103 protein-coding genes and 1 pseudogene (2 of these 104 cut by a window edge) are annotated in these 115343 nt (G+C 68.9%); 45 read left to right on the top strand and 59 right to left on the bottom strand.

Annotated features, from left to right (window positions below):
* The 6 genes from EBN03_RS21325 to EBN03_RS21300 form a co-directional block, all read right to left on the bottom strand.
* Positions 1–386 carry the start of a hypothetical protein gene (locus EBN03_RS21325; RefSeq protein WP_122189850.1) on the bottom strand. Its footprint begins 460 nt before the window's first position, so the window shows 386 of its 846 coding nt (coding positions 1–386); it begins with the start codon at positions 384–386; the stop codon falls past the left edge of the window.
* Between the two features lie 46 nt (positions 387–432).
* Positions 433–684, bottom strand: coding sequence for a hypothetical protein (locus tag EBN03_RS21320; RefSeq protein ID WP_122189849.1), 252 nt, complete (start codon positions 682–684; stop codon positions 433–435).
* Positions 684–980: a hypothetical protein gene (locus tag EBN03_RS21315; RefSeq protein ID WP_122189848.1), complete on the bottom strand. Its 297-nt coding sequence runs from the start codon at positions 978–980 to the stop codon at positions 684–686. Before EBN03_RS21315 ends, EBN03_RS21320 begins: the two co-directional genes overlap by 1 nt.
* A gap of 147 nt (positions 981–1127) precedes the next feature.
* Positions 1128–1778, bottom strand: a complete 651-nt coding sequence (locus EBN03_RS21310; RefSeq protein WP_233608510.1) for a hypothetical protein — start codon at positions 1776–1778, stop codon at positions 1128–1130.
* Positions 1775–2638: a MinD/ParA family ATP-binding protein gene (locus EBN03_RS21305; RefSeq protein WP_122189846.1), complete on the bottom strand. Its 864-nt coding sequence runs from the start codon at positions 2636–2638 to the stop codon at positions 1775–1777. Before EBN03_RS21305 ends, EBN03_RS21310 begins: the two co-directional genes overlap by 4 nt.
* A gap of 15 nt (positions 2639–2653) precedes the next feature.
* On the bottom strand, positions 2654–3577 hold the full coding sequence (locus EBN03_RS21300; RefSeq protein ID WP_122189845.1) for a hypothetical protein: 924 nt from the start codon (positions 3575–3577) through the stop codon (positions 2654–2656).
* A gap of 1265 nt (positions 3578–4842) precedes the next feature.
* Here EBN03_RS21300 and EBN03_RS21295 point away from each other — a divergent pair.
* The gene (locus tag EBN03_RS21295) at positions 4843–5730 is read left to right on the top strand and encodes a DMT family transporter (RefSeq protein ID WP_122189844.1); all 888 of its coding nucleotides are present in this window, start codon (positions 4843–4845) and stop codon (positions 5728–5730) included.
* Positions 5731–5856: 126 nt separating this feature from the next.
* On the opposite strand, the gene ppnP is transcribed toward EBN03_RS21295, so the two are convergent.
* Both ppnP and EBN03_RS21285 read right to left on the bottom strand, forming a co-directional pair.
* Positions 5857–6168, bottom strand: a complete 312-nt coding sequence (gene ppnP, locus EBN03_RS21290; protein ID WP_122189843.1) for a pyrimidine/purine nucleoside phosphorylase — start codon at positions 6166–6168, stop codon at positions 5857–5859.
* A 120-nt stretch (positions 6169–6288) separates the two neighbouring features.
* Positions 6289–8664, bottom strand: a complete 2376-nt coding sequence (locus tag EBN03_RS21285; protein WP_122189842.1) for a RelA/SpoT family protein — start codon at positions 8662–8664, stop codon at positions 6289–6291.
* A 176-nt stretch (positions 8665–8840) separates the two neighbouring features.
* On the opposite strand from EBN03_RS21285, the gene EBN03_RS21280 reads away from it, so the two are divergent.
* Entirely contained in the window at positions 8841–9173 is a 333-nt protein-coding gene (locus EBN03_RS21280) for a YnfA family protein (protein ID WP_122189841.1), read from the top strand.
* A gap of 82 nt (positions 9174–9255) precedes the next feature.
* Here the strand turns inward: EBN03_RS21280 and EBN03_RS21275 are convergent, their stop codons facing one another.
* The 8 genes from EBN03_RS21275 to EBN03_RS21240 all read right to left on the bottom strand — a co-directional run bounded on the left by EBN03_RS21275 (position 9256) and on the right by EBN03_RS21240 (position 18120).
* Positions 9256–9705: a nitroreductase/quinone reductase family protein gene (locus EBN03_RS21275; RefSeq protein WP_122189840.1), complete on the bottom strand. Its 450-nt coding sequence runs from the start codon at positions 9703–9705 to the stop codon at positions 9256–9258.
* Positions 9706–9873: 168 nt separating this feature from the next.
* Positions 9874–10287 carry a hypothetical protein gene (locus tag EBN03_RS21270; protein WP_122189839.1) on the bottom strand — a complete coding sequence of 138 codons (414 nt, stop codon included), beginning with the start codon at positions 10285–10287 and terminating at the stop codon, positions 9874–9876.
* A 126-nt stretch (positions 10288–10413) separates the two neighbouring features.
* Positions 10414–10986 carry an adenine phosphoribosyltransferase gene (locus EBN03_RS21265; protein WP_122189936.1) on the bottom strand — a complete coding sequence of 191 codons (573 nt, stop codon included), beginning with the start codon at positions 10984–10986 and terminating at the stop codon, positions 10414–10416.
* A 37-nt stretch (positions 10987–11023) separates the two neighbouring features.
* Positions 11024–12727, bottom strand: coding sequence for an ABC transporter substrate-binding protein (locus EBN03_RS21260; RefSeq protein ID WP_122189838.1), 1704 nt, complete (start codon positions 12725–12727; stop codon positions 11024–11026).
* Between the two features lie 176 nt (positions 12728–12903).
* The gene (gene secF / locus EBN03_RS21255; protein WP_122189837.1) at positions 12904–14124 is read right to left on the bottom strand and encodes a protein translocase subunit SecF; all 1221 of its coding nucleotides are present in this window, start codon (positions 14122–14124) and stop codon (positions 12904–12906) included.
* Positions 14121–15920: a protein translocase subunit SecD gene (gene secD, locus EBN03_RS21250; protein ID WP_122189836.1), complete on the bottom strand. Its 1800-nt coding sequence runs from the start codon at positions 15918–15920 to the stop codon at positions 14121–14123. The genes secF and secD overlap by 4 nt, the downstream gene beginning before the upstream one ends.
* Before the next feature lie 90 nt (positions 15921–16010).
* Positions 16011–16421, bottom strand: a complete 411-nt coding sequence (yajC, locus tag EBN03_RS21245; protein ID WP_122189835.1) for a preprotein translocase subunit YajC — start codon at positions 16419–16421, stop codon at positions 16011–16013.
* Positions 16422–16617: 196 nt separating this feature from the next.
* The gene (locus EBN03_RS21240) at positions 16618–18120 is read right to left on the bottom strand and encodes a flavin-containing monooxygenase (RefSeq protein WP_233608509.1); all 1503 of its coding nucleotides are present in this window, start codon (positions 18118–18120) and stop codon (positions 16618–16620) included.
* A 101-nt stretch (positions 18121–18221) separates the two neighbouring features.
* Here EBN03_RS21240 and EBN03_RS21235 point away from each other — a divergent pair, with 101 nt between their 5' ends.
* The 3 genes from EBN03_RS21235 (at position 18222) to EBN03_RS21225 (ending at position 21542) form a co-directional block, all read left to right on the top strand.
* Positions 18222–18791, top strand: coding sequence for a DivIVA domain-containing protein (locus EBN03_RS21235; protein WP_122189833.1), 570 nt, complete (start codon positions 18222–18224; stop codon positions 18789–18791).
* A gap of 123 nt (positions 18792–18914) precedes the next feature.
* Positions 18915–19958 carry a hypothetical protein gene (locus tag EBN03_RS21230; RefSeq protein WP_122189832.1) on the top strand — a complete coding sequence of 348 codons (1044 nt, stop codon included), beginning with the start codon at positions 18915–18917 and terminating at the stop codon, positions 19956–19958.
* A 261-nt stretch (positions 19959–20219) separates the two neighbouring features.
* Entirely contained in the window at positions 20220–21542 is a 1323-nt protein-coding gene (locus tag EBN03_RS21225) for a lipase family protein (protein ID WP_233608508.1), read from the top strand.
* Between the two features lie 34 nt (positions 21543–21576).
* Here EBN03_RS21225 and ruvB read toward each other — a convergent pair whose 3' ends face one another.
* From ruvB to ruvC, 3 genes are read right to left on the bottom strand one after another with little or no spacing between them, the layout of a single operon-like run.
* Entirely contained in the window at positions 21577–22680 is a 1104-nt protein-coding gene (gene ruvB, locus EBN03_RS21220) for a Holliday junction branch migration DNA helicase RuvB (RefSeq protein WP_122189831.1), read from the bottom strand.
* A 6-nt stretch (positions 22681–22686) separates the two neighbouring features.
* Positions 22687–23289, bottom strand: coding sequence for a Holliday junction branch migration protein RuvA (gene ruvA, locus EBN03_RS21215; protein WP_122189830.1), 603 nt, complete (start codon positions 23287–23289; stop codon positions 22687–22689).
* A complete protein-coding gene (gene ruvC, locus EBN03_RS21210) occupies positions 23286–23855 on the bottom strand; it encodes a crossover junction endodeoxyribonuclease RuvC (protein ID WP_122189829.1) in 570 nt (189 codons plus the stop codon). Before ruvC ends, ruvA begins: the two co-directional genes overlap by 4 nt.
* Positions 23856–24192: 337 nt before the next feature.
* Here ruvC and EBN03_RS21205 point away from each other — a divergent pair, with 337 nt between their 5' ends.
* The gene (locus tag EBN03_RS21205; protein ID WP_122189828.1) at positions 24193–25530 is read left to right on the top strand and encodes a DUF2254 domain-containing protein; all 1338 of its coding nucleotides are present in this window, start codon (positions 24193–24195) and stop codon (positions 25528–25530) included.
* 83 nt (positions 25531–25613) lie between these two features.
* Positions 25614–27599, top strand: coding sequence for an alpha/beta hydrolase-fold protein (locus EBN03_RS35700; protein ID WP_233608507.1), 1986 nt, complete (start codon positions 25614–25616; stop codon positions 27597–27599).
* A 13-nt stretch (positions 27600–27612) separates the two neighbouring features.
* Here EBN03_RS35700 and EBN03_RS21190 read toward each other — a convergent pair whose 3' ends face one another.
* Positions 27613–28221, bottom strand: a complete 609-nt coding sequence (locus tag EBN03_RS21190; RefSeq protein WP_122189827.1) for a nucleoside/nucleotide kinase family protein — start codon at positions 28219–28221, stop codon at positions 27613–27615.
* A gap of 41 nt (positions 28222–28262) precedes the next feature.
* Between EBN03_RS21190 and EBN03_RS21185 the strand changes: the two genes are divergently transcribed.
* Positions 28263–29105 carry an acyl-CoA thioesterase gene (locus EBN03_RS21185; protein WP_122189826.1) on the top strand — a complete coding sequence of 281 codons (843 nt, stop codon included), beginning with the start codon at positions 28263–28265 and terminating at the stop codon, positions 29103–29105.
* A gap of 97 nt (positions 29106–29202) precedes the next feature.
* On the opposite strand, the gene EBN03_RS21180 is transcribed toward EBN03_RS21185, so the two are convergent.
* Positions 29203–31035 (bottom strand): APC family permease, encoded by a 1833-nt coding sequence (locus tag EBN03_RS21180; RefSeq protein ID WP_233608506.1) that lies wholly within the window; start codon positions 31033–31035, stop codon positions 29203–29205.
* Positions 31036–31272: 237 nt separating this feature from the next.
* On the opposite strand from EBN03_RS21180, the gene pdxT reads away from it, so the two are divergent.
* The 3 genes from pdxT (at position 31273) to EBN03_RS21165 (ending at position 33361) form a co-directional block, all read left to right on the top strand.
* Positions 31273–31884, top strand: a complete 612-nt coding sequence (gene pdxT / locus EBN03_RS21175) for a pyridoxal 5'-phosphate synthase glutaminase subunit PdxT (protein ID WP_122189825.1) — start codon at positions 31273–31275, stop codon at positions 31882–31884.
* Between the two features lie 48 nt (positions 31885–31932).
* Positions 31933–32685, top strand: coding sequence for a YebC/PmpR family DNA-binding transcriptional regulator (locus EBN03_RS21170; protein WP_122189824.1), 753 nt, complete (start codon positions 31933–31935; stop codon positions 32683–32685).
* 346 nt (positions 32686–33031) lie between these two features.
* Positions 33032–33361 (top strand): YbjQ family protein, encoded by a 330-nt coding sequence (locus EBN03_RS21165; protein ID WP_199742904.1) that lies wholly within the window; start codon positions 33032–33034, stop codon positions 33359–33361.
* An 87-nt stretch (positions 33362–33448) separates the two neighbouring features.
* Here the strand turns inward: EBN03_RS21165 and pdxS are convergent, their stop codons facing one another.
* Entirely contained in the window at positions 33449–34363 is a 915-nt protein-coding gene (pdxS, locus tag EBN03_RS21160; protein ID WP_199742899.1) for a pyridoxal 5'-phosphate synthase lyase subunit PdxS, read from the bottom strand.
* A 163-nt stretch (positions 34364–34526) separates the two neighbouring features.
* Positions 34527–35003 (bottom strand): pyridoxamine 5'-phosphate oxidase family protein, encoded by a 477-nt coding sequence (locus tag EBN03_RS21155; protein WP_158675700.1) that lies wholly within the window; start codon positions 35001–35003, stop codon positions 34527–34529.
* 59 nt (positions 35004–35062) lie between these two features.
* Between EBN03_RS21155 and EBN03_RS21150 the strand changes: the two genes are divergently transcribed.
* Positions 35063–35623 carry a TetR/AcrR family transcriptional regulator gene (locus tag EBN03_RS21150; protein WP_122189821.1) on the top strand — a complete coding sequence of 187 codons (561 nt, stop codon included), beginning with the start codon at positions 35063–35065 and terminating at the stop codon, positions 35621–35623.
* 466 nt (positions 35624–36089) lie between these two features.
* Positions 36090–36311: a hypothetical protein gene (locus tag EBN03_RS21145; protein WP_122189820.1), complete on the top strand. Its 222-nt coding sequence runs from the start codon at positions 36090–36092 to the stop codon at positions 36309–36311.
* A gap of 27 nt (positions 36312–36338) precedes the next feature.
* On the opposite strand, the gene EBN03_RS21140 is transcribed toward EBN03_RS21145, so the two are convergent.
* From EBN03_RS21140 to EBN03_RS21110, 7 genes are all read right to left on the bottom strand, one after another.
* On the bottom strand, positions 36339–37382 hold the full coding sequence (locus EBN03_RS21140; RefSeq protein WP_122189932.1) for an NUDIX hydrolase: 1044 nt from the start codon (positions 37380–37382) through the stop codon (positions 36339–36341).
* The gene (locus EBN03_RS21135) at positions 37382–38506 is read right to left on the bottom strand and encodes a glycosyltransferase family 4 protein (protein ID WP_122189819.1); all 1125 of its coding nucleotides are present in this window, start codon (positions 38504–38506) and stop codon (positions 37382–37384) included. Before EBN03_RS21135 ends, EBN03_RS21140 begins: the two co-directional genes overlap by 1 nt.
* Positions 38503–39546: a phosphatidylinositol mannoside acyltransferase gene (locus EBN03_RS21130; RefSeq protein WP_122189818.1), complete on the bottom strand. Its 1044-nt coding sequence runs from the start codon at positions 39544–39546 to the stop codon at positions 38503–38505. The genes EBN03_RS21135 and EBN03_RS21130 overlap by 4 nt, the downstream gene beginning before the upstream one ends.
* A 30-nt stretch (positions 39547–39576) precedes the next feature.
* On the bottom strand, positions 39577–40260 hold the full coding sequence (gene pgsA, locus EBN03_RS21125) for a phosphatidylinositol phosphate synthase (protein WP_122189817.1): 684 nt from the start codon (positions 40258–40260) through the stop codon (positions 39577–39579).
* A 2-nt stretch (positions 40261–40262) separates the two neighbouring features.
* Positions 40263–40823 (bottom strand): HIT family protein, encoded by a 561-nt coding sequence (locus EBN03_RS21120; protein WP_233608504.1) that lies wholly within the window; start codon positions 40821–40823, stop codon positions 40263–40265.
* Positions 40820–42913, bottom strand: a complete 2094-nt coding sequence (gene thrS, locus EBN03_RS21115) for a threonine--tRNA ligase (RefSeq protein ID WP_407671199.1) — start codon at positions 42911–42913, stop codon at positions 40820–40822. Before thrS ends, EBN03_RS21120 begins: the two co-directional genes overlap by 4 nt.
* Positions 42914–43027: 114 nt before the next feature.
* Positions 43028–43750: a (2Fe-2S)-binding protein gene (locus EBN03_RS21110; protein WP_122189815.1), complete on the bottom strand. Its 723-nt coding sequence runs from the start codon at positions 43748–43750 to the stop codon at positions 43028–43030.
* A gap of 234 nt (positions 43751–43984) precedes the next feature.
* Between EBN03_RS21110 and EBN03_RS21105 the strand changes: the two genes are divergently transcribed.
* Together EBN03_RS21105 and EBN03_RS21100 are read left to right on the top strand one after the other, a co-directional pair.
* Complete coding sequence (locus EBN03_RS21105) at positions 43985–44524, top strand: DUF6508 domain-containing protein (protein WP_147471658.1); 540 nt, start codon at positions 43985–43987, stop codon at positions 44522–44524.
* 89 nt (positions 44525–44613) lie between these two features.
* Positions 44614–45264 carry a lysoplasmalogenase gene (locus tag EBN03_RS21100; protein ID WP_122189813.1) on the top strand — a complete coding sequence of 217 codons (651 nt, stop codon included), beginning with the start codon at positions 44614–44616 and terminating at the stop codon, positions 45262–45264.
* On the opposite strand, the gene EBN03_RS21095 is transcribed toward EBN03_RS21100, so the two are convergent.
* On the bottom strand, positions 45258–45986 hold the full coding sequence (locus EBN03_RS21095) for an IclR family transcriptional regulator (RefSeq protein WP_122189812.1): 729 nt from the start codon (positions 45984–45986) through the stop codon (positions 45258–45260). The genes EBN03_RS21100 and EBN03_RS21095 overlap by 7 nt on opposite strands.
* A gap of 6 nt (positions 45987–45992) precedes the next feature.
* Entirely contained in the window at positions 45993–47420 is a 1428-nt protein-coding gene (locus EBN03_RS21090; RefSeq protein WP_122189811.1) for an APC family permease, read from the bottom strand.
* A 251-nt stretch (positions 47421–47671) separates the two neighbouring features.
* On the opposite strand from EBN03_RS21090, the gene EBN03_RS21085 reads away from it, so the two are divergent.
* The 3 genes from EBN03_RS21085 (at position 47672) to EBN03_RS21075 (ending at position 50552) form a co-directional block, all read left to right on the top strand.
* Positions 47672–49081, top strand: a complete 1410-nt coding sequence (locus EBN03_RS21085; protein ID WP_122189810.1) for an ethanolamine ammonia-lyase subunit EutB — start codon at positions 47672–47674, stop codon at positions 49079–49081.
* Positions 49078–49872 (top strand): ethanolamine ammonia-lyase subunit EutC, encoded by a 795-nt coding sequence (eutC, locus tag EBN03_RS21080; protein ID WP_233608502.1) that lies wholly within the window; start codon positions 49078–49080, stop codon positions 49870–49872. The genes EBN03_RS21085 and eutC overlap by 4 nt, the downstream gene beginning before the upstream one ends.
* A gap of 122 nt (positions 49873–49994) precedes the next feature.
* Positions 49995–50552 carry a GNAT family N-acetyltransferase gene (locus tag EBN03_RS21075; RefSeq protein ID WP_122189809.1) on the top strand — a complete coding sequence of 186 codons (558 nt, stop codon included), beginning with the start codon at positions 49995–49997 and terminating at the stop codon, positions 50550–50552.
* An 11-nt stretch (positions 50553–50563) separates the two neighbouring features.
* Here EBN03_RS21075 and EBN03_RS21070 read toward each other — a convergent pair whose 3' ends face one another.
* Together EBN03_RS21070 and EBN03_RS21065 are read right to left on the bottom strand one after the other, a co-directional pair.
* Positions 50564–51052: a MarR family winged helix-turn-helix transcriptional regulator gene (locus EBN03_RS21070; protein WP_233608501.1), complete on the bottom strand. Its 489-nt coding sequence runs from the start codon at positions 51050–51052 to the stop codon at positions 50564–50566.
* A 125-nt stretch (positions 51053–51177) separates the two neighbouring features.
* Positions 51178–51528, bottom strand: coding sequence for a hypothetical protein (locus EBN03_RS21065; RefSeq protein WP_233608500.1), 351 nt, complete (start codon positions 51526–51528; stop codon positions 51178–51180).
* Here EBN03_RS21065 and EBN03_RS34270 point away from each other — a divergent pair.
* The gene (locus tag EBN03_RS34270; RefSeq protein ID WP_158675699.1) at positions 51518–51679 is read left to right on the top strand and encodes a hypothetical protein; all 162 of its coding nucleotides are present in this window, start codon (positions 51518–51520) and stop codon (positions 51677–51679) included. The two genes, EBN03_RS21065 and EBN03_RS34270, sit on opposite strands and share 11 nt — an antisense overlap.
* 562 nt (positions 51680–52241) lie before the next feature.
* Here EBN03_RS34270 and EBN03_RS21060 read toward each other — a convergent pair.
* Both EBN03_RS21060 and EBN03_RS35150 read right to left on the bottom strand, forming a co-directional pair.
* The gene (locus EBN03_RS21060; protein WP_122189927.1) at positions 52242–52988 is read right to left on the bottom strand and encodes an isocitrate lyase/PEP mutase family protein; all 747 of its coding nucleotides are present in this window, start codon (positions 52986–52988) and stop codon (positions 52242–52244) included.
* 956 nt (positions 52989–53944) lie between these two features.
* Positions 53945–54115, bottom strand: a complete 171-nt coding sequence (locus EBN03_RS35150; RefSeq protein WP_233608525.1) for a hypothetical protein — start codon at positions 54113–54115, stop codon at positions 53945–53947.
* A gap of 31 nt (positions 54116–54146) precedes the next feature.
* Here EBN03_RS35150 and EBN03_RS35145 point away from each other — a divergent pair.
* From EBN03_RS35145 to EBN03_RS21045, 3 genes and pseudogenes are all read left to right on the top strand, one after another.
* Positions 54147–54362, top strand: a pseudogene (locus EBN03_RS35145) (3-hydroxyacyl-CoA dehydrogenase family protein); the annotation flags it as partial.
* A gap of 38 nt (positions 54363–54400) precedes the next feature.
* On the top strand, positions 54401–54784 hold the full coding sequence (locus tag EBN03_RS21050; RefSeq protein ID WP_122189808.1) for a hypothetical protein: 384 nt from the start codon (positions 54401–54403) through the stop codon (positions 54782–54784).
* Positions 54785–54912: 128 nt separating this feature from the next.
* The gene (locus EBN03_RS21045) at positions 54913–55311 is read left to right on the top strand and encodes a DUF4870 domain-containing protein (RefSeq protein WP_122189807.1); all 399 of its coding nucleotides are present in this window, start codon (positions 54913–54915) and stop codon (positions 55309–55311) included.
* 139 nt (positions 55312–55450) lie between these two features.
* On the opposite strand, the gene EBN03_RS21040 is transcribed toward EBN03_RS21045, so the two are convergent.
* Together EBN03_RS21040 and EBN03_RS21035 are read right to left on the bottom strand one after the other, a co-directional pair.
* Positions 55451–56263 carry a COG4705 family protein gene (locus tag EBN03_RS21040; protein WP_233608499.1) on the bottom strand — a complete coding sequence of 271 codons (813 nt, stop codon included), beginning with the start codon at positions 56261–56263 and terminating at the stop codon, positions 55451–55453.
* 49 nt (positions 56264–56312) lie between these two features.
* Positions 56313–57668, bottom strand: a complete 1356-nt coding sequence (locus EBN03_RS21035; protein WP_122189806.1) for a sensor histidine kinase — start codon at positions 57666–57668, stop codon at positions 56313–56315.
* Positions 57669–57729: 61 nt separating this feature from the next.
* Between EBN03_RS21035 and EBN03_RS21030 the strand changes: the two genes are divergently transcribed.
* Together EBN03_RS21030 and EBN03_RS21025 are read left to right on the top strand one after the other, a co-directional pair.
* Entirely contained in the window at positions 57730–58431 is a 702-nt protein-coding gene (locus tag EBN03_RS21030; RefSeq protein ID WP_122189805.1) for a response regulator transcription factor, read from the top strand.
* 84 nt (positions 58432–58515) lie between these two features.
* Positions 58516–59346, top strand: a complete 831-nt coding sequence (locus EBN03_RS21025; protein ID WP_122189804.1) for a COG4705 family protein — start codon at positions 58516–58518, stop codon at positions 59344–59346.
* Positions 59347–59363: 17 nt separating this feature from the next.
* Here EBN03_RS21025 and EBN03_RS21020 read toward each other — a convergent pair whose 3' ends face one another.
* From EBN03_RS21020 to EBN03_RS21010, 3 genes are all read right to left on the bottom strand, one after another.
* The gene (locus tag EBN03_RS21020; protein ID WP_122189803.1) at positions 59364–61010 is read right to left on the bottom strand and encodes a SulP family inorganic anion transporter; all 1647 of its coding nucleotides are present in this window, start codon (positions 61008–61010) and stop codon (positions 59364–59366) included.
* Between the two features lie 323 nt (positions 61011–61333).
* Entirely contained in the window at positions 61334–62494 is a 1161-nt protein-coding gene (locus EBN03_RS21015) for a cytochrome P450 family protein (protein WP_122189802.1), read from the bottom strand.
* Positions 62495–62524: 30 nt separating this feature from the next.
* Positions 62525–62899: a MerR family transcriptional regulator gene (locus tag EBN03_RS21010; RefSeq protein ID WP_122189801.1), complete on the bottom strand. Its 375-nt coding sequence runs from the start codon at positions 62897–62899 to the stop codon at positions 62525–62527.
* 117 nt (positions 62900–63016) lie between these two features.
* On the opposite strand from EBN03_RS21010, the gene EBN03_RS21005 reads away from it, so the two are divergent.
* Positions 63017–63682: a class II aldolase/adducin family protein gene (locus EBN03_RS21005; protein ID WP_122189800.1), complete on the top strand. Its 666-nt coding sequence runs from the start codon at positions 63017–63019 to the stop codon at positions 63680–63682.
* Positions 63679–64071, top strand: coding sequence for a carboxymuconolactone decarboxylase family protein (locus EBN03_RS21000; RefSeq protein ID WP_122189799.1), 393 nt, complete (start codon positions 63679–63681; stop codon positions 64069–64071). The genes EBN03_RS21005 and EBN03_RS21000 overlap by 4 nt, the downstream gene beginning before the upstream one ends.
* On the opposite strand, the gene EBN03_RS34265 is transcribed toward EBN03_RS21000, so the two are convergent.
* Genes EBN03_RS34265 through EBN03_RS20985 form a run of 3 tightly spaced genes read right to left on the bottom strand, consistent with a single transcriptional unit; the run spans position 64011 to position 65892 of the window.
* Positions 64011–64463: a hypothetical protein gene (locus tag EBN03_RS34265; protein ID WP_158675698.1), complete on the bottom strand. Its 453-nt coding sequence runs from the start codon at positions 64461–64463 to the stop codon at positions 64011–64013. The genes EBN03_RS21000 and EBN03_RS34265 overlap by 61 nt on opposite strands.
* On the bottom strand, positions 64460–65374 hold the full coding sequence (locus tag EBN03_RS20990) for a metallophosphoesterase family protein (protein ID WP_122189798.1): 915 nt from the start codon (positions 65372–65374) through the stop codon (positions 64460–64462). The genes EBN03_RS34265 and EBN03_RS20990 overlap by 4 nt, the downstream gene beginning before the upstream one ends.
* Before the next feature lie 41 nt (positions 65375–65415).
* Positions 65416–65892, bottom strand: coding sequence for a cupredoxin domain-containing protein (locus tag EBN03_RS20985; RefSeq protein WP_122189797.1), 477 nt, complete (start codon positions 65890–65892; stop codon positions 65416–65418).
* 155 nt (positions 65893–66047) lie between these two features.
* Between EBN03_RS20985 and EBN03_RS20980 the strand changes: the two genes are divergently transcribed.
* From EBN03_RS20980 to EBN03_RS20970, 3 genes are all read left to right on the top strand, one after another.
* Positions 66048–66620, top strand: a complete 573-nt coding sequence (locus EBN03_RS20980) for an RNA polymerase sigma factor (protein WP_122189796.1) — start codon at positions 66048–66050, stop codon at positions 66618–66620.
* Entirely contained in the window at positions 66620–67315 is a 696-nt protein-coding gene (locus tag EBN03_RS20975; RefSeq protein WP_122189795.1) for a Rieske (2Fe-2S) protein, read from the top strand. Before EBN03_RS20980 ends, EBN03_RS20975 begins: the two co-directional genes overlap by 1 nt.
* Positions 67316–67440: 125 nt before the next feature.
* Positions 67441–68154, top strand: a complete 714-nt coding sequence (locus EBN03_RS20970) for a hypothetical protein (protein WP_122189794.1) — start codon at positions 67441–67443, stop codon at positions 68152–68154.
* 32 nt (positions 68155–68186) lie between these two features.
* Here EBN03_RS20970 and EBN03_RS20965 read toward each other — a convergent pair whose 3' ends face one another.
* Together EBN03_RS20965 and EBN03_RS20960 are read right to left on the bottom strand one after the other, a co-directional pair.
* On the bottom strand, positions 68187–69455 hold the full coding sequence (locus EBN03_RS20965; protein WP_122189793.1) for a hypothetical protein: 1269 nt from the start codon (positions 69453–69455) through the stop codon (positions 68187–68189).
* Between the two features lie 101 nt (positions 69456–69556).
* Complete coding sequence (locus tag EBN03_RS20960; protein WP_122189792.1) at positions 69557–69919, bottom strand: MerR family transcriptional regulator; 363 nt, start codon at positions 69917–69919, stop codon at positions 69557–69559.
* Between the two features lie 131 nt (positions 69920–70050).
* Here EBN03_RS20960 and EBN03_RS20955 point away from each other — a divergent pair, with 131 nt between their 5' ends.
* Positions 70051–70485: an Hsp20/alpha crystallin family protein gene (locus tag EBN03_RS20955; protein ID WP_122189791.1), complete on the top strand. Its 435-nt coding sequence runs from the start codon at positions 70051–70053 to the stop codon at positions 70483–70485.
* Positions 70486–70995: 510 nt separating this feature from the next.
* Here EBN03_RS20955 and EBN03_RS20950 read toward each other — a convergent pair.
* Entirely contained in the window at positions 70996–72585 is a 1590-nt protein-coding gene (locus tag EBN03_RS20950; protein ID WP_233608498.1) for an AMP-binding protein, read from the bottom strand.
* 42 nt (positions 72586–72627) lie between these two features.
* Complete coding sequence (locus tag EBN03_RS20945; protein ID WP_122189790.1) at positions 72628–73995, bottom strand: lipase family protein; 1368 nt, start codon at positions 73993–73995, stop codon at positions 72628–72630.
* Between the two features lie 70 nt (positions 73996–74065).
* Here EBN03_RS20945 and EBN03_RS20940 point away from each other — a divergent pair, with 70 nt between their 5' ends.
* Positions 74066–74731 (top strand): TetR/AcrR family transcriptional regulator, encoded by a 666-nt coding sequence (locus tag EBN03_RS20940; protein ID WP_233608497.1) that lies wholly within the window; start codon positions 74066–74068, stop codon positions 74729–74731.
* A 33-nt stretch (positions 74732–74764) separates the two neighbouring features.
* Here EBN03_RS20940 and ctaD read toward each other — a convergent pair whose 3' ends face one another.
* Positions 74765–76423, bottom strand: coding sequence for an aa3-type cytochrome oxidase subunit I (gene ctaD, locus EBN03_RS20935; RefSeq protein ID WP_122189788.1), 1659 nt, complete (start codon positions 76421–76423; stop codon positions 74765–74767).
* A gap of 350 nt (positions 76424–76773) precedes the next feature.
* Between ctaD and EBN03_RS20930 the strand changes: the two genes are divergently transcribed.
* Together EBN03_RS20930 and EBN03_RS20925 are read left to right on the top strand one after the other, a co-directional pair.
* A complete protein-coding gene (locus EBN03_RS20930; protein ID WP_233608496.1) occupies positions 76774–77094 on the top strand; it encodes a hypothetical protein in 321 nt (106 codons plus the stop codon).
* 49 nt (positions 77095–77143) lie between these two features.
* Entirely contained in the window at positions 77144–77743 is a 600-nt protein-coding gene (locus EBN03_RS20925) for a hemerythrin domain-containing protein (protein WP_122189787.1), read from the top strand.
* A gap of 10 nt (positions 77744–77753) precedes the next feature.
* On the opposite strand, the gene EBN03_RS20920 is transcribed toward EBN03_RS20925, so the two are convergent.
* The 3 genes from EBN03_RS20920 to EBN03_RS20910 all read right to left on the bottom strand — a co-directional run bounded on the left by EBN03_RS20920 (position 77754) and on the right by EBN03_RS20910 (position 79880).
* Positions 77754–78392, bottom strand: coding sequence for a carbonic anhydrase (locus EBN03_RS20920; RefSeq protein ID WP_122189786.1), 639 nt, complete (start codon positions 78390–78392; stop codon positions 77754–77756).
* Positions 78393–78483: 91 nt separating this feature from the next.
* Positions 78484–79122, bottom strand: coding sequence for a TetR/AcrR family transcriptional regulator (locus EBN03_RS20915; protein WP_147471657.1), 639 nt, complete (start codon positions 79120–79122; stop codon positions 78484–78486).
* A gap of 116 nt (positions 79123–79238) precedes the next feature.
* Positions 79239–79880 carry a TetR/AcrR family transcriptional regulator gene (locus tag EBN03_RS20910; protein ID WP_122189784.1) on the bottom strand — a complete coding sequence of 214 codons (642 nt, stop codon included), beginning with the start codon at positions 79878–79880 and terminating at the stop codon, positions 79239–79241.
* Between the two features lie 156 nt (positions 79881–80036).
* On the opposite strand from EBN03_RS20910, the gene EBN03_RS20905 reads away from it, so the two are divergent.
* The 7 genes from EBN03_RS20905 to EBN03_RS33805 all read left to right on the top strand — a co-directional run bounded on the left by EBN03_RS20905 (position 80037) and on the right by EBN03_RS33805 (position 86207).
* The gene (locus EBN03_RS20905; RefSeq protein ID WP_122189783.1) at positions 80037–80888 is read left to right on the top strand and encodes an SDR family oxidoreductase; all 852 of its coding nucleotides are present in this window, start codon (positions 80037–80039) and stop codon (positions 80886–80888) included.
* Positions 80885–82003, top strand: coding sequence for an MBL fold metallo-hydrolase (locus EBN03_RS20900; protein WP_199742897.1), 1119 nt, complete (start codon positions 80885–80887; stop codon positions 82001–82003). The genes EBN03_RS20905 and EBN03_RS20900 overlap by 4 nt, the downstream gene beginning before the upstream one ends.
* A gap of 9 nt (positions 82004–82012) precedes the next feature.
* Positions 82013–83239, top strand: coding sequence for a PucR family transcriptional regulator (locus tag EBN03_RS20895; protein ID WP_122189782.1), 1227 nt, complete (start codon positions 82013–82015; stop codon positions 83237–83239).
* Positions 83240–83263: 24 nt separating this feature from the next.
* Positions 83264–83485, top strand: a complete 222-nt coding sequence (locus tag EBN03_RS20890; RefSeq protein ID WP_122189781.1) for a hypothetical protein — start codon at positions 83264–83266, stop codon at positions 83483–83485.
* 272 nt (positions 83486–83757) lie between these two features.
* On the top strand, positions 83758–84639 hold the full coding sequence (locus EBN03_RS20885) for an alpha/beta hydrolase (RefSeq protein ID WP_233608495.1): 882 nt from the start codon (positions 83758–83760) through the stop codon (positions 84637–84639).
* 81 nt (positions 84640–84720) lie between these two features.
* On the top strand, positions 84721–84849 hold the full coding sequence (locus tag EBN03_RS35565) for a hypothetical protein (RefSeq protein ID WP_267899301.1): 129 nt from the start codon (positions 84721–84723) through the stop codon (positions 84847–84849).
* A 269-nt stretch (positions 84850–85118) separates the two neighbouring features.
* A complete protein-coding gene (locus tag EBN03_RS33805) occupies positions 85119–86207 on the top strand; it encodes a DUF6875 domain-containing protein (protein WP_147471656.1) in 1089 nt (362 codons plus the stop codon).
* 41 nt (positions 86208–86248) lie between these two features.
* Here the strand turns inward: EBN03_RS33805 and EBN03_RS20870 are convergent, their stop codons facing one another.
* Positions 86249–103405, bottom strand: coding sequence for a non-ribosomal peptide synthetase (locus tag EBN03_RS20870; protein WP_122189777.1), 17157 nt, complete (start codon positions 103403–103405; stop codon positions 86249–86251).
* Between the two features lie 303 nt (positions 103406–103708).
* Between EBN03_RS20870 and EBN03_RS20865 the strand changes: the two genes are divergently transcribed.
* On the top strand, positions 103709–104995 hold the full coding sequence (locus EBN03_RS20865; protein WP_122189776.1) for a cytochrome P450: 1287 nt from the start codon (positions 103709–103711) through the stop codon (positions 104993–104995).
* Here EBN03_RS20865 and EBN03_RS20860 read toward each other — a convergent pair.
* Positions 104992–106296 (bottom strand): phthiocerol/phthiodiolone dimycocerosyl transferase family protein, encoded by a 1305-nt coding sequence (locus EBN03_RS20860; RefSeq protein ID WP_147471655.1) that lies wholly within the window; start codon positions 106294–106296, stop codon positions 104992–104994. The genes EBN03_RS20865 and EBN03_RS20860 overlap by 4 nt on opposite strands.
* Positions 106297–106373: 77 nt before the next feature.
* On the opposite strand from EBN03_RS20860, the gene EBN03_RS20855 reads away from it, so the two are divergent.
* Complete coding sequence (locus EBN03_RS20855; protein ID WP_122189774.1) at positions 106374–106628, top strand: acyl carrier protein; 255 nt, start codon at positions 106374–106376, stop codon at positions 106626–106628.
* Here the strand turns inward: EBN03_RS20855 and EBN03_RS20850 are convergent.
* On the bottom strand, positions 106616–108082 hold the full coding sequence (locus EBN03_RS20850) for a class I adenylate-forming enzyme family protein (RefSeq protein WP_122189773.1): 1467 nt from the start codon (positions 108080–108082) through the stop codon (positions 106616–106618). The two genes, EBN03_RS20855 and EBN03_RS20850, sit on opposite strands and share 13 nt — an antisense overlap.
* Before the next feature lie 220 nt (positions 108083–108302).
* Positions 108303–108650 (bottom strand): DoxX family protein, encoded by a 348-nt coding sequence (locus EBN03_RS20845; protein WP_122189772.1) that lies wholly within the window; start codon positions 108648–108650, stop codon positions 108303–108305.
* A gap of 88 nt (positions 108651–108738) precedes the next feature.
* Here EBN03_RS20845 and EBN03_RS20840 point away from each other — a divergent pair, with 88 nt between their 5' ends.
* Together EBN03_RS20840 and EBN03_RS20835 are read left to right on the top strand one after the other, a co-directional pair.
* Positions 108739–109611: a sigma-70 family RNA polymerase sigma factor gene (locus tag EBN03_RS20840; RefSeq protein WP_122189771.1), complete on the top strand. Its 873-nt coding sequence runs from the start codon at positions 108739–108741 to the stop codon at positions 109609–109611.
* Between the two features lie 115 nt (positions 109612–109726).
* Positions 109727–110188, top strand: coding sequence for an SRPBCC family protein (locus EBN03_RS20835; RefSeq protein WP_122189770.1), 462 nt, complete (start codon positions 109727–109729; stop codon positions 110186–110188).
* Between the two features lie 129 nt (positions 110189–110317).
* On the opposite strand, the gene gndA is transcribed toward EBN03_RS20835, so the two are convergent.
* The 3 genes from gndA to EBN03_RS20820 all read right to left on the bottom strand — a co-directional run bounded on the left by gndA (position 110318) and on the right by EBN03_RS20820 (position 114727).
* Positions 110318–111763 carry an NADP-dependent phosphogluconate dehydrogenase gene (gene gndA, locus EBN03_RS20830; protein ID WP_122189769.1) on the bottom strand — a complete coding sequence of 482 codons (1446 nt, stop codon included), beginning with the start codon at positions 111761–111763 and terminating at the stop codon, positions 110318–110320.
* Between the two features lie 63 nt (positions 111764–111826).
* Entirely contained in the window at positions 111827–113548 is a 1722-nt protein-coding gene (locus tag EBN03_RS20825; protein ID WP_122189768.1) for a GMC family oxidoreductase, read from the bottom strand.
* A 330-nt stretch (positions 113549–113878) separates the two neighbouring features.
* On the bottom strand, positions 113879–114727 hold the full coding sequence (locus EBN03_RS20820; protein ID WP_122189767.1) for a Rossmann-fold NAD(P)-binding domain-containing protein: 849 nt from the start codon (positions 114725–114727) through the stop codon (positions 113879–113881).
* Between the two features lie 80 nt (positions 114728–114807).
* Here EBN03_RS20820 and EBN03_RS20815 point away from each other — a divergent pair, with 80 nt between their 5' ends.
* Positions 114808–115343, top strand: partial view of an AraC family transcriptional regulator gene (locus EBN03_RS20815; RefSeq protein WP_122189921.1) — the 5' portion only. It continues 436 nt past the right edge of the window; the window shows 536 of its 972 coding nt (coding positions 1–536); it begins with the start codon at positions 114808–114810; the stop codon falls past the right edge of the window.

Genomic DNA, 115343 nt, shown 5'->3' with positions numbered 1-115343 from the left:
GGAACCGAGGCCCCGTACACCCGCTGCCAGCCGTGCGGCTCGGTGGTGCCGGCCGGTGCGGCGGTGAGCCAGTCCGGGTCCGTCGCGGACCGCGGCTTGGTCGCCACCTGCACCAGCGGCTGGCCGGCCGGATTGTTCGGCACGTCGATCCGGCGGCCGAACAGGTCGATCTCCGGATCCGCGAACCCCGTCGCCCCGGAAGCCGCCGAGACCGCGGGTGCCGCGCCGGCGTCGTTGTGCACCGGGCCGGGGCTGCTCCGGTTGGCGTACATGATGATTCCGGCGATCACGATCAGTGCCAGTACCGCGGCCGAGACGACGACGCCGAACGAGACACCACGGCCGGAGTCGTCGTACGACTCCCCGCGTGCGGGCCGTTCGGTCATGCGCTGCCTTTCGAATTCACTGGGTACGGATACGGATCGGGGTCGGTCAGGTCGGCAGGAAGGCCAGGGCGATGGAGGTGGCCGAGCTGGCCGTGATCGCACCCAGCAGGCTGACGGTGACGCCGTGGGTGGCGTCGTTCACCGCCATGCCGTCGCGCATGGCCGACCACATCCGGCCGGCCGCGATGATCATCCACACGAGGCAGACGAGCAGTACCGCCCACAGCAGCCAGTCGATCAGCTGCATGATCGGTGCGAGCACGTCGGCGGGCATCTGCTTGTAGGCGAGGGTCGTCATCAGCTTCCTATCACCGCGTTAAGGATGGTGCCGGCGCTGGTCGCCACGATTCCTCCGATCATGGCCCCGGCCACCATCTTCGGGGACTCCATACCGCCGCCGGTCCACTTCTCCCAGGCGAACTTGCCGCCCGCGTACGTGATTCCCAGCACTCCCGACAGCAGCACGAACCAAGTGAAGTAACGAACCAGTTTCAGCAATTTGTCCGCGGCAGGAGGCGCCTCGGGGGTCGGGTTCCCGACCTGTGCGAGCACTGCGCCGTACGTCTCGTGCACGGCAGCGAAGATGGCACTCATCAAGCGTCCTTCTCGATCGGTGTTCGGTCTTCCAACTATCTACCTGAGGTACACCGTTAGACACAACGCCTTCTCGAGGCCACAGCGTGGCCCTCGGTCCCGACGGCTGCCCCTGCGGTGCCCAACAACCGCACCGGACCCCGGTACTCACCGGCGTCCTTCGTCCAATGGCGAACTACCACTGAGCCTTTCACGAATCAGCTCTACGATATCGGCCCCGAGGGCGTCGACGTCGTGCGGAACCTCGTGCAGCAGATCGAGTTTCCGCTTCTTCTGCACCGGTGGCGGATCGCCCGGCGACCACACCGGCAGCTGGTCGGCTTCGACCAGGGTCCATTCCTCGTACCAGGGCAGCTGCCACACCGCCCCGGCCAGCGAGCCCACGACGTCGCGATAGCGGCGGATCTCGGCGGGAATCCGCCCCGGCCGCGCGGCGACGGTCACCAGGCCCAGCACCGACCCCGGCCCGGCCAGCCCGGCGTGATGCTGGCGGAGCAGGTCGTGGGCGTGGGTCAGGCCCGAAATGGTCTCGCGCGCAACGAGAACGACGAACGGAGACTCGCGCTCGAACACCCCCGGCCAGCGCCGGTGCGCATCCGCGGCCGGGGCCAGCACATGCGCCAGCGTCGTGGCCCCGGCGCCACCGTGCACGCCGAGCAACCACACCAGTGGCGCGCGGCCCGCGCCCGGCACCGGCCGGTCCCATACCGGCGCCCGGCGCGCCTCGGGCGGCGCGACGACGCCGACCGTCCCGGCCGGGACATCGTCTCCCGCAGTCGATCTCATAGCGGAAGTCATGATGCCACCTCCGCCAGCAACCCCCGATAGGCGGCGCGGGTCTCCGCGGCCAGCGCGTTGTGCCGCACCAGTTCGCCCCGGGCCAGGTGCGGGTCGTAGGGGATCTCGCGAATATCGCGCACCCACCCGTCCAGATGCTCGCGCAAATGGTCGGCGACCGTGGCGTTGCCACCCGGAAGCTGGTGCGAGACAACGATTGTGGTGTCGCCGACGATCCCCGCGCCGGGGCCCTCACCGGGCGCGCCGAACTCGTCGTCGAGCCACTCCAGGGTGGTGCGCAGCCGGTTCGCCGCATCCGCGCGCGCCGGAATCGCCAGTACCAGAGCGATATCGCCGTCCTCGAGCAGCGGCCGCAGCTGCCGGGCCGCGATCGGGTTGCCGCCGTCGTACACCGGGACGTAGCCCGAATCCCCGATCGCCCGGGCGACCGTCAGGTAGGTGGCCCGGCGGCGCAGCGGCGCGGCGTCACGCCACAGCAGGCCGATACCGGAGGTGGCGCGGGACAGGCATTCCTTGAGCGGTGCCGGTTCGTCGTCGCCGCGGCCGTAGAGCCAGGACTGCAGGCTGATCGGGCTCAGGTGCTCGTCGGCGCCGCGCAGCGCGAGGTCACTGCCCGACGACGTGGCGTCGACCGCGACCGTCGCGGCGCCGCCCACGTTCAGTTCACCGGCCAGGCCGAGCGCGGTCGTGGTGGTACCGGCACCACCGCAGCCGCCGACCACCAGGATCGGCCGGGTCGCGCCACCGGGCTCGTCACCGCGGCCTCGGCGCAACCGCACCACCGGAGTCCGCACCCGCTCGGCCCGCTCCGGCGTCAACTCGGGCGCCTCGTCGAGCCACCGGCTCCAGTCCTGGTCCATCGCCTCAGTTCTCCCTCATCCAGCCGTGATGCTCGTGATGAGCGTGCGACCGCCGACCACTGCCGTGGTGACCACCTGCCCGCCGTAGGTCGCGATACCGCCGTCCGGCCGGTACTCGGTCACCGCCACCGCGAACCGCTCCGGGGTCACCGTGACGACCCGGACGCAGTAGTCGGTTCCGGCGGGGACGGAATCGATCCCGCGCTGGATCACCGCCGCGGACGGCACCGCCGCACCCGGCGCGACGACCTCGCGTGCCCGTTGCGCCGAGCGTTCCACGTAGTACGAGTGCTGGAACCACAGCACCGCGTCCGGACCCGAGCCGGTACCGCCGGGTTCCGCTCCGCGCACCATCTCGTCGGTCCGTTCGGTGACGCAGCGGCCCGCGCCGGACTCGTCCAGACCGGCGGCGCTCAGCCGCACCCCGGGGGCGTCGGTGTGGCGCGGCGAATCCTGATGGGCTTGCAGCGAATACCCGGTCACCGCCGCCGAGACACCCAGCAATGCCACGGCAATCGAGATCTGCAGCGGCCGACGCCGGGGACGGATCCGGTCTCGCAGCGACCGGCCCACCGCACCCGGGGTGCGGCGGGCCGGATCGCCGTCGAATTCCTCGTCGCTCCAGGGCAACCGGATCAGGTCCGCATCGGGGCCGGCCGGATGCCCGGCGTCGGGGCCGGGGGCGCGAGCGCCCACCCAATCGGTCCAGCCACCGCTGAATTCGCCCCGGCGGCTACCGGACTCCGGCGTGTAGGGCGGCGGCACGGGTTCGGGCGCGGTATCGGTGATGTAGTACGGGTAGCTACCGCCCTTGACGGCGGGCTCTCCGGTGCGCGGCGCGGGCGCCGGTGCGCCGCCCGCGGGGATGCCCGGGTCGGTCGCGGCGAGCGGTTCCAGTGCCGGATACCACCGGGCGAGAATTTTGTACGACTTCAACATTCCCCCGTCCCCGCAGGGCCGGCCACAGCGTGCAGCATCGTCGGACCTCTCGCGATCAGTCGGTGGAGACGGGGTGGTGCCAGCCGGGCCGGGAGCCGCCGTACCGGACGCTGCCGGAACGCCGGCCCGGAGACACACCCGCACAGGTGGTCCCAGGTGGAAATTGTCCCGTATACGGCGAATTCGGTGAACTCGACGCGCCGGTCGACACCGATTCGATTCCGAACGGCACTTTCGGCGCCGACACGGGTCGGGTGGACTGCCGAGATCGGATCGTGTGTGCGGTCGGCATCAGGATCCCCCTTCACCAGCGTCGCAGTCGATTCGGAGACGGAGAGATCACTTCGAGTTGCCGCTCCCGCCGCGCGAACCCCGAAACGAATAAACCGTAACAGAGCTCAGGCACTGTCGCAGCCCATCACCGAAAGGTTGAAAATACCGACCGGTATGCAAATCGATACTCCCCCAAGCATATCCCGCGCCGACCGACCCGCGCCGGGCCTCGACACGCCACTCGACGCCCTGGACCCGCACCCCACCAGACGCATTCGGACACCCCGCTGCCCGACAAACCCCCTGCACTGCCCCTGCGCCCCGAACCGCTCCCTACACTCCAGCGCTCTACTCATCCACGCGCTCGCACAAGCGCTCCCGCACACCGGCCGTCCCGAAGCACCCCGACTGCCACCCGAACCCGCGCCCAAGAGCCGCGCGCTCGCACACTGTTCCCGCACACCGGCCGTCCCGATGCACCCTCCCTGCCACCCGAACCCCCCGCCCCACAAACGCGCTCCACATCCGCGCGCTCGCACGCTGTTCCCGCACACCGGCCGTCCCGATGCACCCTCCCTGCCACCCGAACCCCGCGTCCCACAAACGCGCTCCACATCCGCGCGCTCACACGGCGTTCCCGCACACCGGCCGCCCCGAAGCGCCGCGCACTGGCACTCGACATGCCCACGAAGCAGCACCGCTAGCCATCAGCCCTCGGGCCGTGGCGGTCCTGTCCACCGATCGCCCCGCGAACCTGCGGTCGTGGCTTTCAGGCCCACGACGCCGCGCGCGATGCCACAGGCTGGGTGCGTCCCCGCGGTGGTAGTTTCGCAGCGAGATCGGGAGGCCCGGCACGAGCGGCGCACCAGGTGGTTTCGCCGGATTTGTGCAGTGTGTCCGGGAGTTGGCTCGGATCGGGTCGGCGCTCGGCCGGATCGATTCGGGGCGGCCGGAGAGCGGTACCGTCGCGGGCACCACGGAGAAGGGTGAGGATGGCCGACACTCATGTCGCGGCGATCGGCTGCGCGTTCGCCGGGGCCGTGTTGTTCGCTGTCGCCGCGGTGGCGCAGCAGCGGGCCGCGGCCGCGGTGCCCGAGGGCGAGGGGCTGCTGCGGCAGCTCACCCGCAATCCGCGGTGGTGGGCCGGAATGGTCGGCGACGCCGGAGGTTTCGGACTCCAGGTGGCCGCGCTGGCCTTGGGGTCGGTGCTCATCGTGCAGCCGATCCTGGTGAGCGCCTTGGTGTTCGCGTTACCGTTGGCCGCGCGCTACAGCGGGCGGCCGGTGACCGCGATCATGTGGGCGCACGCCGCGGCGCTGTCGATCGCGCTGGCGATCTTCCTGGTGGTCGGCGATCCCAGCGACGGCATCACCCACGCGCCGTGGCAGCGCTGGGTGGGGCCACTGGTCGTGCTCGGTGCGCTGGTGGCCGCGGCGATCACCGTCGCCCTCACGGTTCGGCGGCCCACCTGGCAGGCACTGCTGCTGGGGGCCGCGGCCGGACTGCTGTTCGGGACCTCGGCGGCCTTCACCGACAATGTGACCCGGCTGTACGCCGACGTCGGCGCACGCGCGCTCCTCACCAACTGGGAGACCTACGCGCTGGTGGCCACCGGCATCGGCGGCCTGTATCTGCAGCAGCGCGGCTACCAGATCGGCCCGCTGTCGGCATCGTTCCCCGCCTTCACCGTCGGCGAGCCACTGGCTGCCGCCGCCGTCGGCGCGACCGTCCTGGACGAACGACTCCGCACCGGACCCCTCGGCATCGCGGTCGTCGCCGCCGCGGCGGTCGTGATGTGCGTTGCCGCCGTACAACTTTCACGCGCGGAAGCGGGGCCGGACCCCGTGGTGTCCGGCCCCGACAGCACTATTGCTTCGTAACAACTGATTTCGGAAGATCCGGGTAACTCACCGGGTACGCCCAAAATCGGCTCGGCACCCCCACCGCCGGCACGCGTGCCGGACCGACGACGGCTCGCCTGCCGCGCGCTAAAAACTCGGGACGGCTCAGCCGAAGTGGCAGACGTAGTGCAAGGTCTCGGTGACCTCGATGTCGAAGGAGCTGTTGCCCGGAACACTGAACTGCTCGCCGCCGCGGAAGGTCACGGCCTCGGTGGCGCCCGGCAGCGTGACCTTGCACTCGCCCTCGAGCAGCTCCATGATCTCCGGGGCACCCGTCGAGAAGGTCAGCGACGACGGCAGGATCACGCCGACGGACTTGGTGGTCCCGTCCGCGAGCGTGACCGAGTGGCTGACGCACTTTCCGTCGAAGTAGACGTTCGCCTTCTTGGCGACGGTGACGTTCTCGAACTGCGGCATGATGTCCTTCCCTGGTGAGCTGAGCTGCCAGCTTACCGAGGGGCTGGGCCGCTGCATCTCATGGGCCACGTGACCGGGGCCTCCGTGGTTACGCTCCGCTGCCGCCTCCGGCCCCGACGCTCACGCGGCCGACGTCACCCGGTAGACGTCGTACACACCCTCCACATTGCGGACCACGTTCAGCAGGTGACCCAGGTGCTTCGGGTCGCCCATCTCGAAGGTGAACTTGCTGATCGCCACCCGGTCACCCGAGGTGGTGACCGACGCGGACAGGATGTTGACCTTCTCGTCGGCGAGCACCTTGGTGACATCGGACAGCAGGCGGGTGCGGTCGAGCGCCTCGATCTGGATGGCGACCAGGAACACCGAGGACGGCGACGGCGCCCACTTCACCTCGATGATCCGCTCGGACTGCTCGCGCAGTGAATCGGCGTTGGTGCAGTCGGTGCGGTGCACGCTCACCGCACCACCGCGCGTCACGAAGCCCATGATCTCGTCGCCCGGTACCGGCGTGCAGCACTTGGCCAGCTTGGCGACCGTGCCGGGAGCACCGGGCACCTCGACGCCGGCGTCGCCGGTGGTGCGCTGCCGCGCGGGCAGCGTGGACGGCGTACTGCGTTCGGCCAGTTCGTTTTCCACGTCGCCGACGCCACCGAGCTGGGCCATGAGCCGCTGCACCACGTGGTGCGCCGACACCTGGCCCTCGCCGACCGCGGCGTACAGCGCCGAGATGTCGGTGTAGTGCAGTTCGTGGGCCAGCGCCGTCATGGCGTCGACACCCATCAACCGCTGCAGAGGCAGCCCGGAGCGGCGCACCTCCTTGGAGATGTGCTCCTTACCGGCTTCGAGGGCCTCTTCACGCCGCTCCTTGGCGAACCACTGCCGGATCTTGGCCTTGGCGCGCGGGGAAACCACGAAGTTCTGCCAGTCGCGGCTCGGGCCGGCGTTCTGCGCCTTCGAGGTGAAGATCTCGACGACCTCACCGTTCTCCAGCTGCCGTTCCAGCGCCACCAGGCGACCGTTCACGCGGGCACCGATGCACTTGTGCCCGACCTCGGTGTGCACCGCGTAGGCGAAGTCGACCGGAGTCGACTTCTGCGGCAACGTGATCACGTCACCCTTCGGGGTGAACACGAAGATCTCCGGTGACTTGAGGTCGAAGCGCAGCGACTCCAGGAACTCGGCCGGGTCCGCGGCCTCACGCTGCCAGTCGAGCAGCTGCCGCATCCAGGCCATGTCGTCGACCTCGGCGATATCGCCGGAGTGCTTGCCGCGGGTCTCCTTGTAGCGCCAGTGCGCGGCGATTCCGAACTCGGCGGTGCGGTGCATGTCGTGGGTGCGGATCTGCACTTCCAGCGGCTTGCCGTCGGGGCCGACGACCGTGGTGTGCAGCGACTGGTACACGCCGTAGCGCGGCTGGGCGATGTAGTCCTTGAACCGCCCGGCCATCGGCTGCCACAGCGAGTGCACCACACCGACCGCCGCGTAGCAGTCGCGCAGCTCGTCGCACAGGATGCGGATACCGACCAGGTCGTGGATGTCGTCGAAGTCTTTACCCTTGACGATCATCTTCTGGTAGATCGACCAGTAGTGCTTGGGCCGGCCCTCGACCACGGCGTTGATCCGGCTGGCGGCGAGCGTGTTCACGATCTCGGCGCGCACCCGGGCCAGGTAGGTGTCGCGCGAGGGCGCGCGATCGGCGACCAGGCGCACGATCTCGTCGTACTTCTTGGGGTGCAGGATCGCGAAGGCGAGGTCCTCCAGCTCCCACTTGACGGTGGCCATACCGAGCCGATGTGCCAGCGGCGCAATGACTTCCAGCGTCTCGCGGGCCTTCTTGGCCTGCTTCTCCGGCGGCAGGAAGCGCATGGTACGCATGTTGTGCAGCCGGTCGGCGACCTTGATCACCAGCACGCGCGGGTCGCGGGCCATGGCGATGATCATCTTGCGGATGGTCTCGGCCTCGGCGGCCGCGCCGAGGTTCACCTTGTCGAGTTTGGTGACGCCGTCGACCAGGTGCGCGACCTCCTGACCGAACTCCGCGGTCAGCTCCTCGAGCGAGTAGCCGGTGTCCTCGACGGTGTCGTGCAGCAGGGCGGCGACCAGCGTGGTGGTATCCATCCCGAGCTCGGCCAGGATGTTCGCGACCGCGAGCGGGTGCGTGATGTAGGGGTCACCGGATTTGCGGAACTGATGCTGGTGCCGCTCGTCGGCGACGTCGAAGGCCCGCTGCAGCTGTTGCAGATTCGCCTTCGGGTACAGCTCGCGGTGCACCGTGGCCAGCGGCTCCAGGACCGGCTTCACCGCCGAGATGCCGCGCTGGCCGGTCATGCGGCGGGCCAGGCGCGCGCGGACGCGACGCGAGGCGGACGTGGGCACCGCGGCGGGGGCTGCGGCGCGACGTTCCACCGGCGCGGCCGGGGCTGCGGGCGTGGTGGGCTTGGGTCGCTCACCCGCCGCCGGCTGCCCAGCATTCGCGTCGTCGATCACAGTCATGCCACCACCTCTCCCCAGCTCGATCGGCACACAGTATCCGACCGTCGCACAGCCTGTACCACCAATGTATCGCCCGGAACGCTCACTCTAATCCCGCGCACCGACAGGTGCCGGAGAGTGCCGTTGCCGCCCGGTCGCCGGCGTCGCCGCGGGCGCCTGGATCTAGGGTCTGGACCATGACCGTGGTCCGATCCCTGCTGTTGTTCGCACTGGCCGCACTCACCGAGATCGGCGGGGCATGGCTGGTCTGGCAGGGGTGGCGCGAACACCGCGGGCTGTGGTGGGTGGCGGCGGGCGTGCTGATGCTCGGCGCGTACGGCTTCGTGGCCACGTTCCAGCCGGATCCGAACTTCGGGCGGGTCCTGGCCGCCTACGGCGGGGTGTTCGTCGCCGGATCGCTGGCCTGGGGCATGGTGGTCGACGGTTACCGGCCCGACCGTTCGGACGTGGTCGGTGCCGTGATCTGCCTGCTCGGGGTCGCGGTCGTCATGTACGGCCCGCGCGGCTGAGGCCGAGTCCGGTTCAGGCTGTATCCCTTTCGCCCATCCGGACGGCCTGCGTGGTCACGCTCCGCTCCGGCCGCCGGCCGTCTCAGGCGGGCCGGATCTCGAAGACCGGGAATCCGGGCGCGATCTCGGCGAGCTGCTCGTCGGTGGCGTCCTTGGTGATGCCCTCGAAGAACTGGCCAACCTCCCAGCCCCACTTGACCAGGTACTGCCGCAGCACCGGAACCTTGTCGGCGTCGGCGACCTCGGTGGCGACGAAGGGCTCGACCTTGCGGCCCAGGCGCAGTTCACCGCCGCCGGCGACCCGCATGTTGCGCACCCACTGGGTGTGGCCGCGCGGGGCGACCAGGTAGCGGGTGCCATCCGGCATGACCAGGGGGTTCACCGTGGTGGTGCGCCATTCACCGGTGCTGCGGCCGCGCACGGCCAGCAGGCGCGAGCCGGCCATGGTGACGCCCCACTTCGACAGACGGTTCACCACCGAGTTGAACACGGCGTCCATACCGGTGGCCTGAACGTTGCGCATGGCGGTCATGATTTCTCCTCAGATTTGTGAGCACTGCTCTCGTTCCGTAACCAGCATGCGCCTCGCACCGCCGAAAGTCAAGAGCAGTGCTCTCTCTTTTTCGGCGGCCCCGGAAAACGACAACGGGCCCGCCGGTCGGCGGGCCCGTTGTCGGGTCTCGATGCGGCCTGGTCGGCCTCAGTGACGATCGTGGGGAGTCAGGAACTCCAGTCCGTAGCGGTGCAGGAAGCCGTCCGCGGCGGCCCAGCGACCGGTGTACACATCCTCCGGCCGCCCGACCGGGCGAGCCGCCAGGCCCGACGACGTCGGGGCGCACACGACCTGCGCGTCGTACCGCCCGGCCGGAATCTTCCCGGTGTCCAGATCGGCCGCGCCGTCCGCGCCCACCGGCCGCCAGGGCATGTTCACCCCGTGCGCCTGGATCCGGCACTCACCGCCGGGCCGTTCCCCCGTCACCCGGGCGGTGATCCCCACGCCACCGTGCAGCTGCGCCTGCGGCGTCGGCGATGCCGTCGCCGCGCCGACCGCGACCATCGCACCGGCCGCACCGACCGCGATGGCGGTGAGCCGGGCACGCCCGGGACGACTCATGTGGATGCCTCCTACCGTTCGCCGATACTCCCGCGAACGAGCGCTCTCGGATCGGGATCGTCACCGGCACACGCGAAGTGAACACGGCGACCGGCACCGACACGTTACAACGAACGGTCGAGGACTTTACAACTTGATGACGGCGGAGAGCGTGTAGTCCCCCTGCCGGGCCCGGCCGCCGAGCGCCTCGAGCTCGAGCACCACCGCGGCCGCCACCACCTCGGCACCGGCCTCGGTCAGCAGTTCCGCGGCCGCGGCCAGCGTGCCGCCGGTCGCCAGCACATCGTCGATCAGCAGCACCCGCCGGCCGGCCAGCTCGATCCCGTCCGCCGGAATCTCCAGCGACGCGGTGCCGTACTCCAGGGTGTACTCCCGGCTCCGCACCGGCGGCGGCAGCTTGCCGGCCTTGCGCACCGCGAGCACGCCCGTACCCAGCGCCGCCGCCACGCCCGCACCGAGCAGGAACCCGCGCGCGTCCACACCTGCCACCAGATCCGCGCGCGGCGCCACCGCGCCCAAGCACTCGATCACGGCCTGGAACCCCGCGGCATCGGCGAACACCGGCGTCAGATCGGCGAACCGGACACCCGGAGTGGGGAAGTCGTCACGCCAGCGGGTCAGGTTCTGGACGGCCTCGGCCGCCTTCGCCGTCCGCTCCCCGGCCGCCTCGGCGGTCTCGGTCATCGTGTGCTTGCTCATCTCCACCCACTCCTCGTAACGCGCCCACAACGGGCACTCACCGCCGAAACACCCAGCGGTCCATATTCCAACCCGCACCGGCCTTGGTGGGGTTCACGATTCCGTTCTCCAGCCCGGCACCGAACGCGACGGTGCGCGGAGTGGAGAACAGCGGAATCGACGGCATCTCCGTCCACAGCAGATTTTCCGACTCGGTGACCAGATTCAGGATGTTCATCGAATTGTCATCTGCCGCAAGTTGATCGGTGATCGCATCGTAGCGGCCGTTTCCGTAGCGGCCGACATTGAGGCCCTGTCCGGTGCGCAGCGCCGCGGCGGCGTCCCCTCCGGTCTGCGAACCGGCCGGCCCGGGCACCCCGCCGGGCCCGCCGAGCATTGCGTCCGCCGTGCCGGCCACCAGCCGGTCCGGCGTGAAATCCGGTGCGCCGGCGTCGACTACGGTCACACCCGCCTGGCCGCAGGCATCGGCGATCATCTTCACCGCGCGGGCGCGGCGGTCGTCGGGCGCCCGGTAGCCGATGCGGACCGTCTCACCGCTGAGCGCCTTCGCCGCCGCGGCATCGCCGTTGTGATACTGGTCGGCGATGCCGGTCGCCGCCGGGTAGTAGACCGAGTCCGGTTGCAGGATGCGGGAATTCAGCATTCCCGAGCCCAGCCCGGTCTTGGCCTCGAAACCCGGGTGACCCAGCTGGTCGAACAGCGACTGCCGGGGCAGGCACCCGGCCAGGGCGCGCCGCGCCGCCGCATTGTCGAACACCCCGGTCATCGTGGCCAGAATCAGCTGTTCGGCGCCCCGGCCGGCCACCTGCTGCACCGAGAAACCGTCCAGCTTCAGTCCGGGCACGGACTCGGCACCGATGTCGACGACCTCGACCGCCTTGTCCGCCACCGCCTTGACGACATCGGTGTTCTTGGGCCACACCACGATCCGTGGGGTTCGCGGGGCCAGGCCGGACCACTTGTCGTTCTTCACCAGCACGAGACCGTCTGTGGCGCTGAAGGATTCGATCCGGTACGGGCCCGACGCGGGGAACTTCGCCGCGTCCACCGGTCCCGGCTGCAGGATCCAGCCGATGTTCCAGAACTGGGACAGCTTGCCCAGAACCCCGGGATCGGCGGCCTGCACCGCGGCCACCACGTTCGGCACCCCGGCCTGCTGCGCTGCCACGTGCGCGGGCATGATCTCCCCGGCCCCGAAGAGCGTGCGCCAGTTCAGATAATGCCGACCCGGACGGAACACCACCGTCGCGTCCTTGGACCCCGGCTGGCATTCCACGCGCTCGATATCGGAATAGCCCAGCGTGCTGGCGGCATCGAACAGCGGCTGCCCGGCCGGGCCGGTGAACCGGCCGCTGCGGGCCGCCCACTCCAGCACCAGATCGTCACACGTGGTCGGCGTGCCGTCCGACCACGAGCCCTCCGGGTTCAGCCGGTACTGGATGGTCTGCACATCGCCCGGAACCTCCTTGGCGGTACCGAAATCGGTGTCCGCCACCGGCTGCCCGTCGGGGCCGGTGTAGAAGAAGCCGGGCAGTACCCGCCCGAAAATCGTTGCGACACCGCTGGTCCCGCCCACCGCGCTACTGCCGTTGTAGGTCGACACCACGGCGTCGACCGCATACCCGATCGAGGGCACCTGATTCTTGCTCGCACACGCGGACAGCGCCCCGCCCGCCAGCGCGCTCGCGGTGATCAGCGCGGCGATCCGCACCGGCCGCCGGCCGTGCCGAGGTCTGCGCACCACCGATCTCGCGCTCGAGCTCCCGGACCCTGACACCTGTCCGACTCCGTGGTCGCGCAAACTGTCTCCTCCTCCGGCCCCGCTGCCGCTCGTCGTCACCACGTCACGCTACCGAACGAAAACGGCCCGGCGAACCGATGTCCCGTCAGGGACACGGTCGCCGGGCCGGTTCGTGCTCAGGACCTGCGCTTGGGACGCTTACCCGCCGGGCGCGAACCCGGCACGGGCGCACCGGCATCCGTCATCCGAGGCTCGGGCATGTCCACCGGCCCCTGCGCCTTCACCCGCGCGGACTCGGCGCGCTCGGCCGCCGCGGCGGTCGCCCGTGCCTTCGCCGACGCGGCGCGCTTCGCCTTCACCTTGCGGGTGTGCTCGGCGACCGGACCCCACTTCTCCTTGATCGACACCAGCAGCGGCACCGCGAAGAAGATCGAGGAGTAGGCGCCGACGATCATGCCGACCAGCTGCACCAACGCCAGGTCCTTCAGCGTGCCGACCCCGAGCAGCCAGACCGCGATCACCAGCATGCCGACGATCGGCAGAATGCCGATGATCGTGGTGTTGATCGACCGCATCAGCGTCTGATTCGCCGCCAGGTTCGCGTATTCGGCGTAGGTGCGGTTGTTACGGTGCAACACGCCGCGCGTGTTCTCCTCGACCTTGTCGAACACCACGACGTTGTCGTAGAGCACGTAACCGAGGATGGTCAGCAGACCGATCACCGCGGCCGGTGTCACCTCGAAGCCGACCAGTGAATAGAGCCCGGCCGTGACGATCAGGTTGAAGAACAGCGAGGCGATCGACGCGAACGCCATATCTCGCTCGAAGCGGATCGCGATGTACACCATGGTCAGCAGGACGAACCAGAACAGCGCCCAACCCGCCTTGTGGGTGATCTGATCACCCCAGGTGGAACTGATCTCGGCGATCGAGATCGCCTTGCGGCTGATGTTGCCCTGCGCGTCCTTCGGGTGGAACGTGTCCACCAGCGCGGTCTGCAGCTTCTGCGACTGCGCGTCGGTCAGCGTGTCCGAACGGACCTCGATCGACGCGGACGTCCCGTTACCGATCTGCTGGGTGGACACCGGCGAATGACCGAGCACCTTCGCGTACTCGTCGGCCACCGACGAGGTGGTCACGCCCGCCGAAACCGGCACCTGGATGCGGGTACCGCCGGCGAAGTCGATCCCGAGGGTGAAACCGCGCACCCCGATGCTCACCACGGCGATCACCACGAACGCGAGACTGATCGCGTAGTACATGCGGCGCTTGGCGACGATCTGGAAACCGCCGGTGCCGGTGTACAACCGCTCGAACAGCCCGTGCTTGGGCCGCTCCACGACGGGGCGGTCGTCCATGCCGGACTCGTCCTCGAGGACGGAACTGGGGTTGGTCATCGTCGGGCCTCCTCGAGGGCCTTGTCGGCGGCCTTGCGTTCCCGCGCGACCTGCTGGACCGCGCCGAGGCCGTTCACCGACGGCTTGGCCCAGAACGGAGAACGAGAGGCGAGCATCATCAGCGGGGCGGTGACCAGGAACAGCACGATCACGTCCAGCACCGTGGTGATACCGAGGGTGAAGGCGAAGCCCTTCACCTGACCGGCGGCCATGATGTACAGCACCGCCGAGGCGATCAAGCTGACCGTCTTACCGGAGAGGTTGGTGCGCTGCGCGCGCTTCCAGCCGCGCGGAACCGCCGAACGGAAGCTGCGGCCCACGCGCATCTCGTCCTTGATGCGTTCGAAGAACACGACGAACGAGTCGGCGGTCATACCGATACCGATGATCAGACCGGCGATACCGGCCAGGTCCAGGGTGAAGTTCATCCACCGACCCAGCAGCACGATGATCCCGTACACCGCGAACCCGGAGGCGATCAGCGACAGACCGGCCAGGAAGCCCAGCATGCGGTAGTAGAGCAGGCAGTACAGCAGCACCGCGATCAGGCCGATACCACCGGCCAGCAGACCCGCGTGCAGCGAGGACAGGCCCAGCGACGCCGAGACCGTCTCCGCCTCGGAGGTGGAGAACGACAGCGGCAGCGAACCGTACTTCAGCTGGTTGGCCAGATCCTTGGCCGCCGCCTGGGTGAACTTGCCGCTGATCTGGGTGTTGCCGGCGTACTGGTTGCCCTGCTGCACGACCGGCGCGCTGACCACCTTGGAGTCCAGGGTGAAGGCCAGCTGCTTCTGCACGTACTTGTTGGTGAGGTCACCCCACGCCTGGCCACCACCGGAGTTGAAGGTCACGTCGACCACCCACTGTGAGTTCTGGGTGTCGAACTGACCGACCGCGTCGGAGATCTGCTGGCCGTCCATCGCGCTCTTGTCGAGCAGGTACACGGTCTGGCCGTCGGTGGAGCAGGTGACCAGCGCCAGCTTCGGGTCGTCGTTACCGGCCAGCGGGTCGGCCTTGCTGCAGTCCATGCTCGACATGGCCGCGGTCAGCGCCTTCGGGTCCGCGTTCTGGCGGACCGCGCGCGCGGCGTCGATCTCCTGCTGCGCCTTCTGCTGCGGGGTCAGGTCGTCGGTCGGCGCGGGCGCCGGAGTCGTGGTCGGTTCGGCGGTCGGCGGGACCTGCTGGTCGGCCGGCGGCACCTCGGCCGGGTTGGCCGGTTCGACCGGCTGGTCGTTGGGCGCCTGCTGCGGGAAGACCCGGTTCTGCGGTGCGCCCTCGGTCGCCGGGGGGACCTCACCCGCGGCCGGCGCCTCGGTCGTCGGGGCGGGGGCGGGCGCCGAGCTGGGCGCCGGGGCCGGGGTCGTGGTGGCCGGTGCGGTCGGCTGACCGGAGGTCGGCGCGTTCTTGCCGGCCGCGGCCGGCTGCGAGGTCACGACCGGGCGCACGTACAGCTTCGCGGTGGAGGCGAGGGCCTTGGCCTGGTCGCCGTCCTGACCCGGCACCGTGATGACCAGGTTGTCACCGTCGATGCGAACCTCGGAGCCCGCGACACCGAGACCGTTGACGCGGGACTCGATGATCTGCTGGGCCTGGTTCAGGCTGTCCTTGCTGGGGCTCTTCCCGTCCGGAGTGCGAGCGGTCAGGGTGACCCGGGTACCACCCTGCAGGTCGATACCGAGCTTGGCGTGCGGCTGATTGCCGCCGGTGAAGAAGACCAGACCGTAGATCAAGGCCAATAGTGCGGCGTAGACGCCGAGCAACCGCAGCGGATGCCCCGTTCCTTTGGAAGGTGGCACAGTCGTTGTCTCCTAGGCGGTGAGGTGGAACATACGGACACGCGTCGGCGCCGGCGTCCGGCCGGGAGGCGGACGGCGGCGCCGGGCGATTCAGTCCTTGGTCGAGCGTGCGGTCAGGTCCTCGGCGGAGTCGGGCACGGTGCCGGCGGTCTCGGTGGCCGCGTCGGTGTCCTCGTCCTCGTCCTCGACATCGGTGGCGTCGGTGGCCGCCGCGGCGTCGCCGGTGCCCGGCTCGACCGCGGTGTCGTCGGCCTGGACGCGCAGGATGGCCGCCTTCTCCCACGTCGTGACGACGTCCTCGGCGATCTCGAGATCGATGGTCTCGTCGTCGACGTCGACCACGGTGCCGTAGAGGCCGGAGGTCGTGACCACGCGGTCACCCACCTGCAGGGCGTCCCGCATGGCGTTGACCTTCTCCATTTCCCGCTTCTGACGGCGGGTGTTGAGGAAAAGCGGCACCATCAGTGCCACCAGCAGCAGCGGAAACAGCAGGGTACCCATGGTCTGATTCGGTCCTAGGTGTGGTTGAAGTGGGCAGTGGACTTGTCGTGCGAGCCGCGCCGAAGTGTCGTGCGCGAGTGCGCCACGGTCCGCCGGACGGCCAGCCTAGTACCCCAGTCTGCCATCTTCTCGCCGACCGCGTGGCACGGCAGGTACCGCATCCACGCGAGCGACCCGTCCACGGTGCCGGGGTGACTCAGCCCACACGGTAGTCGTAGTCGTCCAACGGGAAGTGGGTGGCGTGGCGATGTGTGGTCAGGGTGCTGTTCGGACGCAGCAGCGCGGCCTCGCCGTGCTGGTTGAAGTAGTAGCTGCGCGAGCTCGCGCAGTCGCCGCCGTAGAACACCGAGGACCCCAGTTTGTCGGTGACCTTGTCCAGGAACCGGGCGTTCGCGGCCTCGGTCACCTCGAACACCCGCGCACCGCGACGCCGCATCTCCCCGAACAGCCGGCCCATGTGCTTCATCTGGGCCTCGATGGTAGTGAAGTAGGACAGGCCGCTGTAGGAGTAGGGGCTGTTCAGCGACAGGAAGTTCGGGAACTTCGGCACGGTGATGCCCTCATAGGCCTGGAACCGGTGTTCGCGCCAGAACTTGCCCAGGTCGACACCGTCGCGGCCGATGACCTCGATGGCCGGGAAGTTGACGTCCCACAGGTTGAATCCGGTGGCCAGGACCAGGGTGTCGATCTCGGTCTTGTGGCCGCCGACGGTAACGATCCCGTCGGCCGCCACATGGTCGATCGACCCGGTCTCGAGTCGCACGTGCGGTTCGTTGAAGGTCGCGAAGTAGGTGTTGGAGAAGGTCGGCCGCTTGCAGCCGAAGTCGTAGGTCGGGGTCAGCTTGCGCCGGGTCTCGGGGTCGCGGACCTGGCGGCGCAGGTGGGCGCGAGCCAGCAGTTCGGCGCCCTTGTTACCGAGCTTGAGCTGCTTGTAGTGCAGGACGCCGGTGACCATCAGCAGTTCCAGGGCGCTGGTGTTGACCAGCCGGGCGGCGCGCTGGGTGGCGGGGACCGCGGCGAACAGTGAGCGGACCGCGGCCGGGATCGGCATGTCGACCTTGGGCACCACCCAGATCGGGGTGCGCTGGAAGACGGTCAGCTCGGCGGCCGCGCGGGCCAGTTCGGGGACGAGCTGCACGGCCGTCGCGCCGGTGCCGATGATCGCGACCCGGCGCCCGGTCAGGTTCAGGTCCTGATCCCAGGCGGTGGTGTGCACGATCGTGCCCGCGAAGTCCTCGATGCCGGGGAACGGCGGGGTGTAGGGCTGGGACAGGAATCCGGTCGCGGTGAGCAGGTACCGAGCGGTGAGGGTTTCGCCGCCCTCGATCGAGACCGTCCACAATTCGTTCTCGTCGTCCCAGCGGGCGCCCGACACCGTCGTGCCGAAGCGCATGCGGCGGCGCAGGTCGTAGGTGTCGGCGACGTGGTGGGCGTACTGCTCGAGTTCGTCGCCCGGCGCGAACAGGCGCGACCAGTTCGGGTTCGGTTCGAAGGAGTACGAGTAGGTGACCGAGGCGATGTCCACGGCCAGTCCGGGGTATCGGTTCACGTGCCAGGTGCCGCCCAGGTCGTCCTCGCGCTCGAGGATGACGTAGTCGTGCAGTCCCATCCGGTCCAGCTGGATGCCGGCACCCATGCCGCCGAATCCGGCGCCGACCACCACGGCGTCGTAATGTCCTGCCACGCGACCATCTCCCATACCTGAAGTATTCGAAGTCTCACAGTATCCGAAATGGACGCGCACGGCCAGGGGTGGACGAATCGCCAGACTGTGCCGCCATTTGTTGCAAGAATGGCCGCGTGACTCCCGAGGATGTACGGAACGTCCGGTTCCCCAAAGCTCCCTTCGGACACCGCGGATACGACATCGCCGAAGTGGACGCATTCTGCGAAACCCTCGCCCAGGCCTTCAGCGGGCGCGGGGCCCTCACCACCGCCCATATCCGCCAGCACGCGTTCTCCGCCACCGCCTTCGGACACCGGGGCTACCATCGCGACGACGTCGACGAATTCCTCGACCGCGCCTGCGTCGACCTCGAGTCGGCCCGCCGCGGTGAGAGCCGCCGGCGCACCGGCGGCCGCATCCTCACCCCGGAAGACATTCGGCGCCTTCGGTTCTCGCCGCCGCCGCAGGACCGGCCGGGCTACCCGGCCGACGAGGTCGACGTCTTCCTCGGCCGGGTCGCGGCCACCCTCGCCCACACCGGGCCGGGCGGCCTGACCAGTTCCGAGGTGCGCACCATCGGCTTCTGCACCGCACCCGCGGGCCGCGCGGCCTATCACCGCGACGAGGTCGACGCCTTCGTCGACGTCGTGGTGCGGACCCTGCAGACCGAGGAACGGGCCGTACGCGAACACGCCCGGTCGTAGCACCACAATTCCGTCCGCTCACCCCGCCGCGCCCGCTCCGGTTGCGTAACCTGCTGATACGGACTCGGGGCAGGTGCGCCCGTCCCGGCGCGGTCCGCGGTGCGACGACGAGGTAGGTGGACGGTGCCGGACAACGACAACTGGTGGAACCAGGCAGGCGCCCAGCCGGAAGATACTCCGGCACAGACGGATCCGACCCTGCTGGCCGGACGGCCCGCCGAATCGCCCGCTCTCGCACCGCCGGCCGCGCCCGCCGAGGTTTCGCCGTGGAGCGCTGCGGCCCAGAGTCAATACGCCGCACCGCAATACGGCCAGACCGGTGCGCAACCGGTGTACGGCGGGCAGGGGTCGTACCCGGCCGCCGCGCAGCCCGGATACCCCGGGACCGGAAGCCATCCGGTGGCGCAACCCGGTGTCCCGTACGGATATCCGCACGGCGGCGGAACCAGATATCCGAGCACACCGTTCCCGCTCACGGTCTCGCCGCGGCGCCGCCGCCGCACCGGACCGATCGTGGCGATCGTCGCCGTCGTGGTGCTGCTCGTGGGCGGTGGGATCACCGCGGCCGTCCTCGCGTCCCGGCACCACTCCTCGACCACCGCCGCCGGCACCACGCCGACCACCGCGGCCGCCGTGCCCGGCTACCGGCCGGTCGCCGTGGCGGGCACCGGGATCGGTTATCAGGTGCCGCTCGGTTGGGTTGTGCCGGAAGCGGATTCGGTCACGCTGCACGGAACCGCCGCCACCGTGACCGGTACCGGGAAGTCCTATACCGGTGCCGCGTACTGCCCGGGCTCCGCGTATCGCACCGAGGCGATGGTCGTTCCCGTCACCGGCAGCGACCTCGGCGCGGCGGCGACCGAGATCGCCACGACCGCGGCGCAGGCGCCCGAGGGCTACAGCGACGTCAGCGGCGGCCGGCTCACGCCGCCGACGGCGTTCACCAGTACCGCCGGCATCAGCGGGAAACGGGCGCAGGTGGACGGGTCGTGGGCCCCGAATCCGCCCGGGTGCACAACGACCACCTACAGCGTCTACACCTTCGCGTTCCCCGCGCCGGACGGCAGCGGCTCGCTGGTATTGACCATCCTGTCCGACCGCGGCACGGCCGACGAACTGAGCGCCGACCAGGCCACGAAGATCCTGTCCACGGTCGGGAAATCCTGAGCTGCATCAGATTCGAGACTCGGGCCCGCTGCGCCCTCGGCGTACCCGCAAGCGCGAGCGCGTCTTCCGATACCACCGTGGCCCAAGCCGCCCAGCACGGTCCGACGGCGCGCACCGTCGGGTGCGGTCACCCGGTGGCGTGGGCGGCAGGGCGCCGCGATCTACGTCGTCGATTCAGGTATCCATCCCGATCGGGGGATGTACTCTCACCGCCGTGAAAGGGGATTCGCGGGAGGCGGTCCCACCGGGGAGGGAAGTCCGATGATGGGCAGTGTCGAATCAACCTGTGGTGCACCGCGGTCAGTGGCCAAGCGCGGTCAGCTGCGCTCGGTTCTGATCGCGGCTTCGGCCGTGTTGTGCTTTACCGGTGCTCCGACGGCGGTCGGTAGCGCTGATCCGCTGCCGATTCCGCAGAACGACCCGTTCTACATTCCGCCGTCGGGCTGGGAGTCGCAGGCGCCGGGCACCATTCTGAATTCGCGCCCCGTCGAGGTGGCCTCGATGGGGCCACAAGCGCAGGATGCCGAAGCCTGGCAGTTGCTGTATCGAACGACCGATAACGCCGGTCAGCCCATCACGACCGTGACGACGGTGCTGCGGCCACGAACCGGGCAGGTCAAAGGCCTGATCAGCTATCAGTCTGCCGAAGACTCCTCGTCCCCGCAGTGCGCTCCCTCGTTCACGCTCCGGCAGGGAGCGGTCCCGATGGACCACAAGTACGACGCCTCGCTGGATTTCATCGAGATCGGCCAGATGTTGTCGTCCGGTCACGCGATTTCCGTACCCGACTGGGAGGGAGCGAACTCGGCGCTGTTCACCCCGAATCAGCCGGGTTATACCGCGCTCGACGGAGTGCGCGCAGCCGAGGCTTTCGCGCCGCTCAGCCTGTCGGGGACCGATACTCCGGTTGCTGCGTATGGCTACTCCGGCGGCTCATGGGGCAGCGCTTGGATCGCGCAGGTGCAACCGACCTACGCTCCCGAAGTACGACTGGTCGGTGTTGCGCGGGGCGGTGGAGCGTTCGGTGCGGCAGAGCCCTTGGACATGTACATGAAGTCGCTCGACGGCGGCCCGTTCTCCGGCTTCCTGCTGTCGCTGCTGCCGGGCACGATGCGCGCCGACCCGCGGATAGCGGCGGCTTTCGACACGTATCTGACGCCTGCTGGGAAAGCGTTGATGGCCGCGGGCGGCGCCCAATGCTCGGTGCCGGACGTGGAACAGCATGCGTTCGTGCACATGGACGACTACCTGACGATCCCGTTTTCGCAAGTGTTGGAGCAACTACACGCGTCGTTCGACGAGATCGACGGCATCACGACACCGACCGTGCCGCTGTTCTTCTATCACGCCGTGGACGACGAGATCGTCCACATCGGACCGGTCGACCAGACGGTGGCGGGTTGGTGCGCAACCGGGGCGGCGCCCGTCACCTATACGCGGGACGAACTCAGCGAACACCCCAGTCTCGAAGTCGCCGCGATTCCCGCGGCCCTGCGGTGGATCGATGACCGGCTGGCGGGGCAGCCCGCGCCTGACGGTTGCTCGATCCGTACGGTGCCGTCCATGTCGCTCGGTGGCGCATAGCGCGCGAGTCGGGACTACGGCGTCGAAACCCGCCCTAGACCGCTTGTCCGGGGCTGCCCTGCGTCTCGTGCCCGCGCACGTCGATGGAACCGAACACCAGGTCCGGCGGTGGTACCAGGCCCAGATGCTCCCAGGCGGTCGCGGTCGCGACCCGGCCGCGCGGGGTGCGCGCGACCAATCCCGCCCGCACCAGGAACGGCTCGCACACCTCCTCGACGGTGGTGGCCTCCTCACCGACGGCGACCGCCAGGGTCGAAACACCCACCGGCCCACCGCCGAAGCCGCGGACCAGCGCACCCAGCACCGCGCGGTCGAGGCGGTCCAGGCCGCGGTCGTCGACGTCGTAGACCGACAGCGCGGCCCGCGCCACCGCGCGGGTGACCACGCCGTCGGCCCGCACCTCGGCGTAGTCGCGGACCCGGCGCAGCAGCCGGTTGGCGATCCGCGGCGTGCCCCGCGAGCGGCCGGCGATCTCGGTGGCCGCGTCGGATTCGATGCGGATACCCAGGATTCGCGCCGACCGCTCCAGGATCTGTTGCAGCTCTACGGGTTCGTAGAAGTCCATGTGACCGGTGAAGCCGAACCGGTCGCGCAGCGGGCCGGTCAGCGCGCCGGATCGGGTGGTGGCGCCGACCAGGGTGAACGGGGCGATATCGAGCGGAATCGACGTGGCGCCGGGACCTTTCCCGACCACGACGTCGACGCGGAAGTCCTCCATCGCCAGGTAGAGCATCTCCTCGGCCGGGCGGGCCATGCGATGGATCTCGTCGATGAACAGGACGTCGCCCTCGACCAGATTGCTCAGCATGGCGGCCAGGTCACCGGCGCGCTCCAGTGCCGGCCCGGAGGTGATGCGCAGCGCGGACCCGAGCTCACCGGCGATGATCATCGCCATACTGGTCTTACCCAATCCCGGTGGGCCGGACAGCAATACGTGATCGGGGGTGGCCCCGCGCTGCAGCGCGCCGCGCAGTACCAGCTGGAGCTGCTCGCGCACCCGGGGCTGGCCGATGAAGTCCGCCAGCGACTTCGGGCGCAGTCCGGCCTCGATATCTCCGTCGGACTCGACATACTCTGGCGTGACCGGGGATTCGGGGTCGAACAGCCCGGAATCGGCGGCGGAATCGGAATCGAACATGCGGGGCTACCGGTTCTTCCCCAGCAGCCCCAGGGCCGCGCGCAGCGCCTGCGAGGTATCCAGCTCGGGACGCTCGCTCAGCACCGACTCCACCGCCGCCTCGGCCTGTTTCAGCGGGAAACCCAGCCCGGTCAGCGCCTCGGCGACCTGGTCGCGCACCGGCGTCTGCACGGCCGGACCCGATCCCGGCGGTCCGTCCTGCACCGCAACCAGATCCACCTTGTCGCGCAGCTCCACCACCATCCGCTCCGCCCCGCGCTTGCCGATCCCGGGGACGCGGGTCAGGGCCGCGATATTGCTCTCCGCCAAGGCTTTCCGCAGCGCCTCCGGTTCCAGGACGGCCAGGACCGCCATCGCCAGCCGTGGTCCCACCCCCGACACGGTCTGCAACAGCCCGAACAGTTCCCGCGCCTCGGTGTCGGCGAAACCATAGAGCGTCATCGAGTCCTCGCGCACGATCATGGTCGCGTAGAGCCGCGCCTCGGCGCCGCGGGTCAGCGTGGCGAGCGTGGCCGGGGTCGCGTTGAGCCGGTACCCGACTCCCGCGGCTTCCAGAACCGCGTGGTCGAGCCCGATCTCGAGAACCTCACCGCGTACCGACGCGATCACCGCGACACCGCCTTTCGTTGCTGAGCCAATCGTTCGGCGTAGCGACGCCGAGCCTGCGCCGCGAGTTCTTCGGCCTTCGCCATCCGGTCCAGCATCGGCGCCCGCCAGCAATGGCAGATGGCGAGGGCCAGCGCGTCGGCGGCGTCGGCCGGTTTCGGGGCGACGGCGAGACCGAGGATACGGGTCACCATAGCGGTGACCTGAGCCTTGTCCGCGGTGCCGTTCCCCGTCACCGCGGCCTTCACCTGACTGGGCGTGTGGAAGGCGACCGGGATACCGCGGCGGGCGGCGGCCAGCGCGATCACGCCGCCGGCCTGCGCGGTGGCCATCGCGGTCCGCACATTGTGCTGGGAGAACACCCGTTCCACGGCGACGACCTCGGGCCGGTACTTGTCCAGCCACGCCTCGGCGCCGTCGGCCACGACCAGCAACCGCTGCGCCAGCTCCCATTCCGGCGGCGTGCGAACGACATCCACCGCCACCGGTGTCACCTTCCGCCCGGACCCCCCGTCGACGATGCTCAGCCCGCACCGGGTCAGCCCCGGGTCCACACCCATGACCCGCACGAGACACCCTCCCGATCGGCGAACAATTGTTCGAAGTCTAACCGACAACCGGCGCCCCGCCGGCGATCGACACCGGACGCCGAGATCGAGAGGATCGGTGGCGCGCATGTAGGGGCGAGACGAATGTCCCCCGCCCGGACCCGCTTTGGTGGAATTCGGTTGGCACGGGTTCGCCGCGCTCGCGCGGCCGCCCGGGTTCGCACGTGCGGCGCCGATATTCCCTGGTGCCCGATCTGCAGCGACCGGATTTTCGTCGTCGATCCGCTGCCTGGCGTGTAAGTTTTCAACACACGGGAGCCGGGAGTCTCGGCTGGAGTGCGCGCGAAGGAGGCACGTCGTGCGAGGCGTCTATTTCGAGGCCGATCGCCGCCGGGAGACGCTGCGCACCAATCTGTGGTTCGTGCCGATGCTCGAGGTCGTGGCGGCGGTCGTGCTGTTCCTGCTGACCGTCGCCTTCGATCACGCGGCCTATCGCGGCCAGTTCTCGATGCCGAACTGGGTGATCACCGGTTCCCCCGATACCGCCCGGCAGGTGCTGACCACCATCGCGGTCGCCATCATCACCGTCGTCGGCGTGGTCTTCTCCATCACGGTCGTGGCGCTCACGCTGGCGTCCACCCAGTTCGGTCCGCGCATGCTGCGCAACTTCATTCGCGACCGTGGCACCCAGGTCACCCTGGGTACCTTCGTGGCCACGTTCGTGTACGCGGTGCTCGCGCTGGTGGTCACCGGCCCGGAATTCGTGCCGCACCTCTGCACCACGGTGTCGATCGCCTCCTTGGTGGCCGACCTGGGTGTCCTGATCTACTTCATCAACCACATCGCCACCCAGATCCAGTTGCCGAACGTCATCGCGGATATCGCGCGGGAGGTCGGCATCGCGATCGAGGCCAATACCGACCACACCCGGACCGGCAACGTGGCCGGGCCGTCCGCATCCGAGCTGCTCGCACTGCTCGACACCGAGGGTGGCCCGGTCCGCACCACCAGCAGTGGCTACCTGCAATACATCCGCTACGAGCAGCTGGTGCGGCTGGCCGCCGAATACGACGCGGTGGTCCATCTGCCATATCGGCCCGGGCATTTCCTCACCGAGGGCCAGGTGGTGGCGACCGTCTGGCCGCCGGAGGCGGTGTCGCAGATCGCGGCGACGTTCGCGCGCGGCCACGTCACCGGCGCCACCCGCACGCTGGTGCAGGACGTGTCGTTCGGCGTCGACCAGATCGTCGAGATCGCCCTGCGCGCCCTGTCCGCCGCCATCAACGATGTGTTCACCGCACTGACCTGCATCGACTGGCTCGGTGACTGTCTGGGCCGGATCGCGGGCTCCTGGCAGCCCGAGCAGGTCCGCCGCGGTCGCGACGGCCGGATCCGGGTGATCGCCGCGCAGGTCAGCTACGACCGGCTGGTGCAACGTGCGTTCGAGAAGATCCGCCAGGCCGCCGCCGGACAACCGGCAGTGATGATCCGGGAACTCGACGCCCTGACCCAGATCGCCGACCGGGCCACCGATCCGGCGCGGCTGCGGGTCGTGCACGAGCAGGCCACCATGATCGAGCGGCAGATCGAGCTGATCCCGGAGGAAGCCGACCGCGCCGATGTCCGGCGGCGCTGTCAGGCCCTCTACACCGAGCTGGAGGCACGCCGGCGGCCACTGGGCCATCAGGGTGTCTGAGAAGCCGTCGCCGCGACTCGGAGTGTGCTCACAGCGAACCTCGAGGTAGCCGGGAAACAATGACGCCCGTGTTTCCTGCGCCGATGGATGTGCCGACCTCGCCGGTACCGACACCGACTTCCGCTGCGACGCCCGCCGCGGTGGCTCCCCCGCCCCCGCCGGCGATGCCGGAGTCGAATCCGCACCCGTACGGGAATTTCCGTCACGGAATCTCGCTGCTGCACGGCTGGCTGCCGCAGACCATCGAACTGATCGCGGTAGCGCTGCTGGTGCTGGCCGTGGTGCGCGTCGTCCGGCCGTTCCCGCCGAGGCGCGGCCAGGGGCCGCTCGGCCGAATGCTCGGATTCGCCGCCGCACCACAGGCGACCACCGCAGGACAGGACGCCGCCCCGCAGGCCACGGTGACTACGCAGGTCAGCGGCGACACCACCGTCACCACTGACGATGCGACCGCGGAGGCCGCAGCGGGCGCTGCCACAGCCTCGGCCGATGCCGCCGAGTCAGCGGCCACGACCACCGTCGCCGCAGTCCCGGACTCCGTGGGTGCGGATCCCGCCTCGACCGCCGTTGCCGCCCGCCCGGACTCCGTCGGTGCGGATGCCGCCTCGACCGCCGTTGCCCGCAGTCCGCTCTTCGCCTTCGACCGCGGCTGGTGGCTGATCCGCTTCCCCATCTGCGTAATCCTCGGTGTCGCAGCCGCATTCGCGGCTCGGCAGTACATGGCTGACGAGGGCCTGGCCTCCGACCCGGCGCCGGTACTGCTCTGGGTGTGTGTCGGCGGCACGGCCGCGGCGATTGCGGTGGCCGTCGTCGGCTGGCCGCGGACCCGGTGGTGGCACCGCCTCGCCGCCGTGCTGGCGATTCCGCTGACCGCGGCCAGTTCGCTGGTGGTGCTGAACCAATGGGTCGGCTACTACCCCACCTGGCAGGCGGCGTGGAGCGCGTTCACCGCGGGCCCACTGCCGCACCAGACCGACATGGCCCAGCTGGCCGGTATGCGCGACACCGACCCAGCGACCGGTGTGATCGTCCCGGTCGACATTCCCGACGACGCCAGCGGTTTCAAGCACCGCACCGAATACGTGTACCTGCCCCCGGCCTACTTCCACGGCGCGACGGCACCGACGCTGCCGGTGGTGATGATGATCGCCGGTGAGTTCAACACCCCCGCCGACTGGGTCCGCAGCGGTCAGATCATGCCGGTGATCGACAAGTTCACCCGGGCGAACAACGGCCAGGCCCCGATCCTGGTCTTCCCCGACTCCAGCGGTTCGTTCAACAACGACACCGAGTGTGTCGACGGCCCGCGTGGCCGGGCCGCCGCACATCTGACCGACGATGTTGTGCCGTATGTGGAGTCGACGTTCAACGCCGCGAAGGATCCGGCGCACTGGGCGGTGATCGGCTGGTCGATGGGCGGCACCTGCGCGGTCGATCTGACCGTCATGCACCCGGAACTGTTCCACACCTTCGTCGACATCGCCGGCGACCTGGGTCCGGCGTCGGGCACGAAGGAGCAGACGATCCGGCGGCTCTACGGCGGCGACGCGGCGAAATGGGCGGCCTTCGACCCGCAGACCGTGATGGCCGCGCACGGTCTCTACACCGGCGTGACCGGCCTGTTCGACGACCTCACCCCGCCGAAGGTACCGGCCGGCACGCGAGTCCCGGGCGTGCAGACCGCGCCCGACGGCACCGTCACCGGCTTCGACCCGGACGCCTACGCCGCCGGTCAGGCCGACGGACCCAAGGCCTCCGGGAACGACGCACCCCAGCCCGGTCCCGGTACGCCGAACCCCGGCGCCGACCTGCCCCGGATGCCGCAGGGCTTCCGCCTGCCGAAGGTGCCGGAGAGCCAGGTCGGCATAGGTGGCCAGGACGGAAACGGTTTCGACACCGGCGAATTCGGCGCCGCCGAGAAACTGTGCACCGAAGGCCGGGCGGTCGGCATCGACTGCACCGTGCACACCAGCAAGGGCGGTCACACCTGGCAGTTCGCGGCCGCGGCGTTCGGTTCCGCGTTCCCGTGGGTGGTGGCGAGCGTGGGACTGCCGGTACCGGCGAACTGACACCCGGCCGGGATCACCGCGCTCGCATCGCCGGGCGGTCGCGGTGATCCCACGCCACCAGCAGATCCGGCTCCTCGGCCTGGTCGTGACCGTGGCGCAGCAGTGCCTCGACGGTGAACTCCTCGTCCGGCACGACGATGCGCCGCAGCGCCGCAGCGGACATCCGCAGTTCGACGGTCAGGTCGAACCCCAGCCCGCGACCGAGCAGCATCGGGCCGGCGACGAACACGATCAGGTCCGCGGCCGCGGATCGCGGTGCGGCCCTTGCCGACCGGTCGGCCGCCTCGTCCCACAGCGCCGGCAGCCAGCGGCCGTGCGCCCGCAACGCTTGCAGCACTTCACGATCCAGTCCCGCGTAGTCGAACCAGGCGGTGCGGTAGGAATATTCGTCGCGGCCGAATTCCAGGCGCAGCGAGGCGGGCCGCACGTAGTCGTGCAGCGACACCACCGCGGCGGGCCGCCCCGCGTCGCGCAGCAGCTGCGCCACCGATTCCGCGAATCGCACCGGATCGGCGGCGTCGGCCCCGCTCACCGCGACGGCGAGCCGTCCCGGACGGGCGGCGAGTCGGTCGGCGACGGTTCGCCGCAGCGCTTCCGGCGAGATCGGTGTGAAGACGGGCACTGGTCCATGTTCGCTCGAGCGCGATCATCTAGCCTGGGCCGGTGGCTACCATCGAAGAGGCCCTCGAGATCGAGCGCATCGAACGTGACATCTTCCGCGGCGCCAAGGTGCAGAGCCAGCTGCCCCGCACGTTCGGCGGCCAGGTCGCCGGCCAGGCGCTGGTCTCGGCTGTGCGGACCGTCGATCCGAAGTTCCAGGTGCATTCGCTGCACGGCTACTTCCTGCGTCCCGGCAATCCGGAACACCCGACCGTCTACCAGGTCGACCGGATCCGCGACGGCCGTTCCTTCGTGACCCGGCGGGTCACCGGAATCCAGAACGGCGAAGCCATCTTCACCATGTCCGCCTCCTTCCACATCGGCGACACCGGACCCGAACACCAGGACGAGATGCCCGTGGTCCCGCCGCCGGAGTCGATCGCCGACCCGACCGCGGCGCTGTCGGCCGAGCGGCTCTGGATGATGCGCGAGTGGGAGAACTGGGACATCCGAGTGCTGCCGCAGGAGGAGGTCACCCACCGTCCGGGCCTGGCGTCCCAGCAGCAGGTCTGGTTCAAGTACAAGCATCCGCTGCCCGACAACCCGATCGTGCACGTCTGCACGCTCGCCTACATGAGCGATATGACGCTGCTCGGCTCGTCGAAGGTGCTGCACCGCGACGAGCCGACCCAGAACGCGTCGCTCGACCACGCCATGTGGTTCCTGCGCCCGTTCCGGGCCGACGAATGGCTGCTCTACGACCAGTTCTCGCCGTCGGCCCACCACGGCCGCGGCCTGACCGCGGGCCGCATCTTCGACCTGAAGGGCAACCTGGTCGCCTCGGTGGTGCAGGAGGGCCTGATCCGGGACGTGCGCCCGGGCACACCCCCGGGCCCCGACGCCTGATCGGTACCGCCCCGTCCGGCCGGACACCGGACGATCGATATCCGTGCCGCGATGTGGGCCGCAGCGGCTGCCCGGCCCCGCGCGCTGCGGAATCCGCTCAGCTCCGGCGAGCCTGGATCCGGCCCGGCTGCGATTGCGGCGCCACCTGTACCCGCAGATGGCACACCACCGTGTCGGGCAGCTTGCGCAGCGTGCGTTCCAGCTCGTCGCTGCGGTGACTCGGCAGCACCCGGTGCCAGCCGCCGGGCGGTTCGACTTCGGCGATCAGCACCACCTTGCGCCGGCCGTCGAAGTTGTCCCGGACGAACCGCGCCACCGGGCCGCCGACGGTGCAGTCACCAGCGTCGATGAGTTCCAGCGGCACCTCGGGGTGCCAGGCCTCCCACGCCTTGGTGAACACGGTCGTGTTCTCGCCGGGCAGGCCCACGTGCACCGCGACCACGTCGTGGCCCAGCGACATCGCCGCCGACAGCGCCTCCCGCGACAGTTCCGATACCTCCGACACCGGCACCACGATCACGGTCCCGGTGGCCTGCGGCGGCGCGGGCATACAGCCGGCGCCGCGGCAGCCCTCCATCGAGTGGTAGACGACCCGGATCCGTTCCATGCCGGCCACCAGCAGCGGCAACACCACCGCCACCACCCAGGCGCCGTCGCTGAACTTCATGGCCGTGGTGACGACCGCGGCCACGAACGTCAGCACGGCGCCGAACGCGTTGAGCGCCAGCCGCCAGTCGCGGCAGCCGGCCAGCAGCCAGTGCCGGACCATGCCGGCCTGCGCGATGGTGAAGCCGACGAACACCCCGATGGCGAACAGCGGCACCAGGGCGTTCATGTTCCCGCCCGCGCCGACCAGCAGCACGGCCGATGAAATGCCCAGGGCCAGAACACCGTAGCGATACACCTGCCGCGGCGAGGTGACCGCGAACCGGTGCGGCAGGCAATTGTCGTCGGCGAGGATCTTGGTCAGGGTGGGCAGGCCGCCGTAGGAGGTGTTGGCGGCCATGGCCAGCAGCAGCACGGTCGCGAATTGCACCACGTAGTACAGCAATCCGTGACCGAGCGCGGCCTCGGTGAGCTGGGAGAGCACGGTGGTGCCTTCGACCGGGCGCACGGCGAACTTGCCGATCAGGGTCGCCAGCCCGATCAGCATGACGCCCAGCACCACCCCGAGCACGACCTCGGCGCGCTGCGCCCGCCGCACCGCCGGCGCCTTGAAACTGGGCACCGCGTTCGCGATCGCCTCCACACCGGTCAGCGCCGCACAGCCGCTGGAGAAGGCCTTGAGCAGCAACAGGATTCCGATTGTGCGACCGTGCGCGCCGATCACCGCGCCGGTCTCGACGGCGGCGGGCGTCCCGCGCAGCAACCCGGCCACGATCACCAGCAGGATGCCGCCGACGAACACCACCGTCGGAATCATGAAGGCGCGGGCGCTCTCCCGGATCCCGGCGAGGTTCAGCGCCGTGACGCCGACCAGCACCGCCAGGCAGATCCACAGCGTGTACGGCAGCAGGTCCGGGACCGCCGAGGTCAGGGCCGCCACTCCGGCGGCGATGGACACCGCCACATTGAGTACGTAGTCCACGATCAGCGCGGCGGCCGCCACGAGGCTGGTCCGCCGGCCCAGATACTTGCTCGCCACGGCGTAGGCGCCGCCGCCCTCGGGGAAGGTGGCGATCACCTGCCGGTAGGAGGCGGTCAACACGGTCAGCAGCACGACGATGGCCAGGGTCACCGGCAACGTCATGCCGAGTCCGGCACTCCCGGCCGCGGCCAGAACCAGCACGATTGCCTCGGGTCCATAGGCGACGGAGGCCATCGCGTCCAGCGACAGTCCGGCTAGCCCGGTGGCGACGGTGAGCCCACGGTGCGTGCCGCCGGCGGATACGCCGGCGGGCTTGCCCGTGCCTGAAACGACTTCGGTCACTCGGGCGAGTGTTCCCTTCCGCGCGCGAAGTTGAAACCCTGGGGTCGATTTTTTGACGGCCCAGTGACAGGAGACACACAGTTTCCGTTCGCTCGAGCCCTGGACCAGTAGCGATAGCGATACCCGGCCACCTGGCGTGTATGGGACCCCCGACGGTGAGCGTCCGCTCAGCGGTAACACCCGTTCCGCCCGGCCACGGCTTCCGGTGCGGCCGAGGGCCCGCCGTATGCTCGTCGGGTGAAACCGACGATCGGCGTGCTCGCACTGCAAGGTGACGTGCGCGAACATTTCGACGCCCTGACCGTGTGCGGAGCGAACCCGGTGACGGTGCGCCGGGAAGCCGAACTCGCGACGGTCGACGGCCTGGTCCTGCCCGGCGGGGAATCCACCACCATCAGCAAACTGCTCGAGGTGTTCGGCCTGTTGGAACCGCTGCGCGCGCGGCTGAAGGACGGGATGCCGGCCTACGGTTCCTGCGCCGGCATGATCCTGCTGGCGAGCGAGGTGCTCGACACCCGGCCCGATATGCAGGCGCTGCACGGTATCGATATGACGGTGCGCCGCAACGCTTTCGGCCGTCAGGTCGATTCGTTCGAGACCGATCTGGAGTTCGCGGGCCTGGACGAGCCGCTGCGCGCGGTGTTCATCCGCGCCCCCTGGGTCGAGCACGCCGGGCCCGGTGCCCAGGTGCTGGCGCGGGTGCCGGCGGGCCCCGCGGCCGGGCGAATCGTCGCGATCCGGGAGGGCAACGTGCTCGCGACCTCGTTCCACCCCGAGGTGACCGGGGACCTGCGGGTCCACCGGATGTTCGTGGACCTGGTGCGCGAACAGGTCGCATCCCGCCCGTAGGTAGACTGGCGTAATTGCCTGCCCGACCCCGAGCGAAGGAAGTAGGGAATGAGCGGCCACTCCAAATGGGCCACCACCAAGCACAAGAAGGCCAACATCGATGCCAAGCGCGGCAAGCTCTTCGCCAAGCTGATCAAGAACATCGAGGTCGCGGCGCGTACCGGTGGCGGTGACCCTGGCGGAAACCCGACGCTTTACGACGCCATCCAGAAGGCGAAGAAGAACTCGGTCCCCAACGACAACGTCGAGCGGGCCCGTCGCCGTGGCGCCGGTGAGGAAGCCGGTGGTGCCGACTGGCAGACCATCATGTACGAGGGCTACGGCCCCAACGGCGTCGCCGTGCTGATCGAGTGCCTCTCCGACAACCGCAACCGCGCCGCCGGTGAGGTGCGCGTGGCCATGACCCGCAACGGCGGCAACATGGCCGACCCGGGTTCGGTGTCGTACCTGTTCAGCCGCAAGGGCGTGGTCACGCTCGAGAAGAACGGCCGCACCGAGGACGACATCCTCGAGATCGTGCTGGACGCCGGTGCCGAGGAGGTCAACGACCTCGGCGACTCGTTCGAGATCATCAGCGAGCCGGGTGACCTGCTGCAGGTCCGTACCGCGCTGCAGGAGGCGGGGGTCGACTACGACTCCGCCGAGTCCGGTTTCCAGCCGGCCACCAGCGTCGCGGTGGACGTCGAGGGCGCCCGCAAGGTGTTCAAGCTGGTCGACGCGCTCGAGGACTCCGACGACGTGCAGAACGTCTACACCAACGTGGACATCTCCGACGAGGTGATGGCTCAGCTCGACGACTGAGCCCCGCGGTTCCGCTCGAAGGCCACCCACGCGGCACGCCGCGTCGGGTGGCCTTCGGCTTTGTGCCGCATACCCGGTGTTCGAAGCCGCGGTGCGGCGACGTCGGCCGAGTGCGCTTGCCGCGGGCGGGGTGTCACGGTCCGCCGCCCCGGGCGGCGCGGGGTACGCTGCGCGCGTGAATCAGCCTTACCCCCCGCAGTATCCGCAGCAACCGGGGCCGGGAATGCCGCCGCAGAACCCCCAGGGAATGCCGCCGCAGCCGGGAATACCACAGCCCGGTATGCCGCCGGGGATGCCGCAGCCGGGCATGCCGCCGCAGGGGCAGCAGCCGCCGCCGCAGTTCCCGATCCTGGTGTCCACCATGAACGATGTGCCCGGCCACGAGATCGTGCGCGTCTTCGGTGAGGTCGCCGGACTGACCGTCCGCAGCCGGGGTATCGGCGCGAACTTCACCGCCGGCCTGCGCTCGCTCGGTGGCGGTGAGATCACCGAATACACCCAGTTGCTGTACCACTCGCGGCACGAGGCGATTCTGCGAATGTGCAACCACGCCATGGCTTTCGGCGCCAATGCGGTGATCGCGATGCGCTTCGACTGCAACGAGATCGCCAACACGATGAGCGAGGTCGCCGCGTACGGCACCGCGATCCTCATCCGCCCGATCGAGCAGAGCTGATCCGGGCTCCCGCAGCCCCACATGCTCCGGAACGACCGACGGCTCCGATCCCGCGTGGATCGGAGCCGTCGGTCGTCGTAGGAGTGCTTACCAGCCGCGCTCGGCGAGGCGGTGCGGCTCGGGAATGTCGGCCACGTTGATGCCGACCATAGCCTCACCGAGACCGCGCGACACCTTGGCCAGCACGTCCGGGTCGTCGTAGAAGGTGGTGGCCTTCACGACCGCCGCGGCCCGCTCGGCCGGGTTGCCGGACTTGAAGATGCCGGAACCCACGAACACGCCCTCTGCGCCGAGCTGCATCATCATGGCGGCGTCGGCCGGGGTGGCGATACCACCGGCGGTGAACAGCACCACCGGCAGCTTGCCGGTGACCGCGACCTCGCGGACCAGCTCGTAGGGCGCCTGCAGCTCCTTGGCGGCCACGTACAGCTCGTCCTCGGGCAGCGACTGCAGGTGCCGGATCTCGTCGCGCAGCTTGCGCATGTGGGTGGTGGCGTTGGACACGTCACCCGTGCCGGCCTCGCCCTTGGAGCGGATCATGGCCGCGCCCTCGGTGATCCGGCGCAGCGCCTCACCCAGGTTGGTGGCACCGCAGACGAACGGGACGGTGAACTGCCACTTGTCGATGTGGTGGGCGTAGTCGGCCGGGGTCAGCACCTCGGACTCGTCGATGTAGTCGACGCCGAGGCTCTGCAGGATCTGCGCCTCGACGAAGTGGCCGATGCGGGCCTTGGCCATGACCGGGATGGAGACGGCCTCGATGATGCCGTCGATCAGGTCCGGGTCGCTCATCCGGGCGACACCGCCCTGGGCGCGGATGTCGGCGGGCACCCGCTCGAGCGCCATGACGGCGACGGCGCCGGCGTCCTCGGCGATCTTGGCTTGCTCGGCGTTGACCACGTCCATGATCACGCCACCCTTGAGCATCTCGGCCATGCCGCGCTTGACACGGGAGGTCCCCACAGTGGTCTCGGTGGTCTGGGGGGCTTCGGGCGCGCTCACGGCAAACTCCTGCTCATGTCGAGGGACGATCGTTCCACGGTCGGAACGCCACGATTCTATGCGCCGGGTGCGGCAGCCTTGATAGCCAGTCCGACACCACTGGACCGGCCGAACCGGTCCAGCACTGCCCACGACCGCTACCACACCGCAACAGTGACCGGACTCACTGGCGCTCGGCCGCCGCGACGGCCCAGTCGTCACCGGACCGGACCAGAACGGCGGGGACCAGACCGCGCGGTTCCGGCAGCACGGAATCGGCCAGGCTCCACAGTTCGATGCGGTCCGGCACCAGCCGGATCAGGACGAAATCGTCGCCCTCGGGCCCGCCAGGGAAGTACGGCCGAGCCCGTTCGCTCCACTGTTCGCGACGGGTCGCGAGGTCGTCGACCACGGTCGCCGGCCCGTACAGGGTGACGTACGCGCCCGCCGCGCGGTCCTCGACCGCGTAGGTGACCGCGGGATCGGACCGGATGTCGGCGAACTTGCGCGACCGCGGACTGGTGGCGAACCAGATGCCCGCGTCGTCCAGCTTGTGTTCCACCATGCGCGTGCGCGCACCGCCGCACACCGTGGTGAGAAACCCGGTGCGGTTCGCGTCGAGTATGCGCCGGGCAACGTCGTACCACTCTGCTGGGTCCACGGTCGAACCTCCCCCAATTAGAATGTCTACTCTAGATCACCAATTCTAGAATCAATGGCATGGGAAGGCCAGCGAAATTCACCGAGGACGACTTCCTCGACGCCGCACTGGAGGAACTCGCAGAACACGGCACTGTCTCGATCGCCGCGATCGCGGGCCGGCTCGGCGCACCGAACGGCTCGGTCTACCACCGGTTCTCGTCGCGCGACCGGTTGCTGGCCACCATGTGGATCCGTTCGATCCGCCGCTTCCAGCACGGATTTCTGGCCGCACTGGCCCGCGACCCGATCGACGCCGCACTGCACAGCCTTCGGTGGAGCCGCGAAAACCCCACCGAGGCACGCGCATTGCTGCTGTACCGGCGCGAAGACCTGATCGCCCGCTGGCCGGACGAGCTCGGCCCCGGCCTCGAATCCCTCAACACCGCCGTGCAATCGGCACTCGCCACCTACGCCGTCACCCGCTACGGCCCCGACGACCCCGACGCCGAACGCCGCGTCGTGCTCGCGCTGGTGGACATCCCCCGCGCCGCGCTGCTACGCGACCTACGGGCCGGAAGCCCTCCGGCGCCGTCTCTCGACGAGATGGTCACCGCCGCCGCCACCGCGGTCCTCGGCTGATCGTGCTCCTCGCGGCCTAACTCGGTTCATCGTCCAAGGTCCGGCGCAGGCGCGGCGTCAATGCCCGGGACCGGCAGCCCCGGGTGGCCTGCGCGATCGGGGACCGCGGTCTGTGCCCGCGTGCTCCGTGTCCGACGGCGCTCACCCCGCCGCGGCCCGGGAACCGGCACCCATCGCACTGAGTCATCGGTCGACCACCTTCCGGATCTATTGCGTTTGCCGATTTCGACGCCCGCGCAGCGGGTTCGGTTCCCTCCGGTCGGAAACATTTTCCGCGACACGTGCATTCGGCCGGTCGGGGCGGCGTTTCGGCGGCACGGCGGCGAGCGCCGATAAGGATCCGGTCACGGCCGACGGCACCCGCGACGTGATTCCATAGCCACAGCGCATAATTGGGTCACGCGGTCGTTCGTCCCGTTCGGAACGCGGCGCCCGCGAGGCAGCCGATGACGAAGGAAGCCTGCCCATGCGAAGCACATTCACTCGCGTCGTCCAGGCCGCGATTCCCGTCGCCTTCGTCCTGGCGGTCGTCGCCGGCTGGGCGGCGATCGTCTACGGCATCTGGCGACTCGTCGACGGCTACAAGGACGGCTGGGCGTTCACCATCGGCGGTGTGTTCGGTCTGCTGCTCCTCATCAGCGCCACCACCACCGACGGCGCCTTGGGCAGCCGGCCCGACGACCGCTGAAGCCGGAACCGCGGGGCAGCGCACGGGTCAGCGGATCGAGCGAACCTCGGGCTCGTCCGGGCCCGCCGCCGCCGCGACCGCTTCCGGGAGCAGGGTGTCGAGGTTGTACGGGTAGACGGTCTGATCGGCGGCGTCCAGCGCGCGGATGTCGGCCGGCGTGCACCATTTGTTGCCCAGGATCGCACGGCGTTCCACCGCGGTCAGGCTGCCGGCCGTCGGCTCGAACGCGGGAGTGCGGGCGACGAAGAACAGCTCCTCCGAGCGGATCAGCTCACCGTTGAACGGGAACACCGCCACCCGCCGCCAGATCGGGCCGCGCAGCGCCGACGAGTCCAGGGTGAGGCCGGTCTCCTCCCACAGTTCCCGGACCGCGGTGGCCCGCAGCGATTCCCCGGGTTCGACACCGCCGCCGACGGTGAACCAGAACGTCGCGTCCGGGGTCATCGGATCGTGGCCGTGCATGAGCAGCACGCGGTCCTGTTCGTCGAGCAGCACCACCCGGGCCGAGGTGCGGACCGTGTCGACCTCGAGTCCGGTGCTCGCGGCCGGGGTGACCCGTTCGGAGATCTCGAAATACCGGGGCATGGGCGCGGTACCGGCGAGATGCAGCCAGCGCACCGACCGCCGCCCCCGCAGTGCGCGGGTGTCGCGGACCGCGTCGTTGTGGAACCGCCGGGCGATCAGCACCCGCGCCTCCGCGTCGGCCAGCTCGGCCACCAGTTGCGGTGGCAGCAGCGCGATATCGATACCCGACAGCGCCGCACCCAGCTGGTTCTCGGCCGCCTCCCGGTCGGCCCAGTCGATGCGTTCGGCCCGGTCGGCCAGGGCGATCAGGTGGGCGGCCTGTTCGGCGACCCGCGGCTCGGACAGTCGCCCGGTGGTGGAGATCGCGACGGTCCGGGCGACCACCGCCCGCCGGGCGAGCGCCGCCTCGAGCGCGTCGCGGGCCTGGTCGCTGCGCACGTGCAGCCGGTCGAGCCGGTTCGCGATCCCGTACGCCCACACCGCGGCCGCGGCGAGCAGCGCCAGGATCAGTGCGAGAACGAGAATGCCGGTGGCGGAGAAGGTGATCATCCGGCGGTCCGCACCCGTGCGTCGCCGACGGTGACCGTCTCGTACACGCGCAGGATCTGCTCGGCCACGACCGGCCAGTCGTACTCACCGACCACCTGGTTCGCGGCCCGGACCAGCTCGGCCCGCCGCGCCGGATCGGCCAGCAGATCCGCGACCGTATCGGCCAGGGCCACCGGGTCGCCGACCGGGACCAGGGCACCCGCCATGCCGTCGCGCAGCACCCGCCGGAACGCGTCGAGTTCGCCTGCGACAACGGCGGTTTCGGCGGCCATCGCCTCGACCAGCACGATGCCGAAGCTCTCCCCGCCCAGGTTGGGCGCACAGTACACATCGGAACTGCGCAGCGCCGAGGCCTTCTCCGCGTCGCTCACCTGCCCGAGCAGCCGCAGATGGCCGGCGAACTCACCGGCCTCGCGCAGCAGGCGTTCCTCGTCGCCGCGCCCCACCACCAGGATCTGCACGTCGGGCTGCCGGGCGACCAGGCGCGGCAGCGCTTCCAGCAGCACCGACATGCCCTTGCGCGGTTCGTCGTAGCGGCCCAGGAACAGGACCGTGCCGCCCGGGCGCGGATACCCGTCGAGCAGGGGCGCGCCCGCGAACGCGGAGACATCCACCCCGTTCGGGATCTCGACCGCGTCCCCGCCGAGCGCCTCGACCTGGAACCGCCGCGCCAGCTCCGAGACCGCGATCCGGCCGCTGATCTTCTCGTGATACGGCCGCAGCACACTCGAAAACGTCGCCAGCACCAGCGATTTCGTGGTCGAGGTGTGGAAGGTCGCGACGATCGGGCCGTCGGCGACCTTGAGCGCCAGCATGGACAGGCTGGGCGCGTTCGGCTCGTGGATGTGCAGGACGTCGAAGTCGTTGTCGGCGATCCAGCGCCGCAGCCGCGCATAAGCGGTGGGCCCGAACGACAGTCGCGCCACCGACCCGTTGTAGGGGATCGCGACGGCCTTACCCGCCGAGACCACGAAGTCCGGCAGCGGTGTCCCGTCGGACGCGGGCGCGAGCACGCTCACCTTGTGCCCGCGCTCGATCAGGACCTGCGCCAGATCGGCCACGTGCGCCTGCACCCCGCCGGGCACGTCGAACGAATACGGGCACACCATCCCGATCTTCACGACACGGCCTCCGACTCGCCCACTCCCGCACCATCATCGTCGCCGTCGGCGCGAACCGCGGATTCTCCTCCGCCACCACCGTTTTCACTGACGCTCGTCCGCCCGGACTGTGCGGCCTCGATCCGCGCCAGGCGCTCCGGCGACAGATCCGACTCCCAGAGTGGCTGCAGCATGTGCCAATCCGCTGGGTGGGCAGCGATATTCGCGGCGAACCGGTCCGCCAGCGCCTGCGTCGCCGCCGCCACGCCGGCCGAGACATCCAGCGGCGCTTCCACTTTCAGCCCCCACGCTTCCCGCCCGTCGGCGGTCTCGGTGAACCACAGGTGCACCGGCAGCAGCGCGGCGCCGGTCTCCACCGCCAGCTTCGCCGCGCCCGCCGGCAGCCAGGTGCGCTCCCCGAAGAACACGACCGGCACACCGCGCCCGGTCAGGTCCCGCTCCCCCATCAGGCACACGATCCCGTTGTCCCGCAACCGTTGTGCCAGCTGCGGGAACGGCGGCTCGGCACCACCGGTCAGCGCGAACACCTCGAAGCCCAGTCCCTGCCGGTAGGCGAGGAACTGGTTGTACAGCGATTCCGGCCGCAGCCGTTCGGCCACCGTCGCGAACCGCCCGTAGTTCTGCACCAGCCACAACCCGGCCATGTCGTAGTTGCCGGAATGCGGCAGCGCCAGGATCATGCCCTTTCCGCGCGCCAGCGCCGCGTCCAGGTGCTCGAGACCTTCGACCGGCAGCAGTTCGGACCGGCCGATCGCCGCGTGATCCATCGACGGCAACCGGAACGCCTCCCGCCAATACCGGGCATAGGACCGCATGCTGGCGGCGATCAGCTCGGCCGGCACCTCCGCGGCCGGCACGCCCAGTACCCGCGCCAGATTGCGGCGCAGCTGACTGGGCTGCGCGCCCCGCTCACTGCGCTCGGCAGCCCAGTTCCCGCCCCGGTCGAACCAGCGGCGGGCGGTGGCCTCGGGCAGCGCCCGCACCAACCGCCATCCCGCCGCAAAGCCCCGATCGGTGATGGCGCCCTTCAAGTCGGTCAACGCGGCGTCCCTTTTCGATCGTCACGGGCACTAGTGGCCCTCTGCTCCATTGTTCGCCGATGCGCCGCCACCCGCCGGGGCGAGGATGTCGCGCGCGCCCGGCGAGTTCCGCACGGCCAGGACCCGCTGGAACACCGTCACGATGCTCAGCACCGCCAGCACACCCATGGCCAGGTAGACGGCCCACTTCAGCCAGCCGATGTCGAAAATCTCGGCCAGACCGGTGAATCCGGATCCGACGAGCACGATCACCAGCCGGTCCGGCCGCTCGATCAGGCCGCCGTCCGCGGACAGTCCGCTGGCCTCGGCCCGCGCCTTGGCGTACGAGATCACCTGGGAGGTCACCAGCACCACCAGCGTCGCCACGAACAACGGTTTGCTGTGCTCGTGATAGACCGCCCACCACGCCAGCGCTCCGAAGATGGCGCCGTCGGCCACCCGGTCGCAGGTGGCGTCCAGGACCGCACCGTATTTCGTGCCGCCGCCGCGGGCCCGCGCCATCGCGCCGTCGAGCATGTCGAACATGACGAACAGCCAGATCAGCAGGGTGCCCGCGAACAGATGATCGGTCGGGAACAGCGTGACCGCCGCGACGATCGTCGCGGCGGTCCCGATCAGCGTCATCGCGTCGGGGGTGAGACCGGTGCTCACCAGCGCCCGGCCCACCGGCGCAGTCGCTTTCGCGAACGTCGCACGACCGAAGAAGCTGAGCACGGCTACGCCTCTTTCCAGGCCCCCGCCAGCAGCCCGCGCGTCTCGCGCAGCAGCTGCGGCATGACCTTCACTCCGCCGACCACCGTGATGAAGTTCGCGTCACCACCCCAGCGCGGCACGATGTGCTGGTGCAGATGGTCGGCGAGCGAACCGCCCGCCACGCCACCGAGGTTCAGGCCGACGTTGAAGCCCTCGGGCCGCGACACCTTCTTCATGACCCGGATCGCCTGCTGGGTGAACGCCATCAGTTCGGCGCTCTCCTGCGGGGTCAGGTCCTCGAGGTTCGCGACCCGGCGGTAGGGCACCACCATCATGTGACCGGGGTTGTACGGATACAGGTTCAGCACCGCGTACACCCACTCACCGCGGGCGATGACCAGTCCGTCCTCGTCGGTCATCTGCGGAATGTCGGTGAAGGGGTGACCGGACTTCTTCACCTTGGGCTCGGAGTTCTCCTCCCGGCCCTCGACGGTTCCGGTGATGTAGGACATCCGGTACGGGGTCCACAACCGCTGCAGGCGATCCGGTTCTCCCGCACCGTTGTCCACGATCTGTTCGTTCACGCTCCCCCGTTCACGATCTCGAAGCCCTCCGCGGTCGGCGTGGCGTTCTCGCGCCGGCGCACCCAGTCGACGACGGTGGCGACCGCGTCGGCGACCGGCACCCCGTTGACCTGGGTGCCGTCGCGGAAGCGGAAGCTGACCGCGCCGGCGGTGACGTCCTTCTCGCCCGCGAGGAGCATGAACGGCACCTTCTGGGCGGTCTGGTTGAAGATCTTCTTCTGCATCCGGTCGTCGCTGCGGTCGACCTGGGCACGGATGCCCTCGTCCTGCAGCAGCTCGATCACCCGATCCAGGTGCGGCGCAAAGGCTTCCGCGACCGGGATGCCGACCGCCTGCACCGGCGACAGCCAGGCCGGGAACGCGCCCGCGTAGTGCTCGGTGAGCACGCCGAAGAACCGCTCGATGGATCCGAACAGCGCGCGGTGGATCATGACCGGGCGCTGCTTGGTGCCGTCGGCGGCGGTGTATTCGAGGTTGAACCGCTCGGGCAGGTTGAAGTCGAGCTGGATGGTCGACATCTGCCAGGTGCGGCCCAGCGCGTCCTTGGCCTGCACGGAGATCTTCGGGCCGTAGAACGCGGCCCCGCCCGGGTCGGGCACGAGCTCCAGACCGGAGGCGCCGGCGACCTTCGACAGGGTTTCGGTGGCCTCTTCCCAGATCTCGTCGGAGCCGACGAACTTCTTCGGGTCCTTGGTCGACAGCTCCAGGTAGAAGTCGTCGAGGCCGTAGTCCTTGAGCAGCGAGAGCACGAAGTTCAGCGTGGTGGTGAGCTCCGCGTGCATCTGCTCCTTGGTGCAGTAGATGTGCGCGTCGTCCTGGGTCATGCCCCGCACGCGGGTGAGGCCGTGTACGACACCGGACTTCTCGTAGCGGTACACCGAACCGAATTCGAAGAGCCGCAACGGAAGTTCACGATACGACCGGCCGCGCGCGCGGAAGATCAGGTTGTGCATCGGGCAGTTCATCGGCTTGACGTAGTAGTCCTGGCCGGGCTTGCGGACCGAACCGTCCTCGTTGTATTCCGCGTCCAGGTGCATGGCCGGGAACATGCCGTCCCGGTACCAGTCGAGGTGTCCGGAAACCTCGAACAGGTGACCCTTGGTGATGTGCGGGGTGTTGACGAACTCGTAGCCGGCGTCGATGTGGCGGCGGCGCGAGTACTCCTCGAGCTCCTTGCGGATGATGCCGCCCTTGGGGTGGAACACCGGCAGGCCCGAGCCCAGCTCGTCGGGGAAGGAGAACAGGTCCAGTTCGGCGCCGAGCTTGCGGTGGTCGCGCTTCTCGGCCTCGGCGAGCAGGTGCAGGTGCTCGTCGAGCGCCTCCTGCGACTCCCACGCGGTGCCGTAGATGCGCTGCAGGTCCTCGCGGGACTGGTCACCGCGCCAGTAGGCGGCCGAGCTGCGGGTCAGCTTGAACGCCGGGATGTACTTGGTGGTCGGGCAGTGCGGGCCGCGGCACAGGTCGCCCCAGACCTTCTCGCCCGAGCGCGGGTCCAGGTTGTCGTAGATGGTCAGCTCGTTGCCGCCGACCTCCATGACCTCCGGGTCGTCGATCCCCGACTTGTCGGTGATCAGCTCCAGCTTGAACGGCTCGCCGGCGAGTTCGACCTTCGCTTCGTCGATGTCGACCACGCGCCGCGAGAAGCGCTGAGATCCCTTGATGATCTTCTTCATCCGGGATTCCAGCTTGGCCAGGTCCTCCGGGGTGAAGGGCCGTTCGACCTGGAAGTCGTAGTAGAAGCCGTCCTTGATGAACGGGCCGATGCCGAGCTTGGCGCCCGGGAATTCCTGCTGCACGGCCTGGGCCAGCACGTGCGCGGCCGAGTGCCGGATCACGTTGCGGCCGTCGGGCGAGGCGGCCAGGACCGGCTCGACGTCGACGTCGGTGTCCGGGGTCCAGGACAGGTCCTTGAGGTTGCCCTCGGGGTCGCGCACGACGATCACCGCGTCGGGGCCTTTGTTGGAGGCACCCGCCTCACGCAGCGCTGTGCCCGCCGTAGTCCCCGCAGGCACCCGGACGAGGGCGGCTGGACTGATGGGGGCTGAGGTGGTCACGGCTGCGCTCTCCTTGGTATATCGGATTGCGGACATCGAAGTGTCCTGCCGGTCGCGGCAATGCTCCGGCGCGACCATGCTATCGGGAGTGTCCGACCGGCGCGTCAATCGGCCGGGCGCGTGCCGCCGATCTCGCCGGGCCGCCGGTCCTCAGCTTCGCGCGGCGACGTCCTCCAGCATCGATTCCCGTTCCGCGGCAGGACGTTTCGGGCAACTGGTGCACATCTGGCAGCTGGGCACCTCGTAGACGAGGCAGCAGGAGATGCGGTGCACGAACCGGCGGCCGCCGACGTCGACGAACCGCGGCATCGGCAGCCGCCCGGCCACGTCGTGTGCGAGCCGGTCACCGGCGGCGGAGTCACCGGCGTCGAGCGCCCGGTTGCCGATCGCGTCCGCGACGATCGCCCACAGCGAGGCCGCGCTGGCCCCCGACACCCGGGCCACCACCGGGATCACCTGCTGCAGCGTCTCGCGCAGCGCCGCGCCCGCGGCCGCGGTGTCCACCGGGCGGCGCAGCGCCGAAGCGTCGTAGGCGGCCGCGACCTCCCCCGGTTCCACGTCGGTGCGCGCGAAGTCGGCGGGTTCCAGGTCGACCGGCAGGGTCCGTTCGATGCCACCGTCCGGGCGCACCTCGAGGGCGAGTCGCGGCAACGCCGGCGGATGCAGCGACGTCCCGGCGATCACGGCCCCGACCAGCGGATCCACCAGCGACGACGCCGCCATGCACCACCACAGTGTGCCCGAGACCCGCGAGTCCCCGGTACCCCACGAGATCCCCATGTCGGCGATCCGTTCGGTCAGCCAGTCCGGCTGGGTCAGCACCCGGCCGGGTACCACGGTTCCCACGACTACCACCCGCTCCGCGACGTTCATTCGACTCCGCTCATCGATGACCAGCCTGGCACGCACCGCGGCCGGCGTCGAGCGGCCTGTGGCCCCCTCCCGGTCGTCGCGCAGGCGCAATGTAGCGCACGGGCGGCGGGCGCGGGGATCGCCACGCGGACAGCGTTTCCCGCGCGCGGCGAGTCCAGCGGGCTTGCCTTATCGGCGGTCACCGGGTGTCCGGAGCGACCGGTTTCCCCTTGTGACGGCGGTACAGTGGCCGTGATGGACCGGCCCACCGACACCGAGATCAAGGTCCAGCTGCTGGCGGCGCCGCCGACACGCTGGCAGCGACTGTGGGCTGCGGTCGACGAGTTGCGGGCGCCGCGTTCGCGCCCGCACGCGAGCTGGGTGTTCCCCGAGCCCGACGCCCACGGCATGCTGCGACTGCCGTACGTGCATTACAGCGAGACGATGGAACGGATCCGGCGCGGACTCTACGAGGTGGGCGCGATCATCTCCTTCGCCTGGACGGACTGGGACGGCGAAGCCAGGTACCCGAACGGTGAGGGGTTGCGGGACGCACCGGTCGGAGAGTCGGTACGCATGCTCACCCTGCTGATCCGCGCCGAGCGCCTCACCGACGGCACGATCCTGCGCGCCCTGGAGGACGGCACCTTCCTGGCCGCCCTCGACCGGCTGCGCCGCTGGTACGAGCGGGTCCGCGTGCCGCACGCCGCGCACGTGCACGGCCCACCCCACGATTCGTGGGCGATGCGGCAGTTCGGCCGGGCCCGGGTGTTCCTGGCACTGCACTGCTCCTGATCAGCGCGAGCCCGGCGATGCCGGGCCGAACCAGCACTGGTCCGATGTCCAGATGCAGGACCGCGGAACGGGAACGGTACCGTCGGCGCATGCGCATTCGAGTGGAGTCCCTGGTATTCGCGGTGGCCGGTGCCGTCACCGTCGCGGGGGCGGTGACCGGCCGGGAGTCCTGGCAGCGTGCGGGCAAACCCTTGATCGCGCCCGCGCTGGCCGTGCGCGCCTGGCGGTCCCGCAGTGCCGACCCCGTCGACGCCGCCCTCACCGTCGCCGGTCTGGGCGCGGCCACGGTCGGTGACTGCTACCTGATCGAACCCGACGACGACCGCCGCATGGTCCGGGGCGCCGGCTGGTTCGCGGTCATGCAGGCCGCCTACACCGCGCGCTGGCTGCGGCGCGGCGCCCGGCCGACCGCCCTCGCGATCGCGCCCCGGGTGGCCGGCTGGGCCGCCGCGGGTACCGCGCTGCGGCTGAAGTCGCGACCCGTCGCGGCCCCGCTGTCGGCCTACGGCCTCACCCTCGGCACCGCGACCGCGCTGTCCTCGGATCCCGCCCTCCGCGATCCCGGCCTGTTCGCCGGCGCCCAGCTGTTCACCGTGTCCGACGCCTTGATCGTGGTCCGCCGCCTGTTCGTCCGCGGCGAGCGCAACCGCCGCATCGCCGAGGGCGTGATCTTGGCGACCTACATCGGCGCCCAGTGGCTACTGACCACGCCGCCGGCGGCGAAGGCACAGCCTCAATAGATCAGCGGCCCGAGCCGGGCGGCGTAGCGACGGGCGGGCTCGTCGTGGTCCTCGAGGGCGTCGATCCGGTTGCTGGGTCCGGCCAAGCACAGCGCACCTTCGACCACACCGTTCTCGCCGTGGATCGGATACGCGAGACAGGCCAGCCCCGGCACCAGCTCGCCGACCGACCTGGCGTACCCGGACCGGCGGATCGTCCGGATCTCGTCGGCGAGGGCGCTGTGCTCGACCACCGTCCGGTCGGTGAGCCGCACGGGAGCGGGAACCAGCTCCCGCCACTGCGTGCGGGTCGCGAGCAGGAGCTTGCCGGCCGCCGAGGCGTGCAGATTCCGGCCGAGTTCGCGTTCCCCGCGGACCGGATTGTCGGGATCACCGCCGACGACCACGACCGTAGCCGCGCGAAATCCCATCAGATGCACGGCAAATCGGGTCGATCCACGGAATTCGGCGAGTTGCTCGCGGGCCGCGCTCGGCAGCGTCGGCGAGTTCAGGGCGGCGGCGAGTCCGCGCAACCGTACACCCAGCCCGAAGCCACGCAGATCCGCTGTGCGAATGAGATATTCGTCGGCAACCAGAGTATTCAGCAATCGATAGGCGGTCGCCGGCGACAATTCGAGCCGCTGGGCGATTTCCTTGGCTGTCACTCCGACACCGCATTCGGCCACTGTTTCGAGTATGGCGATCGAGTTCGCGACCGCACCGCCGCCCCGGCCGTGATTCATCGCGGCCTACCGGAACACCGCGGTATGCAACAGATCCTCGCGGCGGGGCTCGTCGAAAATACCGATCCGCCGCCACCGCGCGGGTGCCACCAGCCGCACGACGCCGGTGACCAGCACCGCCACCACCATGATCGCCACATACCCGGTGACGACCACGGCGGTACCCGGTTCCCGCCCGAAGGCGGCCAGCACGACCAGCACCGCCATCAGCACCGCGCACCCCCAGCCGAGCGCCGACACCCGCCGACTCGGTTCGCCGATCCGGCGCAGCAGCGCCGGCCCGGCCAGACACGCCGGCAGATAGGAACCCAGGTAGCCGAGCCCGCTGAGGGTCAGGAAGACCCGGATCCCATCCGAGGGCGTGACTCCCGCGAGCAACGTCACCACCGCGGCGCCGGTGACGACCACGACCACCGAGACCAATGCCGGCATCGGAGTGTGGAATCGGGGGTGGGTCCGCCCGGCGGCCGCAGGGGCGATCCCCTCCCGCGCCATGGTGAACAACACCCGGACCGCCGCGTTGACCGAGGCGACGGTGCAGGCGAAGAACGACGATGCCACCGCGACGGACGGCACGATCGCCAGGAACGGCGAATCGTCGCGCAGCAGCACCTCCGCCAGCGACGAGCCGCCCGCCGAGAACGCCACCGCTTCCGCGGCCACCGCGAACAGGTAGATCACCGCGGCCGCCACCGGCGTCCACACCAGGGTGCGCGGGACCGACCGGAACGGCCGGTACGCCTCCGACGACAGCGTTGTGGCGCTCTCGAACCCGACGAACGCACTGATCGCCACCACTGCGCTGATCGCCAGGTCGCCTACGTCACCGTGCCCGCGGGCCGCCGCGCCGAGGCTCGCACCCGGCCGCGCGGTCACCAGGAGATAGGTCAGCAGCGCCACGATCGCGATCGCCGACACGCATTCCACGATCAGCATGGCGGCCGCCGAGATCCGGATGCCGCGCGCCATCAGGACGGCCGCGACGAGCGCCGCCACGAGCACGAGTGCCACGGTCGCGGCGGGTCCTCCGCCCAGCACCTGCCGCACGGCACCGCCGACCGCGATCAAACCGGCGACCGAGACACTCAGGTATCCGGCCAGCGCCGACCAGCCGGCGGGGATCGCAACCGCCGGGCCGAGCCCCTGCGCCACGTAGGTGTAGAGGCCGCCGGTGACGGCGAGCCGCTGGGCCATCGGCCGAATCACCAGGGCCACGCACCAGGCCAGCACCGCCGCCCCGAGGAACACCGCGACGCCGGCCGAACCCCCGACCGCGGCGATCACGAACGGCGGTGTGATGACCGAGGTGCCCGCGGGCGCGATGGCGGCCACCGACTGCGCGAACACCGGCAGGAAACCGAGCTCGCGCCGGGTCAGGCCACGAATCGCCGACCTCGTCACCACCAGGGGTGAATCACGCACCGCAGGGTTCACCGCGCGACCACCTTTCCGGTGTCACCGCCCGGATGCACCCGTTCACCATCGTGTTTCGAAGCGCCAGCGTCGCAGTTCGATGTTTCCCGAAAGTTACGCTGCGTAACGCCGGATTATCGCGGGGTGAGAATTTCCGGAACCGGATTTCTACACGCCGGTTACCGATCGATGCCGATTTGTGTAACAGAGTCTCTTTAAGGTTGCGGTCCAACCACATAGGCGGCCGCGCACAACGAAGGACGGTGGCGACAATGCAGTACCAGCAGGGAATCGGGGGCCGGAATTTCCGCTTCCACGGTTTGCCCGAGGTCCTGGCCAAAGCGAGTCCGCGCCGATCCGGTGACGAATTGGCCGGGTGCGCGGCCGAATCGGATGCCGAACGGGTGGCGGCCCGGTACGTCCTGGCCGATGTTCCGCTCACGGATCTGCTCGAGCATCCGGTCGTCGCGTACGAGACCGACGACGTCACGCGGCTGATCGTCGACACCCACGACCGGGCGGCGTTCACCCCGATCGCGCATCTGACCGTCGGTGGATTGCGGGACTGGCTGTTGGACAGCGTGGCCACCGATACCGCCGCCGACCTGTTGCCCGCCGTGAGCCCGGGGATCACGCCGGAGATGGCCGCCGCGGTGTCGAAGCTGATGCGCAACCAGGACCTCGTCACCGTCGCCGCGGCGCTGTCCCCGCGGGCGGCGTTCCGGACCACGATCGGCCTGCCCGGACGGCTGTCGACCCGGCTGCAACCCAATCATCCGACCGACGATCCGCACGGGATCGCGGCCGCGGTCCTGGACGGCCTGCTGCTCGGCTGCGGCGACGCGGTGATCGGGATCAACCCCGCAACCGACTCCCCGGCCGCCGTGGCGCGACTGCTGGTACTGCTCGACGACCTGCGGCAGCGTTTCGGTATCCCGATGCAGTCCTGTGTGCTCACCCACGTCACCACCACGCTGGAACTCCTCGAGCAGGGCGCCCCGGTGGACCTGGTGTTCCAGTCGATCGCCGGCACCCAGGCCGCCAACCGGGGCTTCGGAGTCACCCTCGGCATGCTGGCCGAGGCCAATGCCGCCGGGCGCGAAACCGGCCGGGGCACAGTCGGTTCCAACGTCATGTACTTCGAAACCGGTCAGGGCTCCGCACTGTCGGCCGACGCCCACCGCGGCATCGACGGCCTGCCGATCGACCAGCAGACGCTCGAGTGCCGCGCCTACGCGGTGGCCCGCGCCTTCGACCCGCTGCTGGTCAACACGGTGGTCGGTTTCATCGGACCCGAATACCTCTACGACGGCAAGCAGATCACCCGAGCCGGGCTGGAGGACAACTTCTGCGGCAAGCTGCTGGGCCTGCCGATGGGCGTGGACGTCTGCTACACCAACCACGCCGAAGCCGACCAGGACGACGCCGATCTGCTGGCCACGGCTCTCGCCGTGGCGGGCACGGCCTTCGTGATCACGGTTCCCGGCGCCGACGACACCATGCTCGGCTACCAGAGCCTGTCCTATCACGATGCGCTCTACCTGCGCCGCGTCTGCGGACTGCGGGCGGCACCCGAATTCGAGGACTGGCTGCGGGGATTGGGGATGGCCGACGCCGACGGCCGGGTGCTGCCCGCTGATCCGTCCGGTTCCCCGCTGCGTGCGCTGGTGGCGGGCCGGTGACCGGGCCGACGAACCCGGTGCCGCGCGGGCCGGTGCCCGACCCGTGGGTGCCGCTGCGCGCCCACACCCGCGCCCGCATCGGTCTGCGCCGCGCCGGCGAGACGTTGGCGACGTCGGAAGTGTTGTCGTTCACGGCTGCCCACGCGCTGGCCCGCGACGCCGTCCGGACCACACTCGAAATCGGTTCCCTCACTGCCGAACTCGACGGACTCGGCTTGGGTTCGACTGTGCCGGTGCGCAGTGCGGCCCGCGACCGTGACGAGTATCTGCGCCGCCCCGACCTCGGCCGGGTACCGGCGGATCCGGATCTGTTGCCGCGTGGCCGCTGCGATATCGCGCTGGTGGTCGCCGACGGGCTGTCCGCCACCGCCGTCGCGGCGCACGCCGCGGCGCTGTCTGCCGCACTGTGCGCGGAACTGACACCGCGATACCGGTTCTCGATGCCCGTCCTGGCGACCCAGGCCCGCGTCGCGCTCGGCGACCACATCGGCGCGGCGCTCGGGGCCACGGTGGTGCTGGTGATCATCGGGGAACGCCCGGGACTGTCGGTCGCCGACAGCCTCGGCATCTACCTGACCTATGCCCCGCGACCGGGCCGGGCCGATTCGGAACGCAACTGTGTCTCCAACATCCACCCGCCCGACGGGCTCGGCTACGCCGCGGCCGCCGTCACCGTCGCCGACCTCGTGGACCGAATGACCGAGGCGGGCCGCTCCGGCGTCGCCGTCAAAGCCCGGGGCGGCCCCGACGCTGTCGCGGCCCCACCCCCGAACACCCAGCTCGACCAGTAGCGGAAGTACTCCGGTAACCCGACAACTGATAGCGGCCGCCGTGCCGGAGCTCGCCGCCACACCGGTCGAGCAACTCGACGTGGCTGTCCGGCGCTGCGCCGCGGACGGGCGAGACTGAGCACATGGCCGACACCGTCACGCTGGCTCCGATGGATCTCGAACATCTCCGGGAGGTCCTCGACCTGGGCAACCTGGTCTTCGACGTCACCCTCAAGCCCTACACGTCGTGGTCGCTCACGGCGATCGCGGAGCATCTGGACACCGACGACAATGCGTGCTGGGTCGCCCTCGACGCCGGCCGGGTCGTCGGTTTCGTGCTCGGCTCGATGGAATTCGAGTTCCGCGAGGACTGGGCCTATCTGGAGTGGATCGCGGTCGCCCCGGACCATCAGGGCCGGGGCATCGCCCGCCGCTTGGTGGACGCCTGCTGCCACGCCCTGTTCGCCCGCGGCGCCGGGCGGGTGGTCGCGGACGTCGAGGCCGGCAACACCGCCTCCGCGACCCTCATGACGAATCAGGGTTTCCAGGCGGTCACCACGGTCACCCTCTTCGTGCGCTCCAACCCTGACGAACTCACCCCGGAAGAACCCGCGCTGCCGCTACCCCCCGGTACCAAACGCGCTCTCATCCGCAGCGGCCGGCTCACCGGCGATGCCCAGCGCGGTAAACGGGATCGCTGACGGCTGTGCGTTCAGGGCCGCGGATACGGGTCCTTGTCGCGCAGCATGCGCCGGTGGTCGCGATGCAATTCCCCCACCCGGGTGAAGAAATCCGCGATGATGTCGAGTTCGGCGGGCTCGTACCGGCTGACCAACATCTCGAAGCTCCGGTCGATCAACGGGGAGATCAGTTCCTCCAAGCGGCGTGCGGCCAGGTCGGTCGCCACCACGATCACGCGGCGGCGATCGGTGGGATGCAGGGTGCGCGCGATGTAGCCCTGCTTCTCGAGCCGGTTGAGCAATGCCGTGGCACCCGCCGCGGTCAGGCCCAGGCGCTCGGCCAGCATTCCAGGTGTGGTGGATTTCCCGTCTCCGCGCAGGACGATTTCCAGCGCCCGGCGGTCGGTCTCGTTCACGCCCAGCAATCTGATCAATTCGCGCGCCAGATCCTCGACGGAACCATAATAGAATTCCAGTGCTTTCCGGAGCTCACGGGCGATCCGGGCGGGTTCGGTTGACACAGGACACTCCCACCCTAGAACGACCCGGGACGACCCGGACCGAGCCACTGCCCGATCCGGGTCGATTTCACCACTTTCCTTCAGCGAGAATACCGGCTGTCAGGATATTCCGGCTACCGCCGAAATCAACTGACAGTCGTCGTGGTGAGAGTCGGAGACGGGTTCGGATAGCACGCGGTCGCGACACCACCGAAGAAGGCGATATTCGTCGTCATCGTCATGCCGGGGTTGGAATAGCTGGTCCCGGCATATTTGCTGGTGATCGATGTTCCGGCGGCACCGGCTGTCACGTTCATCGTGACCGCCGGCGGGGTGAAGCTGGTACCGCCCGCGATCGGACCCGGCACCGTCAGAACGACATTCCCGCCCGAGATCGCGACCGTCCCGGCCACGGTTCCCCCGGAGGCGGACGCCGAGACCAGGGTCGAATTCGCCGGGGTCGGGAAGGTCATCTTCAGGTTGCTGATGCTGGTCACAGTGAAGCCGGAGGCCGAGCTGGGCACCGACGAGGAGCCCGGTGTCTCGGTGATGGCCACCGCGGTGCCGTGCACCGCGGAAGCCGGCGCCGTGCCGGTGACCGTGGTCGTCATGCTCGAGGTTTGGCTGACACCGAAGATCGTGCCCTGACAACTCCAGTTCACACTGACGGCGGTGGCATTTGCGGGCGCGGTCAAACAGAAAGCTGTCGCGAGCGCCATCGGCGCAACAATACCGGCACGAAGAAGTAAGGAAGCGGTGGATCTCATAACTATCTCCAATAATGGTAAGTATCGGCACGATCCGGTGCGCCGAAACATTAATGTAACACGTTCTCGTCGACCGCCTGTTGCGACCAGAAATTACAGTTCGGCATCGAAGATCGCCGCCACGAGCGATCGCATCCGGTCTTCAACTGCAATTAAATACTCACTCGGGAAAGCTAATTTCATCGAGATCCGACGCGAATCGGCGCGTACCGGTAAATCCCGCGATCAGATGACTCGGCGATAAAAATTCCGAAATATCCGCGCCTCGGGTCGGGCCCCACGACCGGCCGGCAAACCCCACGCGCTCATTCCGGGTCGGGTCTTCCACCGACTCTGACCATGAGTTTCCCTGGCGGAAAGGCACACCGAGCCCAGCCCAGTGACGGCACGGCGAGTGGCTGGTTTCCGGCCGGGCCGAGACTGTCGGGTCCGGTGGCCCCCGACTATCGCCAGGCGTCGAACAGCGAAGCGGCCCGCTCGGCGAATGCCTGCTGCAGGAACGGCCCGAAGGAGATCCGGGCGACACCCAGCTCACCGAAGTACGCCGGGTTCCCTTGCCCCGGCAGCGTTACCGCGTTCACCGGCAGCGGCAGCTCGGCGCACAGCCGGCGCTGGATCTCGGCGGGGTTGCGGCCGACCGGGTACAGCACGTCGGCGCCCGCGTCGGCCGCCAGGCGCAGCCGGGCGATCGCCTCGTCGACGTACGGCTCGGGGTCGGGGCGCAGCAGCACGTCGGTACGCGCGTTGATCACGACTCGGACGCCGCTCTCGTCGGCAGCCGCCCGCAACCGGGCGACCAGGTCGGCATGCTCCTCCGGTGCGCGCAGGCGCCCGCCCTCGGCGTGCACCGTGTCCTCGATATTGAATCCGATCGCGCCGGCGCCGAGCAGTTCGTCGATCAGCCGCTCGGGCTCGACCCCGTACCCGGACTCCAGATCGACGGATACGGGAATCTCCACCGCCGAGGTGATCTCGCGGACCCGCACGAGCACGTCCGCGAAGCTCATCCCTTCGTGGTCGCTCTTACCCACGGAGTCGGCCAGCGGGTGACTACCCACGGTCAATGCGGAGAATCCCTTCTCCGCAACGATGTTCGCCGACCATGCGTCCCACACGGTCGGCAGTGTCACCGGATCTCCGGGACGGTGCAACGCCAGGAACGTGGATGCCTTCGACTGGAGTTCGGTCATGCCCCGATCCTTCCCGCCGAGCCACCCGAAGCCAACCCAGGACTCCGGCGCCACCGAATACATCCCGAATGTAGTCGTGCGCGAGGCCGACCATCGCCGGCCACGTGCCCGCCGGGTCACGACCTACCTCGATTCACCCCTCGACGAATCCAAGCGGCGTGACCTGGCCCGACTACGACTCGATGTTCACGATCGGTCAGATCCCCGAGGCCGTCGCGACCGGGCCGGTGCTGGGAGCCGAGCTGCCCAGGTTGAGGCCGATCAGGTTGAGCAGGTTCAGACCCAGAACACCCGCAGATCCAGTCATTAACTTCACCTTTCACAGAGCAATGCAACTTCGCGCCGGACGGCGCAGCCGACCCACAGTCGAAAGCCCTTGCCGGACATCACCACCGGGGTCGGTGTCGAACCCTAAGCCACAAAAAGAAGTGAAGATGTCCTTTTTCGCTTTACCGTATGCAATTCCTTCAAATACATTAACCGGACCATATTCCTCTGAATACAAGATTCGGCGCGAAGGCCCGACCTGGGCAAAATCTGGAGTCCACCGCGCAGGACACGGCGCATGCCGCGATTCCGAACCGTCCGGCCCTGCTCGGCAAGACCTTTGCGAGATCGGCGCATTCGTGACGCCACCGACAACCCCCGGCCGCACCTGCGAATTCGCCCATCGGCACGCGGCCGCCCTCCCTCGCACAGGCTTGTCACCGTTTGCGCCACATCGGACATACATGCCTTAATGCGCATATTTCCATCAACCCATGCAGAGTATCGTCCAACAGCCCAGCTAGGGCCCGCGCCGGATCCGCTGTGCCGCAACGAGCTGCCTACCCGCACAGCATGCCCATCGCGACACGCACGCCACCGCTCGGGCACCCGGCTCGACACGCACCGTTCGCGCGTGCACCAGTGCCCTCCCCCGCTACCGGTAGCGTCACGGCGAGCCCTCCCCCGACTCACAGGAGTGAGGAGTCGCGATGTTCGAAGCGCTGCTGGCCCTGGATCTGGCCGCGGGCCGCGTCGACCGTATCGACCTGGCCGACGGTTCGCGCACGACCGTCGTCGCCGTACGCCAGCCGGCTGATCGCGGCGGACCTGGCGCCGGAGACCAAGCGCTGGGTACTCAACACGCACTTCTACAGCAAGGCGAACTTCCACTCCCCCGTCGGCCCGTTCCGCGCCATGGACAGCGTCGGTCTCGACGTGGTGCTCGACATCGAAGAGCACTACGCGGCGGAGAACCCGAACCTGCCGGAAGGCCCGCGCATCCTGCTGCGGATGTACATCGCCGACGGGAAGCTGGGCGTCAAGTCGGGTGCCGGCTTCTACGACGACTACACCGACCCGAAGACCGCGGAAACCCCGAAACCGTAGGCGGACACCCCGCAACGACCTCGAAGGAAGGCAGAACTGTGTCGGAATCGCCCACCGTGACCGCGCACATCGTCGGCAACCCGGCCGGAGTGGCCGACAACCCGTGGCCGCCCGGCCATCCGGTCGAAGGTGAGCGGGTGGCCGTCTTCGCCTTCGACGTGGTCGGCGTCGACGGACAGTCCCAGGACATCCGCACCTACCATGTCGCACCGGCCGACCAGGCGGCCGAGGGCGTCGTGGTCCCCGACCACCGCGACCCACAGGGCACCGTCGTGCGCTGGACGGCGTACGGCACCGGCACGGTGATCACACCGCCGGCGACCATGGGTATCGAAGCCGCGATGATGGACCCCGACCGCGCCGCGGACGCCATGTTCGTGTGCACCGTCCGCCCCGACGATCCCGGCTTCCCGTCGGAGTGAGCAGGCGCCCGAATCGGTTCGGACCAGCCGATATCGGGCCGGATCCGGGGAGTGGTCCGTGCTCGCGAACACCGGTCCGGGTCCGAAACTGGGATCGGTAGGCGGCGCACACCGCATCTACTGAACCCATGACATCTTCTCAGCCTCCCATGAACCAGCCGCAATCCACCGGCCTGGACAAGAAGACCAGCGCGATCCTGTCCTACGCCCTGGGCTGGGTCACCGGAGTCGTGTTCCTGTTCATCGGAAAGAACGACCCCGATGTGAAATTCCATGCCGCGCAATCGGTCGTGTTCTTCGGCGCGGTCTCGGTGGTCAACGTCCTGCTCAGCGTCGTGGGCTCGTTCCTCGGATTCCTCGGCATCATCTTCAGCCTCGCCGGCCTCGTGGTCGGTGTGCTGGCACTGGTCGTCTGGATCATGGCCATGCTGCAGGCGAACAACACCGGCGGTGCGCGCGCGGAACTCCCGCTGTTCGGCAAACTCGTCGCCCCGTACGCCGATCAGCTGGCCGGCGCGGTCAAGTAACAGCCACATGCGGGGGCGCCCGCTCCACTCCGGAATTCCGATGATCAACGGCCCGAGCCAGTCTCGGGCCGTTGGCATCCGATGCGACGACGGCCGAGCGGGCCGATCGTCCTCGCCGCGGGCGCGAGCTCCGCCGCGATCACCGCAGCGCGGGATCCGGCGCGTCTGCCGATTCTCCTTGCTGGACATCGGATTTCGTGACCGCGAGGTAGGCGACCAGCGCGACGATCGCCAGCCCGAGCACCGCGACCACCGGACCGTCGCCGAGGCCGAGCCCGCTGCTGTCACGCGGCTTGCCCATCCAGTCCGCGATCGACGCGCCCAGCGGACGGGTGAGCACATAGGCGGTCCAGAAGCACAGGATCGGATTCCAGCCCAGCCGGTAGCCGGCCGCGGGTACGAGGATGAGGACCGCGAACAGCGCCGCCGAGGCCGCGTATCCGAGATGCAGGGTGTAGGCGGTGAGGTCACCGAGCGCGGTACCCATCGCGAAGGTCGCCACGACCGCGGCCCAATAGAACAGTTCGCGGCGCGTGGTGTCGACCGCGTGTATCGACAGCGTCCCCTCGACCCGCTGCCACACCACGAACACCGCGGCCAGGGTCAGCGCGTAGAACGCGGTCGACACCGGATACGGCACACCCAGCGCCACATGCATGACATCGGCGGCCATGGTGCCGAAGACACCGACCATGACCACGGCGAACCAGTACAGCCACGCGTTGTACCGGCGCGCCCGCAACTGCAGGGCCAGCGCCGCCACGAAGGCGAGGAAGCCCAGGACGACGGCGATCGCCGGATCCATGCCCGTGACCAGGAAGTCGGAGCTGGATTCGCCCATGGCCGTGGACAATCCCTTGACGATCCAGAACACGGCCGTGATCTCGGGAACCCGCAACGCACCGGCACGGGTCAGGAGCTTCGAGAGCCCATGGGGGTGTACTGAATTCACGGCGGCAGTATTTCCTACCGGCGCTGAGAGCACGCTGAGAGGCAGCGGGTCAGGTCTCGCTCGGCAGGGTGACCGTCAGCCGTGCTCCGCCCAGCGGCGAGTCGTCGATCCGGACGGTGCCGTGGTGGGCGGCGACGATCTCGGCGACGATCGACAGGCCGAGCCCGGCACCTCCGGTCGCGCGCGCCCGGTCGTCGGCCAGGCGGACGAAGCGGTCGAAGACGCGATTGCGCTCGGCGGCAGGGATTCCCGGCCCGTCGTCGTCGACGACCAGCTGCGCACCCGCCGCCCCCGCGACGGTGCGGACCGTGACGGTGGACCGGGCGTGGATCACCGCGTTGTCGACCAGGTTGCGCACCACGCGGGTCAGGGCCCGTGGGTCCCCGCTGACCCGGGCCGGTTCGAATCGTCCGGACAGCTCGATGCTGGTGGTGTGCCGGACCAGGTCCAGCACGGTGGCGCCGATGTCGTCGAGGTCGACGTCGGTGTGCCGCAGGGTCAGGTTGTGATCGTCGGCGGCGGCGAGCGTCAGCAGGTCGTCGACCAGGTGCTGCATCCGCAGCGCCTCGGGCAGCAGCGTGGATTCGATCATGGCGGTGTCGACGGTCTCGGGGTGGTCGCGGGCCAGTTCGAGGCCGGCGATCACGGTCGCCAGCGGGCTGCGCAGTTCGTGCGAGGCGTCGGCGAGGAATCGGCGCTGCGCGGTGTGACCGGCTTCGATCCGGCCGAGCATGCCGTTCATCGTGGTCGCCAGCCGGGCGATCTCGTCCGCGGCCGCCGGGACCGGAACCCGCTGGGACAGTTGCGAAGTGCCGATATCGGCGACCCGGCTGCGGATCGCCTCCACGGACGACAGCGAGCGCCCGACCAACCGGTACGTGGCGGCGGCGGCCGCCAGGACCACGATCGGACCACTCACCGCGAGCCCGCCCACGATCGCCCGCAACACGTCGTCGGCCGGATCCGTGCCGACGGCGACGAGCACCGTGTACGGGGTCGGTGTGTGGGCACTGCGCGCCGAGATCCGCAGATCGTTCTCGGCCCGGACCCCGGTGACAGCTCCGGAGTCCGGGATCGTGATCAGTGCCCGGCCGGGTGCCCCCGGCGTCGAACGGACCGGCGCGCCCGACGCGTCGAGGATCTGCACCACCTCGACGTGGCTGTCGGGCGCCAGCAGAACCTCCGGCAGGTCCGCGGGCGCGGTGGTGTGCAGCCGGTCGCTGATCTCACCGATCCGGCCCAGCGCATACGAGTCGGCGGCACCGTAGAGGGCCCGGTACAGCAGGGTCAGCAGCACGATCGCGCCGAACACGACGACGACGGTCACCACCGCGGCCGCGGTCAGCGCCGACCGGGCGCGCAGTCCCCACCGTGCGGGGTGGCGCAGGATATCGATGCTGGGCATGCTTGATCTTCGGTCATTGCCGGGTGCCCGTTGGTTGTCGGGTGGAGAGGAGTGCGGCCGGGTGCGGGTGCTGTTGGTGGAGGACGAGCCACGTCTGGCCGAGACGGTGCGCCGCGGGCTGGCGGCGGAGGGTTTCACGGTGCAGGTCGCCGCCACCGGGCCGGACGGTCTGCGGCGCGCGACCGGCGAGTCGTTCGACGTCATCGTCCTCGACATCATGCTGCCCGGGCTCAGCGGCTACGAGGTCCTGCGACAGCTGCGCCGCACCGACAAGGCGACCCCGGTGATGATGCTGACCGCCAAGGACGGCGAGTTCGACCAGGCCGACGCCCTGGACCTGGGCGCCGACGACTATCTGACCAAGCCGTTCTCGTTCGTCGTCCTGATCGCCCGGCTGCGGGCCATGCTGCGCCGGCGGGCACCGCAGCAGCCCGCACTGCTCGAGGTCGGCGATCTGGTGCTGGACCCGATGCGGCGTGCGGTCCGGCGCGGCGACCGCGATATCGTGCTCACCTCGCGCGAATTCGGTCTGCTCGAGTTCCTGATGCGCCGCCCGGGCGCGGTGATCACCAAGACCGACCTCGTGCGCGGCGTGTGGGACGAACACTACGAGGGCCCGGAGAACGTCGTCGAGGTCTACATCGGCTACCTGCGCAAGAAGGTCGATACCCCGTTCGGCCGGACCAGCATCCGCACCCATCGGGGCGCGGGCTATCAGCTGATCGACGACCGGGTCGCGGCCGCGGGGTCGACCGGTGGATGATCTCAGCGTGCTCTCAGCGCCGGGCCGCAATACTGCACAACGGAACGGCGCACCCGGGCGCCGTCGAGAGAGGAGTCCCAGGCGATGAGCCGGCCCACGGGCAGTGCCCACACGTCGTACAAGCTGCCCCAGATCACGGTCCTGTTCTGGGTGCTGAAGATCGCCGCGACGACCCTGGGCGAGACCGGCGGCGACTGGGTCGCCCAGACGCTGGACCTCGGCTACCTCGACGCCACCCTCCTGTTCTTCGCCGTCCTGATCGTCGTGCTGATCGGGCAGTTGCGGGCCCGCAACTTCCACCCGGCGTTGTACTGGACCCTGATCGCCGCCACCAGCACCATGGGCACCACACTGTCGGATCTGCTCAACCGCGGTGACCAGTCCGGTTCCGCCGAGAACGGACTCGGCTACCCCGCCGGTGCCGCGATCCTGATCTCCGCCCTGGCGGTCGTGTTCGTGATCTGGAAGTTCACCGGCGAGACCTACGACGTCGCCCACATCACCACCACCCGCGGCGAACTGCTCTATTGGGCCGCGATCGTGCTGTCCAACACCCTGGGCACCTCGACCGGCGACTTCCTGTCCGACAGTTCGGGTCTCGGCTACTGGGGTGGTGCGGCGGTGATCGCGACCGCGATGGCCGCGATCCTGCTCGCGCACTACTTCACCCCGATCTCCGGTGTCTTCCTGTTCTGGACCGCCTTCGTGCTGACCCGCCCGCTCGGCGCGACCGTGGGCGACTTCCTCTGGAAGCCACACGCCAAGGGCGGCCTGGGCCTGGGTAGCGGCGGCACCTCCGCGGTCATCCTCGCGATCCTGATCGCGGGCATCGCTTACAGCATCCGCGAACACCGGCGAAACACAGTGCACGCGAACACCGTTCAGCCCGAATCCGACGCCCTGGCACCCAGGTAGGGCCGATACCGCCGAACTCAGGATGCGGTCTCGGTGCGGCCCGGTGCGAGGCCGCGGGCGACCTCGATGGCGTCCGGTGTGTGGGCGAACAGGTGACCGCTGCCGCCGTTCGGCAGGGCACCGACAGCGGTCAGGCGCCGGCGGTGGTCGTCACGCAGACCCGACATCAGCACAGTGATATGACGCTGTTCGAGTTTGCCGATCGCGTCCTTGAGAACGAGCGCGCCGGTGCTGTCGAGGGCGCTGACATGGGACATGCGCAGGATGACGACGTGAACGTCGGATACCTCGGCGAGTTCCAGCAGGAACCGGTGCGCGGCGGCGAAGAACAGCGGACCGTCGAGCCGGTAGGCGATGATGTGCTCGTGCAGCAGTTCCCGCTCCTCACCGAGATGATCGCCGCTGTCGAGTGGGATCTGCTGCAGCCGTGCCTCTTTCGCCACGGTACGCACCGCGAGCAGGACGGCGATGCCGACGCCGACCGCGACCGCGGTGACCAGATCCATCGCCACCGTGACCAGGAACGTGATCGCCATGATCGCGGCGTCGCCCCGCGAAGCGCGGGCGATCGCCGCCAGCGACGCGGTCTCGACCATGCGAACGGTCGTGGCCAGCAGCACGCCCGCGAGCGCGGCCAGCGGGATATGGCCGACCAGCGGTGCCGCCAGATAGATGATGGCGGCCAGGACGACCGCGTGGGTGAGTGCGGCCAGCCGGGTCCGCGCTCCCGCGCGGACGTTGACCGCGGTTCGGGCGATGGCACCGGTGGCCGGCACACCACCGAACAGGGGGGCGGCGATATTGGCCAGGCCCTGTCCGAACAGTTCGCGGTCCGGGTCGTGACGGGTTCCGACGGCCATCGAGTCGGCGGCCGTCGCCGACAGCAGCGACTCCAGCGCGGCCAGCGCCGCGACGGCCAGCGCGGGCCCGATCAGCCCCGCGAGCTGACCCGGATGCACGAATCCCAGTGTCGGGGCGGGCAATCCGCTGGGAATCGCGCCGATTCGGGTCAGCGGCAATCGCATCGACGTTGCGACGGAGGTCGCGATCACCACCGCTACCAGCGCGAACGGCACCCGCGGCAACCACCGCCCGCCGAGCAGCATCGTGACCGCGACCAGCAGCGCGGTCACCACCGGAAGCGGGTCGGGGTGGCTGAGATACTGCCCGACGGCGTCGGCGGCGCTCTGCCACACCTTGTCACCGTGCGCGTGGGCGATGCCGAGAGCGGCGGGAAGCTGCTGGAGGCCGATGACGACCGCGATGCCCGCGGTGAATCCCTCGATCACCGGGGCGGGCATGTATCGCACAGCCCGGCCCACCCCGGCGATCGCGAGCACCACCAGCGCGAGGCCGGCCAGTAGCCCCACAGCCAACACCCCGCTCGAACCGTGCTGGTGGAAGATCGGAACGAGCACGACCGTCATGGCCCCGGTCGGACCCGACACCTGGAACCGGGAACCGCCGAATACCGCCGCCACCGCCCCGGCCACGACCGCGGTCGCCAGTCCGGCGGCGGCTCCGAGGCCGGAGGAAATGCCGAACCCGAGGGCCAGCGGCAATGCGACCAGCGCCACGATCAGCCCGGCCAGTAGGTCGGCGCCCGGGGTTCCCACCGCGGGGCGCCAGTCCGACCACCGCGGCAACAGCACCCGGACAGCCACGCAACTTCCTCCCTATCGAGTCATTAATGTAGTTAGTTAAGAAATTATGCAATCAGTGTAACGCTCGGCCCTCGGCCGCTGTCGCGGGAGGGCCGGTGCCGCACGGCGGCGTCACAGGGCTATCGCGACGATCCCCCGGTCGCAGCCCATGTGCCGGATCCGGAAGTTCTCGATGCCGACCGTCCGAGGCCGCCTCGACACCCGAACCGAGCGGGACCGCCACCACGGGTTGTCGATCCACATCCGCTGCGGACAAGATGCGGGAACATTCGCGGCCTTCGCCCTCCCGCAGCCGGCTCCGCCGCGCTCGTGCTCCTCGGTGATCAGCCGGCCCGCAGGGTCAGTTCCGCCAGGGCGTAGGTGATCCAGGAGTCGCGCAGCGCGTAACTGTCTCGGGGCCCGATCACCTCGATGGTCGAATACTTGCGCAGGACTGCCTGGGCGGCGTGCCGGGCTTGGAGTTCGGCCAGGTTCGCGCCGAGGCAGTAGTGGCGGCCGTGGCCGAAGGTGGGCTCGGGGCGGCCGTGGGCCTCCGGGTCGAGGCGGGCCGAGCGGAGTGAGGCGATCACAGTGTGGCCCTTCGGAATCGGCACGCCGTTGATCTCGATGTCGGTCAGCGGGAAGCGGCGTACCGCGAAGCTCATCGGGGCGACGGTGTGGACGAGGCGGCGGATCAACTCGGCGAATTCGACCGGGCGGTCGAGCATTTCGCGGGCCTGCGGCTGGTGGTGGCGCACCAGTTCGTCGAGCACCAGCGCGATCAGGCTGATCGTGTTCTCGAACCCGCCGATGACGGTGATGAACGCCAGGCTGGTCAGTTCGTCCTCGGTCAGGCGATCCGCGCCGTCGCGGGCGGCGATCCACGCCGACAGCAGATCGTCGCCGGGCCGCTCACGCTTACCGGCGATCGCAGCGGTGATCAGGGCGAGCAGCGCGGCCATCGACCGGCTCAGCATGTCCGGCTCGTGGGAGGCGTCCGCCCGCAGCAGTGGCGCGGAGGCATCGCGGAAGGCGTCCAACTGTTCGTCGGGCAGGCCGAGCAGCGTCCCGGTGACGCGGACCGGGAGCGGTTCGCACAGCCCGGCCATGAAGTCGACGAGACCCGCTGCCGGGAGCCGGTCGACCAGATCGGCGACCGTGCCGAGAACCACCTGTTCCTGATGGTGGCGCTGGGCGGGACCGAAGCCCGCGGCGCCGAGCCGGCGCAGGCGCCGGTGCGTATCGCCGTCGACGTTGAGCAGATTCGCGTCCAATGCCGGTGGCAGGCGATTGCCGCGAAAACCGGTGGTGCTGTCGGCTTTCGCCGCGGATACGTTCGGGTCGGCGAGCAGCCCGGTCACCGCCCGATACCCGGTGACCACCCAAACCGGCGAGCCGTCCGGCAGCTCAGCAGAGTGAACTCCGTTCCCGCGCAATCGCATTCGTTCGTGAATCGCGTCGAGATCGTGCACACCGGTCGCGAACGGGCACTGTCCGAGGTCCATGCCTCCAGTATCGCGATGCCGCCCGGTGATTCAGCGCCAGGCCGCCATCTGCTCCCGGAATTTGGGGCAGCCCAGGATGTCGGCGTGACTGCATTGCGCGGCGTGGTCGAGAAACTGTCTCGCGTGTGCGATGTCGCGCAGCCGCTGATCGGTCTCCGCGAGCTTGGCGGCGATCATCACCGTGCGGCGTGGCCGATCCTGTTGCAGCTCAGCGAGATCGGCGAGACTGAGACCGGCCTGCTGGCAGGTGCGCAGCAACGCGATGCGTTCGGCCGCGGCCGCGGTGTAGCGGCGCTGCCCGCTCCGGCGCTCCGGTTGGGGCAGCAGGCCGTGCCGCTCCCAGTACCGGATCGTCGAAGCCGGGACCCCGGTTTGCGCGGCGAGTGCGCCGATCGTCATGAACATCCGCCTGACCTCCTGCTCCGGCGCTCGCCGTGGTGGATCGGGTCACAGCGCTTGACTTGAACCTTAGTTCAAGGTGGAGCGTGGTCCGCACCGGAAACAACGAACTGGAGGACCGATATGACCGAACCATCGACCATCGCCCAGCAGGCCGAGCTGCTGGTACGCACCGCCGAACACCTCTTCGAGGCGGGAGTGATGTCGCATTCCGGGCACGCCAACCTCAGCGCCCGGCTCGACGACGAGAGCTTCCTGCTGACACCGGGATTCGTGCGCGGACTGAGCACCGACCAGGTGGCGGTCGTCGGCGTGGACGGGGTGGTCCGCGGCGGCCGGCTGCAGTCGGCCGGCGCGGAGATCGTGAACATGCACGGCGTCGTCTACCGGGCCCGCCCGCACGTCGGTGCGGTGCTGCACACCCATTCACCCGCCGCGACCGCGTTCGCTCTCGCCCATCGGCCGCTGCCGTGCCGCACCGAGCTGATGTTGCGGTTCGGACAGGCCGAGGACGTGCCGGTGGTGCCCTGGGGTCCGCGCGGCTCGGACGTGTCGGTACGCGGCGTCGCCGAGGTTCTGGCGACCAGCCCGACGACGTCGGCGGTGCTGCTGGCCAACCACGGCCTGCTGGTCTTCGGACCCGACCCCCGCTCGACCGCGGATCTGCTGATCGCGCTGGAGGAGAGCGCCGAGGCCGAACTCGCCGCCCGCGCGCTCGGCGGCGCCGTGGACTTCCCGGCCGGAGCCCTGGACGCCGTGCGGGCCTCGATGGCGCGGGCAGCGTCATGACCGCGGCCCCCGAGCTCGAGTCGATCCGGAACCGCTACCGGGAGACCTTCGGATCGGTCCCGCACGGTATCGAGGATCGACTGCGGGTCGCGCACGCCACCGGCCGGCTCGACGTCGAGGAAACCTTCGCCACGCTGCGCCGTCTCGTCCTGCACGAAAGCCCGTTGGGGACAAGGACACAGCAGTTGGTGCACGTCGGCCAGCTCCTGGTGCTCGGTCGCGGCGGCCCCGCGCGCCTGCACGCCCGCGGCGCGCTGCAGGCCGGCGCGACGCTCGCCGACCTGGTCGGTGTCGCGGAGACCGCGCTGATCACCGGCGGCGCACCGGCTTACGCGCTCGGCATCGAGATCGTCGCCGAACTGTTCGACGCCGCGGAGCCGCCGGACTGATCACACCGCAGCCGCCGGAGCGCCACCACGCCGCCGAGCACGCAGAACGCGATGGTGGCGCCCTCCGCGGCGACGCTGATCACAGCGTATGGTGCCGGGTCCCAACCGGTTTCGGTGAATCCGAAGATTCCCACGGTCCGGGAGGCGACGAAGCCGGCGATCGCGCCGCCCGCCAGTCCGGCGGCGACCACCCGCAGCGTCCAGGGCGCGCCGACCAGTACCAGGAACGCGACCGCGAAGGACGCGGCGGCGTCGAGCAGGAACGACGGGCCGATCACGTGGATGTACCGGTACCCCGCACGGTAGAGGTGCAGGTGCTGGTAGCCGCCGAGGGCAAGGCTGGAAGCGATTGCGCTGCGCAACAACAGATCCGGGATGTCGGGCTTGTTCATTGCAGCTTCTGCTCCTTGATCGCCAGCATCTGCTGCCCCCGTCGATAGCTGACCTCACGAATCCCCAAGGCGTCCCTCAGCTTTCCCGCGGGCAGGGTCACGGGCTTGGGCTTGGCGTCCGGACCGCCCTCCCCCGGGTGGGGCAACGGGTACGCCGTAGTGGTGCCGCTGTAGAAGGTGATGTTGCCTTCGGTCTTGGTGAACAGTTGGTGCACATGGCCGTTGAGGCAGGTGACCGACGAGAACCGCTTCAGATAGCTGAGGGCCTCGGTGGCGTCGTCGGTTCCCCATCCCCAGTCCGGGTACATCGCGAACAGCGGAATGTGGCTGAACACGATGATCGGCGTATCCGAGGACAGGCCGGCGACATCGGAGCGGATGAAGTCGAGCTGATCCCGCCCGAGGTGGCCGAGCAGGGTGGGGTTCAGGGTGTTGACCAAGGCGATCACATGGACACCCGCGATGTCGAAGCTGTACCAGCCGTCACCGCGCGTGCCCTTGCCGAACACTTCCCGATAGCGCCGGCCGCCGTCGTCGGTCGAATCGTGCTCGCCGGGAACGGTGAAGACGTGCGGCGTGGACAGTCCGGTCATCATCTGTTCGACCTGATCGAACTGTTCGGCAGTGGCCAGGTGGGTCAGATCGCCGGTGTGGATCACGAAATCCGGTGTGTAACCGAGTGAATTCACCTGGTCGATGGCCTCGGTGAAGGTATCGACGACATTGCCGTTCGCGGTCCCCTGGAAGCCGATGTGGCTGTCGCTGATCTGCGCGAACCGCAGGGTCGGCCGGGTGGCCGCGGTGACCGCCGTCGTACCGGCCACGTTCGAGACGACTTCGCCGCCGACGACCGTCAACCCCACAGCCGCGCCGAACCACGCCGAATGGCGCATCAGTTGCCGCCGCGTCATCGTGTGCGGGTCGCGGGGATCGGTGTGCTCAGCTGATTCGCTCACGGGGTCACCACCACGGTGGCATGCATGAACGGGTGAATCGAGCAGATGTAATCGAAGGTGCCGGCCCTGGTGAAGGTGAAGCTGTAGGTCGCCTTCGCGCCCATCCCGGGCGAGTGGAAGGTGCCGTTCGAACTGGCGACGGTATGGGGTTCCTCGTCCTGATTGGTCCAGGTCACCGTGGTGCCGACCGGGACCGTCAGCGTCGCCGGAGCGAACGCGAAATTGTCGATCACGACGCTGTCCGGTCCGGTCGGAGCCGCGGGTGCGTTACCCCCGGTGGCCGGCGTTCCGGTCATGCCGGGCATGGACATCGGGCTCGCGCCCGACATCCCCGGCGTCTGGCTGCCGGACGGGAACGCGACCGTCGGCGCGGCGTTCGGCGTCGCGTCCTTGTTGTCCGAGCAGGCGGCCGCGGTGGCGGCCGCGGCCACGATGCACGCCGCGGCCGTGGCCACGCGCACGAATTGTCTCATCGGAGTGCCCCTTTCGATCCGGAAAGTAGTCCCGCCGACCACGTGATGCGGTCGTGAACAGATAGCGGACCGGGTTACACGCACCCGCTCGTGTAACCCCGGCGCCTATCTCTCGGTAGCGCCGTCGGGCGCTACGATGCGACGAAAGGAACCCCATGGTGCGCCGATCGGACGCGCTCGAGCCGGATCCGCCACGCACCGGCGGTCTCCCACCGGCGTCGGATCGAGGGTTGCGCGTGGTTTCGGATGCCGCCTATCCGGACTGGAATGCGATCTACCAGGACAATGTCGTCTGGGTCTATCGACTGATGTTCGCGAAGGTCGGCAACCGGCCCGATGCCGAAGATCTCACCGCCGAGGTCTTCACCGCGGCGCTGCGCCCCCTGCGGGTATCGGCCACGGTCGCCGAGGTCCGGACGTATCTGCGCGCCACCGCGCGAACGGTCCTCGCGAGACACTGGCGCGAGACGATGGGCCGCCAGATCACGACGATCGACGAGGACATCCCCGCACCGGACCGCGCGGACGACGACTCCGACGCGACCGCGCGAGCGCTGGCGGCGCTCGGCCGGTTGCCCGACCGTTACCGCCGCATACTGGAGTTACGGTTTCTGCAGTCGTATTCCGTCGCGGACGCGGCGAAAGCGATGGGCGTGAGCGTCGCGAATGCCAAGGTATTGCAACACCGTGCGCTACGCATCGCCGCGGAATTCGGAGAGGAGTCGTGATGACCGACCGTCAGGTGCGCCGATTCGTCGACGATCTCCTTCACGGGCGATCGACGGCATCGTTCCGGCCCGACGACGCCGAGGTCGCCGAACTGCGGACGGCGATCGAACTGCGGGCCGCGCGACCGGGGAGCGGGCAGCCCAGCGAGGAGTTTCTCGCGTCGCTGCATCGCCGCCTCGACGCGGAGCTGGCGACAGGCGCGGACCCGGCCCCCGTCACGGGTATGTCCGGAACCCGTCGGCACGTGCTGGGCGGGGTGTCGATCGCCGCGGCGGCGGCGGTCGTCGGCGCGGTCGTGGACCGGGCCGTGATCGGTGGTGGTCAGCAGCCGATCACGGCGGAACCGCCGGCCGTCCTGGACCCGGTTCGCGCGCAGTGGCGGCCGGTCGCGCCGAGCTCGGATGTTCCCGACGGTGCCGTGCACGCGTTCGACGTGGGAACCGTCAACGGATTCGTGCGCCGCGTGGACGGAAAGCTGGACGCGGTCTCCGGCATCTGTACCCACCAGGGGTGCCGCCTGTGGCTGGACGCGCCGAACCAAATGCTGCGCTGCCCTTGCCATCTGACGTCCTTCACCCCGGCCGGGCAGGTCGCCACCCATCAGCTCCCCGCGGCACCGCCGCCCCTCCCGCATATCCAGGTCCGGGACAACGCGGGCACCGTCGAGGTGCTGGCCCCGGCCGAGCCCGCCTGAGCGCTGGGCCGCCGTCCGAGACCGGTACCCGCCTCGGTGTGCTCGACCAGGGTACCGCCGTCCCCGGCGGTGACCTGCCGATGGCATCGGTGGCAGTTGCGTTGCGCCCGTGACACAGTGGCCGCATGATCGCTGTGCGTAGTTCGATGCTCCGGGTGCTCGTCGTCGCGGCGGCCGGTGCGACCCTGCTGAGTGGATGTGGCGGGTCCGGTGCGAATACCGGTGCCGCGCAAACCCCTTCCACCCCTCGGGACCGGTTGGTGCTCACCGCGGCCGAATTCCCGGCCGGTTCGACCGAACTCGATCTGCCGCAGGACAAGCTGAACGCCACGGTCGGAGACGTGGCGAAGACACAGCAGAACGCCACCTACTCCCCCGCCGAATGCGGTGCCACCCAACATGATCTGGGCGCCACGCTCAATGCGGTGATGACCGAGGCATCCTTCGCGGCCGCGACCTACGGCAACAGCAACTTTCTGATCGAGACCGTCGCGTCGACCGTTGCCGACCTGTCCACCTTCACCCGGAACATCCAGCGCTGCCCCGATGTCACGATGACGACCACCACGGAGGACGGCAAGACCGTCACCACCGGTACCAGCGTCACCGAGCTGCCGGTGCCACCCGACCTGTCGGGTATGCACGCTGTCGCCTACAAGTCCACCAGCTCCACAGCCAGCGCTGTAACACCGTTGAGCACCATCACATTCGCCGGATACGCGACGCTGCGCGGTCTCACCGTCGGAGTGCGCGTCATGGCGGTCGGCGACGCACCCGACCAGGCCGCGTTCGACCAGCTGTTCACCAGCGCGGTGCACAAGGTGCAGCAAGCAGCCTGACCCGGGCGACCCGCAGCGATCTCGGATCGCCCTCAGCCCTGCCGGTCCCGTTCCGGTCGCCACCGACGCAGCGCGACAATCGCGGCGACACACCCGACACCGAGCGTGACGGCCGTCCAGGCAGCGCGCGCCGCGGAGGCGCCGCCCCGGCCGGAAAGCACCGGTAGTGGCGTGCAGCCGTCGAATTCCAGTGTCAGCACGGCCGTCGGGATGAACAGGACGCCGATCGCCAATACCGTCGCGGCTGCCGTGCGGGTGGTGGCCGCCCCGAAGCTGTACCCGCCGAGCGCGGCGACGGCACCGCCGCCGACCAGCGCGGCCACCGAATCATCGTGGCGCACATCGGGGATCAGCAGCGCGAATACCCCGATCGCAACGATCGCCACGCCCGCAACGACCGGGGCCGGGCGCAACCGGCCCGCGGCCAGCCCGAGCGCCATGGCCAGCAGCATCGGCACCAGCTTCCACTGGGCCTGGGTTGCGACGGCGATCGCGTTGCCGGTCGCCGCGAGCGACACCGCGAGCAGCAGGAGGGTGCCGTCGCGTCCCGGCAGCAACAGTGCGGCGAGTACCGCCGCGGCGAGCACCGCGAACAGCCCTACGACGATGGCGGCCGTGCCGATCCGTTCCGAGCTGAGCCGTTCCGACACCACGGTCGTGGTCGTGATGACGATCGCCGCGGCGAGCACCGGTCCGAACGGCAGATGCAAGACGGTGGGGTACGACGATGTTTCGGTCCGACGGCAGAGCAGGAAGGAGACGGCCAGCAACCCGACCGTCGGCACGGTGAGCCAGGTCGGCGGCAGGTCCACGAAGGAGCGTTCGAGCAGTGAACTGCCCCCGTTCCCGGCGGCGGCCGCCACCCGGATGTGATTGCCGACGGTAACGCTCGTCAGTGCACCGAGCACGTATCCGATTGCGGGCGGACGATATTCGAGCGCCGCCGCTCCGGCCGCGCCCAGCAGCGAGCCGGCGGCGACCGAATCGACGAAGTTGGCGGTGGCCAGACTGGCCGAGGTATCGGGTATCAGTAGGTGGTCGGCCACTACGACGAGGGCCGCGATCGTCGCGGTTCCCCAGGCCGCGCGGGTGCCGTAGATCCGCGCGCACACCGCCACCAGCACCGCGACGACCACACCGACGGCAGTGGCCCGGGGCACGGTGACGATGAGCTGCATCATCTGCAGCGCGGACGAACCGGTGGCGCACCCGGCGTCACCGGGTACGACGAGCGCCAGACCGGCGATCACGGCGGCGGCGCATCCGCCCACCGTGTCGAAGGCCGCACGATACCGCTGCACGGGCGGCTCCCAGAGGTCGAAGCAGACACATCGGCTACTGGTTGGCTACCTTAACAGCGGGCGGCGACGGACCGGCCGATTGCAGGCCGGAGCTGCCGTCGTCAGCCCGAGTCGCGGTCGCGGCGCAGCTGATCGCGCTCCGCGGTGAGCGCTTCGTTCCGGTCGCGCAGCGCGGTGTTCGCGTCTTCCAGGTCGAGGATGCGGGCGATCGCGACGAGGTTGATCCCCTGACCGGTCAGGGCGGCGATGCGCGCCAGCCGCGCGAGGTCGTCGTCGCTGTAGCGGCGGGTGCCCCCGGCGCTGCGGGCCGGAGTGAGCAGTCCGTGTTCCTCGTACAGGCGCAGTGAATGCGCGCCCATGCCGGCCAGTTCGGCGGCCACCGAGATCCCGTAGACCGCCTGCGCCGGGCCGGGGCGGTGACCGGTGCCGTGTCCGGGTGGGTGGTCGTGTCGATCAGGCAGCATCCAGGGTTTCCTCTCTCGCCACTACAGATTACCTCAGTAAGGAACTTGCACTCACATCAGTCGAGTGCTAAAACAGATCTCAGCCAGATGACAGAGGTTATCTGAGCTTCCCACTAGCGAGAATGGAGTGAGTGGAGGTGGCGACCATGCTGATGCGCACCGATCCGTTTCGGGACCTGGATCGTCTGACCCAGCAGGTTTTCGGCACGCCGGCCCGTCCGGTGGTGATGCCGATGGATGCCTGGCGCGAGGGTGACGAGTTCTTCGTCGAACTCGACCTGCCCGGCATCGACCCGGAATCGCTGGATCTCGATATCGAACGCAACGTGGTGACCGTGCGCGCCTCACGTCCCCGGCTGGACCCGGAGCGGTCGATGATCGCCGCGGAACGCAACCGCGGCGTGTTCAGCCGTCAGCTGTTCCTCGGGGAGAATCTCGACACCGACGCCATTCGCGCCGACTACCGCGACGGCGTGTTGCGCCTGGTGATCCCGGTCGCGGAGAAGGCCAAGCCCCGCAAGATCGAGATCACCCGCCACGACGACCGTCAGGCCATCAACGCCTGACCTGCCTTCACGGCGGTGGCACGGCGGCCGGCGAAGTACGGCCGCCCACCCCACGACATCGCAAGTTCACGTTCGGATTCGAGTCTCTTCCGTCGACGGGTGGGTCCGGTCAGCACGAGGCTTCCGGGCCCACCCGGCCCTTTCACCCGAATCCGCACGGTGACTGTCGCGGTGCGAACAGCGCGCCACGCCACCGTCTTCCACTGTTCGACGGCTCCGACGGCTACCGCTGCGCTCCGGCGCCGGTGGCCCCACAACAGCACAAGGACAACCGTGATCTCGCCATCAGCCACCCCCATGTCACCACCTGCGCAGCACCCGAGCACAGCCGAACTCGTCGATCCACCGACAGTGACCTGGCCCGATCCCAGTCCACTGGAGAACTGGTGGACCGAGGTGATGGACGGTGCCGTTACCGCCGCCACCGTCGGTCCGGCTCCCGCTCGGGCAGACGGGCGTTCGCCGAGCTGAGCCGAGGCCACGGCCGCGATCCGTGGATGCCGATCCGCCTCACTCGTCCACTGCCGCCGCCATCGCCGCCAGGCTCGCGCGGTGGATCTTGCCGGTGGGGGTGCGTGGGAGCTCGGTCACGAGGTGGACGTCGCGCGGAACCTTGAAGCGGGCCAGGTGAATGCGAACGAAGTCCTTCACCTCGGCGACGGTCAATTCCTCGGTCCCGATGACGAACGCGGCCAGGCGCTGGCCGAATTCGTCGTCGGGCACCCCGATGACTGCCGCCTCGGCGACGGCCGGGTGGTCGTAGAGCAGGTCCTCGATCTCGCCGGGGAATACGTTCTCGCCGCCGGAGACGATCATGTCGTCGTCGCGACCGTCGATGAACAGCCGGCCCGCGGCGTCGAAGTGCCCGATGTCGCCCGTGCTCATCAACCCCCGCAGCATCTTCTTCCCGCCTCCCCCGGAATATCCGCTGAAGGCGATCGAGTTCCCCACGTACACAGTGCCTGTGGCGCCGGCCTCGCTCACCTGCGCACCGGCCGCGGTGAACAACCGCACCGTGACGCCGACCGGTGGGCGGCCGACGGTGCCCGGTGCGGCCGCCCAGTCGGCGGGCGTGGCGATGGTGGCGGTGCCGGTCTCGGTGCACCCGTAGAAGTTGTAGATCACCGGCCCGAACCACTCGCCTATCTTGCTGCCGACCGCCGACGGCAACGCGGCACCGGCGCAGAACACGATGCGCAGGCTGTCGGTGCGATATCGCCGCACGGTGTCCTCGCCCAGGTCGATGATGCGGCGCAGCATGGTCGGGACCACGACCAGCGCGGTCACCCGATGTTCGGCGATCTGTGCCAGTGCCCGCTCGGCCTCGAACCGGCCGTGCAAGACCACCGTGCAGCCCAGGGTCAGCGACAGGATGAACTGCGACAGCGCCGTGCCGTGGAACAGTGGCGCGCACAGCAGTGTGACCCCACCCCGCCGCAGCGGCACCCGGTCGAGGAATTGTGCTGCGGCCAGTGGTGATTCGACCTTGCGCGGGACCCCTTTGGGTGTTCCGGTGGTGCCACCGGTGAGAATCACGAACCCGCCCTGTCGCGGCGGCAGTGGCGGCCGCTGCCCCGGCGGCGCCGTCGCGACGGCGCGCAGCCGCAGGATCCGCTGCGGCAATACCGCTACGGCGGAATCGAATTCGACGTCGGCGCGGATCGCCTCGACACCCTCTCGATCGACTACGTCCGCCAGTTGCAGTGCTCCGAAACCGGTGTTGAGCAGCACCAGTTTGCTGCCGATCTTCGCGGCCGCGATCATCGCCTCCACCAGGCCGCGATGATCACGGCACAGCACACCGATCGTGGATTGCGGACCGACGCCCGCGGCGATCCAGGTCCGGGCCAGGGCGTCGGTGTGCGAGTCCAGGTCCCGGTAGGTGATCGAGCCACCGGAATCGACGAGCGCGATCGCGTCCGGGCAGCGGCTCGCTCCGATGCGCACCGCCCCGGCGATCGGGCCCAGTGTCCGCACAGCCCGGGCCGTGGCCCACACCCGGTCCGGGCGACGCAGATCGATCACCCCGGACCGCTGCAGAACCGCGACCTGGGCGCCGGACACCGCCGGCCGTCGCAGGGCCGTCGACAGGGACTTCACGTTCACTCCTCGTCGTCTTCGAATATCTTCGGGCGCAATGCTTTACGCGCCCGGAAAGCCGGGCGGCAGCGGCGCGGGATAGTCCAGGTCGAACTGCGGCCCCGGCGGCAACCCGCGCAGCACCGCGCTGATCCACGCCTGCGCGGGCAGCCAGCCGACCACCGCGTTGGTGATGTGCTCCGGCAGCGGGATCGTGACGAACCGCAGGTCGGCGCCGGCGTCGCGCCATTTGTGGACGGTCGGGACGACCGATTCCCGGGGCGGGATCAGCTCGTCCCACATGCCGTGGAACCACAGGACCGGGGTATCCGGTATCCGTTCGGCGATGCTGTTCTCGCGCAACACATCCGCGACACCGGGCGCGTCGTCGAACGACATCCCGGGCTGGAAGTAGTCCTGGATCGGACGCCACATGCCGGTCAGTGCGGCGGTGTAGACGCAGCGGTGGGCGACGTCGGCGACGATCGCCTGTCCCTCGGGGGTGAGCAGCTTCTTCGGGTCGAAGATGTCCGGATACTCCCGGGCCAGGCCCGCGAAGCCCAGCCACATCGTGAAATTGCCGGTCCCGGCCAGCCCCGGTTGCGGCGCGATCGCGTAGTGCGCCTGCGCGATCAGGTCGGCGGGAGACCCACCGAACGCGGATCCGAGCAGCTGGATATCGGGCGCATAGTCGGCCCGCAGCCCGGCGGCGTGCATCGTGCCCAGACCGCCACCGGAGTAGCCGTAGAGCGCGATGCCGGAGTCGTGCAGGCCGAGCTGGGGTTCGCTCTTCATCGCCCGCAGGCTGTCGAGCACCATCTTGCCTTCGTCCTCGGTGGCGAAAGTGTCGAATTCACCGTCGAAGTCGGGGATGTTGATCGCGAAACCCTGCGCCAGCCAGGAGACCGCCAGTGTCGCCTCCTTGAAGGTGCCGACCTGCAGGGTGTGCGAGGGGTTGCACGACGAGTCGGTGGAGTCGATCGCTTCCTGGAACGACACCACCGGGCGGGGGCTGCCGGTCCAGGGGATGCCGGGCACGATCACGGTGGTGGCGGTGGCGATCGGGTCGCCGTGCACGTTTTCCGACCGAAACAGCAGCTGCTCGGTGTAGACGGGCACCGGGAGTCCCACGAATCGGGTCTGCACCTGCCGGGTCCGCAGGATCTGTCCCGGGGCGTAGTCGGCGAGGTCGTCCGGGGCCTGATACCAGGGGTCCTGGTCGGGGGTCGCGATCGGCAGCGCGTGGTAGCCGCCAGGTTCGCTGGGCAATTGGGGCAATTGGTTCTGGTCCGGCGGAAACGACGGCGGGAAGGCCGGATCGGCCTGTGCGGTCACGGAATTGGCGATCGACAGCGCGAGGCAGGCTGCCGCGATCCCGGCGATGCGCCGGGTCCGGCCCGACCGCGCCGTCGGGTGGAGCTCGATACTCATGCCAGCAGTACAACACAGCACCCGATTACGAACAAGAGCTCTTGTTCAAAACCTGGATATACTCCCTGACGTGACCGCGAAATCCGACTCCACCGCGAAACGCCGCCCCGGCCGTCGCATCCGGGGACTCGACGCCGACCAGCGCGCCGACCAGCGCCGCGATCTGCTCCTGGAGACCGCGCTGGAATTGTTCGCGCGCGACGGCTACGCCGGCACCTCGATCGAGGCGCTGTGCCAAGCCGCCTACGTCGGGAACAAAGCGTTCTACGAGCACTTCTCCACCAAGGAGGCGTGCTACCTCGAACTGCTGCAGCGCAATACCCACACCATCGTCGGCACCGTCGAGGCCGCACTGGCCGACCTACCCGACGACGAAGCCACCGGCACCCGGCTCCTGGCCTCGGCGCTCACCCACGCCGTCACCGACGACCCGCGCATCGCGGCGGTGACCTTCGGCCAAGCCGCCGGCATCTCCCCGACCATCGAGCGCCAGCGCCGCGCCAACCGCCGCCAGTCCGCGACCCTGGTGAGCGCGCTGTGGCGGCACTACGGAACCGACGGACCGCACGAGCATCTGGCGATCGCCGTCGTCGGGGGCCTGTTCGACCTGGTCAGCGACGCCTTGGACCGCAGCTCGTACGCCCCGACCGCTGCGGACATCGACGAATTGATCGCCCAGCTCACCGATTTCGCGCTGGTGGTCCGAGCAGGCATGCGGCACAACCACAATCGGTGATCACCCACCGCCGGCGCAGGCCGGACCACGTACCTACCGTTCCGGCCGCGTCACCCGCATGTGCGGGTAGTGCAGGTCGAACGCAGGCCGCTCGGATCTGATGCGGGGCAGCTCGTAGAAGTTGTAGCGGGGCGGCGGGCAGGTCGTCGCCCATTCCAGCGAGTTGGCGTTACCCCACGGGTCGTCGACGGTCACCACCGTGCCGAATCGATAGCTGCGGAAGACATTCCAGACGAAGGTCAGCATCGACACCGCCAGCACGAACGAGCCGAGCGTGGAGATCGTGTTCAAGGTGGTGAATCCGTCGGCGGGCAGATAGTCGGCGTAGCGGCGCGGCATGCCCTCGGCACCCAGCCAGTGCTGGACCAGGAACGTGACGTGGAAACCGATGAACGTCGTCCAGAAATGGATCCGCCCCAGCCGCTCGTCCATCATCCGGCCGGTCATCTTGGGGAACCAGAAGTAGATGCCGGCGAAAGTGGCGAACACGATGGTGCCGAACAGCACGTAGTGGAAGTGCGCGACCGCGAAATACGTGTCGTGGACATGGAAATCGAGCGGTGGTGAGGCCAGGATCACGCCGGAGAGACCGCCCAGCAGGAACGTCACGATGAATCCCAGCGACCACAGCATCGGCGTTTCGAAAGTCAGCTGCCCGTGCCACATGGTGGCGATCCAGTTGAAGAACTTCACCCCGGTCGGAACCGCGATCAGGAACGTCATGAACGAGAAGAACGGCAGCAGCACCGCACCCGTCGCGAACATATGGTGTGCCCACACCGACACCGACAGCGCCCCGATCGATATCGTCGCGAACACCAGCGCGTTGTAACCGAAAATCGGCTTGCGGCTGAAGACGGGGATCACCTCGGAAATGATCCCGAAGAACGGCAACGCGACGATGTAGACCTCCGGGTGACCGAAGAACCAGAACAGGTGCTGCCACAGGATCGCCCCACCGTTGGCCGGATCGTAGATGTGACCACCGAGGCGGCGATCCAGCTCGAGCGCCATCAGCGCCGCCGTCAGGATCGGGAACGCCGCCAGCACCAGCAGGCTGGTGACCAGGATGTTCCAGGTGAACAGCGGCATCCGGAACAGGGTCATACCCGGAGCCCGCAGACACACGATCGTGGTCAGCATGTTCACCGCGGTGAGGATCGTCCCGACTCCCGAGACCACGATGCCCATCGCCCACAGATCGCCGCCGACGCCGTGCACGTTCTGGCTCAACGGGGTGTATCCGGTCCAGCCGAAATCGGCGGCACCGTCCGGTGTGAGGAATCCCGCGATCGCGATCAGCGCGCCGAACAGGAACAGCCAGTAGCTCATGGCATTGAGCCGCGGGAACGCGACATCGGGCGATCCGATCTGCAACGGGAGGACGCAATTGGCGAATCCGAACGCGATCGGGGTCGCGTAGAACAGCAACATGATCGTGCCGTGCATGGTGAACAGCTGGTTGTACTGCTCGGTCGACAGGAACTGCAGGCCCGGCCGGGCGAGCTCGGCCCGCATGATCACGGCGAGCAACCCGCCGGCGAGGAAGAACGCCATCGAGGTGACGATGTACATCATCCCGATCAGTTTCGGATCGGTGGTGGTGAGCACTTGTCGCAGCGCGGAACCTTTTCGCGCGCGGCGTACGGGCGCCCGCGCCGGCAGCCGCATACCGGGGAAGGTGAGAGCCATGGCCCCGATCCCTTCGTTCGGCCGGGCGCACCGGAGAAACGGCCGCTCGGAGCGAGAAGAATGTTTGCCCCAATCGACGGGCAATCGTAAAGCCGGTTTCCGCCGACGACCGGATACCACGGCGCACACAGCGCAAACCGAGATCGACCGATTCGGTACACCGATGCGGCGAATTCTGCCCGAACGGCCCGCGAGCAGGCGGTTCCCTGGGCAAGACCGATTGAGCTACCCGCCCTTCAGGTCCATGATTGAAGTAAAGGACCCGCAGTCTCGGACCGGACACCGAGGAGTGAGGCACAATGAACCACCACACACACGTGCCGGGAGTCAGCCGGTGGCACCGTCGCAACGTGTATTCACCCAGTCAGATCACCCGGCAGCCACAGACCGAACCGGGCTTCCCCGACCATTCCGCCGGTAGCAGCCGCCCACACGCCGGCGAGTCGATCGTCGACGGCCGCAACATGCCCGGTCTGATCCTGGTGGGGATCGCCGTCATCGGCGTCGCCGCGACCCTCTCGGCCGCCGCCGCCGGCTCGCTCGGCCTGGCGATCGTCGGGGGTCTGATCACCGTGATCTGCTTGCTCGCCGGCACGGCCTGGGTACTCGGCGAGCATCTCCGAGTGAAGCACCACGAGGGGCTCGGATTCCACGATCACACGGCGCATTAGCCGACGCCACGGCGGGGGCCGGGCCGATTCGTCGAACCTAGGAGGAATGATGGGCAGTCCCGAACCGGAGAAGCGCCCCGACGTCGTCGACGTCCTCACCGCCGAGCACCGGCAGCTCGAGTCCCTGGTCAGCCGGCTGCAGGCCGGCGGACCGGATCGCGCGGCGGTTTTCGAACAACTCGTCCACGACCTGGCGGTGCACGAGGCAGCCGAGGAGATGCTGGTGCATCCCACCGCCCGGCGCGCGGTGTTCGGCGCCGACAACGTGGTCCGACCTCGGCTGGACGAGGAACACGAGGCCAAGCGGGCGCTGGCCCATCTGTACGACCTCGGGGTCGACGGTCCCGAATTCGACCAGGCGCTCGACGAGTTCGCGGTGAAAATGGCCGAGCACGCCGCTCAGGAGGAGCAGGTCGAATTCCCCTTGCTGCGCAAGCAGTTCTCCGCCGCGAAATTGGAGAACATGGCGGCCTCGCTGGAGACGATCGAATCCCTCGCGCCGACCCGGCCGCACCCGCACGCCGGTGACACCGCGTTGGCGAATGTCTTCACCGGGCCCCCGCTGGCCGTCTTCGACCGGATGCGGGACGCGGTGCGCGAATACCTGCACAACCAGCGCCAGCCGGGCGAGGCGCCGGGGCGAGCCTGAGCCCCGGCGCTCACGCCTCGATCGGAGTCGCTGTCTCCCCGATATCGCCGATCACACCGCGCAGGTGCGCCCGGCCGTCCGCGAGCGCGTAGGTGACCCCGGCGATCGCGCATTCCCCGGCGGCGACCCGATCCGCGATGATCGTCGACCGCTGCAGCAACAGCCGACTGGTCTCGACGACGTGCCGGGCCTCCAACTCGTCGATACCGGTCAGTCCCTCCCGGCGGCCCATCAGGATCGAGGGCGTGACCCGCTCGACGAGGCTGCGGATGAACCCGCCCGGCACCTGGCCGCCGTCGAGAGCGTCGACGGTCGCGCGGACCGCGCCGCAGCTGTCGTGCCCCAGGACCACGATCAGCGGCACGTTCAAGATTTCGACCCCGTACTCGATCGACCCCAGCACCGAGGCATCGAGGACGTGACCGGCGGTGCGGACGACGAACATGTCGCCCAGGCCCTGGTCGAAGATGATCTCCGCGGCGACCCGGGAGTCGCCGCAGCCGAACAGGATGGCCTTGGGGTGTTGTCCTTCGACCAGCTTCGCGCGGTCGGCCGCGCCCTGGCCGGGGTGCTGCAACTGGCCGGCGACGAAGCGAGCGTTGCCGTCGCGCAGTGACTTCCATGCGGTGATCGGATTCGTACGAGGCATATGTCCGATCTACCAGATGGCAGAGCACGAGTGGGACCGGGGACCGCTACCACCCAGTAACTGCGGCATCGCCTTTCAGTGCCGGGCCCGGTCAGTTCCGGGCCGCACCGACCGCCGGGAGTCGCGGATCGGCACCGCGGTTCAACTCGATGCCGGCAAGTCCCGCCCAGCACAGGCCCGCGGTTGTGGCGACCACGTCCGCACGGGGCAGTTGCTTGCCGGTGATCGCCCAGTCCCGCGCGCACGACTGCGCGATCGCGACCAGCTCGGCTGCGATCAACCACTGCTCTACTCGCGGCGACAGATGCGGTGCCAGCGCCCGCAGCAGCGAATCGACGCAGAGTTCGGTAGCCCGGCGCGCCGCCCGCTGCGCCGAGGGCTCTTCGGCGACAGCGGCTCCGGCCAGCAGGGCGGCACTGCGCGGGTTACGGTCGGCGAAGTCGAATACCGCGGCGACCATCGCGGTAACGATCGATCTCGGGCCGTCGGCGCGTCCCAGTGCGGCACCGAGGCTCTCCTCGAGATCCCGCACCGCCTCGTCGAGGACGGCCAGATACAGTTCCAGCTTGCTCGAAAACGCCTTGTAGAGAACCGGTTTGCTGATGCCGGACCGACAGGCGATCTCCGCCATCGTCGCCGCCCGGTACCCACAGGCCGCGAACAACCCGGCCGCCGCGGCCATGACGACCCGCCGCCGTTCCTGCCTGGCCCGCAAAATCGCCCTGTCCACCGTCCCGGCCTCCTATGCCAAGTCGCTACAGCAGCCCTTCACCGCCACAACCATTCATACGCGCCACTGCCCCCACCCGAGGACGAGGGTGACGCTCCGAGGAGTCCGGATCGGCACTAATTGTCGTTGCGCAGGGCGTCGAGGGCGGCTACGAACAGGGTCGTGCATGCCTCGGTGAGTACCTGGGGGGACTGTCGCATGCCGGTCATCATCCAGTCGACGAGCAGGTTGTTGACCCCGCCGGACAGGGCTACGGCCATCAGTTGGGGTTGCTCGTCGTGAGGGTTCACGCCGGGTTGGGCTGTCCAGACTGCCGCGATCAGGTCGGCGAAAGCCCGTAGTACACCGTGGCGGAGTTCTTCGATGTCGGGTGAGACGCCGACGACCTCGATCAGCACCACCCGTGCCCGGCGCGGATCGTCGGTCAGGTAGGTGATGAAGGCGCGCAAACCGGCGCCCGCGGCGGCGACCGGATCGTCGCCGGCCGTGGCGATCGCGGCATCGGTGGCTGCGCGCAGGTCCGTGACCAGCGCGGTGTACAGACCGACCAGGGCGGCGTGCCGGTCGCGGAAGGATTCGTAGAAGTAGCGTTCGGTCAGCCCGGCCGCGGCACAGATCTGCTTGACCGAGGTGGCGGCGAAGCCCGCGGTGCCGAACAATTCCAGGGCCGCGGCGAGGATCGCGGTCCGGCGAGCGCTGGTCCGCTCGTCGGCGGACATGCCGGAGTAGCGTCGCCGGGTTCCGCCGCCGCGTGTCATCGCTCGATCTTCCTTTCCGTGGCTGATCTGCCGGTGACAGCTTGCCATCCCGCACATCTGACACACGTACGTGTCCATTTTGCCGCGCGATGTGGCATACTGACGATCATCTGACATGTTCGCATGTCAAACATGAACCGATTCGGAGGATGATCGATGGGCCCCTCGAAGCGCGCGCCCGCCGGGCAGGTGGTCGCGGTGACCGGCGCGGCCCAGGGCATCGGCCTGGCCATCGCCACCGAACTCGCCGCGGCCGGCGCCCGCGTCGCGATCGGCGATCTCGACGGCACCGCGGCCGCGGCGGCCGCCGCGCAACTGCCCGGCGAGGTCGCCGGGTTCGCGCTCGACGTCACCGACGAGCAATCCTTCACCCGCTTCCTCGACGCGGTCGAAACCCGTTGGCACACAATGGATGTCCTGGTCAACAACGCCGGTGTCATGTGGGTCGGACCGTTCGACGAAGAACCCGAACACGCGACGCGGCGACAGCTCGAGGTCAACCTGCACGGCGTCATCCGGGGCGTGCGGCTGGCCGCGCCGCGCATGCGCGCCCGCGGCCACGGCCACATCGTCACCGTCGCCTCCGCGGCGTCGAAGCTCGCACCGCCGGGCGAGGCGACCTACGCCGCCACCAAACACGGCGTGCTCGGGTACCTGACGGCCGTGCGCGCCGAACTGCGCGGCACCGGCGTACGGCTGTCGGTGGTGATGCCCACGGTCGTCGACACCGCACTCGCCGCCGGAACCTCATCGGGCGCGGTCGCGCTGCTCACCCCCGCCGAGGTCGCCGTGACCGTCCGCGCGGTGATCGCCCGCCCCCGATTCGAGACGACCGTCCCCCGGTATGTGGGCCCGCTGGTCCGCGCCGTCGGCATCCTGCCCGACACCCTGCGGACCGCGATCCTGCGGCGGATGGTCCCCGACCAAGTGGCCGCGCTGCACGGCGACCGATCGGCACGCCACGCCTACGAAACGACCGCCATCGACCAGCCCGGAGCCGAGAAGTGAACACCGACACCCACATCCCCGCCGCCGACCGATCGGCGCACGTGCGGCCGATCCCCGAATTCGACGGCGTGCACGAGATCTGGCCGCGCGGCCGGCGGCTGGAAGCGGTGCGCGCGGCCGCCGTCCGGTACCGCGAGCGGTTCCTGACCCAGGGGCAGGTCCGCGCCGTCAAGAGCATCGACATCGCCGCCGCGCCCTATCCGGCACGATTCGCCTTCCAGGGCTACTCGGTGAACGTGAACCCGATGATCTCGATCATCAACCGCATGTTCGTGATCCAGTTCGAAGGCTTCGACGGCAAGCTGAAGACGCTGGTCTGGGAACCCACCGTCGCGGCCGGATCGGCCGAGGCGCCCTTCTACCGCACCCTGCAACGGTTTTCGCGCAAACTCGGCGTCGAGAAGTTCTTCGTCAAGTACTACAACGACCCCGATACGGTGCTGCCCGGCCTGGGATTGCGGAACGAGGACGTCGACTACCTCAGCTTCGACCACCTCCACGTCCAGGACGTGCGCATGATCATGGGCAGCACCGAGATCATCGACGGCGAGGCCACGGCCCGCGAACCGCTGTTCCCGAACGCGAAACTGCTGGTCCACCGCAAGGAATTGGGCACCTTCGAGTCCATGCACCCCATGCAGTGGGCGTGGTACGTCGACGGCGGGATGAACGGCGTGCCCCGGAATCGGCTAGAGATCTTCGACGGCGACGTCGAACTCGGCGTCGGTGTCAGCCTGCTGTGGACGCCCGGCCACACCGACGGCAACCACTCGCTGGTCCTCAACACCCCCGACGGCGTGTGGGTCTCCTCCGAGAACGGCATGGCCGCCGACAGCTGGCAGCCCGAGCTCTCCACGATCCCGGGCGTGAAGCAGCAGGCCGCCTTCTACGGCCGCGAGGTCGTCCTCAACAGCAACACCCTCGAGGACTCCCTGGACCAATACGACTCCATGGTCAAGGAGAAGACCATGGCCTCGCCGTCGCCCCGCGATCCCCGCTGGCTGCAGATCATCCCGTCCTCGGAATGCGCCTCGTGGAAACGCCAGTGGCCTGTCGTCCCCACCCACAGCCACGGCGGGCTCGACTACGGGACCATCACCCCGGTCCGCGGCTAGCCTCCCCACATGATCGACGATCAGTACGGCTTCGCGTTGGATTCACCACTCCTGACCCGGCTGCTCCCCCGGCTGACGACCATCGCCGCGGAAATCTCCGACGCGGGCCTGGCAGTGCTCGAGGGCGGCGGCGACCTGCCACCCACCCTCTACACCCAGGAGGTCCTGCCCGCCATCATGGCCGGGTCGCTGTTGCTCCTGGAAGCCACCGACGAACGACGGCGCCTCGGCCCCGACGAAATCGCCGAGATCGTCAGGCCGATCACGCGACAGCAAGCCGAGGAACGAATCCCGCTGCGCCTGTTGATCACCGGCGTCTTCGGCAGCGTCCGGCGAGTATGGTCCGAAATCGCTTCCAGTACTACGGAATCGGATCTGCCCGAGCAAGCCGCACTGGTGGATCTGTTACTCGATGTGATGGGTCAGGTCGTCATCGCCGTGGTCGAAACATACAGTGACGTAGAGCAATCCATCTACAGCGCCGAGCGGGAAGCGCGCCGGGCCCTGTGTTCCGCGTTGCTGCACGGTGGGCCGACCGAAGACCTCGCGGCGCGCGCCGACACCACTCTCGCGACACATTACGACGTGCTCGCGCTGCTGACTCCCCCAGCGGATCCGGTCGCTCCCCTGGCCGACACCGCCGGTGGGCGGCGGCGGATCCGAGTCGTGCAACAGGCGCTCGACCGGCTCGCGGGATCGACCGCCTTGACCACCTTCGACGGCACCGGCGGCATCGCGCTGCTGCCGGCGCGCAGCGATGTCAGCCGCTATTCGACACTGGCCGTGGATCTTTCGGCCGATCTGGGTGCCGACGTCCTGGTGATCGAATCGCACGGCGCATCCCTCGCGGGCATTCCCGTCGCCGCGCGGGAGGCCACCGAACTCGCCGAACTCGCACACCGCCTCGGCCGCCCCACCGGCACCTACGGCATGCACCAACTGATGTTCGAGTACCAGCTCACCCGGCCCGGTCGGGCCCGCGACGCGCTGGCCGCCTGCATCCAGCCGCTGGTCGACCACCCGCATCTACTCGACGCGCTCGAGGCACACTTCAAACACGACGGTGACCGCAAGGCCGCGGCGAACGACCTACACATCCACCCGAACAGCCTGAGCTACCGCCTGCGGCGGATAACCGAACTCACCGGAGCCGACCCGGCCACGCCGGACGGGGCGCGCCTGCTCGGCGCCGCGCTGATGATTCACCAACTGTATCCGCGCGCCGACGGTCACTGATTTCGTCCCGGCATCTCGTACACCATGATCGCGACCCGCTCGGACACCGTCGTCACCCCGGCATCCTCGACCGGTGTCGCCGACGAGTGGATTCAGGACTCGTGCTGGAACGACACCATCGAGCACGCCGGCCTGACCTACGACGACACCGCGATCCGGCTGGTGCTCGACGCCCTGTCGCCGGCCACCGCCGAGTCGCCCAACTGCCTACTGGCATACCAGCTCTCGGGCGCGGTCCAGCAGTAGCGGCGCACCTCGACGCCGGTCGGCAGCCCGAGAGCCACTTTGTCGATCGTCCAAATCACGCCCGTCCCTTTTTTCGCAACACCATAGAGACAGCGAAGAATCCATCGGCAATAATTTCCGTTGGGGCGGATGGTTTTCCGCCCTATGACAAGGAGGTCAGGGTGCGGACAGGTGACAGGCCGAATGCGGAATCTTCGGTCCTGACATATCGAACAGAGTTCCCGGGCCACAGTCTCCGATCCAGACTTCTCGATATCGCCATACGACTCACCGTGAAATCGACGAATTTCCTGTGGAGCCTCTTTCCGCACCTACCGTGGCCCTACCACCTGGTGGACCGGCTGATTCCGCCACTTCCGGTACCCTCGGGCCTGGCCAGGTCTTCGATCTCGCTGCCGAACTGCACCGCCGAACTGACGACCCCGGCAGGCCACGACAACGGCAAAATAGTCGTTTACCTGCACGGCGGAGCATTCCTTTTCGGCGGTCGGAAACTGCATCGCCAAATGACGGGCCGCTTCGCCGACGAATTGCACGCCCAGGTGCTCGCCGTCGACTATCGGAAACTTCCGCGCGCGACAGTGGCCGACGCGCTCGAAGATTCGGTCGCGGGATACCGGTACGCGCTGCAGCAGGCCGGCCGACCCGAAGATGTTGTGCTCATGGGTGATTCCGCCGGCGGCTATCTGGCGCTCATGACCGCGGTCGAGATCCGGCGGCGCGGCATGCCCGTGCCGGCGGCGATCGTAGTGATGGCACCGCTGACCGACTGGGACATGACCGCCAAAATGGCAGCCCCGACCGCACGGACGTGCGCGGTATTCCCGCAACGGGCTTCGACGAGACTGCTCGCGGTTGCCGAACGCGCCGCCGGCGGGCAGGCGCTGGAGTCCCCCGCACACTGCGATCTGACCGGCCTGCCACCGACACTGGTCCAGGTGAGCGACTCGGAGCTGCTGTATCCCGACGCCGTCCTGATCGCCGACCGGTTGCGAGAGCACGGCGTGCCGTGCGAACTGCAGGTGTGGCATCGACAGGTCCATGTCTTCCAGGCGGCCGCGAGCATCGTCCCGGAAGCCGCCGCCGCGGTCGATCGAATCTCGGAATTCCTGGCTGGATGGGCCACGGCGGAGCCGGCGCAGCATAGCGCCTGAGCACTACCCCCTGCGTTCCACGCGCAGGCGAAAGGCCTGACCCTGACCGACGTCAGCTGCAGCGACGCGACGGTGCAGAACATGACCACCGCCCAATACCTCGATCAGCCACCACAATTCAACGCACTCACCCCCGGCACCTCGGTCGTGACGCTCGGCATCGGCGGCAACGACCACAACGTGTTCGTCGACGCGATAGCGGCTTGCTGAAGCGCGGACACATTCGCCGCGCCGGTCGATCTCGGCTCGCCGTGCAAGGACATGTACGGGTCGTCGTTCGCCGACGCGATCGGAACAAGCAACCGGGAACTCGGCGATGTTACTGCTGGGCCTGGGACTGGGCACCGCCTTCAGGCCGGCCATGAGCCTGGCCACGATGGAGGTGCGCAGCGAGGACGCGGCGTCGGCACAGGGCGGGCAGCACCACCGCGTCGACGTAGTCGTGCAGGTACGGTGCGTCGACCTCGACCCCGTCCACGATGAACCGCGCCGAGCATCATGTGTTGCAGGAACCGCCCCGCCGCGGCGGCCGGATCGACCTCGCCACGCTCGATCGCCCGGGCCGGTATCGCCTCGAGCGTCCGCGCTTCGCGGTCGGCGGTCGCGGCACGCAATGCGGTGGCCAGTTCCGCGTCGCGACCGGCCGCATGAGCGGAAATTCGACCGAGGGCCCGGCCTTATCGTCGGCCGGCCCCTCGCCGTTAACATCCTCGAGCGCAAACAATCCCGAACTCGGAATATGGAGCGACATCGAACCGCTGCCCCGAAAAACCCCGATCCTGGCTCGAACTACAATTTTTCACCACCGGAAGACTAGAGTTCTAACTACCCGCGAACAACGCAGAGGAGAGTGGAAGGATTCGGGTAAGGCGTCGTTGAGACCATCTGTCGTCGACGGTGGCGCAGGGAGGCGCACAATGAGCGAGACAATAGTCGGCCGCCGCTCCGGTATACGGTGGATTCCGATTTCCGACATCGAAGGTTGCCCGCCGAACGAGCACGGATCGCTGGAGTCGCTGCGGATGTGGATCGAGTCGTTCCTGACCCAGCCGAACCCCGACCTGGGGCGAACCGGCAACGTCTGCCCCTTCACGGGCCCGGCTCTGGAACGCGGAATGCTCTGGGTCGGTTGCATGCGCGGCCACCGAGCCGATATCGATGCACTGCGCGGAATTGTGCGCGACGAGTTCGATATCTATCCCACACTGCCCGCTGGGCGGGACGCGTCGACATCGGTGTTACGCGCGATCATTACTGTGCTTCCTGAGGATACCGACTACCGCATTATCGACGACGTACACCAGGAATTCAAGAGCCGGTTCGTCGATCGCGGCACGATGCTCGGTCAGTTCTATCCGGGCTGCCCCCAACCCGGCTTGTGGAACAAAGAATTTCGACCGTTGAGCGCGCCACTGCCGATGCTCGCGGTGCGCACGATGGTGCCGTCGGACTTCCCCTTCCTGGCCGAGCGCCCGGAGTGGATCGACGCTTATCTGCGAAAGTTCGGGTCGCAGCTGTCGGCACACGCGCGCGCCGCGGTGGCCGACCATCTGGCAGCAAAGCTGTAACACGAGAATCCGGCCGCCGCCGCACGAGCACACGCCCCCGGTCACGATCCGTGCTGAACCGATGCCGGTGAGCCGCTCCGGAAGTGCTCGGTGAGGACCGAGCCGATGACTCGGAGCGAATCCGGGTCGGTCATCCGTTCGTGCCGGACCGGAATCCGGTGTTCGGCAATACGCCCGGTGACGTAATCGCCCCAGGCGCGAGCAGGCGAGGACCCGTCGCTCCTGGGGTCGGCGGCCGCGCTGAAGTAGATCAGATCACCATCGAACGGCCCCGGCCGGTGGTTCCAGGTGAGGTCGACGAGCCGGGCGTAATCGCCTTGCACTCGCACGAGATGCTCAGGGGTCACGAGGGTGAACAGTCCCCCTTGCCGGTGCAGCAATTCGGTCGCGGCCTCGACGGTCAGCTCGGCGGGCCCGTCCGGAACAGTGAGACCGCCGAACTCGGCGAGCATCGTCGCCACCGAAGGGGTGGGCGCACGGAAACTGCCGGCCGCGACGACCCGGGTGTCCATCATGGCGAGGGTCGCCACGGTCTCCCCCTCGCTGCGGAGTTGCACGGCGATCGCGTGGGCGATGGTGCCGCCGAGCGAATAGCCGAGCAGATGGTACGGGCCGTGCGGTTGGACGGACCGGATCTCCTGCACATAGCGGGCAGCCAGTCGGTCGAGGGTGTCGAACCGGATGGTGGGGTCGGTCAGTCCGGGGGATTGCAGCCCGCGGACGGGACGGTCGGGATCGAGGTACTGCAGGAGTCCGCTGTAGCCCCAAGCCAATCCGATCGCCGGGTGGACGCAGAACAGCGGCGGCTCGGTTCCGGCGGCCCGCAGGGGCAGCATGACGGCGAGCGCCTCCGCGAGATCCTGTTCGCCGATATCCGGTCCCGCGAAACCGTCACGTCGGCTCTCGATGCGCAGGGCCAGCGATCGCGGCGTCGGATCGGTAAACAGCCACTGCAGTGGAACGGTGACACCGGTGGACTCCGCGAGCAGCGCCACCAGCCGGGTGGCGGACAACGAGTTGCCGCCGAGAGCGAAGAAGCCGTCGTCGACACCGATTCGCTCGAGGTCGAGGGTCTGGCCGAAGGCTGCGCAGACGGTGGCCTCCATCGGGGTCGACGGCGCCCGGAACCGAGACCGACCGCGCAGATCCGGTGCGGGCAGGGCGCTGTGATCGAGCTTTCCGGTGGTGGTGAGCGGGATCCGGTCCAGCGTGAGGATGGTGGTGGGGATCATGTGGGTGGGCAGTCGGGCAGCAAGGTGCCTGGTCAGCGCCGCGGCGTCCGGTGTGGCGTGCGGGGCCGCCACCACATAGCCGGTGAGCTGATCGACGCCGTCGGCCCGAGTGTGGACCGCGACCGCGGCCCGGGAGACATCGGGGTGGCCGCACATCGCGGCTTCGATCTCACCGGGTTCGATGCGATGGCCGTTGACTTCGATCTGCAGATCGGTGCGGCCCAGGTATCGCAGTCGCCGGTCGCCGATCCAGGTGACCAGATCGCCGGTGCGATACATGCGGGTCCCAGCCGGCCCGTACGGGTCGGGGACGAATCGGGCTGCCGTGAGCGCAGGTTGCCGGTGGTAACCGCGGGCGATGCCCGCTCCGGACAGATACAGTTCCCCGGGCGCCCCGGGCGGGACCGGGCGCAGTCCGCGGTCGAGCACCACGGCGGAGAACCCGCGGGCCGGGCCGCCGATCGGCGGCGGACCGGCAGCGGTCACGGTCAGGGGAACCTCGGTGCAGTTCTGGATGGTGGTCTCGGTCGTCCCGTAGGCGTTGATCAGCGTGCGGCCCGGGGCCCAGCGGGTCACCAGATCCGGTGAGCAGGTCTCGCCGCCGAGGATCAGGGTGTGGAGGGTATCGAGTCCGTCGGGGTCCAGCGATGCGAGCACGGTAGGTGTGAGGGCCGCATGGGTGACACCTTCCGCCTCGATCACCCCGGCCAGTTCGGCACCGGCGGCCACTCGTTCCGGCGCGAGAACCAATGTCGCTCCGGCGGCGACGGCGCTGACCCATTCCAGGATCGACACGTCGAAGCTCGGTGCGGCCGCGGCCAGCATGCGCGCGGAGGACGTGAGGCCGATCCGCTCCCGCGCTTCGGCGGCCAGATTCGCGATCCCGGTATGGGTGACCACGACCCCCTTGGGCGTCCCGGTCGAGCCCGAGGTGTAGATCAGGTAGGCGGGATGCTCGGGCCGGAGCGTGGTTGTGCGCTCGCTGTCGCCAATTGCGTCGGCGGGCAATGCCATTGCCTTCGTAATGAATTCGGGACTGTCGAGGCTGAGCCATGTGGTGGCCTCCGGCAGCACGCCTCGACAGGTCTCGGCGGTCAGCCCGGCGACGACACCGGCATCGGCGAGCAGATCACTGATCCGCTCTTCGGGCTGGTCGGGGTCGATCCGAACGAACGCGGCGCCGGTCTTGGCGACCGCCCACACCGCGATCATGGCGTCGATGCAGCGCGGCAACGCCACGGCCACAAACGATTCCGGTCCTGCCCCGGCGTCGATCAGGATCCGCGCCCACCGGTTCGAGGTTTCGTCGAGTTCGCGGTAGGACATGGTCCTGCCGGCACAGACCAGCGCGTCGGAATCGGATTCCGCTGCGGCCGCTAGCATGTGCGGCAACGTCGATGTCGCGACGCCGGGCTCACCGCGCACGGGCACCAGCGTGGTCAGCTCGTCCGGCGACAGCAGCTGGACCTGCCGCAGCGGACGATCGATATCGTCGACAACGGCGTCGAGCACGCGCAGCACGCGGCCGGCGAGAGCGTCGATCTCCTGCGGGCGGAAAAGTCCGGGCAGATATTTGAAGGTCAGCTCCAGCCGAGCACCGACATGGACGCTCAAACCCAGCGGATAGTGCGCGGCGTCTCGTCCGTGCACGTCGAGGACATGCATCCCGGCGATGTCGGTGTCTTCGGACAGCCCGGCCGCGTCGACCGGGTAGGACTCGAAGACGGTCACGGTGTCGAACATCGCGCCGGCCCCGGCCGCCTGCTGGATCCGGGCGAGTCCGAGGTGGTCGTGGTCGAGCAGCGCGGCTTGTTCGGCCTGGATTCGCCGGAGTAGCCGCGCGAGACTCTCGGCGTCGTCGAGCCGGACCCGGACCGGGACGGTGTTGATGAACAGTCCGATCATCGATTCGATACCGGCGATCTGTGGGGGTCGCCCGGAGACGGTCGTGCCGAAGACGACGTCGCCGCGCGCGGTCGCGTTCCCGAGCACGATCGCCCAGGCGGCCTGGACGACGGTGTTGAGGGTGCTCTCCTGCTGGTGGGCCACAGCGACCAGGGCCGCGGTGCGGTGCTCGCTCAGGCGCACCCGGACTTCGCGCGCGGCGTCGGTGTGGCGGCGGGCGCTGCCGACGCCGGCCAGCAGGGTCGGCTCGGTGACGCCCTCGAGTGCCCGCGCCCACGCGGTTTCCGCCGCGCCCTGATCCTGGGCTTTCAGCCACACCAGATAGTCGCGGTAGGGACGCACCGGAGGCAGTGCCTTGGGGTCGCTGTCGCCGGCGTAGAGGATCAGCAGCTCCCGCACCAGCAGTGGGGTGGACCAGCCGTCGATCAGAATGTGATGCATGCTCAGCAGCAGCCGGTACCGCTGGGGTGCGGTGTCGATCAGGGTCAGTCGCAGCAGCGGCGCGGCACTCAGGTCGAAGTGCCGGTCGGCGTCCATGAGCTGAGCGAACGCGGCTGCGGTGTCGGTGCTTTCCGTGAGGTCGATCCGCGTGAACGGCACCTCGACCCGGGATTGCACCACCTGGACCGGTCCGCCGGCACCGGCACCGACGAACGCGGTACGCAGGTTCGCGTGCCGTCCGATCAGGGTCTGCGCGGCGCGGCGCAACCGGTCCGCGTCGACGCGCCCGCCGAGCTCCATGTCGAGTTGCACGATGTAGTCGTCGCGGGCGCCCGCGGCGAGCTGGGCGTGGAACAGCAGCCCGGCCTGGAGCGGCGTGAGCGACCAGATGTCGTCCAGTGCCGGATACCGGGCCGCGAGCCGGTCGATCGTGGCCTGGTCGACGTCGACGAGGTCGAGGTCGGAGGGGGTCAGCCCGCCGGCACCGGGCCGGGACGCGTGGGCGGCCAGGGCGGCCACCGCGTCGCGCCACGATTCCGCGAGTTCGGTGACCTCGGCGGCGGTGATCGCGCCGGCCGGATAGTCCCAGGTGGCGGTCACGGCAGGTCCGTCCGCCGTGTCCAGGGTGACCGCGTCGATGCTCAGCAGGGCGGCCGCGGCCGCGTCGGGATGCTGGACACCGCCGCCGGCGCCGCCGTCCGCGGGCACCCATCCGATGTCGCGCAGCGCGTCGGGAACGGTGTCGAGCCGGCCGAGATAGTTGAAACTCACCTGGGGGCCGGGCAACGCGCCCAGAATGTCGGCGGTATCGGCGTCGAGGTAGCGCAGCAGCCCGTAGCCGATCCCGTGGCCGGGGACCTCCCGGAGTTGTTCCTTGACCGATTTGACGAGCGCGCCCGCGGCGGCGCCGGCGTCGAACGCGTCGTCGATGTCGATGTCGGACAGGTCGAGCCGCACCGGGTACGTGGTGGTGAACCATCCGACGGTGCGGGTGAGGTCGGCGCCGGGCAGGACCGTGTCGTCGCGCCCGTGGCTTTCGAGCGTCAGCAGCGTCTCGGTGACGTCGTCGCCGCGGCGGTGCCGCCACCGGGTCAACGCCAGTGCGAGCCCGGCGATGAGCGCATCGTCGACCTTGCCGTGGAACGCCCGGGGCAGGGTGGTGAGTACCGCGCGGGTCACCGCGGCGGGCAGCTCAACCCGCACGGTCACGACCGTGGCCTGTACGTCTACGACCGGGTCGAGCGGGCGCGTCCCGATCGGCGGATCCGCGGCGGCGAGCGTGGTACGCCACCGATCGAGTTCGTCGCGGCCCGCGGCCGCGGTGGCCAGTGCGTGCGCCCAGCGTCGCATCGACGTCCCGACGGGCTCGAGCCGTGGCTGTTGCCCGGCATCGACCTGGGCTCCCGCGACTGCGAGGTCGGGAACGAGGATCCGCCACGACACTCCGTCCACCACCAGATGGTGTGCGACGACCAGAATCCGGCCCGGCCCGTCGGCGCACTCGAACCGAACCAGTTGCAGCACAATGCCCGCGGCGGGATCGAGGCGCTCGGCGGCCGCCTGCGCCTCCCGGTCGACGAGTGCGGCGAACTCGCTGCTGTCCGGTGCCACATCCACCGGGACGTGGCGGATCAGTTCAGCGGCGGATACTCCGACCGGCCGCACCTCCAGCGCCCAGCCGCCGGGTTGTGCGGGTTCGGGTCGTAGCGTGGCCCGCAGCATGTCGTGATGGTCGATCACCGCCTGCACGGTCGCCGCGACCGCGGTCCGGTCGATCCCAGCGGGCAGCGTGAGCAGCACCCACTGGCAGAAGCGGTCGAATGCGCCGCGTTCGACCATCCAGCGCATGATCGGCGTCAACGGCATCGGACCCACACCGCCGCCGGGCAGTTCGTCCGGCAGCGCGGCCGCCGCGGTGTCGCGGACCGCGATCTGGGCCAGTCCGGCAACGGTTCTGCGCTCGAACACATCCCGCACCGACAGCACCAGTCCCGCGGCCTTGGCTCGCGTCACCAGCTGGATCGACATGATGCTGTCGCCGCCGAGGGCGAAGAACGAATCGTCGAGCCCGATCGTGTCGACGCCCAGCACCTCGGCGAACAGTCCCGCGAGTGTGATCTCCGTATCGGTCCCGGGCGCCCGGAATTCGGTTCGGCCCGCGCTGAAGTCGGGTTCGGGCAGTGCGTTGCGGTCGATCTTGCCGGTCTCCGTCGTCGGCAGCGAGTCGAGCACAGTCACGGTCGCCGGCACCATGTGCGGAGCCAGGCGCTGCCCGGCGAACGCGAGGACCGTGGCCGGGTCCAGCTCGGCGCCGGGCTCGGGCACCACGTACCCGATCAACCGCCCGCCGTTCGTGGCGTCGCGGTGCACGGCCGCCACCGCGCGAGCCACCCCCGCGCAGGCCAGCAGGACCGATTCGACCTCGCCGAGTTCGATCCGGAAACCACGAAGTTTGACCTGGAAGTCCGTCCGGCCGACGTAGTCGAGCGTCAACCCTCCGTCCGGTTGCCGCAGCCAGCGCACCAGATCCCCGGTTCGATACATCCGCTGCCCCCGGTGCGCGAACGGGTCGGCGACGAACCGTGACGCCGTCAGACCCGTCCGGTTGCGGTAGCCGCGAGCCAGTCCCGGACCGGTGAGGTAGAGCTCGCCGACGACTCCGAGCGGTACCGGACGCAGCCACGGGTCGAGCACGACCTCGTCGACGCCCCGGATCGGTCCGCCGATCGTCGCCGACTCCCCCGGCACCATCGGCACACCGGCGTCGGTCTGGATCGTGGCCTCCGCCGGACCGTAGGTGTTGAACAGTTTCCGCCCGGGCGCCCACCGCGACACCAGTCCCGGCGGGGGCACTTCGCCACCGATCACGACCGTCACGAGGTTGCGCAGCCCGGCCGGGTCGACCGTGCCCAAGGCCGTGGGGGTCAGCGCGGCATGTGTCACCGAGTTCCGCGAAATGATCTGCGCCAGCTCGATTCCGCCGAAGACGGTCGGTGGCGCGATCACCAGCCGCCCACCCGACGCGAACGCCCAGAGGAGTTCCAGGACCGCCGCGTCGAAACTGGGGGACGCGGCGTGCAGCACCCGCGCGCCCGGCCCGAGCCCGAACCTCGAGCACTGCTCGGCTACCAGGTTGGCCAACCCGCGGTGCGGGACCTCCACGCCCTTCGGTACGCCTGTCGAGCCGGACGTGTAGATCAGGTACACGGTGTGATCGATCCGGACCGGTCGAATGCGCTCGGCATCGGTCACCGGCGCGTCCGGCAACCGTGCCACATCGGCGGCGACCGCCGGCTCGTCGAGAACCAGCCACCGCACACCTGCGGGTAGTCGATTCCGCCACTCCGACAGCGTGATTCCGGTCGCGACGCCGGAATCGGTGAGCATGTGCCGGATCCGGTCCCCCGGATTGCGCGGATCCACCGGAACGAACGCCGCCCCCGACTTCGCCACCGCCCACACCGCGAGCACCGACTCGTAGGAGCGCGGCAACCCGATCGCGACACTCGTCTCCGGCCCGGCACCGCGATCGATCAGCAAGCGCGCCAACCGATTCGACGCCGCGTCCAGCTCGCCGTAGGTCCACTGCCGGTCCCCGCACACCACCGCCACCGCCGCCGGATCCCGCGCCACCGTCGCCGCCAACAGCTCCGGCAGGAGCCGCTCCGGCACCGCGGGTTCACCTGATACCGGCGCCATTTCGCGGTATTCCGCCGGCGAGAGCAGGTTCAGCCGGGCCAGGGGTCGATCCGGGTCGGCGACGACGGCGTCCAGCACACCCCGGATCCGGCGCAGGGTCGCGGCGATCGTGTCGTGGTCGAAGAACTCGGGCAGGTACTTGAGCTCGAGGTGCAGTCGGGAGTCGACCCGCCCGACCACGCCGAGCGGATAGTGCGCCGCGTCGGTGCCGGTCACGTCGACCAGCCGCATGCCGGCGATATCGGTGTCCGCGGTCAACCCGCCGCGGTCGACCGGGAAGGACTCGAACACCGTCATCGTGTCGAATACCGCGCCCGGCCCGGCTACCCGCTCGATGTCGGCCAGACCGATGAACTGGTGATCGAGCAGCGCGGCTTGTTCCGCCTGGATTCGGTCGAGCAACTGCCCGAGGGTCTCGGTGTTGTCGAGCCGGACGCGGACCGGCACGGTGTTGATGAGCAGCCCGATCATCGCGTCGATCTCCGGGATCCGCGCGGTCCGTCCGGAGACCACGGCACCGAACGTCACATCCGTCCGGGACGTCAACGCGCCCAGCACGATCGCCCATGCCGCTTGGATCACGGTGTTGAGCGTGATCCCGCGCGACCGCGCACGGGCGGTCAGCGCCGCGGTCTGCTCCTCGGTGAGTTCGCCACGGACGGTACGCGATTCGGTGTAGCGCCGGCGGGGATCGGCCGCAGCCACCAGGGTCGGCTCGTCGGCGTCGTCGAACGCACGGGCCCAGGCGCCGAGCGACGCGGCCCGGTCCTGCCGGCCGAGCCAGGTCAGGAAGTCCCGGTAGGGGCGCACGGGTGGCAGCATCGCGGCATCGCAGTCGGTGGCGTAGAGCACCAGCAGCTCTTTCAGGAGCAGCGGCGTCGACCAGCCGTCGAGCAGCAGGTGGTGATTGGTCAGCACCAGCCGGTACTGTTCCGGCCCGACGGTGACCAGCGTCCAGCGGAGCAGCGGGGCACGAGCCGGTTCGAACCGGGTGGCGCGGTCGGCGGCCAGCAGCCGCTGCCAGTCGCGATCGCGTGCGCTCTCGTCCGACCCGGACAGGTTCAGCTCTGTCCATGGCGCCTCGGCGGCGTCGTCCACGACCTGCACCGGGCCCGCCTCGGTGTCGGTGACGAAGGCGGCGCGCAGATTGGCATGCCGGTCGAGCAGCATCTGTACGGCGCGGCGCAACCGCGGGGGATCGACCCGGCCGCGCAGCTCGAGGATCAGCTGCGTGATGTAGGCGTCCACCGACCGCTCGGATACCAGCGCGTGGAACAGCAATCCCTGTTGCAGCGGGGCCAACGGCCAGACGTCGCTCAATGCCGGATACCGGTCCTCGAGTCGCTCGATCTCGGATTGTCCGAGCGCGACCAGCGCCAGATCCGACGGCGTCCGTCCGCCGCTGCCGGCACGGCGGACATGGGTCGCCAACGCGGTCAGTACTCGGGACCACGACTGCGCCACCTCGCGCACCGCATCGGCCGTGAGCACCCCGGTGGGATACGACCAGATCGCTTGCAGCCGAGACCCGTTCGTGTCGTCCAGGACGACGGCACGGATGTCGAGCACCGCCGGCACCGGCGCATCCGGATCCTGGGTACCGGCGAGCTCCGCGTCGCCCGCGGCAGCGCCGACGTGCGCCGGTACCCATCCGAGGGCCGGTATCGCCTCGGTGACTCCGGTTGCGCGGCGGCCGAGGTAGTGGAACGCGAGCTGCGGCGGCGGCGCGGTCGCGAGGATCGCGGCGGTGCGCTCGTCGAGATACCGCAGCATGCCGTAGCCGATCCCGTGGTCCGGGACCGCACGCAGCTGTTCCTTGACCGACTTGACCGCTGCGCCCAGGGTCGGCCCACCCGCGCCCGCGTCGTCGAGATCGATGTCCGAAAGATCCAGGCGCAGGGGATAACTCGTGGCGAACCAGCCGACCGTCCGGGTCAGATCCGCGCCCGGGACGACACCGTCCGCGCGGCCGTTCCCTTCGAGACGAATCGACACGTCGGCGGGAGCCGCCGGCTCGTGCTCGCGCCGCAGGCGCAGCATCGTGACCGCCAACGCGGCCAGCAGTCCGTCCGCCACTTCGGCGTGGAATGCCGCCGGCACCGCGGTCAGCAGGGCCTCGGTCACCTCGGGATCCATGTCGACCTCGACCGTGCGGGCAGTCGAGACCACGTCGATCGCGGGATCGAGGGGCCGTGACCCGATCATCGGGTCGGCCCCGGCGGTCATCGCTTGCCACAATTCGAGTTCGGCGACACGATCCGGGCGTCCGGCCGCCTCGACCAGCGCGTGCGCCCACCTGCGCATCGACGTTCCGGTCGGGGCCGGATCGGGTGGTTCGCCGGATGTGATCCGCGCCCACGCGGCCGTGAGATCCGGCACCAGCACCTGCCAGGAGAGCCGATCGATCGCGGACCGATGCACGACCACCAGCACCGTGCCCGGCTCCGTCGGGTCCACCGGGTCGAACCAGACCACCTGGGTCACGATCCCGGCTCCGGGGTCGAGCCGGTTCACGGCGGCATCCAACTCGGTCGTGGCTGCGGCACGGATCTCGGTGCGCCCCAGCCCCGCTGCGATCGGCGCGCGCACGAGGACGTCGTCGGCGCGAATCGTGCCGACCGGCAGCACTTCCCATGCCCAGGGCCCGTCGGCGCGCGCGTCGAGTCGCGCCCGCAGCAGGTCGTGCCGATCGAGAACGGCCTGGACGCTGTCGACGAGTTGCCGCCGGTCGATCCCCGTCGGCAGGCCCAGCATCATCGCCTGTGCGAAGCGGCGGTGCGCGGCCCCGACGCGATCGAGCAACGATCGCATGATCGGCGTCAGCGGTAGCGGGCCCACACCGGCGCCGGGCAGTTCCGCGAGAAGTGCTGTGGCCGAGGTGTCTTCGCGGACGGCGACCCGGGCGAGCCCGGCGACCGTCTTGTGTTCGAACACGTCGCGTGCGGAGAAGATCACGCCCGCTGCTCTGGCCCGGGTCACCAGCTGGATCGACATGATGCTGTCGCCGCCGCGGGCGAAGAAGGAATCGTCGGCACCGACCGTATCCGCACCCAGAACCTCCGCGAAGCACCGGGCGACGATCTGCTCGGTCGGCGTTTCGGGCGCGCGGAAGGGCTTGTCGCCGGCGAACACCGGCTGCGGCAACGCCTCGCGATCCAGCTTCCCCATCGGCGTCAACGGAATACGGTCCAACACCATGATCGACGCCGGAATCATGTACGACGGCAACCGGTCACCCAGGTAGCCGGCCAACACCGACGAATCGATCGAACGGCCCGGCGCGGCAACAACATACGACACCAACGACTGCGCCCCCGAATCACCGCGGTGACCGACCGTCACCGCGTGACCGACCGCCTCGTGCGCCACCAGCGCCGCGTCGATCTCCCCCAGCTCGATCCGCAGGCCGCGAATCTTGACCTGGAAATCGGACCGGCCCAGATGCTCGATCGTTCCGTCTGCTGTCCATCGAGCGACATCCCCAGTCCGGTACATCCGCTCCCCCGGGGCCCACGGGCACGCGACGAAACGCTCCGCCGTCGTACCGGCCCGACGGTGATATCCCCGAGCCAGAAGCCCACCGGCGATATACAACTCGCCCGCCACACCGGCAGGCACCGGCTCCAGCCGTTGATCCAGAATCCACGCCGACACACCGCGCATCGGGCGACCGATGGTCACCACACCACCTGCCGCCAACGGCGGGCTCAGGGTCGCGGCGACGGTCGTCTCGGTCGGCCCGTACTCGTTGCACAGGGTGCGGCCGCCACCCCAGCGCTGAACCACTTCGGCGCCGTAGTCCTCGCCGCCGACGATCAGATGGGTCAATTCCGGTAGTGGCCAACGGGTGTGGTCGATGGTCGACAGCGTGGACGGCGTCATGAGAACGTGGCTGACCCGTTTGCGGGCGATCAGGTCGGCGAGTTCGTCACCGCCGTAGACGTCGCTCGGCGCGATGACCATGGTGGCGCCGGCACACAGTGGCAGCAGCAGTTCCAGGACCGACACGTCGAAGCTCGGTGAAGCCAGATGCAGTGTACGAGAATCGGATTCGATACCCATGGCGTCCCGGTGCGCGACGGCGCAGTTGTACAGCCCGCGATGGGTGACCGCGACCCCCTTGGGCAGGCCGGTCGATCCGGAGGTGTAGATGACATAGGCGATGTCGTCGATCCGCAGTGGGCGTGTCCGTTCGCTGTCGACGACGGACCGGTCGCCGGCCGCATCGACGTCGTCGGAGTGGTCGAGGTATTCCGTTGTCAGCCAGTCGATATCGTCGGGCAACTGCGCACGGACGGCCGCCGAGGTCACACCGACGAGCGCCCCCGAATCGGTCGTCATGTGCGTGATCCGCTCGCTCGGATAACCCGGGTCGATCGGCAGGAAGGCCGCCCCCGACTTCGCGATCGCCCACGCCGCCAGCACCGAATCCACCGAACGCGGCAACCCGATCGCGACGACGTCCTCCGGGCCCACACCCCGGCGAACGAGCCGCCGGGCCAAGCGATTCGAACGCTCATCCAACTCCCGATAACTCATCTGCCGGCCGCCGAACACGATCGCCACGGCCTCGGGGTCCTGCGCGGCTGCCGCGGTGAGCAGATCGGGCAGCGTCATCGGTGCGGCGGCGACAGCACCGCGGCGGGACAGCAGATCGGCACGCTCGGCAGGCTCGAGTACATCGATCGCCCCGACCGGGACCGCCGGATCGGCAGCCACCGACTCCAGCACCCGGATCCACCGGCGCGCAAAGGATTCGATCGTCGCGGCATCGAACAGATCCGTGGCATAGGTGACCGCCACCGTCATGCCGCCGCCGTCGTCTTCGGACAGAACGAACTGCAGGTCGAAGCGTGACACCGCGTTCGGCAGTTCGATCACCGAGAGTTCGAGATCGGGCAGTTCGAACCGCACCGGTGCCAGGTTCTGGAACGCCAGCAGCACCTGGAACAGCGGATGGCGAGCCTGGGATCGGTGGGTGACCAGCCGGTCCACCAATTGCTCGAACGGGACATCGGCATGGTCGAACGCATCCAGATCCACCGGCCGCACCCGGCCGAGCAGATCCGCGAACGACTCCCCCGGATCGATCTCCGTCCGCAACACCAACGTATTGACGAACATGCCGACCACATCGTCGAGCGCCGCCACTCCGCGCCCCGCGACCGGCGTACCGACCGGAATATCGAGCGAACCGCTCAACCGCGCGAGCAACACCGCCAACGCACCGTGAACCACCATGAACAACGACGAATCACGCTCGCGGGCACAATCCCCCAACTCCCGGACCAGCCCCGCATTCAACGAGAAGCTTTGCGTCGCACCGTGATTCGACATCACCACCGGCCGTGGCCGATCGAACGGCAGCCGGAGCTCCTCGGCGACTCCGGCGAGGGCTTCCGTCCAAAATCCGATCTGCTCGGCGGACAGTGATTCCGGATCGTCGGGTGAGCCGAGGACGGCTCGTTGCCACAGCGCATAGTCCGCGTACTGGACGGGCAGCGGTGTCCACGAAGGGCTTTCGCCGCGCGCGCGGGCGCTGTAGGCGGCCGCCACATCACGCGCCAGTGGCGCTATCGAGAAGCCGTCCGCGGCAATGTGATGCACCACGACCGCCAATACGTGTTCCGGTGTCACCGCGTCGGCCACGCGGAACAGTCGGGCACGCACCGGCACCCGGGTGCTCACATCGAAGCCTTCGGTCACGAATTCGGTGACCGCGGGAATCAATCGGCCGGTCGGGACCGTCGTCAGGTCGGGCTCGCGGTCCACCTGGTCGACGGATTCGATCTCCTGGATCAGCATTCCGTCGCGCTCGGGGTAGCGCGTGCGTAACGACTCGTGTCGGGTCAGCACGTCGATCATGGCCAGCCGCAGGGCATCGATGTCCAACTCGCCACGCAGCCGAATGGCGATCGGCATGTTGTATGCCCCGGAGCCGGTGTCGTATTGGTTGAAGAACCACATGCGTTGTTGCGCCGGCGCCAGCGGTACGAGATCGGGGCGCGGACCGGCGATCAGCGGCGGGCGGGGGCGCCGGCCCGTCCCGGTATCCTGCTCGATGCGGGTGGCCAGTTCCGCGGTCGTGGCCGCCTCGAACAACAGCCGCACCGGAATCTCGGTGTTCAGCGCGGCCCCGAGGCGCGCAGCGACCCGGGCCGCGACCAGGCTGTCCGCGCCGCGGGCGAGGAAGGAGTCGTCGATACCGATGGTGTCGACGCCGAGTACAGAAGCGAACGTCTCGGCGATGAGGTGCTCGATCGGTGTCCGGGGTGCGCGGTACGGCTTGTCGTCGGTGAACTCCGGTTCGGGCAACGCCCGGCGATCGAGCTTTCCGGTGGGTGTCAACGGGATTCGGTTGAGCACCACGATCGAAGACGGCACCATGTAGGACGGCAGACGGTCGGCGAGATACTCGGCCAGGAGTGCGGTGTCGATCGAATACCCCGGCGCGGCAACGACATACGACACGAGCGAATGAGCTCCTGAATCGGCGCGATGGCCGATCGTGACGGCGTGATCGACACTCTCGTGACGGGCGAGCACGGAGTCGATCTCACCGAGCTCGATCCGCAGACCCCGGATCTTGACCTGGAAATCGGACCGGCCCAGATGCTCGATCGCACCACCGGCCGACCAGCGCACCACATCGCCGGTTCGATACATGCGCTCGCCCGGCAGCCACGGGCACGCCACGAAACGCTCCGCCGTCGATCCCGCCCGGCGGTGGTACCCACGAGCCAACAGCCCCCCGCCGACATACAACTCACCCGCCACGCCGACCGGAACCGGCTGCAGCCGTGGGTCGAGTATCCACACCGAGACGCCGCGGATCGGATGACCGATCGTGACCAACTCGCCGGCCGCCAAGGCGGTCAGCGTCACCGCGATCGTGGCCTCGGTGGGCCCGTATTCGTTGAACAGTTCCCGATCATCGCTCCACCGTTCGACCAGCTCGGTGCCGTAGTCCTCGCCGCCGACGATCAGATGCCCCAAATCCGGTAGTTGCCAACGGGTGTGGTCGATGGTGGACAGCGCCGAGGGTGTGATGCACGCGTGGCTGACGTGTTCGCGGTCCAGGAGTTCGGCGAGTTCGTCGCCGCCGAAGCTGTCGCCGGGTGCGACGACCATCGTCGCGCCCGAGCAGAGCGACAACAGCAGTTCCAGAACCGAGACATCGAAGCTCGGCGAGGCCAGATGGATTGTGCGGGAATGCGTTCCGATGCTCAGGGCGGCCCGGTGTTCGGCGCTGCAGTTGTGCAGACCTCGATGGGTGACCGCGACGCCCTTGGGCAGTCCGGTCGATCCGGAGGTGTAGATGACATAGGCGATGTCGTCGACACGCAACGGACGCACCCGATCACCGTCGGTGACCGGCCGATGATCGTCACCCTCGAGGTGATCGACCGTCAGCCAATCGATGCCGTCGGGCAACTCGGCGCCCACGGATCCCACCGTCAAGCCGAGCGCCGCGCGCGAATCGGTCACCATATGGACGATCCGTTCGACCGGATAGGTCGGATCGATCGGAACGAACGCGGCCCCCGCCTTGGCCACCGCCAACACCGCCAGCACCGAATCCGCGGAACGCGGTATCCCGATCGCGACGACATCCTCGGGGCCGATGCCCCGCGCGATCAGCTGCCGAGCCCACCGGTTCGAGCACTCGTCCACATCCCGGTAGCTCAGCTGCCGTTCCCCGGCCACGATCGCCACCGCGTCAGGATTCGCCGCAACCGCGTCGGCCAGCAGCTCCGGCAGGGTGGCGGGCGCCAGCGCGGGTGCGCCGTGCCGAGTCAGCAGATCGGCCCGTTCGGCGGGCTCGAGGACGTCGATCGACCCGACCGGTTTCGCCGGGTCGGCGACTACCGCTTCGAGTATCCGGATCCATCGGCGGGTGAGGGAGTCGACGGTCGCGGCATCGAACACGTCGGTGGCGAACGTGACCGCGACGGTTGCCTCGCCGCCATCCCGGTCTGCGGTCAGGACGAATTGCAGGTCGCAGCACGATATCTCGCTGCACGGGCCGGCCGCTGGTCCGAGGTCGACCGGTTCCGGTCCGACCGGCTCCGGCTCCCGGAACGCCAGCATCACCTGACACGACGACCGAGACGACCGGTCCGCCAGTTCTTCGAGCGGGATATCGGCATGCTCGAACGCGTCCCCGTCCACCTGCCGCACCCGGCCGAGTAGATCCACGAACGATTCCCCCGGATCGACCTCGGTCCGCAACACCACGGGCGCCGCCACCCCACGCCCCGCAACCGGTGTACCGACCGGAATATCCGACGTGCCACTCAACCGCTCCAGCAATACCGCCAACGCACCGTGAACCACTGTGAACAACGTCGAATCATGCTGCCGCGCGCATTCCGCCAATGCCCGAACCGATCCCGCACCCAACGAAAAGCGTTTCGTCGCACCCCGATTCGACATCACCACCGGCCGCGGCCGATCGAACGGCAGCCGAAGCTCCGCGGGAAGGTCCGCGAGCGTCGCCCGCCGGAACGCCAGGTTCTCGCGGCGCCGGCGGATCCGGTCGCCGGCGGCGGCACTGCCGGGATCTACCTGTTCGAGCTCGGCGTCCGGGCCGGCCGCGGCGAACTCGTCCACGAACTCCGCGAATCCGGTGCAGTGCGCCGACAGTTCGAGCTCGGTGTACAGGCTGGGATTGGCCAGGAAATGGAGCAGTGTTCGCGGCGGATCCCCGGTCTGATACACGTCGACCAGCAAATCCTCGACCGGGCCGGAGCTGAGGATATGGAATTCTCCGGTCACCGACCCGAGCTGAATCTTCTGCGGGAAGAGCATGACGTTCACCACGGGGCCCGCGAAGCGCCGCTGCGCGCCACCGGTCCCGGTGGCGGCGCGAATGTCGGTGAGACCGAACCGCTGGTGCCGCAACACACCCACCAGATCGGATTGCACCCGCAGCGCCAGCGTCGCGACGGTGTCACTCCGCTCGAGAACGATCGGGAGCGGCGCCACATTGACGAATACGCCGCCGGACCGCCGCAGCACGGCGGTCGTGCGTCCCGACACCGGAATATTGACCAGTACCTCGTCCCGGCCGGTCTTGCGGGCCAGATAACAGCCGAATGCGGCGATCACCACCGCGGCCGGGCTCGCGCTCAATGCCTTTGCCGCCGAATCGATTCGCCCGACCGTCACCGCTGGTAGTTCGGTGATCGCGACGACACTGTCCGCGCACGCCGGTGCCTGCCCGGCCGCCAGGCTGCTCTCCGCGCTGACGCCGTCGAGTCTGTTCACCCAATATTCCCGGTCGTCGGCGAACCGTTTGGACTCCCGGTAGCTGCGGTCGGCCTCGTACAGGACGCGGATGTCCGCCGCCTGATCGGGCGTTATCGCGTCGCCGTTCAGCGCCGCCGTGTACAGCGCCGCAATCCGGTTCACGATCATCATCGCGCCGTAGCCGTCCAGAGCGACGTGGTGGCTCCGGCAGTACAGCAGATAGTGCCGGTCCCCGACCCGCACGATCGCCGTCGCGACCAATCGGTCCCGGGTCATATCCAACGGCGCGGTGTACTCCCGGCGCATCCACGCCAATCCCGCTGCGACGGGATCCGGTTCACCACGCAGGTCGATCACCGGTCCCGATGACGCCAGCGACGGGTCGTACACCTGGTACGGGACACCGTCGGTCTCGACGAGCCGTAGATATCCCGACTGGAACTCGTGGCCGGCTCGAATCGCCGCCTTACGCAGCAGATCCAGGTCGAGGTCGCCGTGGAACTCGACATACTGTGCCTCGGATATCGGCACATCCGGACTGAATTTCTGCGCCAACCACAACCCCCGCTGCCCCGCAGACAAGGGTATCGGCTGTATGGCTGACGCGTCCGGTTCGGCTTTTCCGCTCGATCCTCGATCGAGGTCGAGCTGCGGTCGCGAAACGGTCATGTTTACCTTCTAATCCCGACCGCGCCAAGTATAAGACGAACACCCGTCCGTGTATACGGCCGGAAACCGGAACAGTTTCGCCGGGCACGCGTTGCATAGAACCGAAAGGCAACGATCGAGAGACTTTTATCTTTCGATTCGACCATTGAATACTCGGTATCGAGTTACTCGCAGATAAATACCGGAGACTTCAGCAGCGCCGTACCGGACAACGACCGCCGACGGCGACCACCGAGCCATAGAGACTGTCTATTATTGGGAACGGGTCGGGGCATGCGAAACAGATCGGGTGAGGGGTGACGAATGCCGGCTCGGGTGTGGTTTCGATGGCTGCTCACCCACGGACTCCCGCGGACCTATCTTCGGTTGGCGGCGCGTCGAGGTGATCCGCTCGGGCAGATCGCCTTCGGACCGGATCGCCTGCTCGGTTCGTCGCCGTACGTCGAGGAGATCCGGCGGCGGGGCCGAATTCCCAGGCTTTCCGGGGTACACGTCACCGCCGACTACGAACTGTGCCGGCTCGTCCTGCGGGACCAACGCTTCGGCGTCGTCCGCCCCGACCATCCAGCCCTGCCGAAGCCGATCCGCCGGCTGCTGGCGATGACAGATCTGGGACTGCCCAATCTCGGGGAACCACCCTCGATGCTGGTGACCGATCCACCGGATCACACCCGGTATCGGCGCATGGTCGGACAGGCGTTCGGCCCGAAGGCGATCGCCGCACTGGCGCAGCGGATCACCGAAGTGGCCGACGACCTGGTCGAACGCCTGGCATCGAATCCTCGACCCGATCTGATCACCGACTTCTCCAAACAGCTTCCGGTGACGATCATCGCCGAAATTCTCGGGCTGCCCGCCGACATGCACGCGACGCTGCTGAAATGGGGGGACTCCGGTGCGCCGCTGCTCGAGCGAGGCCTGAGCTGGGCCGCCTACCGCGACGCCGTGGCGGACCTGATCGAAGTCGAGGAGTACTTCGACCGGCACTTCGATCGGCTCGATGCCGACCCGCGCGACGACGTGCTCAGCATGCTGGTGACGCATGACGACCTCACCCGCCGCGAGCAGGTGGCCAACGCCACCCTGCTGCTGGACGCCGGATTCATGACGACGGTGAACATGCTCGGCAACGGAATCGCGCTGCTCACAAGCCACCCGGACCAACTGGAACTGCTGGCCGCACGCCCGGAGCTGTGGCCGAACGCGATCGCGGAAATCCTGCGCTACGACGGTCCCGTGCGGATGACCGGCCGGGTCGCGAACGCCGACGTCGACCTCGCCGATCAGCGGATCAGATCAGGTTCCCTCGTCCTGCTCTCACTGGCGGGAGCCAACACCGATCCCGCGGTCTTCCCCGACCCCCAACGATTCGATGTGACCAGGGCCAACGCCACGGAACATCTCGCGTTCAGCTCCGGGATACACGGCTGTCTCGGAGCCAGGCTGGCCCTGATGGAAGGCACCGTCGCGCTGCGGGCCCTCTTCGATCGGTACCCGGATCTGCGCCTGGACGGGCCGCCGGTCCCCCATCCCATCCTCCGCAACCTGCACGCCTACCGCTCGATGCCGGCGAAGCTGGCTGCCGCCTAGGCCGGGTTCGTCAGCCGGTGCCGCACTGCCGCCGTTTCGAGCCGGGCGACCGCGTCGTCGGCCAGCCACCGCACTTCTCCCTCGTTCATGGCGCGGGTCGAGTACCCGATGCTGAGGTCGAGGCCACCGCTCCGCTCGTTCGCGATCACGAACAGCGACGAGCCGAAGACATCGAGCGATACCGCTCGGGTGACGTCCTCGAGTGTGTACGCGCCGTAGCTGCTCCGCAGGCCGGACTCGCCTGCCGTGGTCACCGCGAGTCCGTCCAGGCGCCGGCGGTTCCGCAGCGTCGGGCCGACTTCGCGCCGATACACCTCCCAATCGGGAAACTTCATGATCGAGGCGGACTCCCGGTTCTTGGCTAGTGCGGCGATGAGCTTGAACGAGGCGTCGCGGGCGGTCGCCCAGAAATCGTCGGTGATCGGGTGCTCGGTGCGCAGGATGTCGACGTAGCAACTGTAGGTCTCGCGGGGCAGCGCGAGCGTACTGAGGCGGCGCAGGTCGACGGTGTTCAACACGGTCATGACGTCGAGCCGGTACCGTTCGCGCAGGGCGAGCAGGAAGGCCGCCGTCACCGCACCGTGCAGCGTCGTCTTGTTGGCTTTGACGGCCTCCGCGAGCGCTGCGGTCTCGGTGGGCCCGAAGCGGCGCACCAGTACTCGCGTTTCCTTCTTCCGGCCGCGCACCTTCTGCTTCGGTAGCCGAACGGCCGGCGTATAGGCGGTCTTGCCACCGCGTGCCGGGTCCGGCAGGCCGGCCTCGATCGGTGGGGGCAGGGCGGTGTCGAGCGACGGTTTCCGTTGTGCCGCAGCGGGATCGGCGAGGAATTCCAGCAGCTCGCACGCGAGCACGTGGGCCGACCGGGCGTCGAGTATCGCGTGATCGGCGCAGATGACGAGGTGGCTGAGGTCGGCGTCGGGCGACTGCCGCACCAGCGTCACCCGCAGACGCGGATGGTTGCCCTTCCGAATCGGGGTGCGCATGTCGGCGGCGAGAACCTTGCGCCACGCGTCCGGGTCGGTGTCGTCGAGGACCCGCAACGGGATCCGTGTTGTGCCCTGGGTGTCGAACCAGCCCTGGCGATAGGCGAACGGCGGCACGCGTCGCCAGACCATCTTGCCGTAGCGAATATGAGCGCGAAGAATGGGATGCTGGGTCTGCAGCCAGGCGAGCGCGCGCTCCAGCAGCGCGGGATCGAGATGGCCGCGCACGTGCAGTACCTGCATGGCGATCAGCGCGCGATGGGCATGCAAATCGCTGAGCAGTTGTTCCCGTCCGCCCAGGGGGCGTGTTTCACCCAAACCGTCCTCCCATATTTGCGAATGTCGTTTCAGGTCACCTGAAATCGACCGGCCCGACCGAATAAGGGACTCGAGCAATGAACGGTATCGAACAACCGATAGTCGAGTATATCTCCGCGATGGCGGTCGAAACCGGCGGAACTCCGGTCCGTCGTGACACCCTTTTGCTCGAGTCCGGCCTGCTGGACTCGATCAGCCTGGTGAAACTGGTGCATTTCCTCGAGGAGCGCTTCGAGATCAGCATCCCGGAAACGGAGATACGGGAAGATCTGTTCGAATCGCCTGCGCACCTGGCTGCCTACGTTTCGCAGCGAATTGCTCAGCCGGCCTGAAGATCTCGCAGCCGCGCGCGGAGCACCTTTCCGGCCGGGCTGCGCGGCAACGCGTCGACGAACGCGATTTCGGTGGGGACCTTCTGGACCGAAAGCCGTTCGCGGGCATAGCGGATCAGGTCGTCGGCCGACACTTCGTCCCCGGTGACGACGAACGCGATCAGCCGATTGCCGTTGCGCCGGTCCGGGAGACCCGTCACCGCGGCCTCGGTGACGGCGGGCAGGGTCATGAGCGTCTCCTCCACTTCGATGGGATCGATCTTGTAGCCCGACACCTCGATCAGCAGCTTGCTGCGGCCACGGACGAAGATGCGGCCCTCCTCGTCGAGCGAAGCAAGGTCACCGGTCCGGAACCAGTCCCCGTCGAACGCCGCGGCGGTGGCCGCGGCATCGCCGAGATAGCCACGCATGAGCGAGGACGATCGCACTTCCATTTCGCCGACGGACGGGCCGAATTCGGTGTCGAACGCGACGATGCGGACTTCGCCGTCGCCCGCCGGCTTGCCCACCGAAGCCCAGGTCGCGTCGGGATCGGCGGAGTCGTTGTGCGAGAACATGCTCACCTCGGTCGAGCCGTAATCCTGCCGAAGTGTGACACCGAGGCGCTCGCGCACCAGGTCGAAGACCGGCCGCTGCAGCGCGACGCCACCGCAGAAGGCCAGGCGCAGTTTCAGATCGAAACTACCCGCCTGACCGGCGAGGATTTCGTACATGGCCGGCACGGCACCCATAAAGGTGACGCGCTCACCGACCATGGTGTCGAGCAGTTTCCGGCGCGACAACGCCAGCGGCAGCGGGTCGCTCCAGTAGAGCGTCGTCGCACCGCCGGCGACGGCTTGGGTTGCGCCCAGTAGGAAGCCCATCGAGAAGTTGCTCGGCAGAATGTCGAGGACGATGTCGTCGGGCTGAATGCCCCAGGCCGTGCTGGATCGTTCGCTGTCCGCGATGAGCTCGGCATGGGTGTGCGGTACCACCTTGGGCAACCCGGTCGAGCCGGAGGAGAAGACGTAGAGCGCCGCTGTGTCACCCGACAGTTTCGGCAGCTCGGTGGCGGCGCTCGATTCGGGCAGCGCATCGGTCCGGAACAAGGGAATGCCGGGAGCCGCGTCCGCGATGAGCGTCTCGGCGGCAGCGAGCCCGGGAGTCGAGACGACGGCCTTGGGTTCGGCTTTGCGCGCGAGGGTCGCGAGTTCGGATCGCGTGGCGGTCTCGCTCAGCGGCACGGCGATGGCGCCGATCGCGAAGAGCGCGTGGGCGGTGACGAAGAGGTCGGGCGAGTTCGGAATCAGCAGCGCAACGGGATCGCCGCGCTCGACGCCGCGTTCGATGAAGCCGGCGGCGAGCCGGCCGATCCGCTCGACCAGGGCGGCGTACGGGGTGAAGACTCCGCCCTGCCGCAATCCGCTGGTGGTCGGTGCCCGTGCTGTCAGCGCGAGCAGATTGTCGTAGATCATCTCTACTCCGCGGGGTCCGCCCCCCTCTGCCCGTAAGGATAGGGGCTGGAACGCGGCACCTGCAAGGAGTCGGCGCCCGGCACACCCTGGAAATAAGGGCCTGACCTGCTGTTATCCTCGGCCGCGAACCGCCGATCGCGGATCCCGGAGACGACCGCGAGATCGTCGCCGGGGTCGTGACCACCTCTCCGACGGCGGGGCCGAAGCAGCCCTGTGCGCCTCAGGTCAGCGCATACAGCGCAACCGAGCCGACCGCCAGCGCCAGATACGGCAGTGGGTAGCCGATGTCGCTGTAGGCGCGAGCCCACAGCACGGTCGCCAATGCGCCGAGGAAGTAGAGAACCAAGCCGATTCCCGCGGCCAGTCCCAGCGGAGCGACCGCGAATCCGGCCAGCAGACCGAGGGCTCCGATCGCTTTGATCCCCGCCAGCGGATAGAGCGTCCAGTCCTGCAGACCGTAGCGCTGCATGTTCCCGCGCACCCAGTCGGCGCGGAACACGTCGATTCCGCTGGCGATCAAGGCAGCGGTCGCGGCAGCGACGGTGACGACGACGTAAGCAATGGACATGGGTATTACCCTCCAGTTTCCGAGTGGGATCGCCGGTGATGGCGGATCCCTCGACAAGGTGACGAATGCCGGACGGAAAAGGTGACCGATGCAGATCCAGGACGGGCTCGCAGCTCGATTCGAGAGCTACCGTCCGCAGCTCAACGGACTGGCCTATCGCATGCTCGGATCGTCGGCCGAGGCCGAGGACGCGGTGCAGGAGGCGTGGCTGCGGTTGGCCGCTCAGCCCGACGAACCGGCCAACCTGATCGGGTGGTCGACCACGGTGGTCTCCCGGATCTGCCTGGATCTGCTGCGTTCGCGTGCCGCACGACGTGAACATCCCCTGGAGCTGCTCGCCGAACCCGGCACCACCGCCTACGACAGCGAACCGGAACACGAAGCGCTGCTTATCGATTCGGTCGGGCGGGCCTTGCTGGTGGTCTTGGACCGACTGAGCCCCGACGAACGGGTGGTGTTCGTGCTGCACGACCTGTTCGCGGTGCCGTTCGAACAGCTCGCCCCGATCGTCGGCCGCACCCCAGCGACCACGAAGAAGCTCGCCAGCCGCGCCCGGCAGCGCACCCACACCGACGTGACCCGGACAACCACCGAACTCGCCGAACACCGCCGAGTGGTCGAAGCCTTCCTGTCCGCCGCACGCAGCGGCGACCTGGCGGCGTTGCTCGCCGTGCTCTCCCCCGATGTCGTGCGCATCGCCGACCCGGCCGCACTGCCCGCAGGTATGGCCGCGATCGTGCGCGGCGCTCGCGCGGTGGCCGAGGAAACCGTTGTGCTGCAACAACGTTCCGCGGTGGCGGCACTTGCGCTGGTGAACGGCACGGTAGGCATCCTGGTGGCCCCGCACGGCAGGCTGCGGCTGGCGCTCACCGTCACGGTGCGCGACAACCGGGTCGCGGGCTACGAGGTGATCGCGGATCGAGCGCGCCTGCGCGCGCTCGCCGTGCGGGTCTTGCCCTAGGCCCTTCGGCGCGTACCGACTGGGTGCCGTTTGGGCCCGTGGGTCACGGGTAGGGCGGAAGTGGGCAGATCTGCCCGCACGATCCGATCCGAGACCGGAGAAGAGGTGGTCGAGTATGAGTTCCGTTGTCGCTTCGACCGATGTCAAGGCACCGATCCGCATGGTTTACAACCAGTGGACGCAGTTCGAGTCGTTCCCGGAATTCATGAGTGGGGTCGAGAGCGTCCAGCAGCTCGACGACACCCACACGCACTGGAAGGTTCACGTCGGTCCTGCTGAGCGAGAGTTCGACGCCACCATTACCGAACAGCATCCGGACGAGCGCGTCGCCTGGCGCTCCGACAGCGGCCCCGAGCACGCGGGCGTCGTGACGTTCCACCGTATCGACGATCTGACGACCCGGGTCACGACCCAGATGGAGGTCGATCCAGAGGGCTTCGTCGAAAACGTCGGCGACAAGCTGGGCCTCCTGGACCACCGGGTCAAGGGCGACCTCGAACGCTTCAAGAAGTTCATGGAGGAGCGCAACCACGAAACCGGCGCCTGGCGCGGGGACGTCCCCCGCCCCGGACTGTAGCCGAGCCGCCCTACCCGCGGCTTCGCCACCCAACGGGGTCGGAGGTCATTCGGAAGGAGGCGCCGGTCCTGGCGGTTACTGCGCCAGGACCGGCGGCCACATACTTCCGGGACGCCGCCACAAGGCGGGTCAGTCGGTCCGAACTTCGCTGCGGTCGCCGCTCCACAGGGTGTGGTAGTGGCCTTCCGCGTCGACGCGCTCGTAGGTGTGCGCACCGAAGAAGTCGCGTTGACCCTGCGTGAGCGCGGCGGGGAGTCGCTCGGCGCGCAAGGCGTCGTAGTAGGCCAGCGAGGAGGCGAAGGCCGGAACCGGGATACCAAGCTGGACCGCGGTGGACACGACCCGGCGCCAGCTGTCGACGCTCTCCTCGATCGCCGCGCGGAAATAGGGAGCCAGGATCAAGCTCTGCAGCAGCGGGTCCGCCTCGTAGGCGTCCTTGATGCGGTCGAGGAAGCGGGCCCGAATGATGCAGCCGCCACGCCAGATGGTGGCCAGATCGCCCGGGCGCAGACCCCAGTTGTATTCGGTGCTGCCGGCGGCGATCTGGTCGAATCCCTGGGCGTAGGCGACGATCTTGGAGGCGTACAGCGCCCGCCGGATGTCCTCGGTGAACTGCACTGCGTCACTGGGCTTTTCCGCCAGCGTGCCGGCGGCCAGGCCGTGCGCGGCCTTGCGCTGCGCGCGCGATCCGGACAGCGCGCGGGCGAAGACGGCCTCCGCGATGCCGGTCACCGGGATGCCGAGGTCGAGCGCGGACTTGACCGTCCACCGGCCGGTGCCCTTCTGCTCGGCGGCATCCACGATCACGTCGACCAGCGGCTCACCGGTCTTGGCGTCGACCTGCGCGAGCACCTGCGCGGTGATCTCCACCAGGTAGCTCTCCAGCTCGCCGGAGTTCCACTGCGTGAACACCTCGGCGATCTCCCCGGCGCTCGCGCCGAGCGCGTCGCGCAGCAGGTGGTACGCCTCGCCTATGAGCTGCATGTCCGCGTACTCGATGCCGTTGTGCACCATCTTCACGAAGTGACCGGACCCGTCCGGGCCGATGTGGGTGCAGCACGGGACGCCGTCGACCTTGGCGGAGATCGACTCCAGCAGCGGCCCCAGCGACTCGTAGGACTCCTTCGGACCGCCCGGCATGATGGCCGGCCCGTTGAGCGCACCCTCCTCACCACCGGAGATACCCGCGCCCACGAAGTTCAGCCCGCGCGCGGCCATCGCGGCCTCGCGCCGGATGGTGTCGGTGTAGAGCGCGTTGCCGCCGTCGATGATGATGTCGCCCGGTTCCATGACCGCGGCGAGCTCCTCGATCACCGCATCGGTGGCCTCACCCGCCTTGACCATGATCAGCACGCGGCGCGGCTTCTCCAGCGCACCCACGAACTCCTCGATGGTCTCGGTCCGGACGAACTCACCGTCGGTCCCGTGCTCGGCGAGCAACGCGTCGGTCTTGGCGACGCTGCGGTTGTGCAGGGCGACGGTGTAGCCGTGGCGGGCGAAATTGCGCGCGATGTTGCTACCCATGACGGCCAGACCCGTCACACCGATCTGAGCTGTCGCATTGGCGGAAGTCATGATTCAGACCCTTTCATACGGATCCACGAGCCCGGGACCCTGATACCACGAATGTTCGGTGCGTCAGCCCGCGGTGGGCCGGCGGATCTCCACGATCGGCAATACCAGCGCGGTCGGCACGCCCGCGGGCACCACCGGCGCGACCGGTGCCACCGGTGCGATGCGGTGGTAACCCTCGGTCTGGGCCGGCCGGGTGTCGGCTTCGCCCTTGTTGGGCCAGTAGGCAGCGGCCCGCTCGGCCTGGGCCGCGATGGTCAGCGAAGGGTTCACCCCGAGGTTCGCCGACACCGCCGCGCCGTCGACCACGCTGAGCGTCGGATAGCCGAACACCCGGTGGTAGGCGTCGATCACGCCGTGTTCCGCGTCGGCACCGATCGTGGCGCCGCCGAGGAAGTGCGCGGTGAGCGGAACGTTGAACACCTCACCCCAGGTGCCGCCGGCGACACCGCCGATCTTGTCCGCGACCCGCCGCGTCACCTCGTTTCCGGCGGGGATCCAGGTCGGGTTGGGCTCGCCGTGGCCTTGTTTCGAGGTCAGCCTGCGGCCGCCGAACACCGAACGCTTGGTGTAGGTGGTGATCGAGTTGTCCAGGTGCTGCATGACCAGGGAGATGATGGTCCGCTCGCTCCAGTTCTTCACGCTCAGGAAGCTCAGCAGCAGCAGCGGGTGCAGCAGTGCCACACCGAGGAAACGCAGCCAGCGGGGGATCTTTCCGCCGCCGTCGACCATCAGGGTCTGTAGCAGGCCCATCGCGTTGGAGCCCTTGCCGTAGCGGACCGGTTCGACGTGGGTGTCGGGGGTGGGGTGGATCGAGGAGGTGATCGCGACGCCCTTGGTGAAGTCCTGGCCGGGCGCCAGGGTTTTGGTGGCCGCGCCGACGATGGACTCGGAGTTGGTCCGGGTCATGAAGCCCAGCCGTTCGGACAGGTTCGGCAGCACGTCGCGGTCCCGCATGGCGTGCAGCAGCTTCTGGGTGCCGAGCGTGCCGGCCGCCAGCACCACCTGCTTGGCGGTGTAGGTGGCGGGCTGCTTGCGCATCCAGGCGCCGGTGCGCGCGGTGTCGATCTGCCAGGTGTCGCCGGGCGCCGGGCGCAGCGCGGTCACCGTGGTCATCGGAATCACCTGTGCCCCGGCCTTTTCCGCCAGGTACAGGTAGTTCTTCACCAGGGTGTTCTTGGCGTTGTACTTGCAGCCGACCATGCAGTCGCCGCATTCGACGCACCCGGTGCGGTCCGGGCCGACACCGCCGAAGTACGGGTCGGGGACGGTCTTGCCGGGCTCACCGAAGAACACGCCGACCGGGGTCTGCACGAATGTGTCACCGACACCCATGTCCTCGGCGACCGATTTGAAGATCTCGTCGGCCGGGGTCAGGTGCGGGTTGGTGACCACCCCGAGCATCTTCTCGGCCCGCTCGTAATAGGGCGTGAGCTCGTCGCGCCAGTCGGTGATGTCGCGCCACTGCGGGTCCTGGAAGAACGGGGCCGGCGGCACGTACAGGGTGTTCGCATAGTTCAGCGAACCGCCGCCGACTCCCGCGCCCGCGAGGATCAGCACGTCACGCAGCGGGTGGATCCGCTGGATTCCGTAACAGCCGAGCTTGGGCGCCCACAGGAACTTGCGCAGGTCCCAGCTGGTCTTGGGCAGCTCGTCGTCGGCGAACCGCCGCCCGGCCTCGAGCACACCGACCTTGTAGCCCTTCTCGACGAGCCGCAGCGCGGTGACACTGCCCCCGAATCCGGACCCGACGATCAGGACATCGAAATCGGTGGTCGGCTCGGCCATGCAGGTCTCCTGGTGATGTCGTCGGTGACACAGTTCGGGTGATTCTTGCAGTTTGCCCAGCTGGAGTCGAGAAGATGGCCCCGGTCACAGCACGATGCCGGTGACCGGGGCTTCCCCTCTAGAGCTGACGCGGTCGAGTCGGTGCCGCCATCGGCGATGCTGCCGGGGTGGCGGCCACGACCCGATCCATGCGATTCGGATAGTTGTCGGTGCCGCCGGTCTCGCGCCACATCGCATGAGCCCATCGGTGCGAGAGTTCTCGACCACGGCCCGAGCGTTGTCGGCGAATTCGGGCCGGCGGGCCTCGGCGCGGGCGACCGCCCCGGCGGCCTACTCCCCCGGCGGGTTCCAGACGCCTTCTGCGGCCACCGTTTTCGCGTAGTCGGCGAAGTCGCGCGGCTCCCGGCCCAGCACCCGTCGCACCCCGTCGGTGGTCGGCGTGTTGCGGCCGTCCATGACAGTGCCGAACAGGTAGTCCAGCAGGGTGATCACGTCGGCGGGGACCTCGTATTCGGTGAGCGCGGTAACGAATTCGGGGCGCGACACCGGGACGAAGGCGATGTCGCGACCGGTGGCGGCCGCGATCTCGCCCACCGCGTCGGCGAAGCTGAGCGCGCGGGGCCCGGTGAGTTCGTAGCATCGGCCGTGGTGTCGGTTGTCGGTCAGGGCGGCGGCCGCGACCTCGGCGATGTCGTCGGCGTGCACGAACGGTTCCGGCACATCACCGTTGGGCAGAGTGAGCACCCCGGCCCGGATATCGTCGACGAACGCGCCCTCGTCGAAGTTCTGCATGAAGAAGCTGCACCGCACCACGGTCCAGGCCAGGCCCGAATCCTGCACGATCCGTTCACATTCCACGGCTTCGGGCTCGCCGCGCCCGGAGAGCAGGACCACCGACCGGACACCCGCGGCCCGGGCCGCGGCGACGAAGGCGTGGACGGTCTCCGGCGCGCCGGGAACCGCCAGGTCGGGCTGGTAGGCGAGGTAGATCGCGGTGACGCCGGCCAGGGCCGCGTCCCAGGTGCCGCGGTCGTCCCAGTCGAAGGGTACGGCGGCGGTGCGCGAGCCGATCCGGACCCGAGCGCCGGCCGCGCCGAGCAGGGCCGCGACGCGCCGTCCGGTCTTTCCGGTGCCGCCGGTGACGAGGTAAAGGGGCTGGTTGCTGCTGTTTTCCGTCATGAGTTCAGTACACCGGCGGGCGGGCCGTGGCGACATCGTCGAGGCGCTCGCCCGCATACGTGAGCGTCTACGCTGGAGCCGTGGATGCGTTGGCCGGTCTGCTCGAGGGTCCGCGGGCGCGCGGTGCGTTCCTGATGTGCTCGCTGCTCGATCCGCCGTGGTCGCTGCGGATCCAGGACGAAGCCCCGCTCACCGTGGTGGCCTTGATTCGCGGAACCGCCTGGGTGCGTACAGATTCCGCGCCACCGCGACAGCTGACCGCCGGTGACGTCGCGATCTTCCGTGGGCCGCGGCCGTATACGATCGCCGACGACCCGGCGACCGCGCCGCAGATCATCATCCATCCCGGCCAGGTGACGACCACTCTCGACGGCGAAATACTCTGCGAGACATTGAGTCTCGGCGTGCGGCAGTGGGGTACCGCCGCCGCGGGCGCGACCGTGCTGGTGACCGGCACCTACGAATCCTCCGGTGCGGTCAGTCACCGGCTGCTGCGCGCACTGCCGGAGGTCGCGGTCCTGGCGCGCGGTGAGGTCGACACCCGCCTGCTCGATCTCCTGGTCGACGAGGCCACCGTGGATCGACCCGCGCAGAGCGCGGTGCTGGACCGGCTGCT

Source organism: Nocardia stercoris (genome assembly GCF_003696265.1).
GTDB lineage: Bacteria > Actinomycetota > Actinomycetes > Mycobacteriales > Mycobacteriaceae > Nocardia > Nocardia stercoris.
This window is presented reverse-complemented; position numbering and strand designations above follow the sequence as displayed.

Excerpts from the sequence above, each read along its gene's own strand:
- ruvB (WP_122189831.1), bottom strand. The coding sequence starts at position 22,680 with ATGTTCGATTCCGATTCCGCCGCCGATTCCGGGCTGTTCGACCCCGAA.
- EBN03_RS21000 (WP_122189799.1), top strand. The coding sequence starts at position 63,679 with ATGACCGCGGCCCCCGAGCTCGAGTCGATCCGGAACCGCTACCGGGAG.
- EBN03_RS35565 (WP_267899301.1), top strand. The coding sequence starts at position 84,721 with ATGACCACCGCCCAATACCTCGATCAGCCACCACAATTCAACGCACTC.
- EBN03_RS21105 (WP_147471658.1), top strand. The coding sequence starts at position 43,985 with ATGGACCGGCCCACCGACACCGAGATCAAGGTCCAGCTGCTGGCGGCG.
- EBN03_RS20855 (WP_122189774.1), top strand. The coding sequence starts at position 106,374 with ATGAACGGTATCGAACAACCGATAGTCGAGTATATCTCCGCGATGGCG.
- EBN03_RS21280 (WP_122189841.1), top strand. The coding sequence starts at position 8,841 with ATGACCGTGGTCCGATCCCTGCTGTTGTTCGCACTGGCCGCACTCACC.
- EBN03_RS21170 (WP_122189824.1), top strand. The coding sequence starts at position 31,933 with ATGAGCGGCCACTCCAAATGGGCCACCACCAAGCACAAGAAGGCCAAC.
- EBN03_RS20825 (WP_122189768.1), bottom strand. The coding sequence starts at position 113,548 with ATGGCCGAGCCGACCACCGATTTCGATGTCCTGATCGTCGGGTCCGGA.
- EBN03_RS21110 (WP_122189815.1), bottom strand. The coding sequence starts at position 43,750 with ATGAACGTCGCGGAGCGGGTGGTAGTCGTGGGAACCGTGGTACCCGGC.
- EBN03_RS21265 (WP_122189936.1), bottom strand. The coding sequence starts at position 10,986 with ATGAGCAAGCACACGATGACCGAGACCGCCGAGGCGGCCGGGGAGCGG.
- EBN03_RS21060 (WP_122189927.1), bottom strand. The coding sequence starts at position 52,988 with ATGACCGAACTCCAGTCGAAGGCATCCACGTTCCTGGCGTTGCACCGT.
- EBN03_RS20850 (WP_122189773.1), bottom strand. The coding sequence starts at position 108,082 with ATGATCTACGACAATCTGCTCGCGCTGACAGCACGGGCACCGACCACC.
- EBN03_RS21075 (WP_122189809.1), top strand. The coding sequence starts at position 49,995 with ATGGCCGACACCGTCACGCTGGCTCCGATGGATCTCGAACATCTCCGG.
- EBN03_RS21045 (WP_122189807.1), top strand. The coding sequence starts at position 54,913 with ATGACATCTTCTCAGCCTCCCATGAACCAGCCGCAATCCACCGGCCTG.
- EBN03_RS21015 (WP_122189802.1), bottom strand. The coding sequence starts at position 62,494 with ATGGACCTCGGACAGTGCCCGTTCGCGACCGGTGTGCACGATCTCGAC.
- EBN03_RS20985 (WP_122189797.1), bottom strand. The coding sequence starts at position 65,892 with ATGAGACAATTCGTGCGCGTGGCCACGGCCGCGGCGTGCATCGTGGCC.
- EBN03_RS21300 (WP_122189845.1), bottom strand. The coding sequence starts at position 3,577 with ATGTTGAAGTCGTACAAAATTCTCGCCCGGTGGTATCCGGCACTGGAA.
- EBN03_RS20905 (WP_122189783.1), top strand. The coding sequence starts at position 80,037 with ATGGGCCCCTCGAAGCGCGCGCCCGCCGGGCAGGTGGTCGCGGTGACC.
- EBN03_RS21315 (WP_122189848.1), bottom strand. The coding sequence starts at position 980 with ATGAGTGCCATCTTCGCTGCCGTGCACGAGACGTACGGCGCAGTGCTC.
- EBN03_RS33805 (WP_147471656.1), top strand. The coding sequence starts at position 85,119 with ATGAACCGCGCCGAGCATCATGTGTTGCAGGAACCGCCCCGCCGCGGC.
- EBN03_RS21270 (WP_122189839.1), bottom strand. The coding sequence starts at position 10,287 with ATGAGTCGTCCCGGGCGTGCCCGGCTCACCGCCATCGCGGTCGGTGCG.
- EBN03_RS20970 (WP_122189794.1), top strand. The coding sequence starts at position 67,441 with ATGATCGCTGTGCGTAGTTCGATGCTCCGGGTGCTCGTCGTCGCGGCG.
- EBN03_RS21240 (WP_233608509.1), bottom strand. The coding sequence starts at position 18,120 with ATGGGAGATGGTCGCGTGGCAGGACATTACGACGCCGTGGTGGTCGGC.
- EBN03_RS20820 (WP_122189767.1), bottom strand. The coding sequence starts at position 114,727 with ATGACGGAAAACAGCAGCAACCAGCCCCTTTACCTCGTCACCGGCGGC.
- EBN03_RS20870 (WP_122189777.1), bottom strand. The coding sequence starts at position 103,405 with ATGACCGTTTCGCGACCGCAGCTCGACCTCGATCGAGGATCGAGCGGA.
- EBN03_RS21150 (WP_122189821.1), top strand. The coding sequence starts at position 35,063 with ATGGGAAGGCCAGCGAAATTCACCGAGGACGACTTCCTCGACGCCGCA.
- EBN03_RS21295 (WP_122189844.1), top strand. The coding sequence starts at position 4,843 with ATGGCCGACACTCATGTCGCGGCGATCGGCTGCGCGTTCGCCGGGGCC.
- EBN03_RS20865 (WP_122189776.1), top strand. The coding sequence starts at position 103,709 with ATGCCGGCTCGGGTGTGGTTTCGATGGCTGCTCACCCACGGACTCCCG.
- EBN03_RS20840 (WP_122189771.1), top strand. The coding sequence starts at position 108,739 with ATGCAGATCCAGGACGGGCTCGCAGCTCGATTCGAGAGCTACCGTCCG.
- gndA (WP_122189769.1), bottom strand. The coding sequence starts at position 111,763 with ATGACTTCCGCCAATGCGACAGCTCAGATCGGTGTGACGGGTCTGGCC.
- EBN03_RS20895 (WP_122189782.1), top strand. The coding sequence starts at position 82,013 with ATGATCGACGATCAGTACGGCTTCGCGTTGGATTCACCACTCCTGACC.
- EBN03_RS21225 (WP_233608508.1), top strand. The coding sequence starts at position 20,220 with ATGATGGGCAGTGTCGAATCAACCTGTGGTGCACCGCGGTCAGTGGCC.
- EBN03_RS20975 (WP_122189795.1), top strand. The coding sequence starts at position 66,620 with ATGACCGACCGTCAGGTGCGCCGATTCGTCGACGATCTCCTTCACGGG.
- thrS (WP_407671199.1), bottom strand. The coding sequence starts at position 42,913 with ATGTCCGCAATCCGATATACCAAGGAGAGCGCAGCCGTGACCACCTCA.
- EBN03_RS20890 (WP_122189781.1), top strand. The coding sequence starts at position 83,264 with ATGATCGCGACCCGCTCGGACACCGTCGTCACCCCGGCATCCTCGACC.
- EBN03_RS21145 (WP_122189820.1), top strand. The coding sequence starts at position 36,090 with ATGCGAAGCACATTCACTCGCGTCGTCCAGGCCGCGATTCCCGTCGCC.
- ppnP (WP_122189843.1), bottom strand. The coding sequence starts at position 6,168 with ATGCCGCAGTTCGAGAACGTCACCGTCGCCAAGAAGGCGAACGTCTAC.
- EBN03_RS21285 (WP_122189842.1), bottom strand. The coding sequence starts at position 8,664 with ATGACTGTGATCGACGACGCGAATGCTGGGCAGCCGGCGGCGGGTGAG.
- EBN03_RS20960 (WP_122189792.1), bottom strand. The coding sequence starts at position 69,919 with ATGCTGCCTGATCGACACGACCACCCACCCGGACACGGCACCGGTCAC.
- ctaD (WP_122189788.1), bottom strand. The coding sequence starts at position 76,423 with ATGGCTCTCACCTTCCCCGGTATGCGGCTGCCGGCGCGGGCGCCCGTA.
- EBN03_RS21275 (WP_122189840.1), bottom strand. The coding sequence starts at position 9,705 with ATGACCGCCATGCGCAACGTTCAGGCCACCGGTATGGACGCCGTGTTC.
- EBN03_RS21035 (WP_122189806.1), bottom strand. The coding sequence starts at position 57,668 with ATGCCCAGCATCGATATCCTGCGCCACCCCGCACGGTGGGGACTGCGC.
- EBN03_RS20925 (WP_122189787.1), top strand. The coding sequence starts at position 77,144 with ATGGGCAGTCCCGAACCGGAGAAGCGCCCCGACGTCGTCGACGTCCTC.
- EBN03_RS20990 (WP_122189798.1), bottom strand. The coding sequence starts at position 65,374 with ATGACGCGGCGGCAACTGATGCGCCATTCGGCGTGGTTCGGCGCGGCT.
- EBN03_RS21305 (WP_122189846.1), bottom strand. The coding sequence starts at position 2,638 with ATGGACCAGGACTGGAGCCGGTGGCTCGACGAGGCGCCCGAGTTGACG.
- EBN03_RS34270 (WP_158675699.1), top strand. The coding sequence starts at position 51,518 with ATGCTGGTCACAGTGAAGCCGGAGGCCGAGCTGGGCACCGACGAGGAG.
- EBN03_RS20845 (WP_122189772.1), bottom strand. The coding sequence starts at position 108,650 with ATGTCCATTGCTTACGTCGTCGTCACCGTCGCTGCCGCGACCGCTGCC.
- EBN03_RS21005 (WP_122189800.1), top strand. The coding sequence starts at position 63,017 with ATGACCGAACCATCGACCATCGCCCAGCAGGCCGAGCTGCTGGTACGC.
- EBN03_RS20945 (WP_122189790.1), bottom strand. The coding sequence starts at position 73,995 with ATGAGTATCGAGCTCCACCCGACGGCGCGGTCGGGCCGGACCCGGCGC.
- EBN03_RS21095 (WP_122189812.1), bottom strand. The coding sequence starts at position 45,986 with ATGAATCACGGCCGGGGCGGCGGTGCGGTCGCGAACTCGATCGCCATA.
- EBN03_RS21310 (WP_233608510.1), bottom strand. The coding sequence starts at position 1,778 with ATGACTTCCGCTATGAGATCGACTGCGGGAGACGATGTCCCGGCCGGG.
- EBN03_RS35700 (WP_233608507.1), top strand. The coding sequence starts at position 25,614 with ATGGATGTGCCGACCTCGCCGGTACCGACACCGACTTCCGCTGCGACG.
- EBN03_RS20910 (WP_122189784.1), bottom strand. The coding sequence starts at position 79,880 with ATGACACGCGGCGGCGGAACCCGGCGACGCTACTCCGGCATGTCCGCC.
- EBN03_RS21025 (WP_122189804.1), top strand. The coding sequence starts at position 58,516 with ATGAGCCGGCCCACGGGCAGTGCCCACACGTCGTACAAGCTGCCCCAG.
- EBN03_RS20920 (WP_122189786.1), bottom strand. The coding sequence starts at position 78,392 with ATGCCTCGTACGAATCCGATCACCGCATGGAAGTCACTGCGCGACGGC.
- EBN03_RS21320 (WP_122189849.1), bottom strand. The coding sequence starts at position 684 with ATGACGACCCTCGCCTACAAGCAGATGCCCGCCGACGTGCTCGCACCG.
- EBN03_RS21100 (WP_122189813.1), top strand. The coding sequence starts at position 44,614 with ATGCGCATTCGAGTGGAGTCCCTGGTATTCGCGGTGGCCGGTGCCGTC.
- EBN03_RS34265 (WP_158675698.1), bottom strand. The coding sequence starts at position 64,463 with ATGAACAAGCCCGACATCCCGGATCTGTTGTTGCGCAGCGCAATCGCT.
- yajC (WP_122189835.1), bottom strand. The coding sequence starts at position 16,421 with ATGGGTACCCTGCTGTTTCCGCTGCTGCTGGTGGCACTGATGGTGCCG.
- secF (WP_122189837.1), bottom strand. The coding sequence starts at position 14,124 with ATGACCAACCCCAGTTCCGTCCTCGAGGACGAGTCCGGCATGGACGAC.
- EBN03_RS20980 (WP_122189796.1), top strand. The coding sequence starts at position 66,048 with ATGGTGCGCCGATCGGACGCGCTCGAGCCGGATCCGCCACGCACCGGC.
- EBN03_RS20835 (WP_122189770.1), top strand. The coding sequence starts at position 109,727 with ATGAGTTCCGTTGTCGCTTCGACCGATGTCAAGGCACCGATCCGCATG.
- EBN03_RS21010 (WP_122189801.1), bottom strand. The coding sequence starts at position 62,899 with ATGTTCATGACGATCGGCGCACTCGCCGCGCAAACCGGGGTCCCGGCT.
- EBN03_RS21085 (WP_122189810.1), top strand. The coding sequence starts at position 47,672 with ATGCAGTACCAGCAGGGAATCGGGGGCCGGAATTTCCGCTTCCACGGT.